Origin of the sequence: Rhodobacter capsulatus (genome assembly GCF_052363185.1) — a bacterium.
Classification (GTDB): Bacteria; Pseudomonadota; Alphaproteobacteria; order Rhodobacterales; family Rhodobacteraceae; genus Rhodobacter; species Rhodobacter capsulatus_E.
In genome coordinates, this window is record NZ_CP198955.1 from 2,427,772 (window position 1) to 2,536,909 (window position 109,138).

The window sequence follows — 109,138 nt, forward strand, 5'->3', positions numbered from 1 at the left end:
GGAAAAGCCCGGCCAATGGCTGGTGCAGGCCCGCGTGCCGCTGGAGGATTTCGAGGCCGAGATCGGCATGAAACTGGCCGATGCCGAAGAAGGCGCCGAGATCGACACCTTGGGCGGGCTTGTCTTCATGCAGATCGACCGCGTGCCCGCGCGCGGCGAGGTGATCGTGGCCGATAACGGCGTCGAATTCGAAGTGGTCGATGCCGATCCGCGCCGGGTCAAGCGGCTGCGGGTGCGGCTGCCGGGCGTCGCCGCCGAATAACGGAACGGACCTTTCATGCGCGTGCCCCCGCTTTACAATCCCGCGGTCAAGATCCTTGTCTGGGGTCTGGCCGCGATCCTCGGGGCGGGGGTGGCGCTGGGTCAGGCGCCCTTCGGGCTTTGGGGGGTCGCGCTGGTGGCGCTGTCGCTTCTGATCGCGATGGGGCAGGCGACCTCGCCCTTTCGGGTGGGGCTTGCGGCGGGCACCGGCTATGCGGCGCTCGCCATGTTCTGGATCGTCGAGCCTTTCTTCGTCGAGCCAGAGATTTACGGCTGGATGGCGCCTTTCGCGCTGATCTTCATGGCCTTGGGCATGGGGCTTTTCTGGGCCTTGGGCATGAGCCTTGGCGCGCGTCTGGGCGGGGCTTCGGTCTCGCGCGCGGCAGGCGTCGCGGTCGGGCTGTTCGGCGCCGATCTGGTGCGCAGCTACATCTTTACCGGGCTGCCCTGGGTGCTGTTCGGCCATATCTGGATCGACACGCCGCTGTCGCAGGGCGCGGCCCTTGTCGGCGCGATGGGGCTTGGCGCGCTGACGCTGGGGCTGGCCGTGCTGCCCTGGCTGATGCCCCGGGCGAACTGGCGGCTGCCTGCGGCGGGGGTCTCGGCCGCTGTCATCGCGGGGCTTTGGGGCGCGGGCAGCTGGCAACTGGCGCAGCCGGTGCCGCCCCGCGCGACGCCGGTCAATCTGCGCATCGTGCAGCCCAATGCGCCGCAGGATCTGAAATGGCGCCCGGACTATGCCGAGGAGTTCTTCTTTCGCCATCTCGATCTGACCGCCGCCCCACCTGCCCCGGGCAAGCCTGCGCCCGATCTGATCCTGTGGCCCGAAACCGCGGTGCCCTTTCTGCTCGATCGCGCGGGCGACGGCCTGACGATGATCGCCGAGGCGGCCCGCGGCGTGCCAGTCGCGGTGGGGATCCAGCGCGAGGAAGGCCTGCGCTATTTCAATTCGCTGGCGATGATCGAGGCCGGGGGCAAGATCGGCCCGGTCTATGACAAGGTGCATCTGGTGCCCTTTGGCGAATACATCCCCTTTGGTGATGAGCTTTCGCGCTTCGGCATCACCGCCTTTGCCGCGCGCGAAGGCAACGGCTATTCCGCGGGCACGGCGCGCAAGCTTCTCGATCTGGGCCCTCTCGGCCTTGTGCAACCGCTCATCTGCTACGAGGCGGTCTTCCCGCAGGACATGCACGCCGAGCGCCGCCCCGACTGGCTGTTGCAGATCACCAACGACGCCTGGTTCGGCGAATTGTCAGGCCCGGTGCAGCATCTGGTGCAGGCGCGGTTTCGGGCGATCGAATTCGGCCTGCCGCTGGCCCGGTCCGCCAATACCGGCATCTCGGCGCTGATCGACGCGCGGGGCCGCGTGGTGGAAAGCCTGGGCATGGGAGAACAGGGCGTGATCGACGCGCCCCTACCCGGCTCGCTCGCCGCGCCGCCCTATGCCCGGATGGGCGATGGGCCCTGGCTTGCAGGTCTTATCGCCGCAGTTGCCCTTGTTTGGGGGCTTGGGCGCAAATCGCGCGTTGACCGGCGCAGAATCGGGGGATAGCGTCCCCCCACCACTCCAACGGCTTCCTGGCGGGGTGGGAACACATCAATGGAGCACTTCCCCATGTCACGTTCTAACTATGTCTTCACTTCCGAGTCCGTCTCGGAGGGTCACCCCGACAAGGTCTGCGACCGCATCTCCGATGCCGTTCTGGATGCCTTCCTTGCCGAAGAGCCGAATGCCCGCGTCGCCTGCGAGACCTTCGCCACCACCAATCAGGTGGTTGTCGGTGGGGAAGTGGGCCTGTCGGACAAGGCCAAACTGGCCGAGTTCATGGGCCGCATCGACGGGATCGTGCGCGATTGCGTCAAGGATATCGGCTATGAACAGGACGCCTTCCACTGGGCGACGCTGAACTTTGCCAATTACCTGCACCCGCAATCGGCGCATATCAGCCAAGGCGTCGACAAGGACGGGGCGGGCGATCAGGGCATCATGTTCGGCTATGCGACCGACGAGACGCCGGAACTGATGCCCGCGCCGATCCAGTATGCCCATGCGATCCTGCGCCGTCTGGCCGAGGTGCGCAAATCGGGCGCCGAGCCGACGCTGGGCCCGGATGCGAAATCGCAGCTTTCGGTGCGTTACGAAGACGGTAAGCCCGTTGGCGTCACCTCGATCGTGCTCTCGACGCAGCACAAATATGAAAGCCAGACCTCGGATGACATCCGGGCGATCGTGGAACCGCATATCCGCGCGGTGCTGCCCGCGGGCTGGATCGACGAGAAGACCGAATGGTGGGTGAACCCGACCGGGACCTTTGTGATCGGCGGGCCGGATGGCGACGCCGGTCTGACCGGCCGCAAGATCATCGTTGACACCTATGGCGGGGCTGCGCCGCATGGCGGCGGGGCCTTCTCGGGCAAGGACCCGACCAAGGTGGACCGCTCGGCCGCCTATGCCGCGCGCTATCTGGCGAAGAACGTGGTGGCCGCGGGTCTGGCGAAGCGCTGCCTCATTCAGGTGTCCTATGCGATCGGCGTGGCCAAGCCCCTCTCGATCTATGCCGACACCTATGGCACGGGCGAGCTGCCGGATGCGGAAATCGAGCGGATCGTCTCCGAATGCATGGATCTGACCCCGCGCGGCATCCGCACGCAGCTGGATCTGAACCGCCCGATCTATGCGCGCACCTCGGCCTATGGCCATTTCGGCCGCGCGCCGGAAGCCGATGGCGGCTTCAGCTGGGAGCGCACCGATCTGGTCGAGGCGCTGAAGAAAGCCGTCTGATCCGGTTATCAACCATCCAAAAGGGGGCTTCGGCCCCCTTTTTCTTTTGCGCCATCTGTCCTGCGGGCGCGCGGCTCAGGGGTCTTGCGACAGCCGCGTCAGGCCCTCCGCCAGCGCCGCCGGCAGCCCCGCCTGCATCATGTGCTGGCGCAGGCGCTGGTTGTAGCCCCCCTCGGTGTCAAGCGCGGCCAGAAGATCGTCAAGCCGGTCCGCGGCAAGGCTGCTTCTGACCAGATCGCCCAGGAAGGCCTCGGCCGCCACCGGATCGGCGCCGCGCCCGGCCAGCCAGCGTGTCGTTTCGGCCAGCATCAGCGCCACCGGCGACAGCACCGCCTGCGCCGAAAGCCACAGCGGCAACTCTGCCTCGGAGGCGAGCGCATGAATGCGGTTGCGCGCCCCGAACAGGGTCTCGATCAGCTCCGTCGCGCCGCAGACAAGAATCGGCGAGCCGCCGCGGGCAATGGCCGGATAGGGCAGCATCACCGCCTCGGCCCGGGCCGGGGCCACCCAACCGGCCAGCTGCCCCAGCCCCACCCCCGCCATCAGCGAGATCACCCGTTGCCCGGGGCGAAACCGCAGGCCGGGCAGCAGGGCTGCGGCGGTCGCGCCGACCAGCCCGACAATCACCACCTCGGACGCGTCCAGCACCGCCTGATTGGGCGCGATCCGCACGCAGGCAAAGTCGCGCGCCAGCGCCGCGGCATGGGCCGCCCCGCGCTCCGAAACGATGATCGCATGGCCGTCCCCGGCAATCCCGCGCACCACCGCACTGGCAATCGTGCCCGTCCCCAGAATCCCGATCCGCATCCGCCCCTCCCCGGTCATCATCCCCGGCCCAGACAACCGGCTGCGGGCCGGATTGCCAAGCCCTTTCGACCGCGCTCGGCGCAGCGCTTTTCCGAGTAAAAGATTCGGTCTTTACATACCCAATCAAATCTGTCAGGTTTACCTCATGGTTCACCACATTCCGCCAAGGATCACGCCATGACCCGCGCTCTTCTCCATCGCTTCCGTCCGGCCGCGCCGCCACGCGACGACCGGGCCTCGGCTTCGTTTTCCCTGACCGATCTGATTGCCGCGCTCAGTTCCGGCTTTGATCACGCGCAATGCTGCGAGGCGCTGCTCGACCGTCGGGAGGGGCGCGCATGAACATGAGCCTGCCGCTGTCGGGCACCGCCACCGCGGTCCTTCCCGCGCATGATGCGCGCATTCTGACCAGGGGCGGCAACCTGGCGCAGATCGATCTCGACGGACAAACCTATACGCTGCGTATCACGCGGCAGGGAAAGCTGATCCTGACCAAGTGATCCCCCGGTCGGGCGGACGTCCCTGAACTCTCTCATCGCTGACTTGGGGCCGGGAAACCGGCCCCCTTTTCATGTCTGAAGCGCGATCTCCGCCCTCCCCGGCCGAACCGGACCGCGCCAGCGCCTTGAACCGTGACGGCCTGCGCCCGCAACACCCCCGAGTCGGGGCCGAGTCGCGGGCGCGCGGCGGGGAATGAAATTCCATAATCACGACAAAATGAAACGTGATTATCTCTTGTAAATAACGACCAAAACGGTGGATATTTAGGGCATCCACATCGTCACCCGCCGAAAAGGAGACGCCGATGATCCGCCACGTTCAGACCACCCGCCTGCCCGCCTCCTTGTCCGGAACCATGACCTGCCCAATGACCTGCCTCGGGCCGCGCCATCTGGGCCACGGCCCCGCCCGCCCCCGTCTTCACAGCTCTTTCTGATCGGATCTCCCATGCTGACCACGATTTCCCTCTCCCGCCACATCACCGCCCAGGGCGTCAAGACCGCCGATCATGCCGACGGCCGCATCACCATCGCCGATGGCGCGCGCCGCCTGACCGGCTGGCCGATCGCCCGCATCGCCCGCACCACCACCGCCCTGCTCGCGCTCTTGCTGGCGGGCCTTGGCGGCGCACCGCAACTGCAGGCCGAAACCCTGCTCAATGTCAGCTACGACCCGACGCGCGAACTTTACCGCGAGGTCAACGCCGCCTTTGCCGAACACTGGACCGCCGCGGGCCATGACGCGCCGCAGATCGAGACCTCGCATGGCGGCTCGGGCGCGCAGGCCCGCGCGGTGATCGAGGGGCTGACCGCGCAGGTGGTGACGCTGGCGCTGGCCTCCGACATCGACAAGATCGCCAAGGCGGGCAAGCTGCCCGCGGACTGGCAAAGCAAGCTGCCGCACAATTCCGCGCCCTATACCTCGACCATCGTCTTTCTGGTGCGCGAGGGCAACCCGAAGGGGATCACCGACTGGGGCGATCTGGTCAAGGACGGCATCGAGGTGATCACGCCGAACCCGAAGACCTCGGGCGGGGCGCGGTGGAACTATCTCGCCGCCTGGGCCTGGGCGGAAAAGAACGGCCGGGACCCGAAGGCCTTCCTGCATGACCTGTTCGCCCATGTGCCGGTGCTGGACAGCGGCGCGCGCGGGGCGACGACGACCTTTGCCCAGCGCGGCATCGGCGATGTGCTGCTGGCCTGGGAAAACGAGGCTTACCTGTCGCTGAAGGAACTGGGCGAGGATCAGTTCGACATCGTCGTCCCCTCGGTCTCGATCCTGGCCGAGCCGCCCGTGGCGCTGGTCGAAGGCAATATCGCCAATGACGATCAGCGGGAACTGGCCACGGCCTATCTCGACTTCCTTTACAGCCCCGAGGGTCAGGCGATCGCCTACAAGAACTTCTACCGCGCCTGGGATGCGTCGAAGGCCGACCCGGCCGATGTGGCGCGGTTTCCGAAACTGGAGCTGGTGGATATCGCCCATTTCGGCGGCTGGGGGAAAGCGCAGCCCGAGCATTTCGGCGATGGCGGTCTTTTCGATCAGATCTACGCGGCGAAATAAGCCCGGACCGCCCGGCCTGAGGCGCCCCTGCGGGGGCGCCTTTCGTTTGCCGCAACGACAGGGCCGGGCAAGGCGCATCAACCCTTCCTTGGCAGCTTTCCTGTCCTATGATCGCGCGACCGACCGGCAAGACCGTCGCGAATCGGACGGCGCCGACGGCTCGGCCCGCTGCGAAGGAAGACAGAATGCGCAAGAAGGCGCCGCACCGCATTGCCCTGCCCGCCGCCGTGACGGCCGGGCTGCTGGCCCTGGCGCACCCGCTGGGGGCCGAGACGCCCCTGGCGGTCGAACTCGTCACCGCCCATACCGCCCCGGTCTTTCTGCATTTCGAGCTGTCGGGCAGCATCGAACCGGCCGAGGCGGTGCCGGTGGGCTTTCGCACCGGCGGGCGGATCGTGGCGCTGAAGGTGCAGGTGGGCGATCAGGTCGCGGCCGGGCAGGTTCTGGCCGAGCTGGACCCGACCCAGGCCGCCGCCGCGCTGCGTGGCGCCCGCGCCCAGGCCGAGGCGGCGGCAGCGCTGCTCAAACAGGCCGAACAGGCGCTGGCCCGGGCCGCGGAGCTGACCCAGCGCGGCGCCGCCACCCAAGCCGCGCTCGATGCCGCGACCGAAGCCGCGCTCTCTGCCCGCTCGGCCGAGGATCAGGCCCAGGCGGCGCTGGCCAAGGCCCGGCAGGGTCTGGACGATTGCACGCTGACCGCCCCCGCCGCGGGCATCGTCACCGCCCGCGCCGCCGAGCCCGGCCAGATCGTCGGCGCGGCGCAGACCGTGCTGACCATCGCTCGCGACGGCGCCCGCGAAGCCGTGCTTTACGTCCCCGACTTTCCCGCGCTCGATCGTTTTCGCGACCGCAGCGTGACCCTGCGCCCGGTCGATGGCGCGGGCCCGCCGCTACAGGCCGTGGTCACCGAAATCGCCCCCCTTGTCGCGGGGGCCACCGGCACCGTGCGGGTCAAGGGCCGGCTGGCCGAGGGCGCCCCCCCCCCCGGCCTTGGAACCGCCATCGTCGCCGTCGTCGATCTGCCGCTCGGCTCGGCTATGGCGCTGCCCTGGACGGTTCTGGTGACGAAAGACGGCGGCCCGGCGGTCTGGACCGTCGATCCCGCCACCCGCCGCGCCGAGCTGCGCGCGGTGCGGGTGTCGCGCTACACCGACCGCAGCATCGACGTGGCCGAGGGCCTGTCGGAAGGCGCGCTGGTGGTGGCGCGCGGCGCGCATCTGCTTTACCCGGGCCGCGCCGTGATCGCGACGGAGACGACACCATGACCCGCCCGGTTCTGGCCCTGCTGCTGACCCTGCTGACCCTGACCCCGGCGCTGGCCGACCCCGCGCCGCGGCCGGTGGTGTCGGAACGCGTCACCGGCTCGGCCGTCGCCTCGCGCGATTTTCCCGGCGTGATCGCGGCCGAGGTGGAAACCACGCTCGGCTTTCAGACCGCGGGCCGGATCGAGACCCGGCCGGTGGTTGCAGGCGATGCCGTCATCGCGGGGCAAGTGCTGGCGACGCTCGATCAGGTGACGCTGGCCGAGGATGTCGCCGCCGCCGAAGCCGGTCTGCGCGCGGCCCGGGCCGATGCCGATTTCGCCGCGCAAAGCCTTGGGCGGGCACAGGAATTGCACCGCCGCGGGGTTGCGCCCTAAGCCACGCTCGAAGCCGCCGAGGCCCGGGCCACCGCCGCCCGCGCCGCCGTCTCCTCGGCCCGCGCCGATCTGACCCGCGCCCGCGACGCGGCCCGTTTCGGCCGCCTGACCGCCCCCGCCGCGGGGGTCGTCAGCCAGATCCTGGCAGAGCCGGGCACGGTCGTCACCCCCGGCACGCCGGTTCTGCGTCTGGCCACCGCCGCCGGGCGCGAGGCGGTGATCGACGTACCCGAAGACATGCTGGCGGTGCTGCCCAAGGACGCCCGCTTCACCATCGAAACCCGCGGCGACGGCGCGCTGACCGTGGCGGGGCGCTTGCGGCTGATCGAGCCCGTCGCCGATGCCTCGACCCGGGCGCATCGGCTGCGCATCGCGCTCGACGGCGGCGGGCCGGGCTTTCGTCTGGGCACGCTGGTCACCGCCCGGCTCGATCTGCCCGAGGCGCCGCTTCTGACCCTGCCGCTGGCCGCTCTCCTGACCGACACCGACCCGCCGCAGGTCTGGCGCATCGGCCCAGACCGGCGCGCCGAAGCGGTGCCGGTGCGGCTTGGCCAGCGCCTTGACGACCGCGTGGTGATCACCTCGGGCCTTGCGCCGGGCGACGAGGTGGTGATCCGCGGCATCCGCTCCATCACGCCGGGCCAGGCTCTCGGACCAAGGGTATCGCCATGAAGTTCAACCTGTCCGACTGGGCTTTGCGGCATCGCTCGATGGTGTGGTATCTGATCCTCGTCTCGCTTCTGGCGGGGGTGCTGGCCTATCGCAACCTGGGCCGCGAGGAAGACCCCTCCTTCACCATCAAGATCATGATCGTGACTGCGATCCTGCCCGGCGCCACCGCCGAGGAGACGCGCGAACAGGTCACCGACCGGATCGAGAAGAAGCTGCAGGAACTGCCGAACCTGAAGTTCACCCGTTCGGAGACCTTTCCGGGCCGCGCCGTGGTGCAGCTGGAACTGACCCCCGAAACAAGGGGCGAGGCGGTGACGCGCACCTGGCAGAAGGTGCGCAACATGATGGCCGACATCCGCCCCGATTTCCCGGCGGAATTCGCGGGCTTTCATTTCAACGACAGCTTCGGCGATGTCTATGGCTCGATCTATGCCTTCACCGCCGACGGCTTTTCCCCGCAAGAGGTCAAGGACCGGGTGGAAAAGGTCCGCTCGGCGGTGCTGACGCTGAAGGCGGCGGGCAAGGTCGAGCTGATCGGCACGCAAGATCCCGTGGTGCATGTGGAATTTTCCGCCCGCAAGCTGGCCGCCTTGGGGCTGGATCAGGCGCAGGTGCTGGGCACGCTGGCCGCGCAGAACGCCATCGTGCCCTCGGGCGTGATCCGGACCGCGGATGAGCTGGTGGCCGTACGGATGTCGGGCCGCTTTGCCGATGCCGCCGAACTGGCCGCAGCCCCCCTGCGCGTGGGCGAGATCTTCTTTCGGCTGTCCGATGTGGCGACCGTCCGCGCGGGCTTTGCCGATCCGCCCGACAGCCTGTTTCGCTTCAACGGCCAGCCCGCGGTGGGGCTGATCATCGGCATGAAACAGGGCGCCAACATCCTCGATTTCGGCGCCGAGCTGAGCGCGCTGATGGACCGGGTGGCCACCGAATTGCCGGTCGGCATCACCCTGCACAAGGTCGCCGATCAGCCGCAGGTGGTCGAGCAGTCGGTGAACCACTTCCTGCGCGCGCTGGCCGAGGCGGTGGCCATCGTGCTTCTGGTCTCCTTCATCTCGCTCGGCTGGCGGGCGGGGCTGGTCGTGACCCTGTCGATCCCGCTGGTTCTGGCGCTGACCTTCGTCATTCTGGACGCGATGGGGGTGACGCTGCAGCGGATTTCGCTGGGCGCGCTCATCATCGCGCTGGGGCTTCTGGTCGATGATGCGATGATCGCCATCGAAACGATGATCGCGCGGCTGGAGGCCGGGGACACGATCGCCAAGGCCGCCTCGCATGCCTGGACCTCGATCGCCTTTCCGATGCTCTCGGGCACGCTTGTGACCGTCGCGGGTTTCATTCCGATCGGGCTCAATTCCAGCCAGGCGGGGGAATACACGCTCTCGCTGTTCTACGTCATCGCAATTTCGCTGATGCTGAGCTGGGTCGTCGCGGTGCTCTTCGCACCCTTGATCGGGGCGAGCCTGCTTCCCGCGGCAATGCCCCATCACGACGCCCGCCCCGGCCGGCTGCGCCGCGGCTTCCATCTGCTCTTGCGGGGCGCGATGCGGGCGCGCTGGCTGACCATCGTGCTCACCGTCGCGCTGTTCGGCACCTCGCTTTACGGCATGCGCCATATCGAGCAGCAGTTCTTCCCCGCCTCGGACCGGCCCGAACTGCTGATCGACGTGACGATGCGGCAGAATTCGGCGATAGCCGCCACCGACGGCGCGATGGCGGAACTGGACCGCTGGCTGGCCACCCGCCCCGAGGCCGCCTATTGGACAACCTATGTCGGCCGCTCCTCGCCGCGGTTCCTGCTGTCGCTCGATGCGCCGACGCCGGTGCCCTTCATCGGGCAGATCGTCGTGATGACGAAGGGGCTCGAAGAGCGCAACGCCCTGCGGCAGGCCTTGGCCGAGCATGCCGCGAAACTGCCCGGGGTCGATGTGTTTTCGAAGCTGATCGAGCTGGGCCCGCCGGTCGGCAAGCCAGTGCAATACCGGCTGATGGGCCCGGATCGCGGGCTTTTGCTGACCGAGGCGCAGAAGCTGGCCGAGCGGCTGGCGCAGGATCCGCGGCTGTCGAACATCACGCTGGACGAGGGCGAGCCGGTGCGGGTCGCCCGCGTCGTGCTGGATCAGGAGCGGCTGCGGCAACTGGGCCTGACGCAAAAGGATGTGGCGCAGGCGCTGCAGACGCTGTTCGAGGGCGTGACCATCACCGAATTGCGCGACGGCCAGACGCTGGTCGATGTGGTGGCGCGCGGCGCGGCGGCGGACCGCTCGCGGGTGGGCTCGCTCGCCTCGCTGCAACTGCCCTCGCCCTCGGGGGTGCCGGTGCCGCTGCTCAGCTTCGCGACGCTGGATTGGCAGATGGAGCCGCCGGTGCTGCATGCCCGCAACCGGGTGCCGACGATCACGGTCAAGGCCGCGGTGGTGGGGGCGAACCAGCCCGCCACCGTCACCCGCGATCTGGCCCCGGCGATTGCCGAACAGATGGCGCGGCTGCCCGCCGGAACCACGATCGAGCCCGGTGGCGTCGCCGAAAGCAGCGGCGAAAGCCAGGCGCCGATCGTCGCCGTCGTGCCCTTGATGGTGCTGATCATCCTCACCCTTGTGATGGTGCAGATGCAAAGCTTCCGGCTGATGTTCATCGTGCTGGCGGTGGCGCCCTTGGGCCTGATCGGCGTCGTCGCGGCCATGCTGCCTTCGGGGCAACCGCTGGGATTCGTGGCGATTCTGGGCGTGCTGGCGCTGGTCGGCATCCTGATCCGCAATTCGCTGATCCTGATGGCCGAGGTCGAGGTGCTGATCGGCGCCGGAAAAAGCCGCTGGGACGCGGTCTTCGAGGCGTCAGACAGCCGGGCCCGGCCGATCCTGCTCACCGCCGCGGCGGCGTCGCTGGCGCTGATCCCGATCTCGCGCGAGGTGTTCTGGGCGCCGATGGCCTTTGCGATGATGGGCGGCATCATCGCCGGAACGCTGGTCACGCTGGTCTTTGCGCCTGCGCTTTACTGCGCCGTGTTCCGGGTGCCCGCGCCGCCGCGCCCGCCGCGCCCCGTGCCCGAGGCGCTGCCCGGCCGCGATTAACCCCCCGTTCACCAATCCCTGTCATCCTCGGGCATCGCCGTTGCCCGAGGCTTGCCGATGCTGACGCCCCTGCCTCCGCTCACCACCCCAAGCCCGCTGCCCGCGGGGACGCAGTCCCTGCCGCTGCCGCAGGGCGCCGATGCGCACCGCGGCGCGACCCTCCCCCTGCCCGATCTGCCGGACCTGCCGGACTTGCCGACGACGGCCCCGGCCCCGCAATCCCGCCCGGGCCCCGCGGCCGGGATGCCGCTGCCGGGCGCCCCCGCCACGGCCACGGCCGACCCCGCGGCAACGCTGCTGGCGCGTGCCACCGCGCTCTCGGCCGAGGCGCTGGCGACCGCCGCCACCGCCCCGCAGGGCAGCGCCGCCACGCCGATGTCGCTGGTGGCGGCCCAGATGCAGGTCGACCCCACCGCCCTGCAGGCGGTTCTGGCGCAACAGGCGGCCACCCGCGCCCTGCCCGGGGCGCATCGCCGCCCCGATCCGAAATCCGACGATCCGCCCGCGCCGATGCTTTCGGTCCCCGACGAGGGGTTCGACCCGCATGCGCCGCATCCGCCCCCGGTCCTGCCCGCGCATCCCGGCGCGAAACCCGCCCCCGAGGCGGAAGCCGCCGATGCGCCCGACCCGCGCGGGGATCGCAAGCGCCCGCCCGATCCGCAGCCCTCGCATCGCCCCGACCAGCCGCCGCCCTTCGCCCTTGTCCCGCCGGAGCTGCGCCCGGTGCTCTGGACCCTGGCCGGGGCGGTCTTTGCGGGCGTTTTCGTGCTGACGCTGCTGGCGCTTTGACCCGAAATGCAAAAGGCCGCCCCGAAGGACGGCCTTGACCCTTGCAGGCGACAGGATCTTACTTGATCTTGCCTTCCTTGTACTCGACGTGCTTGCGCACGACCGGGTCGTATTTGTTCACCGTCATCTTCTCGGTCATGGTGCGGGCATTCTTCTTGGTCACATAGAAGTGCCCGGTGCCCGCCGTCGAGTTCAGACGGATCTTGATCGTCGTCGGCTTCGCCATTCTCAGTCTCCCAGTGTCGGATGCGCCTGCATCCGCGAAATCCTTGAAGCCTGCCTTTTAGTCAGCCGCCGCGCGGAGTCAACCGCAAAGGCACGCGCAGGCGCGTTTTTTCGCAGCCCCAGCGCCAAGATCACGGCGCGGGCTTGCCCATGCCCAGATGCACCTGCGCCACCGTCTCGGGGTCCAGCGCCAAAGCGGCCGAAAGGCTGCTCAGATAGCTCCTTTCCGCCTCGGTATCGACGGTGATCGCCATCAGCGCCGCGGAATAGACCTGCACCCGCGCGGCTTCGTGGACATCCGCGACAAGCCCCGCAATGTCGATCGGCGCGTCAAGCTCGGCCTGAACGAAGGCCACCTCCTCGGCGCTCGCCTCGCCCAGCTGCGCCAGGATCTGCGCCTTTTCCGCCGCGTCGATCGTGCCATCGGCCTTGGCGGCCTGAATCATCGCGCGGATCATCAGCTTGGCATGCGCCTCGGCCCCCGCCGCCACCGCCGGATCGGCCAGCGCCGTGCTCATCATCTCGCCCAGGCCCTTCGCCCCGGCCCCCGCCGCCGCGCTCATCGACCCGAACATCGTCCCCAGATTCGACTGCGCCGCCTCGGTCGCCGTGGCCGCCTGGGCGCCGAAATTGGCCAGCATCTGGCTGACCGTCTCCTTGCCGCCCGGAACCCCCATCTTCGCGGCCCAGTCGCCCATCTGCTCGGCCATGCCACCGGGCTTGCCGGCGTCGCGCAAAGCCCCCTTCATGCCCTCAAGGCCGCCCATCTGCTGAAAGCGCTGCACGCCCTTGGCCGCCGCAAATCCCACGGCCAGCGTGGCCAATGTCTTGACGAAACTCATCCCGTTCCTCCCGATCTGGTGGTATCCAACGCATTCGGGCGCCCGCGCGCCCGGACGCTCAAAGCTTGTCCATCATCGCCGCATAGATCGCGCGGACTTCCTCGGCCACCTTACGCGCCCCCGCCTCCTCGACCGCGGCGAAAGAGGCCACCGGATCGACGGCAGAGACTTCCACGCCGCCCTCGACCGCGCGCAGCATCACGTTGCACGGCAGCATCGCCCCGATTCGCGGCGAGGCTTCGATGGCGGCAAAGGCATGGCCCGGATGGCAGGCGCCAAGGACCTTGTAGGCCGCCATGTCGCGGTCGAGCTTCTTTTTCATAGTCGCGGCGACGTCGATTTCGGTGATCACGCCGAAACCGGCCTCGGCCAACGCGGCGCGGGTGCGCGCCTCGGCCTCCTCGAAGCTGACGCCGGTCAGGACGCGGTCGATCGTATAGCCCATGATGTCCTCCGTTCTGGGGTTCCCCCAATGTCGGAGCCTCGCCGCCCCGGTGCAAGGGCGAAGGATGCGCGGAAGACCTGTAAGCCGGATTTTGTCCGGGGTTGCCCCCTGGATGACCATTCCTCTGGGTCTGCGGTCACCCGCAGCCTCAAGCCGCCAACCCGGACACCTCGGGGCGAAGCTCCCCTGCCGTCCCCCGTTTCCGGTTGCGGCGCGGCATCCCTATTCGGCGTTGCTCCCGGTGGGGCTTGCCGTGCCGGTCCTGTTGCCAGTCCCGCGGTGGGCTCTTACCCCACCGTTTCACCCTTACCCCGCAAGCGGGGCGGTCTGTTCTCTGTGGCGCTTTCCTTGGGGTTGCCCCCGCCGGGCGTTACCCGGCACCGTTGCTTCATGGAGTCCGGACTTTCCTCGGCCGCCCAGCTATCCGAAAAACGGAGCTATGGGCCGCCGCGGTCATCCGGTCTTCCGCGCCCGGCCCTGATACGCCGCGCCCCGGGCAAAGGTCAATGGGGGCGCTGCCCCCATACCCCCGGGATATTTGGAGCAAGATAAACAAGGATCCCCGTTTCGGCTTTTATCTTGCCGAAAATATCCCGGGGGGAGGCGCAGCCGGGGGGCAGAGCCCCCCTCCTCAGCTGGACCGCCAGGCGCCGCCATCCGAGCCGAAGCGCAAGGCGAGATCGTTGATCATCGCGATATCGGTGGCCTCAAGCGGGCCCTCGTGGCGCGGCCGGAAACGCAGCCGAAACGCGGCGAGCAGCACCTCGAAGGGCGCCTCGGGGTAGCCGAAGGTTTCGGCAAGTGCCATAAAGGCCTCGGGCGTGACGGGCGGCACACGGCCTGCGGGCGCGGGCCAGATCGCCAGATCCTGCCGGGCGAGCCGGGCCCAGTCGAACCGCGGGCCGGGGTCGATCTTGCGCCCGGGCGCACAGTCGGAATGGGCGATCACCGCCTCGGGGCCAAGGCCCCAGCGCGCGAAGATCTCGGGCAAGAGCCGCTCCAAGGCCGCCATTTGCGGTTCCGGAAAGGGCGCGTCACCCGTGTTGGCCAGTTCGATCCCGATCGAGCGGGAATTCACATCCTCTTGCCCCATCCAGCCGCCCGCCCCGGCGTGCCAGGCGCGAAAGCGTTCCGGAACAAGGGCTTCCACCCGGCCATCCTCGGCGATCAGCCAATGCGCCGAGACCTCGGCCGCCGGGTCGCAGAGCCGGTCGCGCGCCGCGGCGCAGCTCGCCATGCCGGTGTAATGCAAAACGATCAGCTCGGGCTGCGCACCGCCGCGCCGCTCTCCGAAATTCGGAGAGGCGGGGGTTCCGGTCACGGACGCGCCGCCTGGAAGGGCCGCGGGTCCCAGCTGCAGGCGAAGCCGTCGCCATCGGGATCAAGGTTGCCCGGGTCCTTGACCGGGCCGCCCTTTTCCAGAAACGCGCGCTGCGCCAGATCGGGCGAGACGAATTTCGCGCAGGCCTTGTCGGTCGCGGTCATCTTGAAGCCGTTGCGCTCATAGACCTTCTGGCCAAGCGTGTTGGTCGCGGCCAAAGCATAGGCGGCAAGGTTCGGCCCCGCGGCCCCCGCCGTCGTCATGTCGGTGACCGGGGCCGGTCGGGTGCCATCATAATGCGACATCGCATCCATCGGCAGGCCGGGGGGCGCGCGGCTGGCCGTTCACGCCGACATATTCGCCCGTCGTCGGATTGACCGGCGCGGGGCCGGGCCCCGAGGGCGCGGTGGCCCGCAGCGCCGCCAGCGCCTCGGCGCCGATCGTGCCCTGCGGCGCGGCGGCGGCCGCCGCATCCAGCGCGGCACGGTTGCCGTAAGCGGCGGTCGAAGGCGCGGCGGGCGTGGTGGCGCTGAGCGGCGCGCCCGGCTGCCCGGGGGGCGGGCAGCGTGGTCGTGGTCATCGGCGCGCCCTGCAGGGCGGCTTCGCGTTGCTGCAGGTAGCTTTGGTAATCGCCAAAGCCCACCCCCGCCGCCGAATTCGGCACCGAGGGCTCGCAAGCCGCCAGCACCAGCCCCGTCAGAACGAACCCGACCGCCTTGCGCATCGCCGTCTCCTTACCACCATTTCGCCGGTTTCGCGGCAAAGCCCGCGGCCGTTTCCAGCACCAGCGCCTGATTGAGCAGATCGCCCTCTTCCCAGGGGCGGCCGATCAGCTGCAGCCCCATCGGCAGGCCCTTGGCATCCAGCCCCACCGGCACCGAAATGCCGGGCAGACCGGCGAGGTTGACGGTCACGGTGAAGACGTCGTTGAGATACATCTCGACCGGATCGGCGTCTTTCATCTCGCCGAGCCCAAAGGCCGAGGACGGCGTCGCAGGCGTCAGGATCGAATCGATCCCGGCGGCAAAGGCCTGATCGAAATCCTGCTTGATCAGCGCCCGCACCCGCCGCGCGCGGTTGTAATAGGCGTCGTAGAAGCCCGCCGAGAGCACATAGGTGCCGATCATGATGCGCCGCTGCACCTCGGGGCCGAAGCCCTCGGCGCGGGTCTTTTCATACATGTCGACGATGCCCTCGCCCGCCGAGAGTGTCGCGCGGTGGCCGTAGCGGACACCATCATAGCGCGCGAGGTTCGACGACGCCTCGGCCGGGGCGATGACGTAATAGGCGGGCAGCGCGTATTTCGTATGCGGCAGGCTGATCTCGACGATCTCGGCCCCCGCATCCTTCAGCATCGCCGCACCGTCAGACCAGAGCTTTTCGATCTCGGCGGGCATGCCCTCCATGCGGTATTCACGCGGAATGCCGATCTTCTTGCCGCGGATGTCGCCCGTCAGCGCCGCTTCGAAATCGGGCACCGGAATATCGGCGCAGGTCGAATCCTTGGCGTCGTTCGAGGCCATGGTGCCAAGCATGATCGCCGCATCGCGCACCGATTTCGTCATCGGCCCGGCCTGATCAAGGCTCGACGCAAAGGCCACCACGCCCCAGCGGCTGACGCGGCCATAGGTCGGCTTGATGCCGACGATGCCGGTGAAGGCGGCGGGCTGGCGGATCGAGCCGCCGGTGTCGGTGCCGGTCGCGGCCAGGCACAGATCGGCGGCGACGGCTGCGGCCGAGCCCCCCGAAGACCCCCCCGGCGTCAGCTGCCGGTCATCGACCTTCCACGGGCTGACCACGGGACCATAGCAGGCGGTCTCGTTCGAGGAGCCCATGGCGAATTCGTCCATGGACAGCTTGCCCAGCATCACCGCGCCCGCATCCCAAAGGTTCTGCGTCACGGTCGATTCATATTCCGGCTTGAAACCTTCAAGGATGCGCGAGGCGGCCTGCGACGCCACCCCCTTGGTGCAAAACAAGTCCTTGATGCCCAAAGGAATCCCGCACATCGCCGGGGCATCGCCCGCCTTGATCCGGGCATCGGCGGCTTTCGCCTGCGCCAGCGCGATCTCGGGGGTCTTCGCGCAAAACGCATTCAGCGCGCCTGCGGCGTCGATCTCGGCCAGACAGGCCTCGGTGATCTCGACCGAGGTCACTTCGCCCGCCTTCAGCGCATCGCGGGCGGCGGCGATCGTCAGTTTGTTCAGGCTCATTCGACCACCTTCGGCACGGCAAAGAAGCCCTCGCGGGCATCGGGGGCGTTTTTCAGCACGGCTTCGGGATAGTTGCCGTCCGTGACCACATCGGTGCGCCGTTTCAGCCGCATCGGCGTGACCGAGGTCATCGGCTCGATGCCGTCCACGTTCACTTCGTTCAGCTGTTCCATGAAGGTGAGGATGCCCGAGAGCTGCTCGGCCAGTTTCGGCAGGTCGGATTCGGGCACGCGGATCCGCGCCAGATGCGCCACCTTGCGGGCGGTGTCGATGTCGATGGACATGGGTTGCTCCGGTTGACTTGGGCCGGGTTTAGCGTCCGGGGGCGGGTGATTCAAGCGCCGCTTCCCTTTGGGCGCGCCTGCGCTAGACTTTGCGCGGAAAATGGGAGGAGCGGCATGAAACTGACATGGTTCGGGCATTCCGGGTTCCGGCTTCAGATCGAGGGCGAGGTGATCCTGATCGACCCCTGGCTGAGCGGCAATCCGATGTTCCCGATGGCGCGACGGGCCGAGGCGCTGGCGGGGGCGACGCATATCCTGCTGACGCATGGCCATGGCGATCATTCCGCCGACACTTTGGCGCTGGCGCGGGAATTGGGCGTTCCGGTTGTCGGCATCTATGACACGATCAGCCATTGGGAAGCGGCCGAGGGGATCGCGGGCGTCGGCTTCAACAAGGGCGGCACGGTGAGTCTCAATGGCGCGAAGGTGACGATGGTGCCCGCCTCGCATTCGTCGTCGATGAGCGGCCCGAACGGCCCGGTCTATGCGGGCACCGAGTCGGGGCTACATGATCGCGGGGGGAAGGTCACATGATCTATCTCTCGGGCGACACCGGGATTTCCGCCGAGATGGGCTGGATGGGCGAATATTTCCGCCCCGACATCGGGATCCTGTCCTGTGGCGGGCATTTCACCATGGACATGAAGGCCGCCGCCTGGGCCGCGAAGAAATACTTCGAATTCAAGGTGGTGGTGCCGTGTCATTACCGCACCTTCCCGCTTCTGGAGCAATCCGCCGCGGTGCTGGCCGCGGGCCTGCCCGGCGTGCAGGTGATCGAGCCCGAGGTGCTGGTGCCGATCGCGCTTTGAGCGGGAAGACCTGACCGAGGCCATCGCCGAGGTCACGCGCCACATCGGCCCCCTGACCGCCGGGACGCCAAAGCGTCCCGGCCAGCGCCCGCCCCGCCCATGGCGGGCGCTTCTCGCCCGCCGGGGCAGGCGCTGGCCTCTCTTGCGCCTGGGGATGCGGTCGTGCGGCGGTCGCTGCGCATCGGGCGGGGAAAAGCGGTGCTTTTCCTGATCCGCCCGAAACCGCGACGCACAGGGACGCACAGCCCGCTTGCAAGCCATCGCATCCGCCCTTATATGAGCCCTTGAGAGGTTGGCGCGGGCGAGCGCCTCGCCAACCCGGTCAGGTCCGGAAGGAAGCAGCCGCAACGAGCCCCGCTTGGGTCGATGTCCAGCCTCTCACCCTTCCCCCGCATGCCTCTGCCGAACCCCCGCTGTTCCGGGGGCATCGCCCACAAGGTCGTTACGCATCGTGGCTTGACCTTTGCCCGCCCAAGGGCCAGCTTGCCCCGACTTTTGGGAGCGCTTCATGGCCACTCGCACCGCGCCGTTTTCCGGCTTCGAATTCCTCATCGCCTGGCGCTATCTGCGCGCCCGCCGCGCCGAGGGCGGCGTCAGCGTGATGACCTGGATCAGCCTGATCGGCATCATGCTGGGCGTCGCGGCGCTGATCATCACACTCGCCGTGCGCGCGGGCTTTCGCGCCGAATTCGTCGACACGATCCTGGGCTCGAACGCCCATGTCACGGTCTATTCCGCGCCGATGGAAGTGGCCCCCGAGACGGGCATCTTTTCCAGCCTGATGCCCGATTACGACGCCCGCGCCGCGCGGCTGGCGCAGGTGCCAGGCGTCACCCGGGCCGCGCCGCTCATTCGCGGCCAAGTGATGGCGACGATGAACGATCGTTCAAACGTCGCGGAAGTCTATGGAATTTCATATGAAAACCTGATGACCGTTCCCCGCGTCGCACATTCGACCCAGATCGACGGCGAGATCGAAAGCTTCGGTCGGGGCATCGCCATGGGCTCTGAACTGGCGCGCGAACTGGGCGTTTCGGCGGGCGACACGGTCAAGCTGATCTCTCCGAACGGGGTCAAGACGCCCTTCGGCGTCTCGCCGCGGGTGAATGCCTATACCGTCGTTTACATCTTCACCGCCGGGCGCTGGGACATCGACCGCACCCGCATCTACATGCCCTTTGCCGAGGCCCAAAGCTTCTTCAACCGCGAGGGAGGCGCCGACGAGATCGAGGTGATGGTGAAAGACCCCGAACATGTCGATGACCTGACACCGCAGCTGATCGCGGCGGGCGGCGCAGGCACGATGCTTTGGAGCTGGCGCGATGCCTCGGGCGCGTTCCTGCGCGCGCTGACGATGGAGGACAATGTGATGTTCGTCATCCTGTCCGTGCTGGTCCTGATAGCGACGATGAACATCACCTCGGGGCTGATCATGCTGGTGAAGAACAAGGGCCGCGACATCGGCATTCTGCGCACGATGGGGCTGACCGAGGGATCGGTGATGCGGGTGTTTTTCCTGTGCGGGGCCTTCACCGGCACGATCGGCACGGCGCTGGGGGTGGGGCTTGGCGTGCTGTTCGCGCTCAACATCAGCCATGTGATGGAGGCGGTGAACTGGGTCAGCGGCGGCGGCGCCTGGGACCCCTCGATCCGCGGCATCTATGAACTGCCCGCAAAACTCCTGCCCTGGGACGTGGCCAAGGCCGTGCTTCTGGCGCTGGGGCTCAGCTTCGTGGTGACGATCTTTCCGGCCCGCCGGGCGGCGCGGCTGAACCCGGTGGAGGCGCTGCGCTATGAATGACGTGCTGAAGCTGGAGATGTTGGAAAAGTGCTATAATCGCGGCAGGCTGAACCAGATTTCGGTTCTGAAAGGTGCGAATTTGACAATTCCGCGCGGGCAGGTGGTGGCGCTTGTCGCGCCTTCGGGGGCGGGGAAATCGACGCTTCTGCACATTGCCGGGCTGCTCGACACCCCCGATTCCGGGCGGGTGATCGTGAACGGACAGGACATGACCGGGGCGAAGGACGCCGCCCGCACCGCCGCGCGGCGCGAGGCCTTGGGCTTCGTCTATCAGTTCCACCACCTGCTGCCCGAATTCACCGCGCTGGAAAACATCGTCCTGCCGCAGCTGGCCAATGGCACCTCGCGCAAGGTGGCCGAGGCGCGGGCCGAGGAGCTGCTGGCCCGGGTCGGGCTGAAGGAGCGCGCCGGGCACCGGCCCTCGGCGCTGTCGGGCGGGGAGCAGCAACGCGTGGCCTTTTGCCGGGCGCTGGCGAACCGCCCTGCCCTGCTGCTGGCGGATGAGCCCACCGGCAACCTTGATCCCGCCACGTCGGAAACGGTGTTTTCGGCGCTGATGGAGCTTGTGCGCGCGACCGGGCTTTCGGCGCTGATCGCGACGCACAACCTGGAGCTTGCCGCGCGGATGGACCGGGTGCTGCGGCTGACGGACGGCCAACTGGTGGAGGCGAAATGATCGTTTACGGCATCAAGACCTGCGGCACGGTGCAAAAGGCGCTGGCGGCGCTGAGCGCGGCGGGCAAGGCCCCGGTGCTGCGCGATGTCCGCAAGACGCCGCTGACCCCCGAAGAGATTGCGGAATTCGTCGCGGCCTTCGGCGACAAGCTGATCAACCGCAGCTCGACCACCTGGCGCGGCCTTTCGGAAACCGAGCGCGCCGCGCCGATCGAAGCCCTGTTGCGCGCCCATCCGACCTTGATGAAACGGCCGGTGATCCGGGGCAACGGGCTGACGCTGGGCTGGGACGCTGCCGCGCAAAAGGCGCATTCCTGACGCGTTCTTCCCTCTAACGCGTCGAAATAAGCTCAAAGTTGCCGCGTCTTATAACTTCAGGATGATAGGCTGGCGCGGCGTTTCGCGCTACTTTTCCCATGGGGAAGAGGCGAGATACAGGCAGGACGTCATGACCGCAATTCCGAAGCCGCGGGTAGAATTCCCGCGCGAGGAAATCCGTTCCCAGTCGCAAAGCTTCTGGACGCAACTCGCATGGATCAGTGCGGGGGCCTCGCCCCTGATGGCCTGGCGACGGGCGGCGCGGATGAGCGTGGCCGATCTGGCGCGGGAATCGGGCGTCACGCCCGAGATCATCACCGCGATCGAAGCGCGGCGCCACAGTCCGAGCCGGCTGGAACTGGTCGCGCTGGCGGCCTCGCTGGGCCTGAGCGTTGGCGATCTGCAGGACTGAGCGGCCCGCGGAAAGGAAAAAAGCCCGCGTGGGCGCCGCGGGCCTTCTCGACGGCAGGAGCGTCGTTCAGAGAAGTTTCAGATCGCCCGCCGACGAGCGGCCGTCGCGCCCCGAGATCATTTCAAAGCTGATCTTCTGGTTGTCGCTGAGCGACTTCAGCCCGGCGCGTTCCACCGCCGAGATGTGGACGAACACGTCCTTGCCACCCCCATCGGGGGCGATGAAGCCATAGCCCTTGGTGGTGTTGAACCATTTCACGGTTCCGGTAGCCATATCTCTCTCCTCGTATTGGCCCGGGGCGACATTGCACCGGGACGTGCAGCCAGGTCTTCCAGGGTCTTCCGGCTGCCCCGAAAAGGGAGCGGTAGGAAAGTCCAAGTTCACGCGGGGGGAAGCGTGCCATAGACAGACCAAAAATCAACGGCCAAAGCGCCGCAGGGGCTGATTTCAAAACCTGCGACATTTTCGCACCCCAAGGTTGAAGGTAGAATAATTTCAGGATGTTGCGGACAGGGCTTCAGCCCGGAACAAAGCAAAAACGGGGGCTGGAACAGCGGCGGGTGGTCACAGCCCGGCCCCGGCCCGCGCAAAGCAAAACGCCGCGAAAGGGCTCGCGGCGTTCGGCGTTCGGGTCGAAAGATCCGGTCGGTCTCAGCGCAGATCGGGCGGCGTCGCCTCGGCCTTCAGCGCGGCGACGATCGCGTCCAGCGCCACGGTTTCGGTGCGCGTATCGCCCAGACGGCGGACCGAAACCGTGCGGGTCTCGACCTCCTTGGCGCCGATGGCGAAGATATAGGGCACCTTGCCCAGGCTGTGTTCGCGGACCTTGTAATTGATCTTCTCGTTGCGGGTGTCGCATTCGGCGCGAATCCCCGCCGCGATCAGCGCGGCCGCGACGTCTTCCACGTAATCATCGGCTTCCGAGGTGATCGAGGCCACAACGACCTGCCGCGGCGCCAGCCACAGCGGCAGCTTGCCCGCATGCGATTCGATCAGGATGCCGATGAAACGCTCGAAACTGCCCAGACAGGCGCGGTGCAGCATGATCGGGCGATGTTTCGCGCCGTCGGGGCCGATGTAACTCGCGTCAAGCCGCTCGGGCAGGTTCGGGTCCACCTGCAGCGTGCCGCATTGCCAGTCGCGCCCGATCGCATCGGTCAGCACGAATTCCAGCTTCGGCCCATAGAAGGCGCCCTCGCCCGGGAAAATCTCGTAGTCATGCCCGGCCGCGGTGACGGCATTGGCCAGCGCCGCTTCGGCGTGATCCCAGCTTTCCTCGGAGCCGATGCGCTTTTCCGGCCGGGTCGAGAGCTTGATACGCCATTTGTCAAAGCCCAGATCGGCATAGACCGCCGACAGGAACTCGATGAATTTCTTCGTTTCCGCCTCGATCTGATCGGGCATGCAGAAGATATGCGCATCGTCCTGGGTGAAGCCGCGCACCCGCATGATGCCATGCAGCGCGCCCGAGGGTTCATAGCGCGCGCAGGACCCGAATTCCGCCATCCGAAGCGGCAGATCGCGGTAGGATTTCAGCCCGACGTTGAAGATCTGCACATGGCAGGGGCAGTTCATCGGTTTGAGCGCGTTGATCACCTTTTCCCGCGCGCCTTCCTCGTCAACCTCGACGATGAACATGTTCTCGCGGTAGTTTTCCCAATGCCCCGAGGCCTCCCAGAGCTTGCGGTTCACCACCTGCGGCGTGTTCACCTCGACATAGCCGTCGGCACGCTGGCGGCGGCGCATGTAATCTTGCAGCGTGGTGTAGATCGTCCAGCCGTTCGGATGCCAGAACACCTGACCCGGCGCTTCCTCCTGCATGTGATAGAGGTCCATCTCGCGGCCGAGCTTGCGGTGGTCGCGCTTCGCGGCCTCCTCCAGCATGGTCAGATGGGCTTTCAGGTCATCGCGGGTGCGAAAGGCGATGCCGTAGATGCGCTGCAGCATCGGGCGCGTGCTGTCGCCCAGCCAATAGGCGCCCGCGACATGGGTCAGCTTGAAGGCGTCGGCGGGCACCTGCCCGGTATGTTGCAAATGCGGGCCGCGGCAGAGATCCTGCCAGCTCCCGTGCCAATACATCCGCAGATCTTCCCCCTCGGGGATGCGGTTGACCAGCTCCACCTTGTAGGGCTCGCCCGTCTTTTCGTAATGCGCGATGGCATCTTCGCGCGACCAGACCTCGGTCTTCACCGGCTCGCGCGCGTTGATGATCTGCTTCATCCGCGCTTCGATCTGGCCCAGATCCTCGGGGGTGAAGGGCTCGGCGCGGTCGAAATCGTAAAACCAGCCCGCATCGCGGACCGGGCCGATCGTCACCTTCACATCCGGCCAGATCTCCTGCACGGCGCGGGCCATGATATGGGCCAGATCGTGGCGGATCAGTTCCAGCGCCGGAACCGGGTCCTTCATCGTGTTGATGGAGATGCGCGCGTCGCGCTTGATCGGCCATTGCAGATCCCAATGCGCGCCATCGAGTTGCGCCGAGATCGCGGCCTTGGCCAGCGAGGGCGAGATCGAGGCCGCCACTTCGGCCGCCGTCACCCCTGCGGGGTAATCGCGTTTGGCACCATCGGGAAAGGAAAGGGAGATCTGGGACATGCGTCCTCCTCGTCGGTTTGGCGGCTACAAAGCGCCCGGCTGCGGGTTATGATGCGCCGGGTATGCGCCGGGGCGGCAGGCGTGTCAACCGCGGCGCTTTTGCACAGGCAAAAGAGGGGGGCGCTGCCCCCCTCTTGGCCTTTGGCCAATTCACCCCCCGGGATATTTGGACCAAGGTGAAACACGGCCCTTTCACCTTGGTCCAAATATCCCGGGGGGAGTCCTGAAAGGACGGGGGGCAGAGCCCCCCTCCTCCCCGGTGTTTCGCAAGCGCTCCGGCTCAGAACCGGAAGCTCGCGCGCAGCTGCGCGGTGTTGAAGTTGGTGTCGACGCTGCCATTCCCGCCGTCGAAATCGGTGCTCAGCTCGCGGCGGATCAGTTCGGCACCGACCGACCACGTGTCGCTCACCGCATAATCGACGCCCAGACCGTAGTTCATGCCATCGGCGGCGCCATTGGTCAGCGTGTTACCGTTCTTCCAGTCGCCGCGCGAATAGCCGACGAAGGCATAGGGCAGCACCTTGCCATAGGCCATCCCGGCGCGGGCCTTCAGGTCGATCATGGTGTCGAAGCTGCCCGGCGCGCCCTCGAGGTTGAAATCGGTCGCCTGGGCCGCGATCTCACCGCCGTAGACCAGCGCGCCATTTTGCAGGTTGTAGCCGCCCATCACGCCGTAGCTGCCGCGGCCGATCCCGAAGGCGGTGCCGGCGGGCGCGTAGCTGACGCCGCCGCTCGTGGCCGCGCCACCGGTGACGCCGGCGTAGAAGCCCGCCCAGGACTGCACCGGCGCGGGCGCCGGGGTCGCGGCGATCGCCGGTTCGCTTTCGACCACCGGGGGCGTCAGGCCACCGGCAAAGGCGGGGGCGGCAAGGCTTGCCATCGCGGCGATCGCAACACTGAGCTTTTTCATCTGTCTCATCCTTCAGCAAAGAGGCTTGATGCCAGACAGATCTTCCTTTTTCCAAACAAGTTCAATGTTTTGGCCGGGAACTTCGAAACACGTTCGCTCAAGTCCCCGTGCCTTGTCCGTGAAGAAAGGGCCCGCGTCCTTGTGGCGCGGGCCCTCTTTTCAACCGCTTCGGCGCCCCGAAGGGCTCACATTTCGGCGTAGATCTGCGCGATGCGATCGACCGCCGCTTCGGCCGACATTTCCTCGCTTTCGCCGCTCCGGCGCGAGGTGAGTTCCACCATGCCATTCGCCAGACCGCGCGGGCCGACGGTGATCCGCCAGGGCAGGCCGATCAGATCCATCGTGGCGAATTTCGCCCCCGCGCGTTCGTCGCGGTCGTCGTAAAGGGGCTCGAGCCCCTTCGCCACCAGCGCCTTGTAGATCCCGGCACAGGCCGCATCGGTCGCCGCGTCGCCCTGTTTCAGGTTGACGATGCCGACATGGAAGGGCGTCACGCCCTCGGGCCAGATGATGCCGCGTTCGTCATGGTTCGCCTCGATCAGCGCGCCCAGAAGGCGGCTCACGCCGATGCCGTGCGAGCCCATCTCGACCGGCACGCGCGAGCCATCGGGGGTGACGACGGTGGCGCCCATCGCCTCGGAATATTTCGTGCCGAAATAGAAGATCTGCCCCACCTCGATGCCGCGGCCGACGCAGCGGCGCTCTTCGGGGATTTCGTTGAACACCGCCTCGTCGTGGGTTTCGTCGGTGCGGGCGTAAAGCGTGGTGAATTCCTGACAGATCGCCGCCACCTGATCGCGGTCGTCGTAATCGACGTCGCGCTTGCCCAGTTTCAGCTCGGGCACCTTGGCGTCATAGAACACCTCGGATTCGCCGGTCTGGGCGAGGACAAGGAATTCATGCGTGTTGTCACCGCCGATCGGGCCCGAGGCGGCGCGCATCGGAATGGCGGTCAGCCCCATCCGTTCATAGGTGCGCAGATAGCTGACCATGTGGCGGTTATAGGCATGCAGCGCATCTTCGCGGGTCAGGTCGAAGTTGTAGCCGTCTTTCATGTAGAATTCGCGGCCGCGCATGACGCCGAAGCGCGGGCGGACCTCGTCGCGGAACTTCCACTGGATGTGATAGAGCGTCAGCGGCAGGTCTTTGTAGGACGACACATGCGCGCGGAAGATGTCGGTGATCATCTCCTCGTTCGTCGGGCCGTAGAGCATCTCGCGCTCGTGCCGGTCCTTGATGCGCAGCATTTCCTGACCGTAATCGTCGTAGCGGCCGCTCTCGCGCCACAGATCCGCCGGTTGCAGCGTCGGCATCAGAAGCGGAATATGCCCGGCGCGGATCTGTTCTTCATGCACGATCTGCTCGATGCGCTTGAGGACCTTGAAGCCCAGGGGCAGCCAGGAATAGATCCCCGCCGCCTGTTGCTTGATCATCCCCGCGCGCAGCATGAGCCGGTGCGAGACGATCTGCGCCTCGGCGGGGTTTTCCTTGAGAACGGGGAGGAAGTAGCGGGAAAGGCGCATGGGCAAGCCTCGGCACAGGGTTTCTTTGCGCAAGTGGGTAGAGGAAACGCCGTCGCGGGGCAAGATGGGGCGGGGCAAGAGGAGGCGGGCGCGCATCCGGGGCGGAAAAACCCGCTGGCGGCCCCGGGTGATTCGCCTTATGGTTGCATTTAATCGCGCAAGGGTTGCGCCGCGCGATGCCAAGACCTCGGACGGTCGCCGACCGCCGGGCAGACTTCGATACCTTCACACCGCCTGTTCAGGAAAGGTCGAAACCATGTCGATGGGTCTCTATCTCGTCACGCTGGAGCTGAGGAAGGAACATGCCGTTGGCGGGGCCTCGGCCCAGCTGGCGCTGTGCATCAATGCCGCCGATCAGGAGATTTCGGGCAATGTCAGCGGCGCCCGGCTGGAAGGGACGCAATTCCCGCAAGACTTCAAGGGCGCCGTGAATGGCGGCTATCACGATCTGCAAAAGGACCCGACCGCGCGCGTGGCGATGGTGCATGGCCGCGTGGTCGAGTCGACGCGGGGCGGGCCGCCCAGCGCGCATCTGACCTGTTTCACCGCGATCTTGCGGGTGAATGCGCAATGGGTCGGCAAGGCGCAATTTCTTGTCGGCGATGCCGAATATGCCTGCGAGGTGACACCGCTGCGGGTGCCCGAACCGGCCGAGTAACGCCGCAAGACGGTCTTGCGACCCCGCCCCCGGGGCCGCAAGGCCGCCCGCGACATTGCGGGGCTTGCAAGGTGCGGAGGCTGTGGCAAGATCGCCGCCATGTCGCTGTTTATTGATCTTCTGCCGCTGATTGTTCTGCTGCTGGTCGTCTTCGCCCTGCTGCGGCTTTTCGCCTTCCTGCGCCGGGACCGTCGTCCGGTCCTTTTGATCGACGGCTCGAACGTGATGCACTGGTGCGACGGCACGCCCAGCCTGACCCCGGTGCAGGAGGTCGTCCGGGTGGTCGCGGCCGCAGGCTTCCGGCCCGGGGTGATCTTCGATGCCAATGTCGGCTACAAGCTTGTGGGGCGCTATCGCGACGACCGCCACATGGCGCGGGCGCTTGGCCTGCCCGAGGATCAGGTGCTTGTCGTGCCGAAGGGCGAGCCCGCCGATCGCACGCTTCTGGCCGCCGCGCGCGACATGGGGGCGCGGATCGTGACGAACGACCGCTATCGCGACTGGGCCGAGAGCCATCCCGAAATCGCCACGCCCGGGCAGCTGATCCGCGGCGGCTGGCGCGAGGGCGCGGTTTGGCTGGACATGCCCCCCGGCTGATCGGCGAATTCCCCCCATCCGCCCGCCGGACGGAAAATTTCATTTGGCCTCAGGCCAATCCCTTGCCATGCTGCCGCCATGACCGAAGCGCCCTTCCTGATCGAAACCGACCATGCGCTGCTGCGCCACCATCTGCGCGGCATCCGCATCATCGAGCTGCGCCAGATCGGCGGCACGCCCGAACATGGCGCCGAGATGATGGCGCATCTGGAAAACCTCGGCTTTGCGGTGAAGTTCCGCAAGCTGGAACGGATGTCGCCACCGCCGCTGCTGCGGATCGCCTTTCGCTACCCCGGCCCCGGCACCGCCGAAATGACGATCGCTCCCGACGTCGGCGCCTGAGGCGGGCGCGTTTTCACGCCATCGGCACTTGCAACCGCAGCCTAAAACCCCGATTTTGCGGCCTGTATCGCAAGGAGAGGCGCATGGCCCTGCCGGTTCGCAGCCAAATCACCATCTGGGGTCTCAGCGCGGCCGTGCTGGCGCTGGCGCTGTGGAAGCTGGGGGATGTCATCCTGCCCTTCCTCGTCGGCGGCGCCATCGCCTATTTCCTCGACCCGCTGGCCGACCGGCTCGAACGGCTCGGGCTGAGCCGGGCGCTGGCCACCGCCACTATCGCGCTGATCGCGACGCTGGGGCTGGTGATCCTCGCGCTGGCCGTCGCGCCGCTTCTGGTGCGCCAGCTCATCGGTCTGGTCGAGACCGCCCCCGCCATCGCCACAAGGCTGCAGGGGTTCCTGACCACCACCTTCCCCTCGATCATGGAACATGGCTCGATCATCAATGAATCGCTGACAAGCCTTGGCAATGCGGTCAAGGCGCGGGGCGGAGAGCTGGCGCAGGGGCTTTTGTCCTCGGCGATGACGCTGGTCAATGCGGTGGTCTTTCTGGTCGTCGTGCCGGTCGTGACCTTTTACATGCTGCTCGACTGGGACCGGATGGTGGCGCAGATCGACGCGCTTTTGCCGCTGGACCACGCCCCCACCATCCGCCGTCTGGGGCGCGACATCGACCGGGTGCTGTCGGGCTTCGTGCGCGGGCAAGTGTCGGTCTGCCTGATTCTGGGCGCGTTCTATGCCGCCGCGCTGATGGCGGCGGGGCTGAGCTTCGGGCTGCTTGCAGGCGCCATCGCCGGGGCACTGACCTTCATTCCCTATGTCGGCGCGCTGGTGGGGGGCGCGCTGGCCATCGGGCTGGCGCTGTTTCAGTTCTGGGGCGACTGGATGTCGATCGGCCTTGTCGCCGGGATCTTCGCCATCGGCCAGTTCCTTGAGGGCAACGTGATCACCCCGCGGCTGGTCGGCAATTCCGTGGGCCTGCATCCGCTGTGGCTGATCTTCGCGCTCTCGGCCTTTGGCACGCTTTTCGGCTTTGTCGGCATGCTGGTGGCGGTGCCGGTCTCGGCGATGATCGGCGTGCTGATCCGCTTTGCCATCGAGCACTACCTGCAGGGGCGGCTTTACCGCGGTCTGGCCGGGCTTGAAGACGCGCCGACGACGCTTTCGGATGCGACCGAGGACAAGGCGTAAGATGACCCGCCAATTGCCCCTGCCGCTGCCGGTGCGCGTCGCCGAGGGGCGCGAGGATTTCTTCGTCGCCCCCGCCAATGCGCTGGCGCTGAGCCTGCTCGATGCGCCCGACAGCTGGGCACAGGGGCGGATGCTGCTTCTGGGCCCCGAGGGCGCGGGCAAAAGCCATCTCGCCGCGATCTGGGCCTCGGAGCGCGGGGCGGTGATCCGCGCCGCCGCCGATCTGACGCCCGCGACCGTGGCAGATCTGACCGCCACGCGCGCCGTGGTGATCGAGGATGCCCAGCATCTGGCCGGGCAGGCGGCGGCGGAACAGGCGCTGTTTCACCTGCTCAACCTGACCGCGGCCGAGGGCGGGCGCTGCCTGATCACCGCCCCTGCCCCGCCGCGGGACTGGGGCGTGGCGCTGCCCGATCTGAAAAGCCGGCTGGATGCGACGCAATCGGTCCGCATCGCCCCGCCTGACGAGGCGCTTCTGGCCGCCGTTCTGGTCAAGCTTTTTGCCGACCGGCAGCTGACGGTGCCGCACAGCCTGATCGGCTGGCTGGTCTTGCGGATGGAACGCTCGCTCGGGCTGGCGCGGGCGCTGGTCGCGGCGCTGGATGCGCGCGCCCTGGCCGAGGGGCGCGCAATTACCCGTGCAATGGCCGCCGAAGTGCTGGACAGGCTGCAAGGCTGAGGCCAAACTGTCATCGCGCCGTCACAATCGAAAAGCATAAGCGCTCCATGACACTTGCAGATTTCCTCTCCGCCCCCTACCCCGCCCCTGTCACCATCCCGGACGAGGAACGCACCGGACCGAAGCGCTTCTTCAACCGTGAATTGAGCTGGCTCGCCTTCAACTGGCGGGTTCTGGAAGAGGCGGAAAATCCGCGCGTGCCGCTTCTGGAACGGCTGCGCTTCCTGTCGATCTCGGCCAACAACCTGGACGAATTCTACACCGTCCGCGTGGCCGGGCTGATGGAGCTGGTGCGCGAACGCAACAGCCTGCCCTCGGATGACGGGCTGACGCCCGCCGAACAGCTGGTGCTGATCAATGCCGATGCGCGCAAGCTGATGGAGACGCAGCAGACCACCTGGAACCGGCTGCGCCGCGAGATGGAGGGCGAGGGCCTTCATCTGCTCACCCGCACCAAGATCAACGCCCGCGACCGCGCCTTTCTGGCGGAATATTTCCTTGCCAATGTCTTTCCGGTGCTGTCGCCGCTCGCCATCGACCCGGCGCACCCCTTCCCCTTCATTCCGAACACCGGCTTCTGTCTGGCGCTGGAACTGGAACGCGAAAGCGACAGGCGCCGGATGCAGGCGCTGCTTCCGATCCCGCAGCAGATCGCCCGTTTCGTGCGCCTGCCGGGCGAGGCCCGCTTCCTGCCGCTGGAAGAGCTGCTTTTGCTGCATCTGGGCATGCTCTTCCCCGGCTATGCCGACACCGGCCATTGCGCCTTCCGGGTGCTGCGCGACAGCGATCTGGAAGTCGAGGACGAGGCCGAAGATCTGGTGCGCGAGTTCGAAACCGCGCTGAAACGGCGCCGCCGCGGTCAGGTGATCCGGCTCAAGATCACCGCGGGCGCGCCCGAGGCGCTGCGCCGTCTGATCATGGACGAATTGCAGGTCGCCCCCGATGCGGTGGTCGAGGTCAAGGGACTTCTGGGCATCGCCGATCTGTCGCAGCTGGTCTTGAACACCCGCCCCGACCTGCTCTGGCCGCCGTTTTCCCCGCGCGTGCCCGAACGGGTCGAGGATCACGCGGGCGACATGTTCGCGGCGATCCGGCAGAAAGATATCCTGCTGCATCATCCCTATGAAACCTTCGATCTGGTGATCCGCTTCCTCAATCAGGCGGCGCATGACCCGAACGTGCTGGCGATCAAGCAGACGCTCTACCGCACCTCCAAGGACAGCCCCGTGGTCGATGCTTTGTGCGAGGCGGCCGAGGCGGGCAAGTCGGTCACCGCGCTCGTGGAGCTGAAGGCGCGCTTCGACGAGGCGGCGAACATCCGTCAGTCGCGGCGGCTGGAACGCGCGGGCGCGCATGTCGTTTACGGCTTCATGCACTTGAAAACGCATGCGAAAATCTCGACCGTCGTGCGGCGCGAGGGCGATACGCTGGTGACCTATACCCATTACGGCACCGGCAACTATCACCCGATCACCGCGCGGATCTATACCGACCTCAGCTTCTTCACCTGCGATGCCCAGCTGGGCCGCGATGCCACCAAGGTCTTCAATTATCTCTCGGGCTATGTGCAGCCCGAGGGGCTGGAAAACCTTGCGATCTCGCCGATCACGCTCAAGCCGCGGCTTCTGGAACTGATCGCCGCCGAGATCGAGCATGCGAAAGCCGGGCGTCCGGCCGAGATCTGGGCCAAGATGAACAGCCTGATCGACCCCGAGGTGATCGACGCGCTTTATGCCGCCTCGAATGCCGGGGTGAAGATCTCGATCGTCACTCGCGGCATCTGCGGCGTGCGGCCGGGCATCAAGGGCCTGTCGGAAAACATCCGCGTCAAATCCATTGTCGGGCGGTTTTTGGAACATTCGCGCATCGTCTGTTTCGGCAATGGCCACGGCCTGCCCTCGGATCAGGCGCGGGTTTTCATGTCCTCGGCCGACTGGATGGGGCGCAACCTGACGCGGCGGGTCGAAACGCTGGTCGAGGCGAAGAACGAAACGGTGAAGGCGCAGATCGTGGGGCAGATCATGACCGCGAACATGGCCGATACCGCGCAAAGCTGGTTACTGGGCCCCGATGGCCACTACACCCGCCATCTGCCTGAAGGGAAAGAGCTTTTTTCCTGTCACCGCTATTTCATGGAAAATCCCTCGCTGTCCGGGCGCGGCTCGGCGGGGGCCAAGGACGTTCCTGCCCTTGCCCATTCCCCCCTCGACACGATAGCGTGATACCGCTCACACCGTAACGACTCAGCAGGCTGCCCGATGATCGCAAAGACCGTTGCCCCGCAATCGGACAACGAAGACTGGGATCCGTTCGGGCGCGAGCTGTTCGACGACCCCTCCGCACGGGCGCTGTCCCGCGTCGGCGTCGTCGATGTCGGCTCGAACTCGGTGCGGATGGTGGTCTTTGACGGCGCCGCCCGCTCGCCCGCCTATTTCTACAACGAAAAGGTGATGGCGGGGCTGGGTCAGGGGCTGGCCGAAACCGGGATGCTTTATCCCAAGGGCCGGGCCCGGGCGCTTTCGGCGCTGAAGCGTTTTGCATTGCTCGCCAAGGGGATGGAGATCGGTCCGCTGACCTGCGTGGCCACCGCCGCCGTGCGCGAGGCCAAGGACGGGCCGGAATTCCAGCGCCAGGTGGAGCAGGAAACCGGGCTGCGGCTGCATGTGATCGACGGCGCCGAGGAGGCGCGGCTCTCGGCGCAGGGCGTGCTGGTGGGCTGGCCCGAGGCGCAGGGGATCATCTGCGACATCGGCGGCAACTCGATGGAACTCGCGGTTCTGGGCGGCGGCAAGGTCGGCGCCCGGGCGACCTCTCCGCTTGGGCCGTTCCGGCTGCAGCAGGTCAAGGGCGGGCGCAAGGAGCTGACCGCCCATATCCGCGAGCATATCGCCAAGCTGGCCGCGGCGGTGGGGCTGGGCCATGAGCGGCTTTATCTGGTCGGCGGCTCGTGGCGGGCGATTGCGCGGCTCGACATGGAGCGGCGCAACTACCCGCTTCTGGTCTTGCACGAATACCGGATGGACCCGGAGAACCTTTTGAAAACGCTGGATTGGGTCGCCAAGCAGGACACGGCGGCGCTGCGGGCGAAGACCGGCACCTCGGAAGCGCGGATGGAGCTGGTGCCGCTGGCCTCCATGGTGCTGCGCGAGCTGATCGAGACCTTCCAGCCCAAGGAAATCGACGTTTCCTCTTATGGCATCCGCGAGGGGCTGCTTTATGAAAAGATGCCCGACAAGCTGCGGGCGCGCGATCCCCTGATCGAGGCCTGCCGTCATGCCGAACGCACGATGTCGCGGCTGCCGGGCTTCGGCAAACGGCTGCATGCCTTCATCCAGCCGCTCTTCGGCGAGGTCTCGCCCAAGCGCTACCGGCTGATCCGGGCGGCCTGTCTTTTGCACGACACCACCTGGCGCACCCATCCCGATTACCGCGCCGAGGCCTGTTTCGACAATGTCACCCGCGCCAATATGGCGGCGCTGAGCCATCCCGAACGGGTGTTTCTGGGGGTGTCGCTCTTGCACCGCTACAAGAATTCGCGCGCGGGCAGCCGGTTCGAGCCGCTGTTCACTCTGCTCTCGCCCGAACAGCTGCGCGAGGCCGAGATCCTGGGCAAGGCGATGCGCTTTGGCGCGATGTTCTCGATCCAGGACCCGGGCGATGCCGGAGAGCTGAGCTACAACGAAACGACGAATGCGATCGAGCTGCGGCTGACGAAACGCGGCGCGGGGCTTTTCGGTGAAGTGGCCGAGGCCCGCTTCGCCTCGCTCGCCGCGGCGATGAAGGCCACGCCGATGGTGGTGCTGCCGGGCTGATCCGGGCGATCAGAGATCCGTCACCGGCCCCGGCCCCGGCGGTTTGGCCCGATCATCGGGCGCAGGCAGCGGCGGCGGCTTCGGCGCGCCCGGCACCCGGCGGATCACGATATCCCCATTCGGCAGCCGCTCGGGCGCCTGATAGTTGCGCATGTCATCGACCAGCGCCAGAAGTTCGCGCAGCCGCGGCCCCAGCTGCTCGGCCGCTTCACCCAAGCCCTTCTGCATCTCGTCCAGTTCGGGCGCCATTTCCTCGAACAGGCCGCGCAGGAACATCTCGGCGCCGCGCTCGACCAGCGACTTGCCCGCCGCCATGTCATCGCGCGGGCTGGGCGCGGGAAGCTCGGGCTCGGGCGGCGGGGACGGTGTCTCCTCAGCCCAAGCGAAAAAGCCGCCAAGGAGAAGGGCGGCCACCACCGATCCGGCAAGAAGAGAACGCTGTGTCATGCCGCCATCCTACCCCGATCACAGCGCCAAATCCACCGTGACCGGAAAATGATCCGAGGCCTGCAGCAAGGCCTCGCGCAGTTCCGCCACCCGATAACAGCCCGGATCGTCAAACGGATGCCAGATCCGCCATTTCGGTGCATGTGCGCACAGATCGGGCGAGAGCGCGATATAATCCAGCATCGCCGACAGATAGGCCCCCGGCGGCGGCTCGGGGATGAAGAACCGCGCCGAGGCGGGCAGCGCCGTCGCCTTGCCGCGCGGCAGCCGGGCATGCGGGTCATGCAGCTGCCGCGCGGGCGGCCCGCCGGTGCCCAGCACGATCTCCAGCCCCGACCGGCCGAACAGCTCTTCGTATTCGTCAAGCCCCGGCCCGTCGTTGAAATCGCCCAGCACGATCAGGCTTTCGCCCGCCTCCAGAACCGCATCGACGCGGCGGCGCAGCCACAGACATTGCGCCAGCTGCTTGCGGCGGTTCTCGATCGCCAGCCGCACCTCGGCGGCGGGATCATTCGCCCCATGCGGCGCCTTCGACTTGATATGCACGCCGATCAGCCGCAGCCGCCGCCCCGCCCCCGGCCCGGCCAGAACCTCGATCTGCACCTCGAGCGGCGGTTTCGAAAAGGTCACCGTGTCCAGCCGGTCGTCGATATCAAGGTCGATCTGCAACGACAGATCGAAGCGCGGCGCCTCGGCGCTGCCTTCGGCCGGGTCGTGCCAGGCCTGCAGCACCTCGGGATCATAGAGCAGGGCGATTTCCTGCTGCGTCTCGTTTTCGAAGCCCAGAAGCGCGCGGCGCTGGCGCAAGCCGAATTTCGCCGCAAAGGCCTCCAGCATCGGCACGGTCTTGTGCCGGGTGTTGTTGTCGGGCGCCTCGACGATCAGGAAGCAATCGGCATCCACCGCGGAAAACACGATGCCCAGCGCCCCCAGCTGCTCCGCCCGCGTCACCCCGTAGCGCGCGGAATTTTCGCGGTCGTCCAGAATCCGGCCGCGCCGGTCGAAGAGCGAGGTGAACCATTCGACATTATAGGTGGCAATCCGCATCACAGCGCCGCCTGTTTCACCCCGGCCGAGATTTCCGCCCAGGCCCGGTTCAGCGCGATCACCCGTTCCTCGGCCAGTTTCACCGCCTCGGGCGGCAGGCCGCGCGCCAGCGCGCGATCGGGGTGGGCCTCGCGCACCATCGCCTTCCAGCGCGCCCGCGCCGCCGCCAGATCGGACCCCGGCGCCAGCTCCAGCACCGACCACGGGTCGGGCGCGGCATCGGCCACATAGCTCGCGCGGATCGAGCGGAAACAGGCCTCGTCGAGCCCGAAGATCGCCGCCACCTCGTGCAGGAAGGCATCCTCGTTGTCGTGATATTCGCCATCGGCCAGCGCGATGGTGAAGAGCCCCTCCAGCAGATCCTGCAGCACCGGCGCGCCCGGGCCGAACATCGCCGCGATCTTGCGGGCATAGGCGTCAAAGCCCGCCACATCGGTGCGCGCCATGTCGAAGACGCGGGCGGCATTCTGTTCTTCCTCGGGCGCGATCACGAAGACGCGGCGAAAGGCCGTCACCTCGTCGCGGGTGACGCGGCCATCGGCCTTGGCCATCTTGGCGCCGAGCGCAATCACCGCGATGGTGAAGGCCACGGTGCGTTCGGGCGGGGTTTTCAGATGGTCGAACACCGCCGAAAGCCCCTCGCCCCGGGCGAGGGACGAAAGCGCCTCGCCGATGCGGGCCCAAAGGGAAAGCGGCTTGTCCATGCGGCCAGTCTACCCCCTCAGAGCCGCTTTTGCATCAGCACAAGGTCGATGAAACGGCCAAATTTGTATCCGGCTTCGGAAATCCGCCCGGCCTCGGCATAGCCCACCGCGGCATGAAAGGCGAGACCGGCGGGATTTTCCGCCGACACCCCCGCCACCATCAGATGCGCGCCGCGGGCGCGGGCGTGATCCTCGATCGCCGCCATCAGCGCCCGGCCGACGCCCTGCCCCCGCGCCGCGGGCGCCAGAATGATCGTGTGTTCCATCGACCGCGCATAGCCCAGCCCCTTGCGGAACTGGTCGTAGCTGGCAAATCCCGCCACCTGCCCCGCGATCTCGGCCACGAAAAAGCCGCGGCCCTCGGCCTGGCGCGCCGCAAGCATCGCGCCGAGGCTCTCGACCGTATGCGGGGTCGGCGAAAAGCCCACCGCGGTGGTTTCGATCAGCGGATTCCAGAACGCAAGCACGGCCGGAACATCGGCCAGGGTGGCGGGGCGGATCATCGGGGCACTCCTTTCGCGCACCATGGCCGAGCCCGCGGACAGATGCAATCGCGGCCCGACAGCCGGAAACGACGCCCGAACAGGTCGATTTTTCTTGAACCTCGGCCAGAAAACCCCATTTCGGACAGGAAAACAGGGACAGGAGGGACCGTGCTGGGTCGGATCGAGAAACTTTTCGCGCATGAGGCCGCCGGTGGCATCATGCTGATGCTGGCGACGGTGGTGGCGCTGATCGTGGCGAACACCGATCTGGCGGGGCTTTATGCGCAGATCCTGCATCTGAAATTCACCATCGCGCTGGGCGAGACGGGGCTGTCGAAGCCTTTGATCCTGTGGATCAACGACGGGCTGATGGCGATCTTCTTCCTGCTGGTCGGGCTGGAGCTGAAGCACGAGCTGCGCGAGGGGCGGCTGAAGACGCCCTCGAATGTGGTGCTGCCCGGGGTGGCGGCGCTGGGCGGCATGCTGGTTCCGGCGCTGATCTATCTGGCCTTCACCTGGTCCGACCCGGTGCACCGGACCGGCTGGGCGATCCCGACGGCGACCGATATCGCCTTTGCGGTGGGCGTCGTCGCGCTTTTGGGCAAAAGGGTGCCGCCGGCGCTGAAGCTGTTCCTGCTGACGCTGGCGATTCTCGACGATCTGGGCGCCATTCTGGTGATCGCGCTGTTCTATACGGCGACGCTGAAGCCGGTCTATCTGGCGCTGGCGCTGATCCCCCTGGCGCTGATGGCGCTGCGGCTCTGGATGGGCGCGCATCGGATCGCGCCGACGCTGATCCTGGGCGCGGTGCTGTGGGTGCTGGTGCTGAAATCGGGGGTGCATGCGACGCTGGCGGGGGTGATCACGGCGTTTTTCCTGCCGATCCGCGACCGTCACGGCGCCTCGCCGCTGCATGCGCTGGAACATGGGCTGGCGCCCTATGTGGCCTTCCTGATCGTGCCGATCTTCGCGCTGGCCAATGCCGGGGTGACGCTGACCGGCCTTGGCCTTGCCGATCTGGCGGCGCCGCTGCCGCTGGCGATTGCGCTGGGCCTTGTGGTCGGCAAGCAGCTGGGGGTGTTCGGCGCCACCTTCGCGCTGGTGAAGCTTGGCTTCGCGCGCCTGCCCGAGGGGGCAAGCTGGCTGCAGCTTTACGGCATCGCGGCGCTGGCCGGGATCGGTTTCACCATGTCGCTGTTCATCGGATCGCTGAATTTCGAGACCGATGCACAGATGAATGCGGTGCGGCTGGGGGTGCTGGCGGGCTCGCTCGTGTCGGCGCTGGTGGGCTATGCGGTGCTGCGCCTTGCCCCGGAACCGGCACGCCAGAGCCGGGACTGAAGCCCAAACCAAGGCTGAAAACAGGGTCGGGGCGCGCTTGCGGCAACCTTTGCGCCGCAAGCGCGCCCCGGCCGGTTCAGGCGGCCTGCGCCGCCGTCCCGCCCCGGTCAGAGGCCCGTTCGAACCGCGCGATGGCCTGCGACAGCCGCTGCGCCGCGCGCAGAAGATCGCGCCCCGAGGCCGCGGCCCGCTCGATCCCCTCGGCGTTCTTCTGGGTCGCCAGATCCAGCACCTCGGTCGCCGCCGTCACCTCGCCGATGCTGGCCGATTGCTCCCGGCTGACCTGCGCCAGCTCCTGCACATGGCGCACGATCGCCTCGATCACCGTCACCGCGGCGGCAAGGCCCTGTTCGGCCTCGCCCACGAGCCTCTCCCCTGCCCCCACATTGTCGCGTGCCTCGGTGATCAGACCCCCGATCTCGGCCGCGGCAAGGGTGGTCCGCTGGGCAAGATCGCGGACCTCTGACGCGACGACGGCAAAGCCGCGTCCGGCCTCCCCGGCGCGGGCGGCCTCGACCCCGGCATTCAGCGCCAGAAGATTGGTCTGAAACGAAATATCGTCGATCACTGAAAGGATCCGGGCAATCGCATCCGAAGAGTCGGTGATCCGCCCCATCGCCGTCACCACCCGGCCCACCGTCTCCTGCGCGCGCGCGATGTCGCGCCGCATCCGCTCGGCGCTTTGCGCGGTCTCGGCGGCCCGCGCCGCCCCGGTGCGCGACGCGCCCGCCAGTTCGGTCATCGCCGCGGCGGTCTCCTCCAGCGAGGCCGCGGCCTGTGCCGCCTGAACCGTCATCTCGGCCGCCCCCTGATCCAGCGCCGTCGAGGTGACCAAAATCCCCGCCGTGCTGTGCTCGATCGTTTCGACAAGCTCGGCCAGCCCGGTCAGCGCCGCATTGAAATTGGCCCGCAGGCTTTCGTAATCGGGCGGGAAAGGGCTGTGGATCTGCGCCGTCAGATCGCCCGCGGCCAAACGGCGCAGCCCGGTCTCCAGCGCGGCAACGATCTGCTGCTGTTCGTCCAGCCGCGCGGCGCGTTCGGCCGCAAGGCCGTCTTCGCGCTGCTTGCGCTCGGCCTCGGCCGCGCGCTCGGCTTCGTGCCGCTGTGCCGCGCGCATCGCCTCGGCCCGTTCCTCCGCCCGTTCCTGCGCGATCCGGGCCAGATGCTCGGCCTCCCGCGCCGCGGCGGCCTGCCGGGCAGCCTCGGCCAGCCGGTCGTTTTCGACAAGCGTGTCACGAAAGATCAAAAGCGCCTGCTGCATCTCGCCGATCTCGCCGCCGCGGCGACGCATGCCGTCAAGCGCCCGATGATCGCCCGAGGCAAGGCTGCGGGTCCGCCCCGCAAGCCTGCGCAAGGGCCGCACCACCAGCCCCTGCAGGGCCAGAACGACAAGCCCCAGCGCCGCCGCGGCCAGCGACAGCAGCAGCGTGAAGCGGCGGTTCGTCCGCTCGGCATCCCCGTCAAGCTGGCGGATATCGGCGGCGACACCGTCGAGCACCCAAAGCCCGCCCCGGGTCACCTCTTTCGTGATCTCCTCGGTCGTGCCAAGCGCCTGCGCCGACAGCGCGGCGGTCCGGGCCGTTTCCGCCAGAACCCTTTTGCGCAGGGACACCAGACTGGTCTCCGGCGCGGCCAGCGCCAGAAGCCGCCTGCGCCCGTCTTCCCGCGCCTCCGGCACCGAGCGCGCCACATTCTCGGCGGCTTCCGCAAATTTCCGCGCCCGCGGTCCGAAGGCGGTGGGATCGTTTTCGGTCAGGATGCGGATGATCTCCGAGCGCAGGCGAATGACATCTTTCGGCTCATAGGCGTTGAACCCGGTCACCACGGTGGCCAGAACCGCGTCGATCTCTCGGAGCGCCTGCGCCAGTTCCGCCTCGGCCGTCATACGCGCCGCAATCGCCGTGGCCAGCGCATCAAGGGTGTCGCGCAGCTTCGCCAGCAGCCCGGGCAGTTGCGGCAGGTCCGCGGTCCGATCTGCCGTCTGGTCCGCCGCCTGGGCGATGCGTGCAAAGCCGTCGATCCGGGCGGCAAGCCTGTCCTGGGCCGCGCGGACACTGGCTGGGTCCGCGGCCTGCAGCAGCTGCGCAAAGCCTTGCGGCAAGGCGGAAATCTCGGCCACGAGCAGGTTCGTGCCGCGCAGGTCGGGGATCCGCTGCTCTGCCATGTCGCGCGTTTGCGCGCGAAACCCCGAAAGCCCCGCATGCGAGATCCAGCCCAGCACGGTGAGCATCGCCGCGAACAGCGCGGCGCAAAGCCCCACCTGCAGTCCGATCTTGCCGAAACGTGATCGAATGGTCGCCATGCCGCACCTTTCCGTTGCCCTGCGGCGGGCAGTCTTGGGCAATCTGTTTGATCAAGACTTAACAACCCAAGGTTGTCATGAAAACTTCATCCCACCGTTACATTTCCGGACCGGCACCCGACCTCAAAGCCCCGGCAAGGCCGGGCTGTCATGAAAGCTTCACTGGACATCCGCCCTGAAATCCATAATTCCTGCATCATGGAACAATCCGCCGCCCTCAGCTTCGCCTGCCTTGGCCATCCCGGCCGCCTTGCCGTGTTCCGGCTTCTGATGCGCTTTGCGCCGCAAGGCGTGCGGCCCACGGAAATCGCAGCCGCGCTGGGGCTCAAGCAAAACACCCTCTCGCATCATCTGGCGGATCTGAGCGCCTGCGGGCTGGTGCAGGTGCGCCGCGAGGGGCGGTCGCTCTTCTACGCCGTCGACCTTCACAAAACCGAATCCCTGATCGGCTATCTCGCCCTCGATCTGGGCCGGGCCCGTCCCGACCTCATGCCCAAAGCTCTTCCTGAAAAGGCAAATGCCATGCCCGATACGCCGTTCAACGTGCTTTTCATCTGCTCGGGCAACTCCGCCCGTTCGATCTTTTCCGAGGCGCTGTTGCGCGATCTGGGCAAGGGCAAGTTCATCGCCCATTCGGCGGGCACACGGCCCGGAACCGCGATCAACCCCTTTGCGCTCGAGGTTCTGGCCCGCAACGGCCACGACACCGCGGGCCTGCGCGCCAAACATCTGTCGGAGTTTCAGGGCCCCGCCGCGCCGCGGATGGAGTTCGTCTTCACCGTCTGCGACACCGCCGCGGCGGAGGAGTGCCCGCCCTGGCCCGGCCAGCCGATCACCGGCCATTGGGGCCTGCCCGACCCGGTGAAGGCCACGGGGACCGAGGCGGAAAAAGCGCTCGTCTTCGCCCAAACCTATGGTGCGCTGCGCCGCCGGATCGCGGCCTTTGTCGATCTGCCCTTCGACACGCTCGACCGCCTGGCCCTGCAAACCCGCGTCGATGCGATCGGCGCCACGCCCGAGGGGGAATGACCATGGCGAAAATCGCGATCAACGGCCTTGGCCGGATGGGAAAACTCGTGCGGCGGCTGGTCGATCCGGGCCATGGGGCCTTCTGTGAAGTTTTACGCCCGGCATGACACCGAATGCGGCCATGTTTGCCGCCTCTCCGATCATCGCCCTAAGCCTCTAATATTCCTTTCACCTTGGTTCAAATATCCTCGGGGGGTGCGGGGGGCAGACAGCCCCCCGGCGCCGCCAGACCGGAGACCCGATGTCCGAAAATCCGATCCGCGCCTATGCCGCCGTCACCGCCGCCTATTGGGCCTTCATGCTCAGCGATGGCGCCCTGCGGATGCTGGTGCTTTTGCACTTCAACGGGCTTGGCTTCAGCGCGTTGCAACTCGCCTGGCTCTTCCTGCTTTATGAAATCGCGGGGATCGCCACCAACCTTGGCGCGGGCTGGCTGGCGGCGCGCTTCGGCCTTGCCGCCACGCTCTACGGCGGGCTTGGGCTGCAGGTGGCGGCCCTTGTCGCCCTTGCCCAACTCGATCCGAGTTGGTCGATCCCCACCTCGGTCGCTTTCGTGATGGCGGTGCAGGGCGTCTCGGGCGTGGCCAAGGATCTGGCGAAGATGTCGTCAAAATCGGCGGTGAAGCTGCTCGCCCCCAGCGGAGACGGCGGGCTTTTCCGTTGGGTGGCGGCGCTGACCGGCTCAAAGAACGCGGTGAAGGGGCTCGGCTTCTTCCTTGGCGCGGCTTTGCTGGCGCTTTTCGGCTTCAAACCGGCGATCTGGGGCATGGCGGGGCTGCTTGCCCTGATCCTGATCGCGGTCGTGGCCTTTTTGCCCGCGGGCCTGCCCGGGCGGATGAAATCCGAAGAGGCCTGGGGCGGCTGGCGGTCGCAAAACCCGCAGGTAAACCGGCTCTCGCTGGCCCGAATGTTCCTGTTTGGCGCCCGCGATGTCTGGTTCGTCGTCGGCCTTCCGGTGTATTTTCAGGCGGTTCTCTCCGATGGCACGGCCGAGGGCCGACGCGAGGCGTTCTTTCTCACCGGCGGCTTCATGGCGCTCTGGATCATCGCCTATGGCGCGGTGCAGGCCTTTGCGCCCCGGCTTCTGGGCGCGAAATCCCAGCCCGAGGCGGCGATCACCGCAAAAGCCATCACCTGGGCGGGCTATCTTGTGCCGATCCCCTTCGCGCTTTCCCTCGCCGTGTTGATCGCCCCGGCCCCCGCGCCCTGGCTGACCGCCACGATCCTCATCGGGCTGCTCGCCTTCGGCTTCGTCTTTGCCATCAATTCCTCGGTCCATTCCTACCTGATCCTGGCCTTTGGCGACGCCAAGCGGATCACCCGCGATGTCGGCTTTTACTACATGGCCAATGCGGCGGGGCGGCTGATCGGCACGCTTTTGTCGGGGCTCAGCTACCAGATCGGCGGGCTGCCGCTTTGCCTGGCCACAGCGGGCGCGATGGCCGCCGCAAGCTGGATCGCCGCGCGCAGGCTGGCGCGGGACTGACCGGCAACCGCCAGGGCGCAAAGCCGGACTGTCGCGGTCGGGGGCCATTCCCCTTCTCGCGCCGGGCGGCGGACTGTGCTGTCATGGGCCAATTGCTCCGGAGGCCCGCATGGACACCCTGCCGATCACGGTTCCGCCCGTCCTGAATCTGGTCAGCGCCATCGCCGTCGGCGCGCTGATCGGCACCGAGCGCGAACGCCGCAAGGGCGAGGGACCGACGCGGTCACCGGCGGGGCTGCGCACCTTTGCCATCGCCTCGACTGCCGGGGCTGTGGCCTTCAGTCTGGGTGGGGTTGTGCTTCTGGCCGTCGTCGCGGCCTCGGTCGCGGGGCTTGCGGCGGTGTCTTACGGCAAGCGGCCGCATCAGGATCCGGGGGCTGACCACGGAAATCGTGCTGCTGCTGACGGTGCTGCTCGGCGGGCTCTGCATCCCCGCGCCGCAGATGGCGGCGGCGATTGCCGTCACGGTGACGGTGCTGCTGCATCTCAAGGCCTGGCTGCACGCCTTGGTCACCACGCTGATCTCAAAGGATGAACTTGACGATGCGCTGATCTTTGCAGCGGCGACGCTGGTCATCCTGCCGCTGGTGCCGGATCGGCCGATGGGGCCCTGGCTGGCGCTGAACCCGCATTCCTTGGGCATCGTGATCGTGCTGGTCATGGCGATCGGCGCGGCGGGCTATCTGGCGGTGCGGCTCTTCGGGGCGCGGTTCGGGCTGCCGCTGTCGGGGGGCGCTCTCGGGGTTCGTCTCCAGCACCGCGACGATCGGCGCGATGGGGGCGCGGGCGCTGCAATCACCCGAAATGCGGGCCGCCTGCGTCGCGGGGGCGGTGCTCTCGACCGTGGCGACCATCTTGCAGATGGCGCTGGTGCTGGCCGCGGTCAGCCTGCCGAGCCTGCGCCAGATGATCCTGCCGCTGGTCTTTGCCGGTGTCGCCGCCGTGGCCTATGGTCTGGTGCTGACGCTGGCGGCGATGCGCCATCCCGCGCCCGAGGCCCCCGGCCCCGGCAGCGCCTTCAGCCTGAAGACGGCGCTGATCTTCGGCACCGTGCTGGCGCTGGTGCTGGTCACCGCGGCCGGGTTGCAGGCACATTTCGGCGGGTCCGGCGTGCTTCTGGCGGCGACGGCGGCGGGGATGGTCGATACCCATGCCTCGGCGATTTCGGTGGCGACGCTGGTTGCGGCGGGCAAGGTTGCCCCCGAGGCGGCGGCGGTGCCGATCCTCGCGGGGCTGAGCGCGAACACTGCGACGAAGATCCTCGTGGCGGCGATCAGCGGCGGGCGCGGCTTTGCCCTGCGCGTCGTGCCGGGGCTGGTTCTGGTCATCCTCGCCGCCTGGGCGGGCCTGTTGTTGCGCTGATCGCGGGACCGCGCCCGGACGGGCTTGCGACATCGCGCAACGCCCCCTCATTCCGCTTGAAAAAGCGGGCCGGGGCGGTTAGGTAGCCGCTGTGGCCGGCTTAGCTCAGCTGGTAGAGCGTCTGATTTGTAATCAGGGGGTCGGGGGTTCAAGTCCCTCAGTCGGCACGTTGTAAAATCAATGGCTTGCAAGCAAAAAATGCCCCGCCCGATCGGCGGGGTTTTGCTTTGGGGGAACACCGGGGGAACAGATCAACCCGTGCCCCGCCGCCGCGCGTTTCTTGCCTCTCGTTGGCACAGCACCGAACAGAAGCGTGCCACAGCCCTCTTGGTCACAGCCACCGGCCCGCCGCAATGCGCGCAGGTTCTGCCCCGCTTCGCCTCGATCCGCGCCGCTTTGGCATCCCGCCCGGCATCGTCGTTCTTGCACTTGTCTCCGGGGCAAAACATGCGGGACACCCGCGAATTTTCGGGCAATGGCTTTCCGCAGCTTTTGCAGCACTTGCCGCGCTTCGCCTCGCGCCGGGCTTCCGCTTCCAGCGCCAGCAGCGAATCAACCCTGCACCGCTTGCAGCAATACTTCTGATAGGGCGGTGCTTTCTCGGGGAGCGGGTGCCCACAATGCTCGCAACGCCGGTCTAGGTCCGCTGGGTCGCAAGGTCGTATGCCGTCGCCTCGGTCGCCATACCCGCGCGCCGGGTGTAGGCCCGATGCGCACTCCCGCAGATGTCCCCGCAGTATTTGTGATGCCCCTCGGGCAAGGGCTTGTGACAGCGAACGCAGCGGGTCCGCTCGATCAGGGTTCCGGCCTCGATTGTCCATTCGGGTTGTCCTTCGTTCCATGTCGGGCGGATCATCGCCCCGGCGATGCGGAAGGCGTCTTCCAGCACCTCCCGCGCCAGAAGATCGGCGGCACACCACCCCCACCCCTGCAAGCACAGATCGGAGCGGATGCCTGCCCGCAGAGGCCCTTCGAGGCCCCACAGACTGCCCGTCGCGCCTGCCTGAAACGCCAGCCGGATCACGCGGGCCAGTTCCTTGGCCAAGGCGTTATAGCGCGCCTCGCCCATGCGCCCGCGGCGGGCATCGCGCGCCCGACGTTCCTTTCGGTTGATCATATGCGCAGGAAGCTGGAGCATGTCAGTCGGCCCAGTCGATGAAGGACAGCGCGTCGTTGAGGGTCGCCCCCTCGATCCCGGCCTCTTTCGCCTGGGCGAGAGCCTGCACCATCGTCGCCAGCGCCCGCGCTTTGCCGCCCGCGTCGAAGGCCTGCATCGGGCGCACCACGTCCACCTTGACGGCCCCGCCCAGCTTTTCCGAAGCTTCCTCGGCCAAGAGCATGGCAATGGGCTGCATGATGATCTGGGCAAGGTGGCGCTGCGCCTCGCGCACAAGCGGCCCTTGCGCCGCAGGCGAGAACATGGCGGGCAGGACGCCATAGGCCGCGAAGATCGCGCCCCGTGCTGCGTCCAGCAATTCCGCAGGCATCGCCCGTTGCAGATCCGGGGTCAGTTGATCCGGCGCCTTGCCCACGTTGGGGTGCATCCCGGCCCCGACAGCCTGCGCCACCCCTTCGACAACCAGCGCCGAACCACGCCGCCCTTTGAACGCCGATCGCATCGCCGCCATGTCGGATGCGCTGCCCTCGGGCATGTGCGCGATCTGAGAGCCCACCGGCGCATCCCGCCAGGTATCCCGAAGCGCGGTCTCGATCTCATGCAGCAGACTCGCGGTCAGGCTCGCCCGCCGCAGCGGCGCCTGTCCGGTCCAAGGGGCCACCGGATCGACGCCCAGACGCATATGCAGCACCTCGGGCGCCAGAACCGTGTGAGAGGTCGAGCCGCCCGCCTCAGAGAGCTGCGCCGCCTGGAGCATCCGACGGCGCTCGACATCCTCCTCGCCCCGATCGCGGGCCGCGATGGGGTTCGCACGGTGGGCAAGCAAGGGCTGAAGATCGGCTCCGAGCACTACCAGACCAGTGCCGCGCCGGTCGGCAGCGAAGTGCTCGTCCGGATGGACCCCTGCGACCTCGGCCGGGCCATCGTCTTCTCGCTCGACGGTGAAACCTACCTCGGCGACGCGATCTGCCCGCACCTGGCGGGCGAGGATCCGGTGGAGGTCGCGATGCGCGTCAAGGCCGCGCAGAAGGCGCTTCTCAAGGAAGAAACCGACCGGATCAAAGGCGAGATGCGCAAGATCAAGCCGCGGGATTTCTCGGATGCGCTGATCCGCCAGGGCGAAAAGCGGGCGGCGAACCTCGCCTATATCGAGCGCCCCGCGACCCCGTTCACGACGCCTGCGCTCGACGCGGCGAAGGCGGCGCTCGACGGGGCCACCCCGGCCGCTCCCACCGCCTACGACCCGGTGGTTGTCGCGACACAGCTGGCCGAGGTGGTGCGCCTGCCCGCGCAGCGCCGCCTGATCCAGCAAGACCAGATGCAGGACCATTTCCGCCGGGCCATCGACCTCGAAGAGGCGATCGCGGCCGGGGAGCAGATCAGCGAGGCCGATGCGGCCTGGCTGCGCAGCTATCAGCAGCACCCCGATTACCGGGGGGCGAAGCGGATTTTCGAAATCCACGGTCGACGGATGTTCGGCTGAGGGAAGGTGCCGCCGGGAGCGTGCAGGCCCCGCGGCGGCGAGCAGTGAAGTGAAGTGAGGAAGAACATGACAGAGAGCAACAGGCAGTTCAACAGCGTCGCGCCCCTGCGCAACGTGGTGGCCATGGTGCAGCTCGTTGACCGCGTGATCTCGCGGGCGCCGACGCTGCCGGGCATGGCGGTCTTCTACGGGCCGAGCGGCTACGGAAAGAGCTCGGCCGCCACCTATGCGATGAACACCTTCGGCGCCTATTACATCCAGGCGGAAAGCACCTGGTCGAAGAAGAGCCTGTGCGAAGCGATCTCGCTCGAGATCGGCATCGAACCCTCGGGCCGCATCGATCAGATGGTGCGCGCGATCTACCGCGAGATCAGCGCCACCGGCCGCCCGCTCTTGATCGACGAGGCCGACCATATCGTCGCCCGCGGCCTGATCGAGCTCGTGCGCGACATCTACGAGAAATCCGAGGCCAGCATCATCCTGATCGGCGAGGAAGACCTGCCGCGCAAGCTGATGCGCTGGGAGCGGGTGCATGGCCGGATGCTGGCCTGGGTGGCGGCCGAGCCGGGCACGATCACCGATGTGACGCTCCTGCAGGAGATCTACTGCCCCGGTGTCGAGATCGAAGACGCCCTGAAACAGCGCCTGCTGACCGAGTCACGCAACTCGATCCGGCGGATCTGCGTGAACCTGAACGAGATCTCGCTGCTCGCGCGGCGCAACGGCACGCAGACCGTCACCTCGGCCGACTGGGGGCAAGGCAGCTTCTTTACCGGCGAACCGCCGCGCCCGCGGGGGCTGAAATGAGAAAGCGCGTCGATACCATGCAGCAGGAAGGCATGACGAACCCGCGCCAGACGATCTGGGATGCGATCCGGGTTCTGGCAGGCGAGGATCTTGAAGGCCATTTCACCGTCACGGATGTCGTCGATCGCACTGGGGCGCATCGCAAGACGACGTCGGACTATTTCGCCTGCCTCGTGGCGGCCGAGTATCTGGCGCAGACCGTCGACACTCCGCCGCGCTTCATCCTGCGCAAGGATGGTGGGGTGCATGCCCCGCGCGTGCGGCGCGACGGTACCGCCGTGACCCAGGGCGCAGGCACCTTGAACATGTGGCGGTCGATGCGGGCGCTGTCGCAATTCACCTATCGCGACATCGCCCTTCATTCGACCACGCCGACGGTATCGGTGACCGAGGAAACGGTGAAGGGCTTTTGCGGGATGCTGCTCGCCACTGGGTTTTTGCGCGTCGTGCAAAAGGCCGATCCGGTCAAGGGGCGGATCGCGACCTATCGGTTGATCCGCAACGACGGCCCGAAGCCGCCGCAGATCCAGCGCGTCAAGCAGGTCTTCGACCCGAACACCGGCAAGGTCTATCAGCGGGGGGCGCACTGATGTCCTTCGTCGACACCGCCGAGAAGGCTTGGGGCAAACCGCTGCCCGACTGGATCGCCGTGCTGGCGCGCCAGTGCGACGAGGGCACGCAACGCAAGGCGGCCGAGCGGCTGGGCTATTCCGCAGGCCTCGTCAGCAACGTCCTGCGCAAGAGTTACGCTGGCAACATGGCGGCGGTCGAGGAAGCGGTGCGCGGCGCCTGGATGGGCGACACCGTCGTCTGCCCGGCCATGGGCACCATCCCCTCGGACACCTGTCTCGACTGGCGCCGCAAGGCGAAGAAGTTCGCGGCGACGAACAACCATCGTGTCCGGATGTTCAAGGCCTGCAACGCCTGCGCTCGCAACCAGAAGGAGGGCGCGTGATGTTCGCAAAACTCGGCATCGACGCACTGCCCGAACGGCTGCGGGCGGCAATCGAGCTCAGCAACATCACGATCGCCGAGGCTGCGCGCCGGTGCGAAATGCCCCAGCCGTCGATCGAGGGCTATCTCGCGGGCAAGAACATGCCCGGCGCCCGCGCCATCGCCGCGATCTGTGTCGGGCTGAAGATCTCGGCCGATTGGCTGCTGTTCGGCACCGGCCATGCACGGCGGGGGTGGCAATGACCAAACCGCCGCAACGCCTGACCAATGACGAGCTGATGAGGGTGGCATGGGATACGTTCACTTCGACTTCGCCGAAATCGAAAGGCAGATGCGGCACATGCGCGACGAGGGTCATGCAAGGGTGATGGCCTCGGCCACTAGCGACCTCCAGCGGCAGGGCTACGAGGCGCAGAACCGGTTCTTCGAGTCGATGCTCTCGGCACAGATCGAAATGCTCCGACTGGTTGCAGACGGCCACGCGCCAGCGTTTATCGGCCGGGTTATCGGCGCGCATGTCGGCAACATCATGATCAACGCGATTTCGGCCTCGACCGATCCGCGCGCCTTGGGCGATGCGATGTACGACGCCATGGGAAAGGCGATCCGGTCGCTTGGCCTCGCGCTCGCGGGCATAACTCTCAGCCCTGACGAATGGGCCGATTTCCGCACGATCGAGGCGGGGGCGGCCACGGAACTCAACCGGGATTAAGGCATGTCCACGCAGACCCAGCTCGAAATCATGCTGCGCGTCGTCGCCGACCAGGCGCGGCGCGAACTCGGGCAGGCGAAGGGCGATGTGCAGGCGCTGACCGGCGCGGCGCGCGATCTCGGGGCGCAGGCGGGTCAAGGTCGCGACGGGCTTGCCGTATTGGGGGTCGGCGCGGCCGGCGTGGGCAAGAGCCTTGCCGAGGCCAGCGTGGCGGCACTCGACACCTCGGCCGCGATGTCGAACATGATGGCCGCGGCCGGGCGCGGGGCAACCTCGCTCGCTGGGGTGCAAAACGCGGTCACTGGTCTCACCACCAACATCTCGGCGCAGGTCAGCGATGCCTGGGACAGCGTGCGGCAGGCCGGTGAAAGTGCGATCGACGGGATCTTCGACGCGTTGAAGGAAGGTGACGTCGGCGGTGCCTTCGAAAACCTCGCCTCCGAAATCGGGTCCATGTTCGAAGAACTGGCAATCACCAATCCGCTCAAGAATGCGATTTTCGGCACCGATTACGCGACGATGGGCGATGTCGGAGGGCTGCAGGGCATCTGGGATCGCTACACGGGCAAGGGGACCCAGGTCGATCCGAGCCAAGCCGCAGCAGCGGCGATGCGCACTGTAGCCAGCATAAACGTGACCGCGGCCACGGTGATCATCGGCGGAGCGGGTGTGGGCAGTCTCGCCGGTGGCATCGGCGCCGCCGGAGGCATGGGCGGGCTGCAGGGCTCGGCCGACGTGCAAAAGCAGGTCTGGAGCTATTTCAGCGGCAAGGGGCTCAAACCGCATCAAATCGCCGGGATCATGGGCAACATCAGCCAGGAAAGCGCCTTCAACCCGCTGGCGGTGGGTGATGCCGGACAGGCCTATGGTCTTTTCCAGCACAATGACCGGAAGGGCGCGCTGTTCGGGGCTATCGGCGGCAAGCAGAACCTCGGCAACGTCCAAGCCCAGCTCGACTTCGCTTGGAAAGAGCTGATGACGTCCGAAAACGGCGCCTATCAGCGGCTGATGGCCTCCAAGAACGTTACCGAAGCCACCGGGGCCTTTGCAGGCTTCGAACGTCCGAGGGGCTGGAGCGCCGCGAACCCGATGGGCTCGGACGGCTGGGCAAACCGTCTTGGCGCCGCCGAACAGGCGATGGCGAAGTTCGGCACCACCACGACGCTTGCCACCGGCCAGCTGGGCACCATGGGCACCGGATTCGACAAGTTCGGCCAGGCGCTGGGCAGCGCGGTGCAAGGCGGCGGGGGCGGCGGTTTCTGGGGCACGCTGTTTTCTGGGATCATGAGTGGGCTGGGCATCCCCGGTTTTGCGGGCGGCGGCAATCACGCTGGCGGGCTGCGCGTTGTCGGCGAGAACGGCCGTAAGCGCCCGCTCATCGCCCTTTGCCTTGCGGCTTGACTATTCTCGGAAGTTCCAGGGCATGAGCGCGGCGATATCGCTTTGCATGTGCTGGTCGAGGATCTTGCGGAGCGTGGCGGCGATATAGGCCTCGGGGTTTATGCCATTGAGGCGGCAGGTGCCGATCAGTGAGGCGATGCGGGCCCAGGTTTTCGCCCCGTCGTCGGAGCCCGCGAAGAGCGCGTTTTTCCTCGTCAGCGGAATCGGACGGATCGCGTTTTCGACGCCGTTGGTGTCCATTTCGAGCCGACCGTCCGCAAGGAACCGGGTCAGCCCGCCCAACGTTTGAGCCCGTATCGGATGTGCCGCGCGAGTTCGTTCGTCGAGGAGAGCTGCTGCAGGCAGCCCTCGAGCCAGGGCCGCAGGGCCTCGACGATCGGCCTGGAGAACCTCTGCCGGATTTTCACGCGCGTGGCCGGGTCACGGCCGCGGATTTCCTTTCGATGGCGTAAAGCTGCGCAATGCGCTCGACCATCTCGTCGCAGATTTCCGACGGCGTATCCTTGGCGAACTTGACGAAGCGGCGCCGCCAATGCGTCCAGCAATAGGCGATGTCCCATGGCTTTGCGGTCTTTTTCGGATCGGCCAGCTGGTCATAGCCGCCGTGGCCATCGACCAGCAGCGTGCCGCCGGAGAACCCTTGAGGATCTCTTGCGCGACCTTGCCTGCGCGACTGCGCGCGTGATGAAAGACCACGATCGGGGGATCGCCGCCACCCCAGCCACGCTGATCGCGCAGCACCACCCAGAGCCAGTCGGTGCGCACCTCCCGGTGCCCGGCGCCAGCACCGGCACGGTGGTCTCATCCATCTGCAACCGGTCGCTGCGGCGCAACTCTGTCATCATCGCGTCGATCACCGGCGCCAGAAGCTGTGCCGCCCGCCCGGACCATTCCGCCAGCATCGTGCGGTCAAGATCGAGCCCCTGGCGGCGATAGATGTCGGCCTGACGGTAAAACGGCAGGTAATCGCCGAATTTGGCGACCATGCAATGCGCCACCAGCGCCTCGGTCGGCAGGCCGCGCGGCACCAGCCATTCCGGCGCCGGAGCCTGGGCATGCTGCGCGCCCGCGCAGGTCCGGCAGACATATTTCGGGCGCACCGTCACCAGCACGCGGAATTGCGCCGGGATCACATCGAGCCGCTCCGTCCGGCTTTCGCCAACCCTTTGCATCGCGCCGCAGCCGCAGGGGCAAAGGATGCTCTCCGGTTCGATGACCTGCTCGATCCGGGGCAGATGCGCGGGAAGATTGCCCTTGTTACGCTGCGGCGGAGCAGCTGGCGCCTTCCGGGGGCCGATCACCTTCTCGGCCGCTTCGCTGGCCGCCGCCAGCATCCCGGCCGCAGCCTCGACATCTTCGAATGGCAGGTGATGCTGGTCCGGATCGCCCTTCTCGGACTTCGCGCCGAAAGCATCGCGGCGCATCTGCGAGAGCAGGCGTTCCAGCCGCGCGCGCCTCCTCGACTGCGGCAAGACGTGTTTCCGCCTCGATCCGCGCGGTCTCGGCGGCAGCCCGCGCGGCTTCGGCCTCGGCCAGACGCCGTTCAAGATCTGCCACCCGGGCCGTGCTGGTGCTGCGTGATGCCATGGCCCGAGACTACCCCACAACACCCCGCAAGGACGCCATAAAACACGGCCCGAGTCACCCTGTCGCGGCTCACCCTGCCAGCCGCGGCCTCTGCCTGCGCTCGGCCCGGACAGCCCGCCAATCGACGCCCTCGAACAGAGCGGCGAATTGCGCCGGGGACAGCCTAATGACCCCATCCGCCGGCTTCGGCCAGGCAAAGGCACCGCCCTCGAGCTTCTTGTAGATCAGGATCAGACCGGTCTGGTCCCAGACCAGGCACTTCAGCTGATCGCCGCGCTTCGAGCGGAACAGATACACCGCGCCATTGTAGGGATCGTGGCCGAGCACGTTCTGCACGACCAGCGCGAGCCCCGCGTGACCTTTGCGGAAGTCCACCGGCCGCGTCGCCAGATAGGCGCGAGTGATCCCGCCCGGCAGGATCACGACGATGTCTCCCGCAATGCCGCAACCACCCGCCCAAGATGCGCCGCGTCGAAGCCGGTCGGCACGAGGATCCGCACCCCGACGATCTCCAGCTGAAGGCTGGTCCCGGGTTGATCGCCCGGCACGGCGCCCCCGCTCACCATGATCGGCACGAGCCCGAGGGCATCATCCTCCGGCATCGGCAAAGCCCTCGCGCGCGGCCCGACGCCAGGCATGCAATTGCGGCGCCGAAACCCCATGACGCCGGGCCACGTCGGCCACCGTCACCCCGTCCCGAAACGTCTCGAGCACCATTGCCGCCTTCACATGCTCGGGCCAGCGACGGCGACCGGTCGGCCCCGTCACGATGTCGATACGACCAGCGTATCCAGGATCATCACTGTGAGAACTTACGTAAGTTTGTATGTCGCTATCCATCGACGCCTCCGTTGTTACGGGCGTCATCTCGGATGACATCGCCCCTCAAACAACGAGGGCGATGGCCGGGCGCTTACGAACGGCCCCGAGCTCGAGTATACCGGCCCGAGCACAATCGTCCCCGCCGACCTGACGCGGCGGATCCTGACTGGTGGGGCTCCGGCCAGTTCGGCCCAGGCGCCGGTTGTCATGCTGCAGCCGCAGATCGTCAACAATACCGGTCGCCAAATGAATATCGAGGTGCAGGAAGCCACCGATGGCCGAGGCCAGCGGCAGGCACGCTACATCTTTTCAGATCTCGTCGGAGACGGCCTGACGACGCCCGGCGGGCGCGGGCGGCGGGCAATGCGCGACTTCTACAACGTCAATCCGGCGGGGATCTCGCGATGAGCTATCCCTCCTGGCCCAGCGATCTGCCCCGGCCCGAGCGCTCCAGCTATCAGCTGCAGCCGCAGGATGCCCGCCGCAAGCGCGGGTTCGAGAGTGGCCCGCCCGGATATCGCCGTCGGTTCTCGGCGGTGGCGCAGATGGTCACGATGTCCGTGATCCTGACGGCGCATCAGCGTTCGCTGTTCGACGCCTTCTACACCGACGCCTGCGCCCAGGGCGCCTCGCTCTTCTGGATGCCCGACCCGACGCGGCACGGCTGGCCTCTGCTGGCAACCGACGGCACGCCGCTGCTCGGGCCCGGAGGGGCGCCGCTCCTCACGTCGGCGCGCTGGCTGTGCGCCTGGGGCGACGCGCCGCCGATCGAGACCCTGCAGGGCATCGAGTTTCGCAAGCAATTCGGCGTGGTGGTGATGCCATGAGCCGTCGTCTCTCCCTCAACGCGCGCCAGGCGCAGATTGATCCGGTCTCGGCCGAGTTCGACGTGGTGCTGATCGAGATCACCCACCAGGATCTCGATGCGCCGATCCGGCTGAGCACCGACAACACCGAGATGATTTCGGACGAGCCGCGGATCTACGGCACCCGCTCCACCTGGCGCGGCGCCGATCCGGCCACCGATCCGTATCTCTGGATCATCGCCTCGGCGGTGCTGCCAGACGACGCGGAAGATGCCCCCGCCCAGGCGCAGATCGTCCTCGAAAACCTCGACTCGCGGCTTGTCGAGGTGCTGCGGTCCTACGCCGACATGGCGACCGTCGCGATCGCCGTGGTCGAGGCGGCGACGCCGAACCTGATCGAGGCTGAGTGGCACGGGATGCTGCTCAGCTCCGCCGAAGGCACCTCGGCCGAGATCATGCTCTCGCTCTCGCGCGACGAGATCGAGCTGGAGCATTTCCCGGCTGGTCGCATGACCCGTCAGAAATTTCCCGGACTGTGGCGGTGATCATGACCTGGTCGAACCGCTATATCGGCATCCCCAACCTGGATCACGGCCGCTCGGCCGAGGGCGCGGACTGCTGGGGCCTCGCTTGCGTGATCTACCGCGAGGAGCTGGGGATCACGCTGCCCGAGTACCTGGGCTATGGTTCGGTCGAGGAGCATGGCGAGATTGCCGCGCTGATCGATGGCGCCAAGACCTCGCCGCTCTGGGTGCCGGTCACCGGCCCGGCGCTCGCCTTTGATCTGGCGGTCTTCCGGCGTGGCCGCCTGTCCACCCACCTTGGCATCGTGATCCGACATGGGCTGATGATCCATATCGGCCAGACCCATGCGGTGCTGGAGGACTATCGCCGCGGCCCCTGGGCGCACCGTTTCACCGGCCATTGGCGCCACGTTCAAAGCCCCTTTGAACGCCCTGTGCAGATCATCTCGGAGGCAGATCGATGAATGACCTCAGCCCGATCCATGGCCAATGGCGGCGGCAATCTCGACGTCTATGGCGTCGGGCAACCGGTGGAGCTGCGGGCGCAGGGCATCAGCGCGACGGGCATCGCCGGTCCGTGGTCGGCCACGATCGCAATCGTCGTCGGCGCGGGCGATGCCGATCTGCCCGCCGCCCTCGATGATGCCTCGATCTCGATCACGACGCTGCTCGGGGGTGCCCTGATCCAGTTTGCGACCGGCGACGATGCAGCAACGGCCCGGGTGCAGGTCTATCGATCGACGACCAATCTGCTCGACCGCGAGACCGATGCCGTCGGCGCCCCGATCGCCGTCGTGCCGCAGCAGAGCTATTCGACGACGCTGGGCGACACCACCCGCACCAACCTGATCAGCGGCGGGGCGATGAGCAGCGCAGCCGCCTGGACGCCGGGCCCGGGCTGGGCGATCTCCTTCGGCGAGGCAACCCACACGGCGGGCGAGGCCGGGGATCTGTCGCAGCCGATTTCGACGGCGTCCGGAAAGTACTACCGGATCGGCTATCAGGTCAGCGACCGATCTGCCGGATCGGTCCAGGCGCGGCTGCTGGGCGGGTCTGACCGCCCCGGCACCGCGGTCAGCGCAAACTGTCTGGCCCGCGACCGCATCCAGGCCGCCACCGGCAACGACACGGTGGCGCTGCGCGCGAGCGCCGATTTCGACGGCTCGATCGACGACGTGGCCGTCTACCTCGAAACCACCGCCTGCCTGTCGGCGGGCACCCATCACGTCTGGATCGAGCCGCAGACCGCCGACGGTGTGCCCGGCCCGATCAGCGGGCCTTACATCTTGGAGATTGTCTGATGTCCAACGGCTATACCACCACCGACCTGCCCCAACTCGCGACCATCAGCGATCTGCTTGCACACAAAGACGGAACGCTGGGCCGCGTCACTCTGGAGTCTCTGGCGGCTGCCCTCACGGCAACGAACGGTCCCAAATACGAGACGGCCGCGGAACTCATGTCTGACCTTGCGTGGCCACAAGGCACGTTCGGCACGGTCTATGAGGCCGGAACGTTTTCGATTTATGGCAAGTCAGGTCCCACCGACGCTGGGTCATGGATCCTTATAGGCGCGGGTGACATGTCGCCCCAGACCGCGGTTCAGCTGGCGCAAAAAGCCGCCTCGATCGCCGCGCAAAGCGCAAATGATCTGATCGCCCCCAGTGTGTCGGCCGCGCAACTCGCCCAGGGCCTCGCCGAAGCGGCGCGTGATGCGACGGTGTCTGCCGGCACCTGGGACTATAGACCCATAGATGCGACGGCCCTTGCCGCAATCACCGGCATGACGGCAGGCCAGACGGCGCTGGTGCTGACGACCATGCATGTCTGGCAATATTCCGGCAGCGCCTGGGTCGATACTGGGCAGAGCCCGTTGGCAGATCGACCGACCGTCACGCAGACACAGGAGATCGTCTGGGCCGAGGCAGGGTTCGATTATCCGCAGATCTCATGGAGTGACCGCTTCTGGCGAGACATCACCCTCGACAAGTCTGGACGATTCGAGCGGGGCACGACCGTTGATGCGCAGACGTTCGAAGCACATGCTGGCGTGGTGCGCGAGGTGTTCAGCGGTGCCTTGACCTATCCGCTGATCAGCGCTGCTTCCGAAATCGTTTGCGACAAATTCGGCCGTCCTGTCAGTTTGACGACGCTTGATGGCACGAAGTACGAGGCCCAAAATGGTGTTCTGGTCTCCATCGGCAAGCCCGCCTCTGGCGCGCCGAGGGCCTACAGCTTTCAGTATCTGACCGGACTCTCGCTTTACGCCACGAGCGAGATGGTGGACGTGCTGTTCATGTTGCTCGGGCAGAGCTATCCTCAAGGACATGACGGCGGATCGACCTCGATCATCACGACAGCGCCGCAACACCCCGGATATGCGCTGATGGCCGGACTCAGCAGCGGCGTGAGGGCCAATGGCAACACCTTTTCGACCTACGCTGATCTGTATGAGGTCAACACTGGGACGAGCCTGAAAGAGACTGTTTGCAGCGGCATGGCCGACGCGATGCTGCGACGCATCAACGCCGACCTTGGCTTCAAACCGCGCCTGATCTTCGGTGTCGCCGCGGCGGGATCGAACCGTTACTGGGACAGCAGATACAATAACGGCGGCATCAAGCGCGGCACACCCGTCTGGGCCAACGCCATGAGCTACATCCGGGATTGCCGCGACATCTCGGCCGCGCAGGGGCGGCGCCTGATTGTCGGCGGACTGGTGGTGATGCATGGAGAGAGCGACAATTATGCGGAGTTCCGCACAACGGGTAACCTCGAAAGCTGGATTCGCATCCTCGGGCAGTACCAGGAGGACTTCGAGGCCGATGCTCGCTGGATCACCGGCCAGGCCGAACGTATCCCGGCCTATACTTATCAGATCGGCTTTCCGACGGGTGCAGGGTTGCAAAATCCGGTGACCGCGAAGGCGGCACTCGAAGCGGCGCGGCGCAACCCGATGGTGCGCTGCTTCGGTCCACTGGGATCCTATCCAGGATCGACCGACGGGGTACACCTTTCGACGACTGGCTACCGCGAGCTGGGGACATACCTCGGGAATTTCGTGGTGCAGGATCTGTTCGCCTGGGGAGAAAATCCGCTTCAGTGTGTCGACGCCTGGTGGGACGGCACGGCTCCTGTGATCCACCTCCTTTACAATAAGCCTCTCGGCCTCGAGTCCGACGATACGCTGATCAACGTCACCGGGCTCGGCGCGGGCCGCGGCGTCGATTTCACGGACGGGAGCTCCGCGCCTCCCGCCGTGACGGGCATCGCCGTGAACGGCAGCGATGGCTGGCAGCTCGACGTGACCCTGGCCTCGGTGCCCACCGGCCGCCGGCCGCGCGTGCATGTTGGCTGTCGGGCGACCGGTAGCCAGCACGGATCCCAGCAGGGCCTGCGCTCGGCCATCCGGTCGGCGACAGCGATCGACACCGACAGCCTGACCGGCAAGCCCATCTACCACTGGGCTTGCACGCAATCGATTTCGCTTCCGACAATCTGACCAGAGGACGAACCATGGGCACCCGCATCAAATTCCTGAGCTACGATAACCCTGACAGCGATGGTCTGGATCCAATCGTGATCGATCCTGTCGAGCGCAAAATCAACAACCATCCCATGCTTGCGCGCTGGTTGCGGGCGGATGAAGGCATGACCGATGACGGCTCGAAGTGGTACTGCCGAAAATCTGGTTTGGCATTGTCTAGGTTTGGATCGCCGTTGGTACAAGCAGACGCCAATTTCAACAATCAGATGGTGGTGCGCGGCGACGGGTCAAACTACTATTATGCCGCGGCCGGGAGTGGTTTCATGCCGGTTGGCGGCTCCTGGTCGGCGGTAGCCGTCGGATGGGTGGGCGATGCAACCATCACCGCGACTCGTTACCTGTTCAAAACCATGAGCCAGGCCACGGGCATCATGATCGAGCCCAATATCGCTGCGTACAGCATGGGCGGTGGTCGTGGAACTGGGGTCACGCTGGCGAACGGACCATTCCTCGTTGTCGGCGGGTATGACTCGGCAGCGGACAAACTGCTGGCGCAGGCCAACAGCAAGGCTGGGGTGATGTCGACCTCTGGGTGGGGCACAGCACAGCAGGGCGACGCCGTGCCCAATACGGATGCCTCGATCCGGGTCCCGTACACCGTCACAGCTGGTCTCTGGATCCCCGCCGCAGAGATCATGATTTTCAATGGACTGATCACAGATGACACGGCCCATCTTGGAATCGTGACCTCCTACCTCAAGGCACGTTATGGGTTCAGTTGATGGGACGATGATCCTCGAATGATCCGCGCCCACCGCAAGGCTATGCGGTGGGCGCATAGCTCGCGATACAAGCCGAGATGGCAAATAGTGTGTAGGTAGAGCCGGGTCAGATGCAAAAATTTCGCATAACCAATTGATTTAAATTAACTTTGCACTCGACGCGAATTCCTCGGCGAAAGTGCAAAGTTCGCAGGGACTGATGGCAGGCGACATGATGTTGAAGGCCAGTTAAATAAGGGTTTTTCACTGCCTCACGAAGATCGGTGCTTCCTGGCAAAACGGCGGCTCAGGGGCCGCTCACGACGTTCGAGCGAAACCGCCCCGCTTCATAAAGTGCAAAGTTCGAGCGTTTCAGTGCCACGCTGACACAGCGCAACACCCTGTTTTTACGATGCAATATCGCCTGTTCCCGGGTGTTCCCAGCTGTTCCCGGTTTTTGTCCGATGTACCGGGTGTTTTTGTCGGGTGACACCTTTGCCCCATCGTGGGCAGCAAAATGGACAGCAAAATGGGCAGCAAGCATCAGTTGGTGCGATCGTGTTGCCGACCGTAAAGCCATTTTTGGCAATACAATCAATGGATCGTGGCGGAGATTTTGAGTTGGGCTGGCGGAAGCGGTGGGATTCGAACCCACGGAGGGGTCTCCCCCTCGCTGGTTTTCAAGACCAGAGCCTTAAACCACTCGGCCACACTTCCGTCGCTCTGCCCTAACCGCTCTCACGCGATTCTGAAAGCATCCCGCCGACGAAATCCGCCGCCGTCGCCCGCGCGCGCTTTTCTTGCCGCCTCGAACCCGCTACAGTCGGTGCGAAACGCCGGGAGGGGCGGCCTGCGGCCGGATCCGGCGGAACGAACAGGCAGGGGCAGACGGGCATGACGGGATCGATGCGGTGGGTCTTGGCGCTGGGAGCGGCGCTGACAGTGGCAGGATGCCAGTTGACGGGAGAGGGCGCCGACCCGGCCGAGGCCCCGAAAGACGGTGCCGCGCCCGCCTCGACCTCGGCGCGCATCGTCGAGCGCGATGTCGAAGCCCCCGAAGTCTTCTCCGCGAATGACGAGGGGTTGTGGGACGGGCGCCCCTCGCTCGGCGGCGTCTGGGTCGCCCATCCGACCGTCAAGGACCCCGAGCGGGTGATCATCCGCAACCCCGCCAATGGCAAATTCGTCATCGGCGCGCTGTTCCGCCGCGAACGGGAAAACCCGGGGCCGAAGCTGCAGGTCTCCTCGGATGCCGCCGCCGCGCTGGACATGCTGGCAGGCGCGCCGACGAAGCTTTCGGTCGTGGCGCTGCGGCGCGAGGAACAGCCCGATCCGGCCGCCGCCGCCCCCCGCCAAGGGCGCCCTGCCCCCGGCCGAGGATATCGCCGCAACGCCGCTGGCCAGCCCGCCCGCCAAACCGGGCACGCCGCCGAAACCGGGGGCCGCCCCCGCCGCCGCCACACCGGGGGCCAAGCCCCCCGGCCGAGATTGCCGCCGCGGCCGGGGCCGCCATCGCCGCCGCGGGCACGCCGCCGAAACCGCCCGCCGCCGCCCCGGCGAAACCCGCCGCGACGGGCAAGGGCTTCGTGCAGATCGGCATCTTCTCGCAGGAGGCGAACGCCAAACGCGCCGCCGCGCAACTGAAGACAGCCGGCATCGCCAGCGCCATCCGCACCGAGACCGCCAAGGGCAAGACCTTCTGGCGCGTCGTCGCCGGACCGGCCGCCTCGGCCGCCGACAGGGCGGCGCTGCTCGCCAGGATCAAGGGCCTCGGCTATCCCGACGCCTATGCCGTTTCGAAATGAGGACGCCGCGCCGATGCCGCTTTTCCGCCTGATCGCCCTGTGCGCCCTTGCCGTGCTGACCGCCCTGCCCGCCGCGGCCTTCGACACCCGCGCCCGCACCGCCTGGGTCTATGACCTGACCACGCAGACGGTGCTTCTGGAAAAGGACGCCGATATCCCGGTGCCGCCCGCCTCGATGTCGAAGCTGATGACGCTGAACATGCTGTTCGAGGCGCTGTCCGAAGGCCGGGTGACGCCTGACACTACCTTTGCCGTCTCGACCCGGGCCAAGCAGATGGGCGGCTCGACCATGTTCCTCAATGAAATGGACCGCCCCACGGTGCAGGAGCTGATGCAGGGCGTGGTGATCAATTCCGGCAACGATGCCTGCGTCGTCGTGGCCGAGGGGCTGGCCGGGTCCGAGGAAGCCTTTGCCAGGGCGATGACCGAACGGGCGAAGATGCTGGGCATGACGCATTCGACCTTTGCCAATGCCTCGGGCTGGCCGCATCCCGAACAGCGCATGTCGATGCATGATCTGGGCATTCTGGCGGTGCGGCTGATCACGCAATTTCCGCAATATTATCCGCTCTTTGCCGAGACGCAGTTCAATTACAAGAACCGCGCCCCGGCGAATGCGCACAACCGCAACCCGCTTTTGAAGATCGCCGCCGCCGACTGGCAGGCCGACGGTCTGAAGACGGGGCACACCGAAGAGGCGGGCTACGGCCTTGTCGGCTCGGCGGTGATGGGCGATCGGCGGATCGTCTTCGTGATCTCGGGGCTCGCGTCCGAGGCCGACCGCGCGTCGGAGGCCGAGGCGGTGGCGAACTGGGCGTTTCGGCAATTCGTGATGAAGACGGTGGCGCAAAAGGGCACGCGGCTGGCCGAGGCGCCGGTCTGGCTGGGCGCCGAGGACCGCGTCGGGCTGGTGCCTGCGGGCGATGTCTCGATGCTGATCCCGGCCGGTGCCGCCGAAGGGGTGAAGGCCGAGGCGGTCTTCACCGGGCCGATCACCGCACCGGTCAGGGCCGGAACCGAACTGGGGCGGCTGGAAATCACCGTGCCCGGGCTTGGTCTGCGCAGCGTGCCGCTGGTGGCCGAAACCGACGTGGCCGAGGGCGGCTTTGCGGTGCGCTTCAGCGCCGCGGCCAATCGGCTGATCGCGCGGGCCAGCCGGCTGGCCTCCAGCAGCTGAGCCGATGTTCATCACCTTCGAGGGCATCGACGGCTCGGGCAAATCCACCCAGGCGCGGCTTTTGGCCGAGGCTTTGGCCGGGCTTGGCCGCGATGTGCTGCGCACCCGCGAGCCGGGCGGCAGCCCCGGGGCCGAGGAAATCCGCGCCCTGGTGTTGCAGGGCGATCCCGACCGCTGGTCGGCGAAAACCGAGATCCTGCTCTTCACCGCCGCCCGGCGCGACCATCTGGAACGCACCATCGAACCGGCGCTGGCCGCGGGCCAGGTGGTGATCTGCGACCGCTTCGCCGACAGCACACGGATGTATCAGGGGCTCTCGCGCGGCGATCTGCGGGCGCTGGTCGATGAGCTGCACCGGCTGATGATCGGGCGCGAACCCGACCTGACCTTTCTGATCGACATCGACCCCGAAGTGGGCCTTGCGCGTGCCAAGGGGCGGCAGGGCCACGAGGAACGGTTCGAGGATATGGGGCTGCAGATGCAGGCCCGGATGCGCGACGGCTTTCGGGCCCTTGCGCAGGAATTTTCCAGCCGTTTCAAGGTGATAGAGGGGGATCGCACCCCCGAAACCGTCGCGGCCGAGGTGCTGGCACTGACCCTTGCCGCGCTGCAGGCCCGCGCATGAGCCGCGACGAGCTGCCCGATCCGACACAAGTCGAAGGCGCCCCCCACCCGCGCCAGACCCTGCATCTTTACGGGCAGGAGAAGGCCGAGGCCGATTTCCTGAGCGCCTTCACCTCGCATCGGCTGCATCACGCCTGGATGCTGACCGGCCCGCGCGGCGTGGGCAAGGCAACGCTGGCCTGGCGGCTGGCACGGTTCCTGCTCAGCCAGCCGCTCGATGAGGGCGGCGGGCTTTTCGGCGCCCCCGCACCGCCGCGCAGTCTGGAGTCCGACCCCGAACACCCGGTCTGCCGCCGGATCATGGCGGGGGCCGAGCCGCGGCTGTTCCATCTCAAGCGCGGGCCGAATGACAAGGAAACCGCGCTGTCGGAAGATATCCGCGTGGTCGAGGTGCGCAAGCTGACCTCGTTCCTGCATCTGTCGGCGGCCGATGGCGGGCGGCGCGTGGTCATTGTCGATGCGGCCGACGAACTGGCGACGGCAGGCGCCAATGCGCTGTTGAAGCTGCTCGAAGAGCCGCCGCCCTTGGTCACCTTCCTGCTGGTCACGCACCAGCCTGCGCGGCTTTTGCCCACGATCCGCTCGCGCTGCCGCGAATTGCGGCTCTCGGCGCTTGGCCCCGAGGATCTGGCGCAAGCCCTGCAGGGCGCGGGGGCCGAGACCGAGGATACCCTCGCCCTCTCGGCCCTTGCCGGTGGCTCGGTGGGCGAGGCGATCCGGCTGATCAATCTCGACGGGCTGGAGGCTTACCGGGCGCTCATCGGGCTGATGACCGGCCTGCCGCGGATCGACCGGCAAAAGGCCTGGGCTTTGGCCGAGGGCATGACCGGGCGCGGCAACGAGGCGCGGTTCGATCTGATGCTGGGTCTGATGGATCTGTTCCTTGCCCGTCTGGCCCGCGCCGGTCTGACCGGCGCACCGCAGCCCGAAGCCGCCCCGGGCGAGGCCGCGCTTCTGACGCGGCTTTGCCCCGATGGCGCGGCGGCGCAGAAATGGGCCGGGCTGCATCAGGATCTGGGCGCGCGGGCGCGGCATGGCAAGGCGGTCAACCTTGACCCGGCGACGCTGGTCATGGATATGGTTCTGGCCATCAACGCCGCGCCTTAGGCGGCAGGAGAGTCCCTTGACCGCGCCGCTTCCGCTTCTTGTCGACAGCCATTGTCACCTTGATTTCCCCGATTTCGCCGAGGAACTGCCCGAGGTCGTCGCCCGCGCCCATGCCGCCGGGGTGAGCCGGATGGTGACGATCTGCACCCGCCTGCGCAGCGTGCCGCAGGTGCGCGCGATTGCGGAAAGCTACGAGGGCGTCTTCTGGGCCGCGGGCACCCATCCGATGAGCGCCGCCGAGGAACCCCTCGCCACCATCGAGGAGCTGGTCCAGCTTGCCGCGCATCCGAAGTTTGTAGGGCTAGGCGAAACCGGGCTCGACTACCACTACACCGCCGAAAGCGCTGAAATCCAAAAGGTTTCGCTGCGCCTTCATATCGAGGCGGCGCAGGAAACCGGCCTGCCGCTGATCATCCATTCCCGCGCCGCCGATGACGACATGGCCGCGATCCTGACCGAGGGGATGGCCCGCAAACCCTTTGGCTGCGTGATGCATTGCTTTTCGTCCGGGCCGGAGCTCGCGCAGGTGACGCTGGAACTGGGCTGCTATCTGTCGATGTCGGGCGTTGCCACCTTCCCCAAAAGCCAGGAAATCCGCGACATCTTCAAGGCGGCGCCCTTGGACCGGATCCTCCTGGAAACCGACGCGCCCTATCTGGCGCCCCCGCCCTTCCGCGGCCGCCGGAACGAGCCCGCCTATACCGCCCATACCGCGAAGATCGGCGCCGAGGTCTTCGGCCTGTCCCTGCCCGACTTCGCTGCCGCCACCACCGCGAATTTCGACCGTCTTTTCGCAAAGGCTCGCCATGGCTGACCGGCTGCGCTTCACCATCCTTGGCTGCGGCTCCTCGGGCGGCGTGCCGCGCATCGGCGGCCATTGGGGCGAATGCGATCCGACAAACCCGAAGAACCGCCGCACGCGCTGCTCGCTGCTGATCGAGCGGCTCGGCGCCGCGGGCATCACCCGCGTGCTCATCGACACCTCGCCCGATCTGCGCGAGCAACTGCTGCGCGCCGAAGTGGCAACGCTTGATGCCGTGGCCTTCACCCATCCCCATGCCGATCACATGCACGGGCTCGATGACATCCGGCAGATCACCTTCAACATGCATGCGCGCCTGCCGGTCTGGGCCGATGCGCCGACGACCGAGGCGCTGATCAACCGCTTCGGCTATGCCTTCGTGCAGCCCGCGGGCAGCGCCTATCCGCCGATTTGCGACCTGCGCACGATCGAGGGCCCCTTCACCGTGACCGGCGCGGGCGGATCGGTCACGCTGGTCCCGTTCCGGGTCGAGCACGGCAATATCCCGGCGCTCGGCTTTCGGATCGGCGGTCTGGCCTATCTGCCCGATGTCTCGGCCATTCCCGACGACGCCTGGGACTGCCTGCAGGATCTCGACATCTGGGTGCTGGATGCGCTGCGCCGCAAACCCCACCCCAGCCATGCGCATCTGGCGCTGTCGCTTGAGTGGATCGCACGCGCCCGCCCGCGCGAGGCGGTGCTGACGAACATGCATATCGACCTTGACCATTCGGATCTGGAGCGCGAAACCCCCGCCCATGTCCGCGCCGCCTTTGATGGGATGGTGCTGGAACTCCCCTGCTGATGTCGGCGCTGATCGACGTCATCCTGCCGGTCTTTCTGGTGATCGGCTTTGGCTATCTGGTCGCCTGGAAAGGGCTTTTCAGCGCCCCGGCGGTCGAGGGGCTGATGCGTTTCGCGCAGAATTTCGCCGTGCCGGTGCTGCTGGCCCGCTCGATCGCGACGCTGGATCTCTCCGCCAGCTACGACCCCGGGCCGATGCTGTCCTTCTACGCGGGGGCGCTTAGCTGTTTCGGCATCGGCAGCCTTGCGGCGCGGCTCTGGCTGAAGCGGACCGGCCCCGATGCGGTGGCGATCGGCTTTGCCTGCATGTTCTCGAACTCGCTGCTGCTCGGCGTGCCGATCACCGAGCGCGCCTATGGCCCCGAGGCGCTGGCGGGAAATTTCGCGATCATCTCGTTTCACTCGCCGTTTTTCTACACGGTGGGGATCGTGGCGATGGAATGGGTGCGCTCGCATGGCACCGGCGCGGGGCTCTCGCGCGTGGGGTGGAATGCGCTCGTGGGCATTTTGCGCACGCCGCTCGTCATCGGGATCCTCTGCGGTTTCGCGCTGCAGGGCCTTTCGGCGCTGACGGGCCAGCCGGTGCCCGGGCCGCTGATGGCGGCGATGGACATGATCGCCAAGGCCGCCCTGCCCGCGGCGCTCTTCGGGCTGGGCGGGGTGCTGCTGCGCTACCGACCCGAGGGCGACTTCCGTGCCATCGCCATGGTCACCGGCCTGTCGCTCGTCGTGCATCCGGGCATCGCCTATGGGCTGGCGCATGGCGTCTTTGACGTGCCCACGGCCGGGCTGCGCTCTGCGGTGCTGACGGCGGCGATGGCGCCCGGCGTGAACGCCTATCTCTTCGCGAACCTTTACGGCACGGCGCAGCGCGTGGCGGCCTCGAGCGTGCTGATTGCCACCGCGCTTTCGATCCTGTCGATCTGGATCTGGCTGGCGATCCTGCCGTAAGCCAAAAAGGGGGGCTCTGCCCCCCGTCCCTGCGGGACTCCCCCCGGGATATTTGGACCAAGGTGAAAGGGGAGGCGCAGCCCCTGCCCTTCTGGTTTCACCTTGGTCCAAATATCCTCGGGGGGTGAATTTTGCGCAGCAAAAGAGGGGGGCAGACAGCCCCCCCTTGCCGTTTGTCAAGGGGCCCGCGTCTCAGCTGGGCGTCACGCCGCGCAGCCGTTCCGAGCGGCGGCGCAGCAGCTCGACCACGGTCAGCAGCGCCACCGAGATCACCACCAGCAGCGTCGCCACCGCCAGGATCGCCGGGCTGATCTGTTCGCGGATGCCGTTCCACATCTGCCGCGGGATCGTCTGCTGGTCGTTCGCGGCGATGAAGAGCACCGCCACAACCTCGTCGAACGAGGTGGTGAAGGCGAAAAGCCCCCCCGAGACCACGCCCGGCATGATCAGCGGCATCTGCACCCGGAAAAACGCCGTCCGCGGATTGGCGCCGAGAGAGGCCGCCGCCCGCACCAGCGACTGATCGAAGCCCGACAGCGTCGCCGTCACGGTGATGATGACAAAGGGAATGCCCAGCGCCGCATGGGCCAGGATGATGCCCGCATAGGTGCCCGCCAGACGGCCGAAACCCACCCCCTCCTCGGTCAGTATCGGCATCCATTGCATCGAGTAGAAGAAGAACATGCCGGTGGCCGAAATGATGATCGGCACGATCATCGGCGAGATCAGCACCGCGGTGATCGGCTTGCGCCAGGGCATCTCCGGCCGGGTCAGGCCCAGCGCGGCGACGGTGCCCAGCCCGGCCGAAATGATCGTGGCAAAGACCCCGATGATCACCGAATTCTTCGTCACCTGCACCCAGGTGGCGTTTTCCCAGAAATCCCACCAGAAGGCGGCATCGCGCGGCGCATCGGGGTTCTGCATGCCGAAGGTGATCAGGTTGTCATACCAGCGCAGCGAATAGCCCGAAGGGTCGAGCGTCATCATCTTTTCGGTGAAGGTGAAATAGGGCTCGGCGTTGAAGCTGAGCGGGATCACGATCAGCACCGGCGCGATCAGGAACAGCAAGATCAGCGCGCAAATCCCCAGATAGCTGTAGTGCCAGAGTTTCTCGAGCGGGGTGGCATAAACGGGAAGGGCCATGTCGTTCGTCCTCTCAGCCGAGCTTCATCTTGTCGATGCCCACCAGGCGGTCGTAGATCCAGAAGAAGATCAGCACGACGGCGAGCAGTTGCGCGGCCAGCGCGGCGGCAAGCGACCAGTTCAGCGATTTCTGCATGTGGAAGGCGATCAGGTTCGAGATCATCTGACCATCCGCGCCGCCAACGAGCGCCGGGGTGATGTAATAGCCCATCGCCAGGATGAAAACCAGAAGCCCCCCCGCCCCCACGCCCGGCAGCGTCTGCGGGATATAGACCCGGCGGAAGGCCGTCCAGGAGGTGGCGCCGAGGCTGCGCGCCGCGCGCACATAGCTGGGCGGGATCGTCTTCATCACCGAATAAAGCGGCAAGATGGTGAAGGGCAGCAGGATATGGGTCATCGCAATGATCGTGCCCATCTGGTTGTAGATCATCTGGATGCGGCCCTTGTCGTCGATCACACCGAGCCAGACCATCAGATCGTTCAGCACGCCCTGTTGTTGCAAGAGCACCATCCAGGCCGTCGTGCGCACCAGAAGCGAGGTCCAGAAGGGAAGCAGCACGAAGATCATCAAAAGCATCGCCTTGCGCATCGGCAGCGTCGCCAGCAGATAGGCAATTGGGAAGCCAAGCAGCAGGCAGATGGCGGTGATTTCCAGCGATAGCGTCAGCGTGCGCAGCAGCAGTTTCTTGTAGACCGCCTGCCCCTCGGGGACGGCGGTGATCGCCCCGGTCTCGTCGCGCTTGAGATCATTCGCCGCCAGATAGAAATCCAGTGTCAGCGGCGAAGCGGCCGAGCGCATCGCCCGCCACAGGTTCGGATCGCTCCACTTGATGTCCTTGTTCTTCTTGTCAAGTTCGGCAAAGGCCTCGGCATAGGGCGGCTGCATCTTCTCGACCGAGCGCGCCGCCGAGGTGAACAGCGAGCGCGAACCGGAAATGTCGTAATTGATCCGTGTCCCGGCCTGACCGGCGGTCTTGGCCTGTTTCATCGCCACCAGATCGGCATGCAGCGCCGCCCAGGCGCTTTCGTCGATCGGGCTGCCCTTGGGATGGCTGTCGAACCAGGCCACCAGCGCCGGGGCATTTCTGGAAAAGTCGTCGTTATAGACCGATTTCAGCAGCATCTGCCCGATCGGCACGATGAAGCTGATCAGGATGAACAGAAAGAGCGGCGCAACAAGCAGGAAGGCCCGGCGGCGGCGCAGCGCCAGCGAGGCGGCCAGCGCCGCCTTGAGCGGGCGGCCATCGGCGGTGGTCAGGAGCGCGCGGGAAGCGGGCGCGGCGGAAGTGTCGGCGGTTGCGTCGGTCATTCGGTTCCCCGGTCATGGAACACTGCCCCACCGCAGCGGGCTGCGGTCGGCGGCAAGGACAGGACGGGGTTGCCCCCGTCCTGAAACACTGAGATCAGGCGATCAGCTGGCCAGCCAGGCGTTGAACTTTTCGTTCAGCTCGGTGTCGTGGTCGGCCCAGAAGGTCGGGTCGGTCCAGATCGGCGACTTCATGTTTTCCGGATTGGTCGGCATGTAGGGCGCCATTTCGGTCTTGCCGTCCTGATAAAGCCCGACCAGCGCGTTCGAGGATTTCCGCGCCGGACCATAGGAGATCCACTTCGCCTGATCGGCCAGACGCTGGGTGTCGGTCGAGAAGGCGAGGAATTTCTTCGCGTCTTCCAGATGCGGCGCGCCTTTCGGGATCACCCACAGGTCATAATCCATGTAGGAGCCGTCCCAGACGGTGCCGAAGGGCTTGCCCTCGGCGACTTCGGCGGCGAAGAAGCGGCCGTTGTAGCCGTTCGTCATCACCACTTCGCCATCGGCCAGCAGTTGCGGCGGCTGCGCCCCGGCTTCCCACCAGACGATGTCGCCCTTGATCGTGTCGAGCTTCGCCAGAGCGCGTTTCACGCCCTCGTCGGTGCCGAGCACTTCATAGATCTGGTCGGGCGCGACACCATCGGCGTAAAGCGCCAGTTCCAGCGTGCGCTTGGCGGCTTTCAGCATGCCGCGCTTGCCCGGATATTTCGCGGTGTCGAAGAAATCGGCCACGGTGGTGGGCGGGGTGTCGCCGACCTTGGTCTTGTCATAGGCGATCACGGTCGCCCAGACGATGCTGGCCACGGCGCAATCCTGAATCGCGCCCGGCACGAAATCCTCGGTCGCGGGGGTGCCATCGGGGGCGGGCGGCAGGATCGCCGGGTCGATGGTTTCCAGCAGGCCCTCGTCGCACATCTTGATCGCGTCCGACAGTTCGACGTCGGCAAGGTCGATCGAGACGTTGCCAGCCTCGGCCTGCGCCTTGAGCGGGGTGGCCGGGTTGTCGGCGTCGATCGAGTTGATCTTGACGCCGGTCATCGCGGTGAAGGGCTTGTGATAGGCCTCGACCTGGCTGACCGTATAGGACCCGCCCCAGGACACGACATTGAGTTCCTGCGCCTGCGCGGCGGCCGAAACGCCGACCAGCGCCGTGGTGACGATCAGAAGTTTCTTCATGAGGTTACTCCCTTGTTGATTGCTCTGTTGGTGGCTCCGCCTGCGGATGTCTCCCCGCTTTGCGGCTGATGCGGCGGGCTCGCCGCACCGGATCTCGTCCCGTGGGCCCGATCCTACATCGGATCGAGCGCGCGCGCATCGGCCGGATGCCAGCCGATCTTGACGTGCTGACCGGGATGCAGCTTGGTCTGCCCGATCGTGTTGCGCGATTTCATCACGAAATCCGTGCTGCCCGCAACCTTCATCCGGGTGCGGAAGATGTCGCCCATGTAGATCACTTCCAGCACTTCGGCGTCGATCATATGGGCGCCGGGCGGCATCATCTCGGGTTTGAATTCCACCCGCTCGGGGCGGATCGAGACCAGCGTCTCCTGTCCCTTGTGGCGGATGTTGACCGGCGTCGCGTCGATGATCTCGCCCGTCGCCAGCCGCACGAGGCATTTTTCGCCGTCCAGCTCCTCGACCGTGCCGGGCAGCTTGTTGTTCTCGCCGATGAAGCCCGCGACGAAGCTGTTCCTTGGCCGTTCGTAAAGTTCGTCGGGCGGGGCCAGCTGCTGGATGCGGCCATCGTTGAACACGGCCACGCGGTCCGACATCGTCAGCGCCTCGCCCTGATCATGGGTCACATAGACCACGGTCAGCCCCAGACTGTCATGCAGGTGCTTGATTTCGAACTGCATGTGTTCGCGCAGCTGCTTGTCAAGCGCGCCGAGCGGTTCGTCCATCAAGACCAGCGCCGGATCGAAGACCAGCGCGCGCGCCAGCGCCACGCGCTGCTGCTGCCCGCCCGACATCTGCGCCGGACGGCGGCTGGCGAATTTGCCCATCTGCACCATGTCGAGCGCGCGCATCACCTTGGCCTCGCGCTCGGCCTTGCCCATGCCGCGAACCTCGAGCGGGAAGGACAGGTTTTCCGCCACCGTCATATGCGGAAACAGCGCGTAATTCTGGAACACCATGCCGATGCCACGCTTGTGCGGCGGCAGTTCGTTGATGTTGGTGCCATCGAGCAGGATGCGCCCGTTGGTGGCCGTCTCGAAGCCCGCAAGCATCATCAGGCAGGTGGTCTTGCCGGACCCCGAAGGCCCGAGCATGGTCAGGAATTCGCCCTTCGCAATCGACAGGTTCAGGTCTTTGACGACGAGCGTCTCGCCGTCATAGCTTTTCTGCACATGGTCGAAGACGACGAATCCTTCGTCGGTCGTTGTCGCAGTCAATGCGGGCTCCCCGTGGTTTTTCTGGTTCGTTAGCTCCCGTGGGGCTGACTAAAACAGCGCCGCCCCCGGATTTCAACCGTGTTTTCCCATTCGGGTGAAAGCCGTTCCCGGCGCCGCCGCTTCGGTCACAAAACCGTCAGAATGCGTCAAATCGCGGGTGATGTGCGACCAGTTCGCGCAGAGCCTCCGATCAATTTGGCAGCGCCGGAAAAACTTCGCCCGGGCGTCGTGACAGGCCTTCCGGGCGGTCTGCCCCGCCGCAAGGCCCCGAACCGCCGTCGCCGCGGGCCGAATCAGCCCCGCGCCTGCGCGCTGATTCTGCGCCGCGCCCAGCGCCCGGCCCGGAAAAGACGAAGCCCGGGGCTTGCGCTCCGGGCTTGCGGCCATCCGGCCAGTGGTGCGGTTGAAAAGACTCGAACTTTCACGGGAGTTACCCCACAGCGACCTCAACGCTGCGCGTCTACCAATTCCGCCACAACCGCATGTTCTGGCTTGGTGAGGGGCGATTTAGCCGAGCCCGCGGCGAATGAAAAGCCCCAATTTGCGGGTTTTGAAAAATCTCTGCCCGGGGATTGCGAAAGCGGAACAAGAAAGGGGCGCCGAAGCGCCCCCGCGTGTTTTCGTTCCCCCGGCGCTCAGGGCGCGGCGGTGGCGCCGCCCTTGGCGGGCAGCATCGCCGCCCCGGTCGAAACCAGCGAGGCCGCCGCCCCGGCAAAGCCCGCCAGACCGCCGACCGAGGCCGATTTCGTCGAAACCGTTGCCGTCCCGGAGGCGGCAGGCGCAGGCGCGCCAACCGGAACGGGCAGCATCGGCAGCGCCTCGGCCCGGCCGTTCAGCGCCATCGCGGCCTTCTTGATCAGCGCGCCGCGGTCGCCCTGCTCGGGCAGGAAGACCGGCGTCTGACCGACCGACAGCGCATTCACGCCCACATCATACCACTCCAGCGCCCGATCGGGACGGGCCTCGATCCCGACCCCCGAGACCAGATGATGGCCGATCATCTCGGCATAGACCATGTTGCCGGTGCCGGTCAGCACCAGCGCCGAGGCCAGCGCCATCTCGGCATCGTCGGTCTGATAGCCGACGCCCAGACAGACCTTGGAGGTCGCGGCCAGCTGCGCCTCGGGCATGCCCGCGGTCTTCAGCCAGCCCTGCACCCCGGCCACCATGTCATCGCGCGGCGTGGCGGCGATCTTGTCGACCTGATCCTTCAGCGCGGCGGCAAAGCCCTTGCATTGCGCGGCGATCTGTTCGGGGGTGAAACCCGGGATCTGCGCCGCCAGCGCCGCGCCATCGGCCTTGGCCGCGGCCGAAACGGCACAGAACTGCTCGCCCAAAGCCTGGGCCGGATCGCTCATCGCGGCCACGGTCTGCGGCGCGCCATTCGCCCCGGCTTTCGCCGAAACGGCATTGCAATAGCTGGCCAGCGTCAGCTTCGGCGGCGTCATCGCGGCGGCGAAATTCGGCATCGCCAGGGTGGGCGCGGGCGCGGCGGGCTGGGCCACCGGCACCGGCGCGGGCAAGGACGGCAGCACGGGCGCAGGCGCGACCGGCATGGGCTGCGCGGCCATCGTCGACGGCGCACCGCCCGGCTTCACCTCGCAGGCGCCATGCGTGCAGGAGAACATCGCGGGCGTCGCCCCGGCCACCTGGAAATCGTTGCGCTGATAGCCCTGCGGCGTCGAGGCAAAGATCTGCACCGTGCAGGCCGGACCGTTGCACCAGAACCCCGAGCCCGACACCGAGGTATCCAGCATGTAATCGGTGCGCCCGTCATTGTTCAGATCGGTCATCGTCACGAAACCCGCGCGCTGCAGCAGCAACATCGGATCGACATTGGCGTTGCGGGCGATTTCATAAACGGCCGAAGAAACCTCGGGCGGCAACCCGCCGATCGAGCCGCCCGGCATGGCCGCAGGCGCGGCCCCCGCGGTGGCGGTGCCCAGCGTCTGATCGCGCTGCGCCAGCAGCACGCCGCGGATGCCCTGCGGGCTGGTGGCGATGATCTGCTGCACCTGCGGCCCGCCGATCATCGCGCGGTTATAGCCTGTCACCAGGATCTGCCGCTCCATCTCGGCCAGCTGGCCGGTGGCGGGAAAGCCCAGAAGCGCCTGATATTGCGAGATCGCGGCGCGCGACTTCGGCCCGATCGAGCCGTCGGGCGTGCCCACCGGATAGCCGAAATAGTTCAGCGCCGTCTGCACTTCGCGGTTCTGCTCGCGCTGCGCGCTGGAAACGGCGGGTTTTTGCGGGGTGGCGCGGTGCACGGGCGCGGCGCGGCGGTGGTTCTGGTCATTGGCGATGGCCGCCCCCAGAATGCCGCCGACAATCAGACCGCCAAGGACATCCCCGCTGTTGGCGAGGGCCGGCGCCCCGGTATTGACCCCGACCCCGAGCGCCACAAGCCCGGCAATGAGACGACGACCTTTCATGACTTCCTCCAATGCGGGGCGGAAACCCGTCCCAAAGCGGCCCACTCCCTCGGGCCGGATCAAACCTGAGCAAGTCTTCGCCCGAATCATCCTTGAGGCAAGAATTTTATTGCTTTAACTCGACAGGACAGGAGACACGCCCATGCCCGAATGGATCACCTCGGACGGCCTTGTGCCCTATGATCAGGCGCTTGCCTTCATGGAGACGCGGGTGGCGGCGATCGCCGCGGGCACCGCCCCCGAGGCGATCTGGCTGCTGGAACATCCCGCCCTTTACACCGCGGGCACCTCGGCCCGGCCCGAGGATCTGACCGATCCCGACCGCTTTCCGGTCCATGTCGCGGGCCGGGGTGGGCAATATACCTATCACGGCCCCGGGCAGCGCGTCGTTTATGTCATGCTGGATCTGAACAAGCGCGGCCGCGACGTGCGCTGCTTCGTGCAGGCGCTGGAACATTGGGTGATCGGCGCGCTGGCCGAGTTCAACGTCAAGGGCGAGATCCGCCCGGGCCGCGTCGGCGTCTGGGTCGCGCGCCCCGACAAGCCCGCCCTGGCCGATGGCACGCTGCGCGAGGACAAGATCGCCGCCATCGGGGTGAAGCTGCGCCGCTGGATCAGCTTTCACGGGCTTGCGATCAATGTCGATCCCGATCTGGGCCATTTCTCCGGCATCGTGCCCTGCGGCATCCGCGATCACGGCGTGACCTCGCTGGTCGATCTGGGCCTGCCGGTGACGATGGCCGATCTGGATCTGGCGCTGCGGGCGCGGTTTGCCACCGATTTCGCGCCCCGCTGCGGCGGCTGAGGCCCCGGGCGCAGCCCTGTTTCATCTGGCATTCACTTTGCGGCCGGATTCTTGCCCTCAAGGTCATGGAATTGAAACAAAGGGATATGCGCGACCTTTTGCCTTGTGGTAAAGCGTGGAACGGGTAAGGAATCTGCCCCTTGGCCCCGGCCAGAGACCGGGCAAGCAAACAGACCAAGGAACCAGCGATGAAGATCAGCCTCACTGCCGCCACGCTCGCCGCGCTCGTGCTCGCCGCCCCCGCTTTCGCGGGCGACGCCGCCAAGGGTGAAAAAGAATTCAACAAGTGCAAGACCTGCCATTCGATCACTGCCCCCGACGGGACCGAGATCGTCAAGGGCGCCAAGGTCGGCCCGAACCTCTATGGCGTCGTCGGCCGCGTCGCCGCCTCCTATCCGGACTTCAAATACAAGGACGGGATCATCGAACTCGGCGCCACCGGCTTCACTTGGACCGAGGAAGAGATCGCGGAATATGTGAAAGATCCGACGAAATTCCTCAAGGAAAAGACCGGCGACAACAAGGCCAAGTCGCAAATGGCGTTCAAACTCGCCAAGGGCGGCGAAGACGTCGCGGCCTATCTGGCTTCGGTCGCGCAATAATCCGCGCCTCCGCGCATCCGGGCCCGGTCGGCATCCCCGACCGGGCCTTTTCATTTGGCCAAAGCGGCAAGGCGGCGTAGCCTGCGCGCATCAACCGGAGGGTCCCGATGCAGCTGCGCTATGTCATCCTTTATGTCCCCGATGTCCCCGCCACGATGGACTTCTACGCCAGGGCCTTCGGGCTTGAGCGCGGCTTCCTGCACGAAAGCGGCACCTTTGGCGAAATGGTCACCGGCGAAACGAAGCTCTGCTTCACCGCGATTTCGCTGATGGCCGAGATCGGCAAAAAGGTCGCCACGACGCCCCCCGCCCTGCCCTCTTTCGAGCTGGCCTTCGAAACCGACGACGTCGCCGCCGCCCTTGCCCGGGCGCTCGCCGCGGGCGCGACGCGCGTGCAAGACGTCGAACGCATGGACTGGGGCCAGACCACCGCTTACGTCCGCAGCCCCGAGGGCACGCTGGTCGAGCTTTGCACCCCGGTCACGGCTTAGGTCCGGCCGCCCTTTCACCTTGGTGCAAATATCCCGGGGGGAGTCCGAAGGACGGGGGGCAGCGCCCCCCTGCCCGGCCAAACCATTCTCAACCAATTGATTTTCAAAGACATCTTATTCCCGCCCGCGGGCCTTGACCAAACCTGCCCCTCCCCGTAGGTTCGGCCGAATTTTGCCCCGGAGAGTCGCGCCATGCCCATGAGCCCCCAGTCGTCGGAAAAACCCACCGCGCTCATCGCCACCGCAGACGGACAGCTCTTCTACGGCCGCGGCTTCGGCGCCACCGGCGAGACGGTCGCCGAACTGGTCTTCAACACCGCGATGACCGGCTATCAGGAAATCATGACCGACCCCTCCTACGCCGGTCAGGTCGTCACCTTCACCTTCCCCCATGTCGGCAATGTCGGCGTCACCCCCGAGGATGACGAAACCGCCGAACCCGTCGCCGCGGGTCTGGTGGTGAAATGGGACCCGACCGAGCCCTCGAACTGGCGGTCTGTGGAAAATCTGGTCGGCTGGCTGCAAAAGCGCGGCCGGATCGGCGTCGGCGGCATCGACACGCGGCGCCTGACCCGGGCGATCCGGCAACAGGGCGCCCCCCATGTGGCGATCGCCCACAACCCCGAAGGCGTCTTCGACATCGAAGCGCTGGTGAAAAAGGCCCGCGACTGGAAGGGCCTTGTCGGCCTTGATCTGGCGAAAGACGTCACCTGCGCGCAAAGCTACACCTGGGACGAACAGCGCTGGGCCTGGCCCGAGGGCTACACCCGCCGCGAGGGCCCCGGCTTCAAGGTCGTCGCCATTGATTATGGCGCGAAACGCAACATCCTGCGCTGCCTCGCCTCGGCCGGTTGTGACGTGACGGTTCTGCCCGCCACCGCCACCGCCGAGGAGGTGCTGGCGCTGAACCCCGAGGGTGTGTTCCTCTCGAACGGCCCGGGCGATCCGGCCGCCACCGGCGCCTATGCCGTGCCGATGATTCAGGGCGTGCTGGCGACCGATCTGCCACTCTTCGGGATCTGCCTTGGCCATCAGATGCTGGCGCTGGCCCTTGGCGCGAAGACGATCAAGATGAACCACGGCCATCACGGCGCGAACCATCCGGTCAAGGACATCACCACCGGCAAGGTCGAGATCACCTCGATGAACCACGGCTTCGCCGTCGATGCCCAGACCCTGCCCGCGGGCGTCAAGGAAACCCACGTCAGCCTGTTCGACGGCTCGAACTGCGGCATCGCGGTCGAGAATCGCCCCGTCTTCTCGGTGCAATATCACCCCGAAGCCAGCCCGGGGCCGCAAGACAGCCTCTATCTGTTCGAGCGTTTCGCCGCTGCCATGGCCGCCCGCCGCGCCGCCTGAGCCAGGTTATCCACAGACGTTCGTGCTGTGTTCCGGCCGCCTTCGGGCGGCCGAAAAAATGACTCGTGGAATCCGCTTCAGCGCGGGCTGTGCTTAACCTCACATTAACCACAAAGGCGAAACTGTGGCCCCGCAATCTGCTTGGGGGCGAAATGCGACAGTCCACACAACTCAGGGTAAGGCCGGACGCCGTCACCGCGGCGCTGGATGCACCCGCTGCCGACCGTCCCGGCCCGCGGACCGACACCAGCCCCGGGCCCGCGACACCGCCGCCGCAGACCCGGCCGCAAAGCCCGCCGCAGCGGCTGCAGCTTGGGCAGATCCTGCTGGAAATGGGGGCGGTGCAGCCGGGCGACCTGCTCAAGGCGCTGGCGCTGCGCAACCGGCAGGATGTGCGTCTGGGCGATATCCTGCTGACCCATGGCTGGGTGCGCGAAACCGATCTGATGGCGGCCTTGTCGAAACAGTCCAATGCGGCGGTGATCGACCTGCTGGCCGAGCCGCCCGACCCGCGCCTGATCGACAGGCTCGGGCCCGAACTGTGCCTGAAGGAAGCGATGGTGCCCTGGCGGCGGATTGGCGGCATCACCCTGATCGCCACCGCCCGGCCCGAGCATTTCACCCGTCTTGCCACCGAATTGCAGCCCGAATACGGCCCCTACCGGATGGCGCTGGCGCCCGAACGCGACGTGCATGCGGCGCTTCTGGCACGGCGGCAGACCGCGCTGATCCGCCGGGCCGAAATCAAGGTCGACCCCGACCGCTCCTGCCGCACCCGCAACGAGAAACTGGCGGCCTGGCTGGTCTTTGCGATCACCGCCGTCTCGGTCGCGGGGTTGATCCTCGCCCCGGTGGTGGTCTTTGCGGTGCTGTTCCTCTGGGCGATGGTCACGCTTTACGCGACGATGGGGCTGAAGCTTGTCGCCTGGATCGCCGAAATGCTGGCGCAGCGCCGCGCGCGGGCCGGTGCCGCGCTGCGGGCGCTGCGCCCCGCGCCGATGCAGCGGCTGCCGATCATCTCGATCATGGTCCCGCTTTACAAGGAACGCGACATCGCCAGCCGGCTCGTCGCGCGGCTGTCGCGGCTGAACTGGCCGCGCGAATTGCTTGATATCCTGCTCGTCGTCGAACAGACCGACCTGACCACGCGCGAGGCGCTTTCGGGCGCCGATCTGCCGCGCTGGATGCGCGTCGTCACCGTGCCCGCGGGGCCGATCCAGACCAAGCCGCGGGCGCTGAACTATGCGCTGAACTTCTGCCGCGGCTCGGTGATCGGGGTCTATGACGCCGAGGACATGCCCGAGCCCGAACAGCTGCATATCGTCGCCCGCCGCTTTGCCGAAAGCCCGCCCGAAGTCGCCTGCCTGCAGGGCATCCTTGACTACTACAACCCGCGCACGAACTGGCTGGCCCGTTGTTTCACCATCGAATATGCGGCCTGGTTCCGCGCCATGCTGCCCGGCCTTGCCCGGCTTGGCCTTGTCGTTCCCCTTGGCGGCACGACGCTGTTCTTCCGCCGCGGCCCGCTGGAGGAACTGGGCGGCTGGGATGCCCATAATGTCACCGAAGATGCCGATCTGGGCATTCGTCTGGCGCGGGCGGGCTACCGGACCGAGCTGATCCCGGCCGTGACGCACGAGGAAGCCAATTGCCGCGCCGTGCCCTGGGTCAAGCAGCGCTCGCGCTGGCTCAAGGGCTATGCGATGACCTGGGCCGTGCATATGCGCAACCCGGCCCGGCTCTGGCGCGATCTTGGCCCGAAACGCTTCTTCGGCGTGCAGATCCTGATCCTCGGCGCGCTCTCGCAATATCTGCTGGCGCCGCTTCTGTGGACCTGCTGGCTGATCCTGTTCGGGATCTGGCATCCGATTTCGGCGATCATGTCGGAAGGGCTGGAAAACCTGCTTCTGTTCACCTTCGTGCTGACCGAGATCGTCAACATCACCGTCGGCGCCTGGGCGGTGCGGGGCAAGGACCACCGCCATCTGATCCCCTGGGTGCCGACGCTGAACCTGTATTTCCCCTTGGGCGCGCTGGCGGGCTGGAAGGCGATCTACGAGGTGATCACCAAGCCTTTTTACTGGGACAAGACCGTGCATGGCGTCTTTGACGGGCTCAACCACATCTCCGCCCCGGCGCTGCGCTCGGATCTGGTGCCCGCCATCGTCGCCGCCACGCCCGGCCCCGCCACGCCGATCCGCACGCCGCTGGCGCCGCTGATCGACTGAGCCGGCTCAGGGCTGCTCGGTCCGCGCCTCGGCATCCAGCTTCAGCCGGGTCTCGAAAGCCTGCGAAATGTGATGGCGCAACGCCCCCGCCGCCGCCTCGGCATCGCCCGCGCCAATCGCATCGACAATCGCCTGATGCTCGTCGAGCGCCTTGGCCCCCGGCCCCTCGGCGGCCAGCGAGGTCGTCGCCAGAAGCGCCATCGAGCGATGCACAAGGTCAAGCTGCTGCACCAGATAGCGGTTGTGCGAGGCCAGATGCAGCTGCCGGTGAAAGCGCTTGTTCGCCCGCGCCAGCGCAATCGGGTCATCCTGCTGCGCCCGGTCCAGGTCGATCATCTCCTGCAGCACCCGGATTTCCTCGGGCGCGGCATGTTTCGCCGCCAGCCGCGCCGCCAGCGCCTCCAGTTCCGCCCGCACCACATAAAGCTCGGCCAGCTGGTTGTGATCGAGCGAGGCGACGATCAGCGAACGCCCGTCGCGCGCCAGCATCGCCTGCGTCTCCAGCCGCTGCATCGCCTCGCGCACCGGCGTGCGCGACACGCCGAAACGCTCTGCCAGCTCCGATTCGACCAGCCGGTCCCCCGGTCGGTAAAGACCGGCATCGATCGCCTCGAGAATGAGCGTGTAGGCGTCCTTCTGCATCGAATTCCCGACCTTTCCAATTCCGCGCTCCCATTGTATGCCGCAGTATGCGGACTCGGAGCGGGGGGCAGATTAGGCGCAGCCTTGCGCCGTGACAAGCCGCCACAGTTGCAAATCCGACGCATTGCCCTACTTGCCCGACGCTTCCTGTGTGAGATCATGCCCGCATCCGCCTTTTCCCACGTCTGTCACTGGGTCTTCGACCTCGATCACACGCTTTATCCGCCCTCGGCGCGGCTCTTCGATCAGATCGAAGTGCGGATGACCGCCTATGTCATGCGCGCGCTTGGTGTCGGGCAACAGGAGGCGGACCGGCTGCGCGATCAGTATTGGCGCAGCCATGGCACCACGCTCGCCGGGCTGATGCAGCTGCATGGCGTCGATCCGACGCCCTATCTGGAAGATGTGCATGACATCGACTTTTCGGTGCTGACGCCCGATCCCGATCTGCGCGCGGCGATTGCCGCCCTGCCCGGCCAGAAGATCGTCTTCACCAACGGCTCTGCCCCCTATGCCGAAAAAGTGCTTGCCGCACGGGGACTTGACGGGCTTTTCGACGGTATCTTCGGGGTCGAGGACGCGCAGTATCACCCGAAACCGGCCGCCCGCGCCTTTGCCACGGTCTTCGGCCGCGCCGGGGTCGATCCGGCCCGCGCCGCGATGTTCGAGGATGATCCGCGCAATCTGGCCGTGCCGCATCAGCTTGGCATGCGCACCGTGCATGTGGCCCCCAAGCCCGAGCCCGCCCCCCATATCCAGCACCACACCGACGACCTGACGCGCTTCCTGCGCCGGTTGCACGCGCCCCGGCACCGCTGAGGCCGCGACTGTCTCGCCCCCGGGACAGGTCCGGTTAAAAGAATTCTAACCCTCTCCGCCGCGGCAACTTGACGCGACTCCCGGCCTTGTATACAAACGTATGCGAAGCGGCCGTCAGCGGATGGCCTTGGGAGACAGCCTCATGACCATGACCTCTGCACTGCATTCGGCGGCCGATCACGCGCATCCCGCCAAAAAGGACTACACCCTCGCCATGTATCTGATCGCGGTTGTGGTGATCGGGATCATCGCCTTTGCCGTGGCCACCATGGGCCTTGGCGGATTGATCCTGTTCGGCGTCGGCGCCACCTGGTTCATGCTGGCGCTGCTTGTCGTGATGACCGCGGGTGGCTGAGCCCCTCCAACTCGCACCGCACCAAGGCCCGGGTCGCAGCCCGGGCCTTTTGTCTCAGTGACCATTTGCTGGCTCGTTTCTTGCTTGCAGTCGAGGGAATTTCCCGGCGTCCGACTCACCCCTTCCCCCGGGAAAGGAACGCCCATGAGCACCACGCAACCTTCGAATGACACTGGCACCGCCCTCACCCTCTATCTGATCGCCATCGCGATCTTTGCGGTGATCGTCGCCTCTTACCTGATCGGCGGCCTTGGCGGGCTGATCACCTGCTTCGTCGGCCTGACCGCCGTGGTCATGGTGACGATGGCGATCTCGGCCCGCGGCTGAATGCGGCCGATTTGGCCCGCAGACGGTTGAAACCGGTCGCGGTTGCGCCATCTTGAGCCCAAAGCTCAGGGAGAGTGCCATGACCGAGACCGCCGCCCCGCCGCGCCTTTCGACCGATATCCTGATTTCGGGCGGCGGCGTCGCCGGATTGACCGCCGCCGCCGCTTTCGGCACCGCCGGCTTCACCACGCTTTGCGTCGATCCCGAACCGCCGGTGACCGCGGAAACCGATGCCGGGGCCGACATGCGCACGACGGCCTTCCTGCATCCCTCCCGCGCGGTGCTGGAGCGCGCCGGGCTTTGGGCGCGGCTGGCGCCGCATGCGGCGCCGCTGCAGGTGATGCGGATCATCGACGCGGGCGGCGCCCGGCCCGAGGCGCGGATCGTGCGCGATTTCGACGCCGCCGACATCTCGGACGAGCCCTTTGGCTGGAACTTCCCGAACTGGCTGTTGCGCCGGGAAATGGTGGCGCGTCTGGCCGAAATCCCGCAGGTCGAGTTCCGCCCCGGCGTGGCGACGGTGGGTCTTGTGACCCGCGAAAGCGGCGCCGAGGTGCGGCTCTCGGATGGGACGCTGGTCACGGCGAAGCTGGTGATCGGCGCCGACGGGCGCCATTCCTTTGTCCGCGAAGCGGCGGGGATCGGCACGAAAACAACGCATTACGGCCAAAAGGCGCTGGTTTGCGCGGTCACCCACCCCAGCCCGCATGGCAATGTCTCGACCGAGGTGCACCGCACCGGCGGCCCCTTCACGCTGGTGCCCCTGCCCGACCGCGACGGCAAACCCTCTTCCGCGATCGTCTGGATGGAACGCGGCCCGGAGGCCGAGCGTCTGGCCGCCCTGCCGGTGGCCGAATTCGAACGCGAGATGACGGAACGCTCGACCGGGGTACTGGGCCCGCTGACTCTGGTCACCCGCCGCGCGCTCTGGCCGATGATCACGCAGATCGCCTGCAGCTTCTCGGCCGAGCGCGTGGCGCTGATCGCCGAGGCCGCGCATGTGATCCCGCCCATTGGCGCGCAGGGGCTGAACATGAGCCTGGCCGATCTGCGCTGCCTGCTCGATCTGGCCGAGAAAGACCCGGCCCATCTGGGCGGCCCGGCGATGCTGAGCGCCTACACCCGCCGCCGCTGGCCCGAGGTGAAGGCGCGCGAGGTGGGGATCGACTTCCTCAACCGCGCCTCGATGGTGGAACCGCGTCCCCTGCGCGATCTGCGCGCGGCGGCTTTGGGCGCGCTTTATGCGTTCAAGCCGGTGCGCAAGACCCTGATGCGGGCCGGATTGGGGATGCGCTGAGGGGCTTGCGGCCCTGCGGCCCGCCCCGAAAAGGGGGGCGCTGCCCCCCTCTTGGCCTCTCGGCCAATTCACCCCCCGGGATATTTGAGCCAAGGTGAAACAAGGCCCGGATGCGCTTTCACCTTGGTGCAAATATCCCGGGGGTGAGGCGAAGCCGAGGGGGCAGCGCCCCCTTGCCTAAACGCTGACGACGGCGCGCAGGGTTTCGCGGGAGAGGCTGTCCTTCGTGCCCTCCATCGCCACGGCGCCGCGTTTGAGAACGTAAAACCGGTCCCCCAGATCATGCGCGAAGTCGAAATACTGTTCGACCAGCACGATCGCCATCCCCTTGGTCTCGCGCAGATATCGGATCACCCGGCCGATCTGGGCGATGATGTTGGGTTGAATCCCCTCGGTCGGTTCATCGAGCAGCAGCAGTTTCGGCTTCATCAGCATCGCCCGCGCGATCGCCAGTTGCTGCTGCTGGCCGCCCGAAAGGTCACCGCCGCGGCGATTGAGGAACTCTTTCAGGATCGGAAACAGATCATAGATCTCGTCGGGGATGACCCGTTCCGCTCGCGGCAGCACGGCAAAGGCGGTTTCCATGTTTTCCCGCACCGTCAGCAGCGGAAAGATCATCCGCCCCTGCGGCACATAGGCAAGGCCGCGCCGCGCCATCGCCTGCGGCGGCACGCGGCCGACCGCCTGCCCGTCGAGCGTCAGCGTCCCGCCCGAACGCGGATGCGTGCCCGCAATCGCCTTCAGAAGCGAGGTCTTGCCGACCCCGTTCGTGCCCATGATGCAGGTCACCTCGCCCGCCCGTGCCGCGATATCGACGCCATGCAGGATCTGCGAACCGCCATAATGCAGCGTAAGTCCTTCGGTTTTCAGCATCTTCAGCGCCCCAGATAAACGTCGATGACCTGCTGGTTCGCCGTCACATGATCGAGCGAGCCTTCGGCCAGAACCGCGCCTTCATGCAGCACGGTGACCTTGCAATTCAGCCGACGCACGAAATCCATGTCATGCTCGACCACCACGACGGCATGGGTCTTGGCCAGTTCCACCAGCAGCGCGGTGGTCTGCTCGCGTTCCGCCAAGGTCATCCCCGCCGCCGGTTCATCAACCAGCAAAAGCCGCGGTTCCTGCGCCAGAAGCATGCCGATTTCCAGCCATTGTTTCTGCCCGTGCGACAATTCCCCGGATTTGCGCGCCAGCGCGTCCCCAAGCCCCACCTGTTCGGCCAGCGCCGCGACCCGCGCATGATCGGCGGCTTTCGGCGTCCAGACCAGCACGCGCCAGGGGCTGCGCTGCGCCTTCAGCGCCATCATCAGGTTTTCCGCCACGGTCTGATCCTCGAACACCGTCGGGCGCTGGAACTTGCGGCCCACGCCCTGCCGGGCGATCTGCGCCTCGTCGAGCTTCAGAAGGTCGATCGAGCGTTCACCCCAGAGCACCCGGCCCTCGTCGGGGCGGGTCTTGCCGGTGACGATGTCCATGAAGGTGGTTTTGCCCGCGCCATTCGGGCCGATCACCGCGCGCAATTCGGCCGGCCCGATGGAGAAACTGAGGTTATTGATCGCCCGGAAGCCGTCGAAGGTGACGGAAATGCCGGAGACTTCAAGCAGTTCGGTCATTGCCGGGCCTCCTGTTCCATCAGCGCGCCATCATTCGGGCCCATGGGCGCGCCGCCGCGGCGGGGCGGGCGCAGACCGGAGAGAAGATCGACGAGGCCCGAGAGCCCCTTGGGCGCGAAAAGCGTGACAAGGACGAAGGAGAGGCCCAGCAGCACCTGCCACCAATCGACCCATTTCACCGTGTAAAAGCCGAGGTTCAGATCGGGCGCGCGGCCCCCGGTGAACCAGGTCGACACGAGCGAGACGAAGGCCGCGCCGATCACCGCGCCCCAAAGCCGCCCCCTGCCCCCGATCGCCACCCAGACCGCAAGGTAGATCGAGGCGATCGGCGCCACCTCGGCCGGGTTGATGATCCCGGCTTGCGGGTAGTAAAGCGCCCCGGCCACGGCGGCGATCAGCGCGGTCAGGGTGAAGACGAAGAGCTTGTAGCCCTCGACCGGATAGCCCAGAAACCGCACCCGCGCCTCGTCGTCGCGGATCGCGCGCATCACCGAGCCGAATTTGCCCGAAACGGTGAAGGCGCAGGCGAGATAGCCAAGGCCAAGCGCGAGCGCGGAGGCCCAGAGGAACCAGACCGAGAGCCGATCCTGTCCGGCCCAGTCGAGCCCAGGGATATTCTGCAGCCCCGACAGGCCGTTGTTGCCGCGCAGGCCGCTGTCGTTCTGGAACAGATACAGCGCCAAGGCGAGGGTCATCGCCTGGGTCAGGATCGAGAGGTAAACTCCGGTCACGCGCGAGCGGAAGGCGAGCCAGCCAAAGCCCAGCGCCAGAAGCCCGGGGACGAGCACCACCAACGCCAGCTGCGCCGGAAGCGATCCCGCGAAGGCCCAGATCGCGGGGAGTTCCGAGGCGCCGACGACGCCGAAGATCTGCGCCGCGATGGCGTCGTTCATCTCTTGCGGGGTCATCGGCAGGCTGCTGCCCGAGGCCAGCACGATCTCGCGGCTGCGCGCCGCCATCAGCCACATGCCGATCATGTAGCCGCCAAGGCCAAAAAAGGCGAAATGGCCAAGCGACAGGATCCCCATGTAGCCCCAGACCAGATCCATGGCGAGGGCGATCAGGCACAGGCAGAGCGTCTTGCCGAGCGTCTTCACCATCGAGGTCGAGACGAGGTCGAGCCCGTAGGCATTCGACAGCACGGTCACGGTGAGGGTGAACAGCGCCAGAAGGCTGAGGAAAATCAGAACCGAGGGATTTTTGGACAGGAACCCTTGTTTCATTGGGGTCTCCGGGAGCTGGCGGCGCCGGGGGCTTCGCGCCCCCGGACCCCCGCGGGATATTTGAACCAAGGTGAAAGGGCGGCGGGGATCATGGGCTCAATCTCCGGCGGCGCGGCCGCGCAGCGCGATGATGCCGCGCGGGCGGAACTGGATGAAGATGATGATGAAGAGGATCATCCAGGTCTGGGCGGCGAGCGTGTTGGCGGGGTTGAGCGCCTCGATCCCCTTTTGCAGACCGCCGACGAGGGTGGCGCCCGCCAGCGTGCCCCAGATGTTGCCGACGCCGCCGACGACCACGGTCATGAAGCTTTGCACGATGTAATCGGCGCCAAGTTCGGAGGTGACCTTGGCGAACAGCCCGATGGCGACGCCCGCGATCCCGGCGATGCCCGAGCCAAGGCCAAAGGTCAGCATGGTGATGCGGTCGGGGTTGATCCCCATCGAGGCGGCCATCGAGGGGTTTTGCGTCACCGCGCGGACTTCAAGGCCGAGGCGGGTGCGTTTCATCACCAGAAGGAAGAGGCCGAGGAAGGCCAGCGCCAGCACGAAGATGGCGATGCGGATATAGCTGATCGAGACGATGTCGTTCAGCACCCAGGCGCCGTCGAGCCATTCGGGGGCGGTCAGCGGCCGGGCCTGGGTGCCGAAGATGTTCTTGAAAAGCTGCTGCAGCGCGATCGAGATCCCGAAGGTGGCGAGCAGCGTTTCGAGCGGGCGGCGGGCCAGATGGCGGATCACCAGCCGCTCCATCGCCACACCGGCGGCGAAGGTGACGGCAAAGGCCAAGGGCAGCGCGACCACAATCGAGATCGTGTAGTCGGAGATGAATTGCTGCACCACATAGCCGGTATAGGCGCCCATGGTGATGAATTCGCCATGCGCCATATTGATCACCCGCATCACCCCGAAGGTGATCGCAAGGCCGATGGCCGCAAGGAAATAGATCGAGGCGAGCGAGAGCGCGTCCAGTGTCAGATCCGCGCCCTGCATCGCGGAGACCTTGAGCGAAACCGATTGCAGCGCGGCTTTTGCAGCCTCGGTGACGGCCGGGTCCGGTTCGGCGAAGATGTCGGCGAAACGATGCGCGGCGACGGCGGCGGTCACCTCGGCCGGGGTGGCACCGGCGGGCACCCGGCCTGCGGCTTCCAGCGCCGCATAGGCGGCCTCGCGTTTGGCGGGATCGTCAAGCTCAGCCACTGGCACGCCGCCGACGGCACCGTTTTCGAGATGGGCTTCAAGCGCCGCGCGCAGATCGGCGGGCGACAGACGCTTTGGCGCAAGCCCCTGATCTACAAGCAGATCATAGGCCTCGGCCTCGGAGAAGCCGGGCTTGCCGGGGGTCAGGAGCGCCGCGACATTTCCCGTGGGCGCGGCGTCAAAGACCTGCCGCGAGGTGGCGAGGATCGGGTTCAGGGCGGCGCGAAAATCGAGGCCGAGATCGGCGCCGAAGCTTTCGATCGCGGCGATGCGGGCGGCGGGGGTGGTGCCGAAACGGATCGTCAGCAGGCCCAGCAGCCGTTCCTTTTGCGCCTTGATCGCCGGGTCGGTTTCCGCGTCAATCGAGGCGGCCAAGGGCGCCAGATGCTCGGCCGCGCTGTCGCGGGCGAGTGTCGTCAGCGCGGCAAGGCGCTGCTTCGGATCGGGGTCTGACAGTTGAAACTGAATGAGCGCCGAAGCAATGAGGCCGCGGACCCCGGCATTCGGCTTGATCTCGGCAATCTCGGCTTTCGCGGCCGTGCCCCGGTCGGCGCCCGTGGCGGGATCGGCGAGCGCATAGCCATCGGCCGTTTTCGTCACCCGGAAGATCGCGCCATCCGCCTTGCGCGCGCCCAGTTTCTTGTCGGCCCAGGCCTGCAGGAAATCGGGCGCGCCCTCCCCCGCCTGCCCCAGCGCGGCGATCACCGGACCGATGCTCTGGCGCGAGGGCTTGGCGATGGCGGCGGCGTTTTCGGCAATGACGGCGGCAAGGCCGATCTGCACGGTGGCAACGGGAACGGGTGGTGCGGCGTCTTGGGCGGCGGCGGGCAAAGCCAGCGCAAGGCTTGCCACCAACGCCAGAAAAAGGCTGCGCATGGGAAAATCCGGGCTGCGGGAGGGGGCGTCTCGCCCCCTCGGTTTTCGTTTGAAATCAGATCAGTAGTTCGATTTCAGCTGCACGCAGGTCTTCGTTTCGGTGTTGTACATGCCGCAGTTCAGATCTTTCCAATCCGAGGTCAGCACGGCCGATTCGGGCAGGAAATCGGTCCAGGCATCGCCCGGCACCGGCTCGGTCTGGCTGATGATGTCGAACTGACCGTCTTCCTTGATTTCGCCGATCAGCACCGGCTTCGTCAGATGGTGGTTGGGCAGCATTTCCGACATCGTCCCGGTCAGGTTCGGGAATTTCTGCCCGATCATCGCGGCACTGACCTTGTCGACCTCGGTCGTGCCCGCCGCCGTGACCGCATTCACCCACATGTTGAAGCCGATATAGGTGGCCTCCATCGGGTCGTTCGTCGTGCGCTCGTCATTGCCGATGAACTTGTGCCAGGCCTCGATGAAGGCCTTGTTTTCGGGCGTCTCGGCGCTTTGGAAGTAGTTCCAGGCGGCCAGCTGGCCGACCAGGTTCTTCAGATCCCCAGCGCCGAGGCCCGAAAGCTCCTCCTCGCCGACCGAGAAGGCGACGACCGGAATGTCATCGGCGGTGATCCCCGAAGCCGCCAGCTCCTTGTAGAACCCGATATTCGCATCGCCGTTGATCGTCGAGATCACGCCGACCTTCTTGCCGTCCGCCCCCAGCGCCTTCACGTCGGCGACGATCTTCGACCAGTCCGACTGGCCGAACGGCGTGTAGTTGACGAAAATATCCTCGGCCGGGATGCCCTTCGACTTGAGATACGCTTCCAGAATGTTGTTCGTGGTGCGCGGATAGACGTAATCGGTGCCCAGAAGCGCGAATTTCTGCACGCCGAGTTCGTTCAGGAAATAATCCGTCGCCGGGATCGCCTGCTGGTTCGGCGCGGCGCCGGTGTAAAAGACGTTCTTCGAGCTTTCCTCGCCCTCGTATTGCACCGGATAGAAGAGAAGCCCGTTCAGCTCCTCGATCACCGGCAGCACCGATTTGCGCGAAACCGAGGTCCAGCAGCCGAACATCACATCGACCTTGTCGACGGTCAGCAGCTCGCGCGCCTTTTCCGCAAAGAGCGGCCAGTCAGACGCCGGATCGACCACCACGGCCTCGAGCTGCTTGCCCAGCACGCCGCCCTTCTTGTTCTGCGCCTCGATCAGCATCAGGACCGTGTCCTTCAGCGTCGTTTCCGAAATCGCCATCGTGCCCGAAAGCGAATGCAGCACCCCCACCTTGATCGTCTCGCCCGCGGCAAAGGCGATGCGCCCCGTCATCGACATGGCACCGGCCGCCGCAGCGGTCATCAGCAGATTGCGCCGAGTAATCATGTTTTCCCCTGTTCCTTGATCGCGCGGCCCGGGAGGTGGGCGCGGGTTGCTTCGTGGCGGGTCAGGGCCCGCGGGATCAGCAAAACCGGGGCGCTGCGGCGCGGCAAGAACGGGTCAAGCAGGAAAGGGGCCAAGGCGCAGAATTGTGCACAAGACAGGCAAACGCCCGGCCTTTGCGCAAGAACCGGGCGTTTTGGGAACGGGTTTGGCGCGACTCTTGCGCATCAGGCCGGGGCGGGCGCTTGTTCAAGACCGCCTTCCCGGATCAGGAAAGCGACGATGGCGTCGATGCCGACGCCGCGGCGCAGCTGCGCCATCACATAGGGCCGCGACCCGCGGGCGCGTTGCGTGTCCGCTTCCAGCAGCACCGGATCGACCCCCACATGCGGCGCCAGATCGGTCTTGTTCACCACAAGCAGGTCCGATCGCGTCACCCCCGGGCCGCGCTTGCGCGGAATGTCCTGCCCGGCGGCGGTGTCGATCACATAGATCGTCAGATCCGCCAGCTCCGGGCTGAAGGTGGCGGCCAGATTGTCGCCGCCCGACTCGATCAGGATCAGATCAAGATCGGGGTGCAGGCGGGTCAGATCGGCAATGGCGGCGAGGTTGATCGAGGCATCCTCGCGGATCGCCGTATGCGGACACCCCCCGGTCTCGACGCCGCGGATGCGGTCGGCGGGCAGCACCTGGGCGCGCATCAGCGCCTCGGCATCCTCGCGGGTGTAGATGTCATTCGTCACCACCGCCATTGAAAGCCGCCCCGCCAGCGCCCGGCACAGCTGTTCGGTCAGCGTCGTCTTGCCCGCGCCGACCGGGCCGCCGATGCCGACGCGCAAAGGTCCATTCGTCATGTCTTGAAGATCCTTACATCAAGCGTTTCATGCGCGGCCGAGGCGATCTCGGCGCGAAAGGCGGATTGCGCCAGATCGGCGGGCGTGGCCGTTGCGGCGCGGGCGGCAAGCCGCGCGATGACGGGATGCAGCGCCGCCAGAACCCTTTGCCCCGCCGCCTGCCCCAAGGGGATGAACCGCACACCGATCATGACAAGGTTCGATGCGAAGGCATGTTGGAAAAGGGCAATGACCTGTTCCGGCGGCAGGCTTGTTTCCTTGGCCGCAGCCGCAACCGCCAAAGGCAGCGGCATCGCATTTGTGCAAGTTCCGGTCATTTGCGCCCGCGCCTGCGCAAAGGCCGCCCCCTGTTCCTCGGTCTCCCGCAGCCGCTCCGCCGTGCCCGCCAAAGCCCGCGCCAGATCGGACAGATCCGCCAGATCCTCGCCCCGCAGACCGCAGGCCAGAAGCACCGCATCGTTCCAGCCCGCCCCATGTTCCAGGATATCGGCGAGCCAGTCGCACAGCGCCGCCTCGGACCGGACCTCGCCCGCGACGACCGCCTGTTCCAGCCCGTGGCTATAGGCGAAAGCCCCGGTCGGAAAGGCGGGCGAGAGCCATTGCACAAGGGCGAGCAGGTCCAACTCAGGCGTGGACATGGAAGGGACCGTGGTCATGCCCCATGGTCCGGCCCATGCCATAGGCGCCGCTTTCGGGACGAAAGGGCTCCATCCGCTTTTCCACCCGCGCCCCAAGACCGCGCAGCATCGTTTCAAGCACATGATCGTCGCGGATCACCAGCCGGTCGGGCTCGATCTGGCAGGGCGTGTGGCGGTTGCCGATATGCCAGGCGAGCCGGGTCAGATCACCCGTGACGACCAGCACCGGTTCCAGCCCGCAGCGCACCTCGATCAGCCGCCCGTCGTCGAGCGCAAAGGCCTCGCCGCCGCGCAGGTTCGTCACCTCGGGCAGGTCAACCAGAAATTCCGCGCCCGAGGCCGCCACCAGCCGCTTGCGGCGCAAGAACCGCCCCTCATAGTCCAGCGCGACATGATCGGCCGCCCCCGTCCAGCCGCCCGCCGGCAGCACCCGGCTGGCCCGAAGCATCAACGACATGATTTTCCTCCGCGATTTAGAGCTTTCTTAAACATGACTTGGCAGCATGGCGAGGACGAAACCCAGAACGGGAGTGACGGATGCAGCTCAAACCCCCTGCCGATGAACTGGCCGAAATCCGGGCCGAAATCGCCCGGCTGCGCGCCCGCGAAGGGGCGCTGCGCGAGATTTTGTTGCGCGATGCGGCGATGCCGAAGATCGGCCGCGTCCACAAGGTCGAGCTGGTGACGAACCGCCAGCGCATCTTCGATCCGCGGCTTCTGCCCGAGGCGATCCGGCTGGACCCCGCCTATACCCGGGAAAAGGTGACCCGCGTGCTGCGCGCGACCCGCAAGGGCCCCGCGACCCCGGAGGCGGGGACCAATCAGCCTGCGCCCACCCCGCAGAGCGTCGCGCCTGCGGGGCGTTTTGCCGGACAGCAGCCGCATTGAGCCGTCAATACAGGAAGTAACGCTGCGCCAGCGGCAGGGTTTCCGCCGGTTCGCAGGTCAGGATCTCGCCATCGGCCCGCACTTCGTAGGTCTCCGGGTCCACCTCGATCTGCGGTGTGGCGGTGTTCAGCCGCATCGAGGCCTTGCCGATCGTCCGCGTGCCCTTGACCGCCAGCACCTGCTTTGACAGCCCCAGTTTTTCGGCCACGCCCTCGGCCTCGGCCGCGGCGGAAACGAAGGTGACGGCGCTGTGCGACAGGGCCTTGCCAAAGGCACCGAACATCGGCCGGGTGTAGAAGGGTTGCGCGGGAATCGAGCCGTTCGGATCGCCCATCTGCGCCGCCACGATCATCCCGCCCATCAGCACCATCTCGGGCTTGGCGCCGAAAAACGCCGGATGCCAGAGCACCAGATCGGCGCGTTTGCCCACCTCGACCGAGCCGACATGGTCAGAGAGCCCATGCGTGATCGCAGGGTTGATCGTGTATTTCGCGATGTAGCGCCGCACCCGGAAATTGTCGTTCGCGCCGGTTTCCTCGGCCAGCCGCCCACGCTGTTTTCTCATTTTATCAGCGGTTTGCCAGCAGCGGATGATCACTTCGCCGACCCGCCCCATGGCCTGACTGTCGGACGAAATCACCGCCATCGCGCCCATGTCGTGCAAGATATCCTCGGCCGCGATCGTCTCCTTGCGGATCCGGCTTTCGGCAAAGGCCACATCCTCGGGCACCTTGTTGTCAAGGTGGTGGCAGACCATCAGCATGTCGAGATGTTCCTCGACCGTGTTCTTCGTATAGGGCCGGGTCGGGTTCGTCGACGAGGGGATAACATTCTGCGAAGACACGACTTTCAGGATGTCCGGCGCATGGCCGCCCCCGGCCCCCTCGGTATGGAAGGCATGGATGGTGCGCCCCTTGAAAGCCGCCAGCGTGTTCTCGACAAAGCCCGATTCATTCAGCGTGTCGGTGTGGATCATCACCTGCACGTCCATGTCCTCGGCAACCGTCAGACAGCAGTCGATCGCGGCCGGGGTCGTTCCCCAATCCTCGTGCAATTTCAACGCGCAAGCGCCCGCCTTGACCTGTTCGACCAGACCTTCGGGCAGGCTTGCATTGCCCTTTCCGGCCAGGGCGAGGTTCATCGGGAAGGCCTCGAAGCTTTGCAGCATCCGCGAGATATGCCACGGCCCCGGGGTGCAGGTGGTGGCCAGCGTCCCATGCGCCGGGCCGGTGCCGCCGCCCAGCATCGTGGTGATGCCGGAGGCCAGCGCATCCTCGATCTGTTGCGGGCAAATGAAGTGGATATGCGTGTCGATCCCGCCCGCGGTCAGGATTTTCCCTTCGCCCGCAATGACTTCGGTGCCGGGGCCGATGATGAGCGTCACGCCGGGCTGGGTGTCGGGGTTGCCCGCCTTGCCGATCCCCGCGATGCGGCCATCGCGCAGACCGACATCCGCCTTGTAGATGCCGGTATGATCGACGATCAGCGCATTGGTGATGACGGTGTCCATCGCGCCGCCCGACCGCGGGATCTGGCTTTGCCCCATGCCGTCGCGGATCACCTTGCCGCCGCCGAATTTCACCTCTTCTCCGTAGGTTGTGAGGTCTTTTTCAACCTCGATGATCAGATCGGTATCGGCAAGGCGGACCTTGTCGCCGGTCGTCGGGCCAAACATGTCGGCATAGGTGGCGCGGGACATGAGACGCGGCATCAGAGCTCTCCCATCACTTTGGCATTGAAGCCAAAGACGCGACGGGCACCGGCCAGCGGCACAAGTTGCACTTCGCGGCTCTGGCCAGGTTCGAAACGCACAGCCGTTCCCGCCGCAATATCAAGGCGATAGCCGCGGGCGGCCGCGCGATCAAAGGCAAGCCCCGGGTTCGTTTCGGCAAAATGGTAATGCGAGCCCACCTGCACCGGGCGATCGCCGGTATTGGCCACCATGAGCGTGATCGCCGCGGCGCCCGCATTCAGTTCGATATCGCCCTCGGCGGGGAAGATTTCACCTGGTATCATGGGCTTACCTCAGCGGATCGGATGGTGGACGGTGACAAGCTTGGTGCCGTCGGGGAAGGTCGCCTCGACCTGGATCGAGTGGATCATCTCGGCGATCCCCTCCATGCACTGCTCGCGGGTGATGACATGGGCGCCCGCCTCCATCAGATCGGCGACGCTGCGGCCCTCGCGCGCCCCTTCGACGACGAAATCGCTAATGATCGCAATGGCTTCCGGGTGGTTCAGCTTCACCCCCCGCGCCAGCCGGTTGCGCGCCACCATGGCCGCCAGGCTGACGAGCAGCTTTTCCTTTTCACGCGGGCTCAGGTTCATCTTGTCCCCTCAGGTTTGCCAGACGCGCGGCGGGGGCGCGCCCCGTCGCAAAGCGCCCATCAGTTGCAGGATCTGTTTGCGCAGGGGCCAGCCATCCTCGGCCAGCAGGCGCACCACACATTTGCCGTCAAAGCCGGAGGCCGCGGCCTGAACGCCGGGCACCGTCAGCGCGGCGCGGGCCGGGCCCACCGCATCTTCGGCACCCCGCGCGCAGAGAACCAGCGTCGCAAAGGCGCGCGCAGGCCCAAGCAGCGCGCCCCGTGCCCCCTTGGCGATGATGTTCGAATTCAGCAACAGGGGCTCCAGAAAGACTGGCTTTCCTGCCCTGTTGATCCGACGCATGTCGGAAAAGTGCAATTCCTGCACGGTCTCGCCCATCGCGGCGCGGCCCAGCACCACCGCTTCCAGAAGCAGGCATCCGGCATCTTCGGCCAGATCCACCGTGGTCTCGCGGTGCAACCGAGCGCGGTCGAACAGGATGGTTTCCTGCGGCAGCCAGTCAAGCCAGCCGCCCTGCCCCACCCGATGCGCCACCGTCACCCGGGCGGCCTCCCCCTCGGCGCGATAGGCGCGATAGGCGCGCTCGGCCGCCTGCGTCGTTGCCACCCCCCGCGCCCCGCCCGAGAGGTCGAGCCCATAGTGCAGCGTATCCCCCGCCGTCAGCCCGCCCGAGGTGTTCAAAAACACCACCTCCGGCACGCCTCGCACATGCGGCAGCAGCGCCTTGGCCGAGCCGCGCTGCGCAAGCCCCGTCAGACGCGCGCCCGCGAAAGCCACGGACGCCTGGCCATGGCTGCGCTGGAAACGAGGGGGGCGCGCAGAGTCGAACATGGGGTCAGCAAACGCCCGCCGCGCCCGCGCGTCCATGTCAGGCGGGGGCTGCCGCGCCAGCAAGATCGCGGCCAGCCCGGCGGCGCATAAATTCGCGCCACCCTGCCCGCAAATTCATCGCCGCGAAAATCAGCCCAGCGGTCCCGGGCGGCGTTCTTCCGACAGCATCACGTTGGCTTCGATCTGCCCGACCCCGGGCAGGGTCATGATCCGCCGCCGCAGCACGCGCTCGAAATCGGCGATGTCGCGGGCGCCAACCCGCAGCCGGTAATCGAAGCGGCCAAGGACGTGCTGCACCACCTGCACCTCGGGGATCGCCTGCACGGCGCGCTCGAAATCCTCAAAGGAAATCCGGCCCTTGGTGGCCAGCTTGATGCCCAGAAAGACGGTGACGCCAAAACCCAAGGCTTGGCGGTCCAGTACCAACCGCCGCCCGGCGATCACCCCCGCCTCCTCGAGCCGCTTCACTCGGCGCCAAGCCGCAGGTTGCGACAGCCCGAAACGACGGCCAAGCTCGCCCGCCCCAAGCGTCGCATCTTGTGCCAAAGCCCGCAGGAACGCCCGGTCGATGTCATCGAGCGCGATCACAGCGGCAGCTCCGCCGTGTCCTTCAGCGTCGAAATCAGCATCAGCGCATCGGTGTCGGCGATATGCGGCAGCGCCAGGATGCGTTCGCGGTAGATCTCCTGATAATGCGCCATGTCGCGGGCAATGACGTTCAGCCGCACATCGACCTGACCAAGGAATGTCTGAATTTCAATGACTTCCGGCACTTTCCGCGCGGCCTCCAGGAATTCGTCGAAGAAGCCAGGCTGGGTCTTGTCCAGCGTGAAACGGACCGAAACCTCGATCTCCCAGCCCAGTTTGCGCCAGTCGATCACCGCCTCCTCGGCGCGGATCACGCCGCCTTCGCGCAGCCGTTCGAGCCGCCGCCACAGGCTTGCCGCCGTCACCCCGGCGCGCGCGGCCAGTTCTGCACGGGGCAGCCCGGGGTCGGCCTGCATCTGCCGCAAGATCCGGCGGTCGATGTCATCCACCTGCATGATTTTTCCCATCTTCCGTCATTTGACGAATGATCTTTATTCGGAATAGCCATATTCCACGAAGTTTGAATGCGCAATCGCCACAAATAGCCTATCCTGCCGCCATCACAACTGGAGGAACGCCATGCGCGTGTTTTATGATCGCGACTGCGATGTGAACCTGATCAAGGACAAAAAGGTCGCCATTCTGGGCTACGGCTCGCAGGGCCATGCCCATGCGCTGAACCTGCGCGATTCGGGCGCCAAGAACGTCGTCGTCGCGCTGCGCGAGGGTTCGCCCTCGGCGAAGAAAGCCGAAGGCGAAGGGCTGAAGGTGATGGGGATCGCCGAAGCCGCCGCCTGGTGCGACGTGATCATGTTCACCATGCCCGACGAGCTGCAGGCCGAGACCTACAAGAAATACGTCCATGACAACCTGCGCGAGGGTGCTGCGATCGCCTTTGCCCACGGCCTGAACGTGCATTTCGGCCTGATCGAGCCGAAGCCGGGCATCGACGTGATCATGATGGCGCCGAAAGGCCCGGGCCACACCGTGCGCGGCGAATACACCAAGGGCGGCGGCGTGCCCTGCCTGTTTGCCGTCCACAATGACGCGACCGGCAAGGCGCAGGACATCGCGCTGTCCTACTGCTCGGCCATCGGCGGCGGCCGTTCGGGGATCATCGAGACCAACTTCCGTCAGGAATGCGAAACCGACCTGTTCGGCGAACAGGCCGTGCTCTGCGGCGGTCTGGTCGAGCTGATCCGCATGGGCTTTGAAACCCTGGTCGAAGCCGGTTACGAGCCGGAAATGGCCTATTTCGAATGCCTGCACGAAGTGAAGCTGATCGTGGACCTGATCTACGAAGGCGGCATCGCGAACATGAACTACTCGATCTCGAACACCGCCGAATATGGCGAATATGTCTCGGGCCCGCGCATCCTGCCCTATGACGAGACGAAAGCCCGGATGAAAGCCGTGCTGACCGACATCCAGACCGGCAAATTCGTGCGTGATTTCATGCAGGAAAACGCCGTCGGCCAGCCTTTCTTCAAGGCCACCCGTCGCATCAACGACGAACACCAGATCGAGCAAGTCGGCGCGAAACTGCGCGCGATGATGCCCTGGATCGCCAAGGGCAAGATGGTCGATCGTTCGCGCAACTGATCGGCGCGACAGGACTTCAGGGGGCGCCTTGCGGGGCGCCCCTTTTTCGGTCAGGGTTCCCGCAAAGGAGAGCCCGATGAGCGAATTGACCCCAAAGCAGCTTGAGGCGCTGGCCCGCGAGCGCGCCAAGATCTTCACCCCCGGCTGGTTCGCCGATCTTGTCAGTGCAAGGCTTGGATTTGGCGACACATTCTGGCTTGGGCTTTTCGGCGTGCTGCTGTTCGTCGTGCCCGCCGTGGTGCTGATCGGGGGTTTGCTATACGCGCAGGCGCCGGGGGCGCTGACACCGTTCTTCCGCATCGCCGCGGGGCTTTACGCGCTGTGGACGCTGGGCGTGCTGCAGGCGCTTTTGCGCCTTGGCCGACACGGTGGCTACCCCGTCGCGGGGCTGGTGGTGACGGCAGGGATCGCCGTTTGCGGGCTTTACGCCGCCGTCACGCTGTAACGCTCAGGCGGTGGCCTGTTCCACCGCCGCCACGATCCCCTCGACCGTTTCCGCCAGAAGACCCGCATCTTCGCATTCCGCCATCACCCGGATGAGCGGCTCGGTCCCCGATTTGCGGATCAGGATGCGGCCCTGAGCGGCAATCCGGCTCTCGGCCTCCGCGATCACTTTTCGAACATTTTCGTTCTCAAGTGGTGCCTGACCCGCCTTGAACTTTACGTTTTTCAACATCTGCGGCACGGTCTGGAATTGCCGCGTCAGCTCTGAAGCGCGCTTTCCGGTCTCGGCCATCGCGGCCAGAAACTGCAGCCCAGCCATCAGCCCGTCGCCCGTCGTCGCGTAATCGGTCATCACGATATGGCCCGATTGCTCGCCGCCCAGGTTGAAACCGCCTGCCCGCATCCGCTCGACCACATAGCGGTCGCCGACCGCGGTGCGTTCCAGAGCCAGCCCGCGCCCGGTCAGGAAGCGTTCCAGACCCAGGTTCGACATCACCGTGGCGACCAGCGCGCCCCCGCGCAAAAGCCCCGCCTCGGCCCAACGCGCCGCAAAGAGGGCCATGATCTGATCGCCGTCCGCCACCAGACCGTTCTCGTCCAGGATCATCACCCGGTCGGCGTCGCCATCAAGGCTGATGCCCAGATCCGCGCCATGCGCCACCACCGCCTCGGCCGCGGCGGCGGTATGGGTCGAGCCACATTTTTCGTTGATATTCAGACCGTTGGGCTTGGTGCCGATCTCGATCACCTCGCAGCCCAGCTCCCACAGCACCTGCGGCGCGGCCTTGTAGGCGGCGCCATGGGCGCAATCGATCACCACCTTCAGCCCCGCCAGCCGGTCGCGCGCCGGAAAGGTGGTCTTGGCATATTCGACATAGCGCCCCAGCCCGTCGTCGATCCGCTTCGCGCGCCCGATATTCATCGGCTGCGCAAGACGGATCTCCCCCGCCACCAGCGCCTCGATCTCCAGCTCGGCTTCGTCCGACAGCTTGAAGCCATCGGGGCCGAAGAACTTGATTCCATTGTCTTTTGCCGGGTTGTGGCTGGCAGAGATCATGATCCCCAGATCCGCCCGCATCGACCGCGTGAGATACCCCACGGCGGGCGTCGGCACCGGGCCCAGAAGCAGCACGTTCATCCCGGTCGAGGTCAGCCCCGCCGTCAGCGCATTTTCCAGCATGTAGCCCGACAGCCGCGTGTCCTTGCCGATCACCACCCGATGCCCGTTGCGGCCGTCGCGGCGGAAATACCGCCCCGCCGCCGCGCCCAGTTTCAGCGCCATTTCCGCCGTCATCGGCCAGGTATTGGCCTCGCCCCGCACCCCGTCGGTGCCGAAAAGTTTCCGCGTCATGGCGTGTAACCCCTTGTGATGGCATCAAAAAGCCGGATGCCTTGGGCGATCTCGGCGACATCGTGAACCCGGTGCATCTGCACCCCCTGCGCAAGCCCCGAAAGCGTCACGGCCAGCGTGCCGGGCGCGCGGGCATCGGCCCTCTCGACCCCGCCGATGGTGCCGATGAAGCGTTTGCGCGAGACGCCCAGCAGGATCGGACAGCCAAGGCCGTGAAAAAGCGACAGCCCCCGCAAGAGCGTCAGATTATGCGCGACGGTCTTGCCAAAACCGATCCCGGGATCGAGCAGCACCCGGGCACGGTCGATCCCCGCCGCCTCGGCCTCGGCCAGACGCGCCTCCAGATGGTCGTAAACATCCAGCAAAACATCGTCATAGCGCGGCTCGGCCTGCATCGTCGCGGGCGTGCCCTGCGCATGCATCAGGCAAAGCGCCGCGCCCGAGCCCGCCACCGTCGCCGCCATCGCCGGATCAAAGAGCATCGCCGAGACGTCATTCACCAGCCCCGCCCCCGCCGCCACCGCCGCCGCGGCCACCGCCGCCTTGCGGGTGTCGATCGAGATCGGCCGCGCGAAGCCCTGCGCCCGCAGCGCGGCAATCACCGGGGCGGTGCGGGAAATTTCTTCGGAAACAGCCACTTCCGCGGCCCCGGGGCGGGTCGATTCCCCACCGATGTCCAGCAGATCCGCCCCCGCCGCCGCCAGCGCCCGGGCCTGGGCCAAAGCCGCCTCGGGCGCGTCGAACCGGCCGCCATCGGAAAAGCTGTCGGGGGTCACGTTCAGGATGCCCATGACCGAGGGGCGGTCAAAGCCGATCCCGGCCAAGGCCGGGCGCGGCGCGGTCAGACGGTCGAGCCGCGCGGGCGGGATTTCGGACGCCGGAACAAGCCCTTGCGCGCCCGCGCGCGTCAGCGCCTCGGCATGGGAGAACCAGCACCAGCCCCCGGCCAAGGGCACAGCCCCCGCGGGACGGACGGCATCGGTCTGGGCAATCGGGCGATAGTAGACTTTCATGCGTCTCTCTTCGCCAAAGCGCCGCCGCTTGGCAAGATGAAGCGGCGCTTAACGCGCGACCGCAACCACCGGCACGCGGCTTCCCGCCGGAGCTGAAACATCGCCGTGAAGCTCCAGCCGCGTCGCCGCCAGCTGCTCGGCCAGCCACAGGCTCAGGGTTCCGGCCTCGCGCACCGGCCCCTTGGGGCCATCCACCGCATCGAGAACGATTTTCGAGGGCGCCCAGACCAGCATCTGCCCCCGCCGCATCGCCCAGTCGATCTCGGTCCGCGTCGCCACCACCACGCAGCGCGGATCCCGCGCCGCCAGCACCCAGGCGTTCTGCTCGATGGCGAGCAGGTCGATGCGCCGCTGCGTCGGCCGGTGCCCGGTCTCGGGCGGGGCCACGGCGGGCATCCCCACCGTCAGGATCACCGGCATGCCCGAGGCCGCCAGACCATCGAGCCGCGCCGACAGATCCGGCGCCGCGATCACGTCATTCGAAAGACAGGCCACGACCGGATGCAGCGTCGCCTCCTCGTCGAGCGCCTTCACCGGCACCGAGGCGCGGGCACGCACGATTTCCACCCCCAGCGCGCCGGGGCCGCGGTCCAGCTTCTCGATCCGCACGAAAACCCGCATCGCGCGCGGCTGCGCCAAAATCCGTTCCGCCACCCGTTCGGCCAGCGTTTCCAGCAGGTTGAGCCGCTCGGCCGCCAGTTCCGCCGCGATCGCCTCGGTGATGCGGTCATAAGACAGGATGCGGTCCACATCATCGTCGAGCGGCGCCGTTTCCGGCGTCACCTCGACCACGACGTTGAAATTCAGCCGCTGGCCATGGCCGCGTTCCTGCTGAAAGGCGCCGATATCGGCCAGCACCACATGATCGCGCAGGCTGATCCGGTCGCGCGGATCGGCGGGCGCCGAGGCCAGCGCGCGCTCCTCGGGATGGGCGAAGGCAAGGGATGTGTCGGAGTGCATGAAGGCCACCTTTCGCCCCCAGATATAGAAAGGGGGCGGACCGAAGCCCACCCCGAAACGTCATTCCCGACCGCGGTTGCGACCTTAACGGATTGCCGCGGTCTGCAGCGGACGCCGGTAGAAGGTATGGGCGCCGATCCGGGCCGTGCGCTGATAGCTGCGCGTCCAGGTCGGGCGCACGCCATGGGTGTGGAAGAAGGTGGCGCCATCGGTCAGCCGCCGCGGTGCGCCGTCGATCATCGCGCGGGCGATTCTGGCGGCCTGATCCCAGGCGGCGCGGTCCTTGGCCTCGTCGGGCCGCCCGTCGCAGGTCCAGCTGAAGGCACAGCCGCCGCGCCCGCCCTGCCCGACAACACCGCAGATGGTTTTCGGAAAGCGCGGATCATCCATCCGGTTCAGCACCACCTCGGCCACCGCCACCTGACCTTGCAGGCTTTCGCCGCGGGCCTCGTGATAGATCGTCTGCGCAAGGCATTGGAATTGCGCGTCCCCATGCGCCCGGGGTTGCGCCGCCAGCCAGCTTTCGGTGATTTCGACCGGCGCCTCGGTCACCGGTTCGCGGTTCCAGGGCCAGGCGCGCACCGTTGGCGCGGCGGTGATGGCGGCCACCCGGTCGGGGGGAACCGACCGCAAACCCACCCGTTCCTGAAACAGAAGCTGCATCAGCCCCTGTTCGGCAACCGCCGTGGGATCGTTCGACTGGCTTACCGTCGTTTCGGCACGCGAGCCTCCGGCGAGGGCCAGGAGGATGAGCATCCCCCCCGTCCAGCTTTTCAGCACTGACATGGTCTTCTTTCGATAAGGACAATCGCCCCGGCCCAGGGCCGCGACGGCACGGGCATAGACCAGCAACGGGGGAAATGTCCACCAAGCGAAAGCGCGCGAACCATTTCCACCGCAAAAGCGGCGGAAATCCGCGCAAATCAGCAACCCGACTCACCCCTCGGGTTACTGAATGCGACTAAAGGTAACGGAAAGAAAACGCCAGAGCTTTTGTTCCGTTAACCCTAAATTCACGCAACATTTTGCGTCAGAATCGATTCCGCGGCGCCAGAAGCGCGAAATGTGCGCCTGCAAGGCGGGCCACCGGCACCCGGAAAGGTGAACAGGACACATAATCGAATCCGGCGGCCCGGCAGAAGGCGATTGATTCGGGGTTGCCGCCATGTTCCCCACAGACCGAGATCGTCACATCGCGCCGCGCCGCCTTCCCGCGCGAGGCCCCCATGAGCAGAAGTTCCCCCACCCCTTCGACATCCAGAATGTGGAACGGGTCTTCGGCATAGACATGCTGATTGACATAAGCCGACATGAACCGCCCCGCATCGTCACGCGAGAGGCCATAGGTCATCTGCGTCAGGTCGTTGGTACCGAAGGACAGGAAATGCGCATGTTCCGCGATCTCGCCCGCCCGCAGCGCGGCGCGCGGCGTTTCCACCATCACCCCCAGCCGGTAATCGAAATCCGCCTTCATCTCGGTGCGCACGGCACTGGCGACGGCGTCGATCCGGGTCTTGACGATCTCGACCTCGCGCGCGGCGGACACAAGCGGGATCATCACCTCGGGCACCACCGGGGCGCCGCGGCGGCTGGCCTCGACGGTCGCCTCAAAGATCGCGCGGGCCTGCATGTCGTAGATTTCCGGCACGGTGACGCCCAGACGCACGCCGCGCATCCCCAGCATCGGGTTGAATTCCGAAAGCGCCTCGACCCGGCGGGTGACTTCCGAAAGCGGCCGGTCCAGCGCCTCGGCCAGTTCGCGCAGGCCTTCGCGGTCATGCGGCAAGAATTCGTGCAGCGGCGGGTCGAACAGCCGGATGCAGACGGGCTGCCCCGCCATGATGTCGAAAAGCGCAATGAAATCGGCGCGTTGCATCGGCAGCAGACGATCCAGCGCCACCCGCCGGTCGTTCGGCGTATCGGCAAAGATCATCTCGCGCATCACCGTCAGGCGGTCTTCGTCAAAGAACATATGCTCGGTCCGGCACAGCCCGATGCCGTCGGCGTCGAACATCCGCGCGGTGCGGGCGTCGTCGGGCGTGTCGGCATTCGCCCGAATGCCGATGTCGCAGACCGTCTCGGCCCAGCGCAGCAGCGTGCGGAACCCGTCATCGAGCGCCGGTTCCAGCATCTCGGCCGCGCCCGCCAGCACCTCGCCATTGCTGCCATCGACGGTGATCAGCTCGCCTTCCAGAAAGGTGCGCCCGTCGGGGCCGCGAAGCGAGCGGTCACGAGCATTGATCTGCACCTCGGTGCAGCCGACGATGCAGGGCAGCCCCAGACCGCGGGCGATCACCGCGGCGTGCGAGGTCATGCCGCCGCGTTCGGTCAGCACGGCCACGGCCGCATGCATGCCGCGGATGTCCTCGGGCCCGGTTTCGCGGCGCACCAGAATGCAGGGCTCGCCCCGCGCGGCACTGGCCTGCGCGGCCGCGGCGGTAAAGACGATGCGGCCCACGGCAGCGCCGGGGCTGGCGGCGATGCCGCGGGCAAAGCGGTCGCGCGGCGCGCGCGGATCCACTTGATAATGCAAAAGTTCCGTCAGCGCCCGCGGTTCGACGCGCAACAGCGCGTCTTCGCGGGTGATGATCCCCTCCTCGGCCAGAGCCACCGCGATCTTCACCGTCGCCCGGGCCGAGCGCGCCACCCGCACCGCGTCGATCACCGAAATCCGCCCGCCCTCGATGGCGAATTCCAGCTGCATTTCCTCGCGCAGCCGCGTCCGGCAGGTGGCGCCATGGCTGCGCAGCACCGCGAAAATCTCGGGCGCCAGTTCCTCAAGCGAGAGCCCGCGCGGATCGCGGGTCAAAAACAGCGTGTCATCGGACAGCGCGCGCCCCTGCGACTGGCCACGAAACCGCCCGGTGATCCGCGGCGCGCCGGTCACGCTGTCCACAAACTGCATCGTGCCCGAGCCGGAAATCCCCGGCCCGATCCCCAAAGCCATGCGCTGCACCAGAAGGCCCAGCACCGCATCGGGCGGCGCCCCCTTGGCCTGACGCAGCAGCCGCGCCGTCGTGCCTTCCCAGGCCCGCGCCATCGAGCGCAGCACCTCGGCCAGTTGCCGGGCCGGATCTTGCGGAAAAGGCTCGTCGGTTTCGGCGTGATAGGCGGACAGCGCGGCGGCCAGCGCGCCCTCGCCGGGGCCTGCGTGGAACATGTCGGGGTCAAGCCGCGCCACATGGGTGGCGTAGCTTTGCACGAAGCGCAGATAAAGCGCATCGGCCGCCTCGCGCCCGTGACTGTCGCACAGCCGCGCATGCATCGCGTCGTTCATGCCGACATTCAAGACCGTGCCCGGCCCGCCCCATTCGGGATTTTCAGGGCTGGATCGGACCGAGACAAGGAAATCATGGCCGAAGACGGCGGCGATGCGGCCGGTGTCGGGCATCTGCCCGGCGGCGATGGCGCGCACGGTTTCGACCGGCAGGGCGACCGTCGTCGGCACCGGCAAATCAAGCCGGATCAGCCGTTGCAGACATTTCGCCCGCCAGCCGTGCCGGGTGGCCTGCACCGGCGCAGCGGGAGAGAGTTCCACGAACTCGGAGAAGTCGGCGATTTTCTGCATTGCGGCAATTCCCTGACGTCAGCAGGATAGGCCGAATTGTGACGGGCGCAAGCGTGACCTTGGGGCGCGGCCGTCAGACCTTGGTTCCGTGTCCGCCGGAGGAGCCTCCGGCGGGGATATTTTCGGCAAGATGATATCAGCCGTCGAGTTTCGTCAGATCGGCGACGCTTTGGCAGATCTGGCGAATGCGCGAGAGCAGGTTCAACCGGTTGCGCCGCACGATCGGGTTTTCGGCGTTGATCTGCACCGCGGTGAAGAAGGCGTCGATGGGGGCACGCAGTTTCGCCATTTCGGCCATGGCCGTGGCGAAATCCTCCGAGGCCATCGCCGGGGCCAGTGCCGCTTCGGCGGCGTCGAGGGCGGCGAAAAGGGTTTTCTCTTCCTCGGCTTCGGCGAATTTCACATCGGCGCCGAAGCTGTATTCGACGCCATCCTTGGCCTCGGCCTGGTCAGGATGTTGTTCGCGCGTTTGAAGCCCTGGATGAGGTTGGTGCCATCCTCGGTCTTGAGGAAGGCGCTCAGCGCCTCGGCCCGTTTCACGACAAGCGTCAGGTCGTCATTGCCGGGCATGGCAAGAACGGCGTCGATGACATCGTGACGGATGCCCTCGTCCTTCAGGAAGACCTTGAGACGGTCATGGAAGAAGGAGAGGAGGTCGGAAGTCAGCTTCAGAGCATCGGATTCCGCTATATGCTTCGCGAGATTGCCCAAATCAAAATCAACATGCTCGGTGCCGCCAAACTCTACGAACACCTCCCATTTGTTGTCGAATGCCGCCTGTAGCTCTGAAGCGCTCTCAATCCGTTTGGATAGGACTTTTGCAGTCTTATTACCGTCCAAGAGCGTGTCGTGGCCTCCCGTAGGCACCGCAGCGTAGACAGAGAACTGACGCGACGCGACCAAGGCTGACGTGAAACGTTTCACAAGCCCCATCCTCAGCCCATTCCCCAGCACCAGCCGGATCACACCCAGCGCGGCGCGGCGCAGCGCGAAGGGGTCTTTCGAGCCCGTGGGTTTCTCGTCGATGGCCCAAAAGCCCGTCAGCGTGTCGATCTTGTCGGCGAGCGCCACCGCCACCGTCACCGGCTCGGACGGCACGGCATCGGACGGGCCGAGCGGCGAGTAATGGCCCTTGCAGGCATTGGCAATCTCGTCCGACAGCCCCTGCGCGCGGGCGTAATAGCTGCCCATCAGCCCCTGCAGTTCCGGGAATTCGCCGACCATCGCCGAGCGCAGATCGGATTTCACCACCAGCGCGGCTTTTTCGGCCTGATCCGGGTCGGCGCCCACAAGCGGCGCAATCTCGCGCGCCAGCGCGGCGATGCGGTCGATCCGGGCCTTCTGGCTGCCCAGCTTGTTGTGGAAGGTGACATTCGCCAGCCCCGCGCCCATACCCTCCAGCCCTCGGTCTTCACCACCCGCAGGTCGTGTTCCCAGAAGAACCGCGCATCCGACAGCCGCGCCGACAGCACCTTCAGGTTGCCCTTGAGGATCGTCGCGCCGTGATCCGCGGTCTCGCGGTTCGCCACGGTGACAAAACCCTCGATCCGGCCGGTTTTCGGGTTCTTGACCGAGAAGAACTTCTGATGTTCCCGCATCGAGGTTTGCAGCACCTCGGGCGGCAGATGCAGGAAGTCTTCCGCAATCGCCCCCATCAGCGCGACCGGGAATTCGACCAGCCCCGCGACCTCGGTCAAAAGGCCCTTGTCCTCGACCAGCTCCAGCCCCTGCGCGAAGGCCAGCTGCGTCGCGTCGTGCCAGATCATCGCCTCGCGCTCGGCACTGTCCAGCACCACCTTGGCCGCTTTCAGCTTGGCGGCGTAGTCGTCAAAGCCGGTCACCGTGAACCGATCGGGCGCCATGAAGCGATGCCCGGCCGTGGTGGCGCCCGCCTTGATGCCGTCCACGTCCAGATCGACCACCGAAGCCCCGGTGTCGTCCGACAGAAGGCACAGGATCGAATGCAGCGGGCGCACCCATTTCAGCGTGCCATTGCCCCAGCGCATCGACTTCGGCCAGGGGAAGCTGCGGATCGTCTTTTCCAGCACCTCGGCGACGATTTCGGGCGCGGCGCGGCCGGGCTTTTCGATCACCGCGAACCAGACCTGGCCCTTCTTGTCGTCGCGCTTTTCCAGTTGATCGAGCGTGAGGCCCGTGGAGCGCAAGAAGCCCTGCACCGCCGCCTCGGGCGCGGTGACGGCCGGGCCCTTGCGTTCTTCGCGGAGCGTCGGGCTTTCGGTCGACAGCCCATCCAGCACCAGCACCAGACGGCGCGGGGTCGAAAACGCCTGCGCATGGCCATAGGTCAGACCGGCCTCGACCAGACCGTCGGTGATCATCTTGCGCAGGGTGTCGCGGGCGAAGCCCTGCATGCGCGCCGGGATTTCTTCCGAGAAAAGTTCGATCAGCAGTTCGGGCATGTCAGTTTTTCCCCGCAAGGTCATTCGGTTGCTGCCAGACATAGGCCCGGCCATCGGGATAGACGGCGACGACGCGATCGACGCCGGGGGTGATGTTGCGCGCCCCAAGGAAGGCCACCGCCACGCCCGAGGCCAGATCGGCCCCGATCCGCGCGGCATCGAAACAGGGCGGCGCCTGCGGCGGGCCGGGCGCGGCGGCATCGTAAAGCGCGAAGGTCTCGGTCAAAGCGCGAGCGAAAGCGGCGTGCGGAAACAGCCCAGCGCCCCGGCCCCGCCTGCCAGTCCTCGGTCAGGATCGGCTCGGGCTGGCCGGTTTCGATCGCCGTCAACGCAACCTCGGCGGGCACGGCGGCCGAAACCAGCGCCAGCGTCGCCGCGACAGGCAGAAGCGGTGTCACGCCTGCGCCTCCGGCCGCCAGCCGCCCGCGGTGGTGGTGACAAAGGCATCGGCACATTTCTTCGCCAAGGCGCGGACGCGGCCGATATAGGCCTGCCGTTCGGTGACCGAAATCACGCCGCGCGCATCGAGCAGGTTGAAGAGGTGGCTGGCCTTGATGCACTGGTCATAGGCCGGATGCGCCATCACGATGCGCTTGCCGGAATTCGGGTCCTCGGCCGGGAAGGCCAGAAGCCGTTCGCATTCGGCCTCGGCATCCAGGAAGTGCTGCAACAGCACCTCGGTATTCGCGCCGTCGAAATTGTGGCGGGAATATTCCTCCTCGGTCTGCCGGAAAATATCGCCGTATTTCAGCGGGATCGGCGAAGCGGGGTCGTTGAAGGGCATGTCCATGACATGGTCGATGCCCAGCACATACATGGCCAGACGTTCCAGACCATAGGTCAACTCGCCCGAGACCGGCTTGCAATCATGCCCGCCGACCTGCTGGAAATAGGTGAATTGCGACACTTCCATGCCGTCGCACCAGACCTCCCAGCCCAGACCCCAGGCGCCGAGCGTCGGGCTTTCCCAGTCATCTTCGACAAAGCGGATGTCATGCAGGCCCAGATCAATCCCGATCGCTTCGAGCGAGCCCAGATACAGCGCCTGCAGATCGGGCGGGCTCGGTTTGATCAGCACCTGATATTGATAATAGTGCTGCAACCGGTTCGGGTTTTCGCCATAGCGGCCATCGGTCGGCCGGCGCGAGGGCTGCACATAGGCCGCCGCCCAGGGCTGGCTGCCCAGGCTGCGAAGCGTGGTGGCCGGGTGGAAGGTGCCCGCGCCAACCTCCATGTCATAGGGCTGCAAGACCGCGCAGCCCTTGGAGGACCAATAGGTCATCAGCCGCAGGATGATCTCCTGAAACGAGCGGGGCGCAGCAGGTTTTTCCATGTCACCGACCTTGAAAGCGAAACGCCCCCTCTCTAGGCAAGGGGCGGCACAGGGTCAACCGGATGCCGCCTTGCGGGGCGGAAAATGCGGCGATTGGGGGGTGACGCGGGCGCGCATCCTGTTACTTTGCGCCGAATATGTGACGGAAAGATTGCGGGGGACAATATGGGGGCGGGGAAACGGTCGGCGCTGCGCGCGGGCGTGCTGGGGATGACGCTGACGGTCTGGGCCAGTGTGGTGCCCGGTCTGGCGGCGGCGGAAACGGCCTGGGTGCAGATCGAGGCGCTGCCAACGCTGGGTCAGGCCGAAACGCGGCTGCGGGCGCTGTCGGAAAGCTTCCCCGAGGCCGCCGGTTTCGCCCTTGCGGGCGGCTGGTATGGCGTCGCGCTGGGCCCCTATGACAGTCCCGAAGCCGCGGCCGAGGCGCTGCGGCAGATGCGCGCCGCGGGCGCGATCCCGGCCGACAGCTATGTGGCCGAAAGCAGCCGCTTTCAGGGCCAGTTCTGGCCCGTGGGCGCGGCGCTTGCCGCCCCGACACCGGAGCCGACACAGGAACCGGCAGCGGCGCCAGCCCCGGCCCCCGCCCCGGCTGCCCCCATCGCAGAACCCATCGCAGAACCCGCCCCGCCCGCGGTCGAAACCCTCGCCGATGCCCGCCGCGCCGAAGAGGCGATGGGCCGCGAGGGGCGGATGAAGATTCAGGAAGCCCTTGAATGGGTGGGCGTTTACACCGGCGGCATTGATGGCGCTTTCGGGCGGGGCACCCGCACCGCGATCGCCACCTGGCAAGACAGCCACGGCCATGAGCCCACGGGCGTGCTGAAATCGGCCGAGCTGACAGAGCTTCTGGGCGCGGTGATGACCGAGAAATCGGCGCTGGGGATCACGCCGGTCGAGGAAGCCAAGGCCGGGATCGCCATCGACCTGCCGCTGGGACTGGTCGAATTCGACCATTACGACCCGCCCTTCGTGCATTACCGCGCCAAGGGCAATTCCGGCGTGCGGGTGCTCTTGATTTCCGAACCGGGCGACCAGAACACGCTTTACGGGCTTTACGATGCGATGGCCACGCTGGAGATCGTGCCCACCACCGGCCCGCGCAGCCGCGACAAATCCGGCTTTTCGCTGGTGGGCGAGGATGCGCAGATCCATTCGGTGACCGAGGCCCGGCTCTCCAAGGGCTGATCAAGGGCTTCACGCTGGTCTATCCGGCCAATGACGCGCCGCGGATGGCGCGCGTGCTGGCGGCGATGAAGGCCAGCTTCAAGCCGCTGGGCGAGACCGCGCTGGACCCGACGCTCGGTCAGCCGATGGCGGTGGGGCGCGCCGATCTGATCTCGGGGCTGGACGTGCGGCACCCGGAATTTGCCCGCTCGGGGCTCTTCATCGACGCCAAAGGCGCAGTGCTGACCGCGGCCGCGGGGCTGGATCGTTGCGGCAAGGTCACGATCGAGGGCGCCCCGGCGAAGATCGCCTTTGCCGATCAAGGGCTTGGCATTGCCGTTTTGCAACCTCTCGCGCCCCTTGCCCCGCCCGCCGTGGCGCAGTTCGAAACCGTCACCGCCGGGCGCGGCGCGGCGCTGGCGGTGGCGGGGTTCTCCTATCCCGAGGCGCTCTCGGCCCCGGTCGTCAGCTTCGGCACGCTGTCCGATCTGACCGGCCTTGCGGGCGAGCCCGACCGGGCGCGGCTGGCGGTGAAGACGCTGCCGGGCGATGTCGGCGGCCCGGTGCTCGATGGCGCGGGCGCGGTTCTGGGCGTGGTGCTGCCGCAAGAGGGCGCGACGGCACAGCTTTTGCCGCCCGAGATGACGGTGGCGGTGCAGGCCACGGCGCTGGTGCCGGTGCTGGCGGCGCAGGGCTTCGCGCCCTTGGCCGCAGAGCCGGGCGGCACGCTGGCGGCCGAAGACATCCTGACGCTGGCGCAGGGCTTCACCACGCAGATCGCCTGCTGGAAGTGACGCGGCCTTTGCAAAACCAGCGAAATTGGCCAGTTAATTTGCCCGATTTCGCAATTTTGCCTTGCGCCGCGTTGCGGCGCCGTTAGGTTTCGCCCTGACCTCCCGCTTTGCGGGCTGCGTTTTCGGGGAGATCTCAGATGTTCGAAAAGATTCTGGTCGCAAACCGCGGCGAGATTGCCATCCGCGTTCTGCGCGCTGCGAATGAACTGGGCAAGAAGA

At 66.6% G+C, this 109,138-nt stretch carries 113 protein-coding genes, 3 tRNA genes, 2 other RNA genes, 5 pseudogenes and 1 riboswitch (2 of these 124 running past the window's edge); of the genes and pseudogenes, 68 read left to right on the top strand and 55 right to left on the bottom strand.

Annotation, left to right across the window (positions count from 1 at the left end; all coding sequences use genetic code 11):
* The 3 genes from ACTTAG_RS11875 to metK form a co-directional block, all read left to right on the top strand.
* On the top strand, nucleotides 1-262 hold the end of the coding sequence (locus tag ACTTAG_RS11875; protein ID WP_444462525.1) for a transporter associated domain-containing protein. 641 nt of this gene lie to the left of the window's left edge; the window shows 262 of its 903 coding nt (coding positions 642-903); the start codon falls outside the window, past its left edge; its stop codon occupies nucleotides 260-262.
* Nucleotides 263-277: 15 nt separating this feature from the next.
* A complete protein-coding gene (gene lnt / locus ACTTAG_RS11880; RefSeq protein ID WP_444462526.1) occupies nucleotides 278-1,813 on the top strand; it encodes an apolipoprotein N-acyltransferase in 1,536 nt (511 codons plus the stop codon).
* A gap of 7 nt (nucleotides 1,814-1,820) precedes the next feature.
* Nucleotides 1,821-1,869, top strand: a riboswitch (SAM-SAH riboswitch).
* 7 nt (nucleotides 1,870-1,876) lie between these two features.
* Nucleotides 1,877-3,043, top strand: coding sequence for a methionine adenosyltransferase (metK, locus tag ACTTAG_RS11885; protein WP_444462527.1), 1,167 nt, complete (start codon nucleotides 1,877-1,879; stop codon nucleotides 3,041-3,043).
* Between the two features lie 75 nt (nucleotides 3,044-3,118).
* On the opposite strand, the gene ACTTAG_RS11890 is transcribed toward metK, so the two are convergent.
* Nucleotides 3,119-3,850, bottom strand: a complete 732-nt coding sequence (locus tag ACTTAG_RS11890) for an NAD(P)-binding domain-containing protein (RefSeq protein ID WP_444462528.1) — start codon at nucleotides 3,848-3,850, stop codon at nucleotides 3,119-3,121.
* Between the two features lie 177 nt (nucleotides 3,851-4,027).
* Here ACTTAG_RS11890 and ACTTAG_RS11895 point away from each other — a divergent pair, with 177 nt between their 5' ends.
* From ACTTAG_RS11895 to ACTTAG_RS11930, 8 genes and pseudogenes are all read left to right on the top strand, one after another.
* Complete coding sequence (locus ACTTAG_RS11895) at nucleotides 4,028-4,192, top strand: hypothetical protein (protein WP_444462529.1); 165 nt, start codon at nucleotides 4,028-4,030, stop codon at nucleotides 4,190-4,192.
* A 2-nt stretch (nucleotides 4,193-4,194) separates the two neighbouring features.
* Complete coding sequence (gene hemP, locus ACTTAG_RS11900; protein ID WP_444465244.1) at nucleotides 4,195-4,350, top strand: hemin uptake protein HemP; 156 nt, start codon at nucleotides 4,195-4,197, stop codon at nucleotides 4,348-4,350.
* Nucleotides 4,351-4,798: 448 nt separating this feature from the next.
* Nucleotides 4,799-5,914, top strand: a complete 1,116-nt coding sequence (locus ACTTAG_RS11905; protein ID WP_444462530.1) for a sulfate ABC transporter substrate-binding protein — start codon at nucleotides 4,799-4,801, stop codon at nucleotides 5,912-5,914.
* Nucleotides 5,915-6,099: 185 nt separating this feature from the next.
* Nucleotides 6,100-7,179 (top strand): efflux RND transporter periplasmic adaptor subunit, encoded by a 1,080-nt coding sequence (locus ACTTAG_RS11910; protein WP_444462531.1) that lies wholly within the window; start codon nucleotides 6,100-6,102, stop codon nucleotides 7,177-7,179.
* Nucleotides 7,176-7,553: a hypothetical protein gene (locus ACTTAG_RS11915; RefSeq protein ID WP_444462532.1), complete on the top strand. Its 378-nt coding sequence runs from the start codon at nucleotides 7,176-7,178 to the stop codon at nucleotides 7,551-7,553. The genes ACTTAG_RS11910 and ACTTAG_RS11915 overlap by 4 nt, the downstream gene beginning before the upstream one ends.
* Nucleotides 7,554-7,616: 63 nt before the next feature.
* Nucleotides 7,617-8,225, top strand: a pseudogene (locus ACTTAG_RS11920) (efflux RND transporter periplasmic adaptor subunit); the annotation flags it as partial.
* Nucleotides 8,222-11,296 (top strand): efflux RND transporter permease subunit, encoded by a 3,075-nt coding sequence (locus ACTTAG_RS11925; RefSeq protein ID WP_444462533.1) that lies wholly within the window; start codon nucleotides 8,222-8,224, stop codon nucleotides 11,294-11,296. The pseudogene ACTTAG_RS11920 and the gene ACTTAG_RS11925, both read left to right, overlap by 4 nt.
* Before the next feature lie 57 nt (nucleotides 11,297-11,353).
* Nucleotides 11,354-12,085: a hypothetical protein gene (locus ACTTAG_RS11930; RefSeq protein WP_444462534.1), complete on the top strand. Its 732-nt coding sequence runs from the start codon at nucleotides 11,354-11,356 to the stop codon at nucleotides 12,083-12,085.
* 58 nt (nucleotides 12,086-12,143) lie between these two features.
* On the opposite strand, the gene rpmG is transcribed toward ACTTAG_RS11930, so the two are convergent.
* The 8 genes from rpmG to gatC form a co-directional block, all read right to left on the bottom strand.
* Nucleotides 12,144-12,311 carry a 50S ribosomal protein L33 gene (gene rpmG, locus ACTTAG_RS11935; RefSeq protein WP_011750518.1) on the bottom strand — a complete coding sequence of 56 codons (168 nt, stop codon included), beginning with the start codon at nucleotides 12,309-12,311 and terminating at the stop codon, nucleotides 12,144-12,146.
* A 130-nt stretch (nucleotides 12,312-12,441) separates the two neighbouring features.
* The gene (locus tag ACTTAG_RS11940; RefSeq protein ID WP_444462535.1) at nucleotides 12,442-13,152 is read right to left on the bottom strand and encodes a tellurite resistance TerB family protein; all 711 of its coding nucleotides are present in this window, start codon (nucleotides 13,150-13,152) and stop codon (nucleotides 12,442-12,444) included.
* Nucleotides 13,153-13,210: 58 nt separating this feature from the next.
* Nucleotides 13,211-13,597, bottom strand: coding sequence for a DUF302 domain-containing protein (locus ACTTAG_RS11945; protein ID WP_444462536.1), 387 nt, complete (start codon nucleotides 13,595-13,597; stop codon nucleotides 13,211-13,213).
* A 64-nt stretch (nucleotides 13,598-13,661) separates the two neighbouring features.
* Nucleotides 13,662-14,066: RNase P RNA component class A (gene rnpB, locus ACTTAG_RS11950), an RNA gene on the bottom strand.
* 162 nt (nucleotides 14,067-14,228) lie between these two features.
* Complete coding sequence (locus ACTTAG_RS11955; protein ID WP_444462537.1) at nucleotides 14,229-14,918, bottom strand: N-acetylmuramoyl-L-alanine amidase; 690 nt, start codon at nucleotides 14,916-14,918, stop codon at nucleotides 14,229-14,231.
* Nucleotides 14,915-15,223 carry a hypothetical protein gene (locus ACTTAG_RS11960; protein ID WP_444462538.1) on the bottom strand — a complete coding sequence of 103 codons (309 nt, stop codon included), beginning with the start codon at nucleotides 15,221-15,223 and terminating at the stop codon, nucleotides 14,915-14,917. Before ACTTAG_RS11960 ends, ACTTAG_RS11955 begins: the two co-directional genes overlap by 4 nt.
* 429 nt (nucleotides 15,224-15,652) lie before the next feature.
* Nucleotides 15,653-17,131 carry an Asp-tRNA(Asn)/Glu-tRNA(Gln) amidotransferase subunit GatA gene (gene gatA, locus ACTTAG_RS11965; protein ID WP_444462539.1) on the bottom strand — a complete coding sequence of 493 codons (1,479 nt, stop codon included), beginning with the start codon at nucleotides 17,129-17,131 and terminating at the stop codon, nucleotides 15,653-15,655.
* Nucleotides 17,128-17,415, bottom strand: a complete 288-nt coding sequence (gene gatC / locus ACTTAG_RS11970; protein WP_444462540.1) for an Asp-tRNA(Asn)/Glu-tRNA(Gln) amidotransferase subunit GatC — start codon at nucleotides 17,413-17,415, stop codon at nucleotides 17,128-17,130. Before gatC ends, gatA begins: the two co-directional genes overlap by 4 nt.
* A 114-nt stretch (nucleotides 17,416-17,529) precedes the next feature.
* Between gatC and ACTTAG_RS11975 the strand changes: the two are divergent.
* The 6 genes and pseudogenes from ACTTAG_RS11975 (at nucleotide 17,530) to ACTTAG_RS12000 (ending at nucleotide 21,430) form a co-directional block, all read left to right on the top strand.
* Nucleotides 17,530-18,224: pseudogene (locus ACTTAG_RS11975) on the top strand (metal-dependent hydrolase).
* 285 nt (nucleotides 18,225-18,509) lie between these two features.
* Nucleotides 18,510-18,608, top strand: an RNA gene (gene ffs / locus ACTTAG_RS11980) — signal recognition particle sRNA small type.
* 124 nt (nucleotides 18,609-18,732) lie between these two features.
* On the top strand, nucleotides 18,733-20,025 hold the full coding sequence (locus ACTTAG_RS11985) for a lipoprotein-releasing ABC transporter permease subunit (protein ID WP_444462541.1): 1,293 nt from the start codon (nucleotides 18,733-18,735) through the stop codon (nucleotides 20,023-20,025).
* Nucleotides 20,018-20,701 (top strand): ABC transporter ATP-binding protein, encoded by a 684-nt coding sequence (locus ACTTAG_RS11990; RefSeq protein WP_444462542.1) that lies wholly within the window; start codon nucleotides 20,018-20,020, stop codon nucleotides 20,699-20,701. The genes ACTTAG_RS11985 and ACTTAG_RS11990 overlap by 8 nt, the downstream gene beginning before the upstream one ends.
* The gene (locus tag ACTTAG_RS11995) at nucleotides 20,698-21,018 is read left to right on the top strand and encodes an arsenate reductase family protein (protein ID WP_444462543.1); all 321 of its coding nucleotides are present in this window, start codon (nucleotides 20,698-20,700) and stop codon (nucleotides 21,016-21,018) included. The genes ACTTAG_RS11990 and ACTTAG_RS11995 overlap by 4 nt, the downstream gene beginning before the upstream one ends.
* Before the next feature lie 130 nt (nucleotides 21,019-21,148).
* Nucleotides 21,149-21,430, top strand: a complete 282-nt coding sequence (locus ACTTAG_RS12000; protein ID WP_444462544.1) for a helix-turn-helix transcriptional regulator — start codon at nucleotides 21,149-21,151, stop codon at nucleotides 21,428-21,430.
* Between the two features lie 66 nt (nucleotides 21,431-21,496).
* Here the strand turns inward: ACTTAG_RS12000 and ACTTAG_RS12005 are convergent, their stop codons facing one another.
* The 4 genes from ACTTAG_RS12005 to proS all read right to left on the bottom strand — a co-directional run bounded on the left by ACTTAG_RS12005 (nucleotide 21,497) and on the right by proS (nucleotide 26,461).
* A complete protein-coding gene (locus ACTTAG_RS12005) occupies nucleotides 21,497-21,703 on the bottom strand; it encodes a cold-shock protein (RefSeq protein ID WP_444462545.1) in 207 nt (68 codons plus the stop codon).
* Nucleotides 21,704-22,081: 378 nt separating this feature from the next.
* On the bottom strand, nucleotides 22,082-24,028 hold the full coding sequence (gene thrS, locus ACTTAG_RS12010; RefSeq protein WP_444462546.1) for a threonine--tRNA ligase: 1,947 nt from the start codon (nucleotides 24,026-24,028) through the stop codon (nucleotides 22,082-22,084).
* 280 nt (nucleotides 24,029-24,308) lie between these two features.
* Complete coding sequence (locus ACTTAG_RS12015) at nucleotides 24,309-24,938, bottom strand: outer membrane protein (protein WP_444462547.1); 630 nt, start codon at nucleotides 24,936-24,938, stop codon at nucleotides 24,309-24,311.
* Between the two features lie 185 nt (nucleotides 24,939-25,123).
* Nucleotides 25,124-26,461 carry a proline--tRNA ligase gene (gene proS / locus ACTTAG_RS12020; RefSeq protein WP_444462548.1) on the bottom strand — a complete coding sequence of 446 codons (1,338 nt, stop codon included), beginning with the start codon at nucleotides 26,459-26,461 and terminating at the stop codon, nucleotides 25,124-25,126.
* A gap of 256 nt (nucleotides 26,462-26,717) precedes the next feature.
* On the opposite strand from proS, the gene ACTTAG_RS12025 reads away from it, so the two are divergent.
* The 7 genes from ACTTAG_RS12025 (at nucleotide 26,718) to ppx (ending at nucleotide 33,736) form a co-directional block, all read left to right on the top strand.
* A complete protein-coding gene (locus tag ACTTAG_RS12025) occupies nucleotides 26,718-27,119 on the top strand; it encodes a DUF1842 domain-containing protein (RefSeq protein WP_444462549.1) in 402 nt (133 codons plus the stop codon).
* Between the two features lie 99 nt (nucleotides 27,120-27,218).
* Nucleotides 27,219-27,716: an NYN domain-containing protein gene (locus tag ACTTAG_RS12030; RefSeq protein ID WP_444462550.1), complete on the top strand. Its 498-nt coding sequence runs from the start codon at nucleotides 27,219-27,221 to the stop codon at nucleotides 27,714-27,716.
* 78 nt (nucleotides 27,717-27,794) lie between these two features.
* Nucleotides 27,795-28,058, top strand: coding sequence for a hypothetical protein (locus tag ACTTAG_RS12035; RefSeq protein WP_444462551.1), 264 nt, complete (start codon nucleotides 27,795-27,797; stop codon nucleotides 28,056-28,058).
* 83 nt (nucleotides 28,059-28,141) lie between these two features.
* Entirely contained in the window at nucleotides 28,142-29,245 is a 1,104-nt protein-coding gene (locus ACTTAG_RS12040; RefSeq protein WP_444462552.1) for an AI-2E family transporter, read from the top strand.
* A 1-nt stretch (nucleotide 29,246) separates the two neighbouring features.
* Nucleotides 29,247-29,924 (top strand): chromosomal replication initiator DnaA, encoded by a 678-nt coding sequence (locus ACTTAG_RS12045; protein ID WP_444462553.1) that lies wholly within the window; start codon nucleotides 29,247-29,249, stop codon nucleotides 29,922-29,924.
* Nucleotides 29,925-29,971: 47 nt separating this feature from the next.
* Nucleotides 29,972-32,146: an RNA degradosome polyphosphate kinase gene (locus ACTTAG_RS12050; RefSeq protein WP_444462554.1), complete on the top strand. Its 2,175-nt coding sequence runs from the start codon at nucleotides 29,972-29,974 to the stop codon at nucleotides 32,144-32,146.
* A gap of 36 nt (nucleotides 32,147-32,182) precedes the next feature.
* Nucleotides 32,183-33,736 carry an exopolyphosphatase gene (ppx, locus tag ACTTAG_RS12055; RefSeq protein WP_444462555.1) on the top strand — a complete coding sequence of 518 codons (1,554 nt, stop codon included), beginning with the start codon at nucleotides 32,183-32,185 and terminating at the stop codon, nucleotides 33,734-33,736.
* A gap of 9 nt (nucleotides 33,737-33,745) precedes the next feature.
* Here the strand turns inward: ppx and ACTTAG_RS12060 are convergent, their stop codons facing one another.
* The 4 genes from ACTTAG_RS12060 to ACTTAG_RS12075 are packed head-to-tail and all read right to left on the bottom strand — an operon-like array spanning nucleotide 33,746 to nucleotide 36,437.
* Nucleotides 33,746-34,183 carry an AAA+ family ATPase gene (locus ACTTAG_RS12060; protein WP_444462556.1) on the bottom strand — a complete coding sequence of 146 codons (438 nt, stop codon included), beginning with the start codon at nucleotides 34,181-34,183 and terminating at the stop codon, nucleotides 33,746-33,748.
* 18 nt (nucleotides 34,184-34,201) lie between these two features.
* Entirely contained in the window at nucleotides 34,202-35,230 is a 1,029-nt protein-coding gene (locus ACTTAG_RS12065; protein WP_444462557.1) for an endonuclease/exonuclease/phosphatase family protein, read from the bottom strand.
* Nucleotides 35,230-35,934, bottom strand: a complete 705-nt coding sequence (locus ACTTAG_RS12070; protein WP_444462558.1) for a TerB family tellurite resistance protein — start codon at nucleotides 35,932-35,934, stop codon at nucleotides 35,230-35,232. Before ACTTAG_RS12070 ends, ACTTAG_RS12065 begins: the two co-directional genes overlap by 1 nt.
* Nucleotides 35,935-35,951: 17 nt before the next feature.
* The gene (locus tag ACTTAG_RS12075) at nucleotides 35,952-36,437 is read right to left on the bottom strand and encodes a GNAT family N-acetyltransferase (RefSeq protein WP_444462559.1); all 486 of its coding nucleotides are present in this window, start codon (nucleotides 36,435-36,437) and stop codon (nucleotides 35,952-35,954) included.
* Between the two features lie 150 nt (nucleotides 36,438-36,587).
* On the opposite strand from ACTTAG_RS12075, the gene nhaA reads away from it, so the two are divergent.
* Nucleotides 36,588-37,760: a Na+/H+ antiporter NhaA gene (nhaA, locus tag ACTTAG_RS12080; RefSeq protein WP_444462560.1), complete on the top strand. Its 1,173-nt coding sequence runs from the start codon at nucleotides 36,588-36,590 to the stop codon at nucleotides 37,758-37,760.
* Between the two features lie 76 nt (nucleotides 37,761-37,836).
* On the opposite strand, the gene ACTTAG_RS12085 is transcribed toward nhaA, so the two are convergent.
* Entirely contained in the window at nucleotides 37,837-40,062 is a 2,226-nt protein-coding gene (locus ACTTAG_RS12085; protein ID WP_444462561.1) for a methyl-accepting chemotaxis protein, read from the bottom strand.
* Nucleotides 40,063-40,260: 198 nt separating this feature from the next.
* On the opposite strand from ACTTAG_RS12085, the gene ACTTAG_RS12090 reads away from it, so the two are divergent.
* The 6 genes from ACTTAG_RS12090 to ACTTAG_RS12115 all read left to right on the top strand — a co-directional run bounded on the left by ACTTAG_RS12090 (nucleotide 40,261) and on the right by ACTTAG_RS12115 (nucleotide 44,524).
* Entirely contained in the window at nucleotides 40,261-41,091 is an 831-nt protein-coding gene (locus tag ACTTAG_RS12090) for a metalloregulator ArsR/SmtB family transcription factor (protein ID WP_444465245.1), read from the top strand.
* 241 nt (nucleotides 41,092-41,332) lie between these two features.
* The gene (gene arsJ, locus ACTTAG_RS12095; RefSeq protein ID WP_444462562.1) at nucleotides 41,333-42,577 is read left to right on the top strand and encodes an organoarsenical effux MFS transporter ArsJ; all 1,245 of its coding nucleotides are present in this window, start codon (nucleotides 41,333-41,335) and stop codon (nucleotides 42,575-42,577) included.
* A 109-nt stretch (nucleotides 42,578-42,686) separates the two neighbouring features.
* Nucleotides 42,687-43,112, top strand: a complete 426-nt coding sequence (locus ACTTAG_RS12100; RefSeq protein ID WP_444462563.1) for an MgtC/SapB family protein — start codon at nucleotides 42,687-42,689, stop codon at nucleotides 43,110-43,112.
* A gap of 230 nt (nucleotides 43,113-43,342) precedes the next feature.
* Nucleotides 43,343-43,939: a DUF4010 domain-containing protein gene (locus tag ACTTAG_RS12105; RefSeq protein WP_444465246.1), complete on the top strand. Its 597-nt coding sequence runs from the start codon at nucleotides 43,343-43,345 to the stop codon at nucleotides 43,937-43,939.
* Between the two features lie 94 nt (nucleotides 43,940-44,033).
* Nucleotides 44,034-44,106, top strand: a tRNA-Thr gene (locus ACTTAG_RS12110).
* A 280-nt stretch (nucleotides 44,107-44,386) separates the two neighbouring features.
* Nucleotides 44,387-44,524, top strand: coding sequence for a hypothetical protein (locus tag ACTTAG_RS12115; protein ID WP_444462564.1), 138 nt, complete (start codon nucleotides 44,387-44,389; stop codon nucleotides 44,522-44,524).
* A 52-nt stretch (nucleotides 44,525-44,576) separates the two neighbouring features.
* On the opposite strand, the gene ACTTAG_RS12120 is transcribed toward ACTTAG_RS12115, so the two are convergent.
* Together ACTTAG_RS12120 and ACTTAG_RS12125 are read right to left on the bottom strand one after the other, a co-directional pair.
* On the bottom strand, nucleotides 44,577-45,077 hold the full coding sequence (locus ACTTAG_RS12120) for a hypothetical protein (RefSeq protein WP_444462565.1): 501 nt from the start codon (nucleotides 45,075-45,077) through the stop codon (nucleotides 44,577-44,579).
* 1 nt (nucleotide 45,078) lies between these two features.
* Nucleotides 45,079-45,882, bottom strand: a complete 804-nt coding sequence (locus tag ACTTAG_RS12125) for a phage portal protein (protein ID WP_444462566.1) — start codon at nucleotides 45,880-45,882, stop codon at nucleotides 45,079-45,081.
* Between ACTTAG_RS12125 and ACTTAG_RS12130 the strand changes: the two genes are divergently transcribed.
* From ACTTAG_RS12130 to ACTTAG_RS12160, 7 genes are all read left to right on the top strand, one after another.
* Entirely contained in the window at nucleotides 45,871-46,539 is a 669-nt protein-coding gene (locus tag ACTTAG_RS12130; protein WP_444462567.1) for a Mu transposase C-terminal domain-containing protein, read from the top strand. The genes ACTTAG_RS12125 and ACTTAG_RS12130 overlap by 12 nt on opposite strands.
* 66 nt (nucleotides 46,540-46,605) lie before the next feature.
* Nucleotides 46,606-47,346: an AAA family ATPase gene (locus ACTTAG_RS12135; protein WP_444462568.1), complete on the top strand. Its 741-nt coding sequence runs from the start codon at nucleotides 46,606-46,608 to the stop codon at nucleotides 47,344-47,346.
* Nucleotides 47,343-47,936, top strand: a complete 594-nt coding sequence (locus ACTTAG_RS12140; protein WP_444462569.1) for a hypothetical protein — start codon at nucleotides 47,343-47,345, stop codon at nucleotides 47,934-47,936. The genes ACTTAG_RS12135 and ACTTAG_RS12140 overlap by 4 nt, the downstream gene beginning before the upstream one ends.
* The gene (locus ACTTAG_RS12145) at nucleotides 47,936-48,301 is read left to right on the top strand and encodes a hypothetical protein (protein ID WP_444462570.1); all 366 of its coding nucleotides are present in this window, start codon (nucleotides 47,936-47,938) and stop codon (nucleotides 48,299-48,301) included. Before ACTTAG_RS12140 ends, ACTTAG_RS12145 begins: the two co-directional genes overlap by 1 nt.
* A complete protein-coding gene (locus tag ACTTAG_RS12150) occupies nucleotides 48,301-48,543 on the top strand; it encodes a helix-turn-helix domain-containing protein (RefSeq protein ID WP_444462571.1) in 243 nt (80 codons plus the stop codon). Before ACTTAG_RS12145 ends, ACTTAG_RS12150 begins: the two co-directional genes overlap by 1 nt.
* Before the next feature lie 46 nt (nucleotides 48,544-48,589).
* Complete coding sequence (locus tag ACTTAG_RS12155) at nucleotides 48,590-49,012, top strand: hypothetical protein (RefSeq protein ID WP_444462572.1); 423 nt, start codon at nucleotides 48,590-48,592, stop codon at nucleotides 49,010-49,012.
* Nucleotides 49,013-49,015: 3 nt separating this feature from the next.
* Entirely contained in the window at nucleotides 49,016-50,413 is a 1,398-nt protein-coding gene (locus ACTTAG_RS12160) for a phage tail tip lysozyme (protein ID WP_444462573.1), read from the top strand.
* Here ACTTAG_RS12160 and tnpC read toward each other — a convergent pair.
* From tnpC to ACTTAG_RS12180, 4 genes and pseudogenes are all read right to left on the bottom strand, one after another.
* A pseudogene (tnpC, locus tag ACTTAG_RS12165) lies at nucleotides 50,414-52,000 on the bottom strand (IS66 family transposase).
* A gap of 69 nt (nucleotides 52,001-52,069) precedes the next feature.
* Nucleotides 52,070-52,423: an IS66 family insertion sequence element accessory protein TnpB gene (gene tnpB / locus ACTTAG_RS12170; protein ID WP_444462574.1), complete on the bottom strand. Its 354-nt coding sequence runs from the start codon at nucleotides 52,421-52,423 to the stop codon at nucleotides 52,070-52,072.
* The gene (locus ACTTAG_RS12175) at nucleotides 52,420-52,602 is read right to left on the bottom strand and encodes a hypothetical protein (protein WP_444462575.1); all 183 of its coding nucleotides are present in this window, start codon (nucleotides 52,600-52,602) and stop codon (nucleotides 52,420-52,422) included. The genes tnpB and ACTTAG_RS12175 overlap by 4 nt, the downstream gene beginning before the upstream one ends.
* Nucleotides 52,589-52,717, bottom strand: coding sequence for a transposase (locus tag ACTTAG_RS12180; protein ID WP_444462576.1), 129 nt, complete (start codon nucleotides 52,715-52,717; stop codon nucleotides 52,589-52,591). Before ACTTAG_RS12180 ends, ACTTAG_RS12175 begins: the two co-directional genes overlap by 14 nt.
* A 312-nt stretch (nucleotides 52,718-53,029) precedes the next feature.
* Here ACTTAG_RS12180 and ACTTAG_RS12185 point away from each other — a divergent pair, with 312 nt between their 5' ends.
* From ACTTAG_RS12185 to ACTTAG_RS12215, 7 genes are read left to right on the top strand one after another with little or no spacing between them, the layout of a single operon-like run.
* Nucleotides 53,030-53,230: a hypothetical protein gene (locus ACTTAG_RS12185; RefSeq protein WP_444462577.1), complete on the top strand. Its 201-nt coding sequence runs from the start codon at nucleotides 53,030-53,032 to the stop codon at nucleotides 53,228-53,230.
* Nucleotides 53,227-53,649: a hypothetical protein gene (locus ACTTAG_RS12190; protein WP_444462578.1), complete on the top strand. Its 423-nt coding sequence runs from the start codon at nucleotides 53,227-53,229 to the stop codon at nucleotides 53,647-53,649. Before ACTTAG_RS12185 ends, ACTTAG_RS12190 begins: the two co-directional genes overlap by 4 nt.
* Entirely contained in the window at nucleotides 53,646-54,173 is a 528-nt protein-coding gene (locus ACTTAG_RS12195) for a hypothetical protein (RefSeq protein ID WP_444462579.1), read from the top strand. Before ACTTAG_RS12190 ends, ACTTAG_RS12195 begins: the two co-directional genes overlap by 4 nt.
* Nucleotides 54,174-54,175: 2 nt before the next feature.
* Nucleotides 54,176-54,616, top strand: a complete 441-nt coding sequence (locus ACTTAG_RS12200) for an NlpC/P60 family protein (protein ID WP_444462208.1) — start codon at nucleotides 54,176-54,178, stop codon at nucleotides 54,614-54,616.
* Nucleotides 54,617-55,453, top strand: a complete 837-nt coding sequence (locus tag ACTTAG_RS12205) for a hypothetical protein (protein ID WP_444462580.1) — start codon at nucleotides 54,617-54,619, stop codon at nucleotides 55,451-55,453.
* On the top strand, nucleotides 55,453-57,654 hold the full coding sequence (locus tag ACTTAG_RS12210; protein ID WP_444462581.1) for a hypothetical protein: 2,202 nt from the start codon (nucleotides 55,453-55,455) through the stop codon (nucleotides 57,652-57,654). Before ACTTAG_RS12205 ends, ACTTAG_RS12210 begins: the two co-directional genes overlap by 1 nt.
* Nucleotides 57,655-57,668: 14 nt before the next feature.
* Complete coding sequence (locus tag ACTTAG_RS12215) at nucleotides 57,669-58,421, top strand: hypothetical protein (RefSeq protein WP_444462582.1); 753 nt, start codon at nucleotides 57,669-57,671, stop codon at nucleotides 58,419-58,421.
* A gap of 286 nt (nucleotides 58,422-58,707) precedes the next feature.
* On the opposite strand, the gene ACTTAG_RS12220 is transcribed toward ACTTAG_RS12215, so the two are convergent.
* Nucleotides 58,708-59,055 carry a hypothetical protein gene (locus tag ACTTAG_RS12220; protein WP_444462583.1) on the bottom strand — a complete coding sequence of 116 codons (348 nt, stop codon included), beginning with the start codon at nucleotides 59,053-59,055 and terminating at the stop codon, nucleotides 58,708-58,710.
* Nucleotides 59,028-59,117: transfer RNA gene (locus ACTTAG_RS12225), tRNA-Ser, on the bottom strand. The genes ACTTAG_RS12220 and ACTTAG_RS12225 overlap by 28 nt, the downstream gene beginning before the upstream one ends.
* Before the next feature lie 240 nt (nucleotides 59,118-59,357).
* Between ACTTAG_RS12225 and ACTTAG_RS12230 the strand changes: the two genes are divergently transcribed.
* The 8 genes from ACTTAG_RS12230 to ACTTAG_RS12265 are packed head-to-tail and all read left to right on the top strand — an operon-like array spanning nucleotide 59,358 to nucleotide 65,670.
* Entirely contained in the window at nucleotides 59,358-60,044 is a 687-nt protein-coding gene (locus ACTTAG_RS12230) for a hypothetical protein (protein ID WP_444462584.1), read from the top strand.
* On the top strand, nucleotides 59,987-60,205 hold the full coding sequence (locus tag ACTTAG_RS12235; protein ID WP_444462585.1) for an SPOR domain-containing protein: 219 nt from the start codon (nucleotides 59,987-59,989) through the stop codon (nucleotides 60,203-60,205). The genes ACTTAG_RS12230 and ACTTAG_RS12235 overlap by 58 nt, the downstream gene beginning before the upstream one ends.
* Before the next feature lie 13 nt (nucleotides 60,206-60,218).
* A complete protein-coding gene (locus tag ACTTAG_RS12240) occupies nucleotides 60,219-61,382 on the top strand; it encodes a D-alanyl-D-alanine carboxypeptidase family protein (RefSeq protein ID WP_444462586.1) in 1,164 nt (387 codons plus the stop codon).
* Between the two features lie 4 nt (nucleotides 61,383-61,386).
* A complete protein-coding gene (gene tmk / locus ACTTAG_RS12245; RefSeq protein ID WP_444462587.1) occupies nucleotides 61,387-62,007 on the top strand; it encodes a dTMP kinase in 621 nt (206 codons plus the stop codon).
* Nucleotides 62,004-63,113 carry a DNA polymerase III subunit delta' gene (locus ACTTAG_RS12250; protein WP_444462588.1) on the top strand — a complete coding sequence of 370 codons (1,110 nt, stop codon included), beginning with the start codon at nucleotides 62,004-62,006 and terminating at the stop codon, nucleotides 63,111-63,113. Before tmk ends, ACTTAG_RS12250 begins: the two co-directional genes overlap by 4 nt.
* 16 nt (nucleotides 63,114-63,129) lie before the next feature.
* Complete coding sequence (locus ACTTAG_RS12255) at nucleotides 63,130-63,927, top strand: TatD family hydrolase (protein WP_444462589.1); 798 nt, start codon at nucleotides 63,130-63,132, stop codon at nucleotides 63,925-63,927.
* Nucleotides 63,920-64,720 (top strand): MBL fold metallo-hydrolase, encoded by an 801-nt coding sequence (locus ACTTAG_RS12260; RefSeq protein ID WP_444462590.1) that lies wholly within the window; start codon nucleotides 63,920-63,922, stop codon nucleotides 64,718-64,720. The genes ACTTAG_RS12255 and ACTTAG_RS12260 overlap by 8 nt, the downstream gene beginning before the upstream one ends.
* Nucleotides 64,720-65,670 carry an AEC family transporter gene (locus ACTTAG_RS12265; protein ID WP_444462591.1) on the top strand — a complete coding sequence of 317 codons (951 nt, stop codon included), beginning with the start codon at nucleotides 64,720-64,722 and terminating at the stop codon, nucleotides 65,668-65,670. Before ACTTAG_RS12260 ends, ACTTAG_RS12265 begins: the two co-directional genes overlap by 1 nt.
* 192 nt (nucleotides 65,671-65,862) lie before the next feature.
* Here ACTTAG_RS12265 and ACTTAG_RS12270 read toward each other — a convergent pair whose 3' ends face one another.
* From ACTTAG_RS12270 to ACTTAG_RS12295, 6 genes are all read right to left on the bottom strand, one after another.
* A complete protein-coding gene (locus tag ACTTAG_RS12270; protein WP_444462592.1) occupies nucleotides 65,863-66,813 on the bottom strand; it encodes an ABC transporter permease in 951 nt (316 codons plus the stop codon).
* A gap of 13 nt (nucleotides 66,814-66,826) precedes the next feature.
* Nucleotides 66,827-68,122, bottom strand: coding sequence for an ABC transporter permease (locus ACTTAG_RS12275; RefSeq protein WP_444462593.1), 1,296 nt, complete (start codon nucleotides 68,120-68,122; stop codon nucleotides 66,827-66,829).
* Nucleotides 68,123-68,224: 102 nt separating this feature from the next.
* Nucleotides 68,225-69,298 (bottom strand): ABC transporter substrate-binding protein, encoded by a 1,074-nt coding sequence (locus tag ACTTAG_RS12280; RefSeq protein ID WP_444462594.1) that lies wholly within the window; start codon nucleotides 69,296-69,298, stop codon nucleotides 68,225-68,227.
* A 113-nt stretch (nucleotides 69,299-69,411) separates the two neighbouring features.
* Complete coding sequence (locus ACTTAG_RS12285; protein WP_444462595.1) at nucleotides 69,412-70,515, bottom strand: ABC transporter ATP-binding protein; 1,104 nt, start codon at nucleotides 70,513-70,515, stop codon at nucleotides 69,412-69,414.
* Nucleotides 70,516-70,910: 395 nt separating this feature from the next.
* Nucleotides 70,911-70,997, bottom strand: a tRNA-Leu gene (locus ACTTAG_RS12290).
* A gap of 153 nt (nucleotides 70,998-71,150) precedes the next feature.
* Entirely contained in the window at nucleotides 71,151-72,947 is a 1,797-nt protein-coding gene (locus ACTTAG_RS12295; RefSeq protein WP_444462596.1) for a peptidoglycan-binding domain-containing protein, read from the bottom strand.
* Between the two features lie 142 nt (nucleotides 72,948-73,089).
* On the opposite strand from ACTTAG_RS12295, the gene lipB reads away from it, so the two are divergent.
* From lipB to ACTTAG_RS12320, 5 genes are all read left to right on the top strand, one after another.
* Entirely contained in the window at nucleotides 73,090-73,752 is a 663-nt protein-coding gene (gene lipB / locus ACTTAG_RS12300) for a lipoyl(octanoyl) transferase LipB (protein WP_444462597.1), read from the top strand.
* Between the two features lie 188 nt (nucleotides 73,753-73,940).
* The gene (locus ACTTAG_RS12305; protein WP_444462598.1) at nucleotides 73,941-74,354 is read left to right on the top strand and encodes a c-type cytochrome; all 414 of its coding nucleotides are present in this window, start codon (nucleotides 73,941-73,943) and stop codon (nucleotides 74,352-74,354) included.
* A 107-nt stretch (nucleotides 74,355-74,461) separates the two neighbouring features.
* The gene (locus ACTTAG_RS12310) at nucleotides 74,462-74,845 is read left to right on the top strand and encodes a VOC family protein (protein WP_444462599.1); all 384 of its coding nucleotides are present in this window, start codon (nucleotides 74,462-74,464) and stop codon (nucleotides 74,843-74,845) included.
* Nucleotides 74,846-75,037: 192 nt separating this feature from the next.
* Nucleotides 75,038-76,204 (top strand): glutamine-hydrolyzing carbamoyl-phosphate synthase small subunit, encoded by a 1,167-nt coding sequence (gene carA, locus ACTTAG_RS12315; RefSeq protein WP_444462600.1) that lies wholly within the window; start codon nucleotides 75,038-75,040, stop codon nucleotides 76,202-76,204.
* Nucleotides 76,205-76,356: 152 nt separating this feature from the next.
* Nucleotides 76,357-78,432, top strand: a complete 2,076-nt coding sequence (locus tag ACTTAG_RS12320) for a glycosyltransferase family 2 protein (protein WP_444462601.1) — start codon at nucleotides 76,357-76,359, stop codon at nucleotides 78,430-78,432.
* Between the two features lie 6 nt (nucleotides 78,433-78,438).
* On the opposite strand, the gene ACTTAG_RS12325 is transcribed toward ACTTAG_RS12320, so the two are convergent.
* Nucleotides 78,439-79,074 (bottom strand): GntR family transcriptional regulator, encoded by a 636-nt coding sequence (locus ACTTAG_RS12325; protein ID WP_444462602.1) that lies wholly within the window; start codon nucleotides 79,072-79,074, stop codon nucleotides 78,439-78,441.
* A 159-nt stretch (nucleotides 79,075-79,233) separates the two neighbouring features.
* Between ACTTAG_RS12325 and ACTTAG_RS12330 the strand changes: the two genes are divergently transcribed.
* From ACTTAG_RS12330 to ACTTAG_RS12345, 4 genes are all read left to right on the top strand, one after another.
* Nucleotides 79,234-79,893, top strand: a complete 660-nt coding sequence (locus ACTTAG_RS12330) for a pyrimidine 5'-nucleotidase (RefSeq protein ID WP_444462603.1) — start codon at nucleotides 79,234-79,236, stop codon at nucleotides 79,891-79,893.
* 142 nt (nucleotides 79,894-80,035) lie between these two features.
* Nucleotides 80,036-80,248 (top strand): hypothetical protein, encoded by a 213-nt coding sequence (locus tag ACTTAG_RS12335; RefSeq protein ID WP_444462604.1) that lies wholly within the window; start codon nucleotides 80,036-80,038, stop codon nucleotides 80,246-80,248.
* Nucleotides 80,249-80,392: 144 nt separating this feature from the next.
* Nucleotides 80,393-80,575: a hypothetical protein gene (locus tag ACTTAG_RS12340; RefSeq protein WP_444462605.1), complete on the top strand. Its 183-nt coding sequence runs from the start codon at nucleotides 80,393-80,395 to the stop codon at nucleotides 80,573-80,575.
* A 79-nt stretch (nucleotides 80,576-80,654) separates the two neighbouring features.
* The gene (locus ACTTAG_RS12345) at nucleotides 80,655-81,872 is read left to right on the top strand and encodes a UbiH/UbiF family hydroxylase (RefSeq protein WP_444462606.1); all 1,218 of its coding nucleotides are present in this window, start codon (nucleotides 80,655-80,657) and stop codon (nucleotides 81,870-81,872) included.
* Nucleotides 81,873-82,049: 177 nt separating this feature from the next.
* On the opposite strand, the gene urtE is transcribed toward ACTTAG_RS12345, so the two are convergent.
* From urtE to ACTTAG_RS12385, 8 genes are all read right to left on the bottom strand, one after another.
* Nucleotides 82,050-82,745, bottom strand: a complete 696-nt coding sequence (gene urtE, locus ACTTAG_RS12350; protein WP_444462607.1) for an urea ABC transporter ATP-binding subunit UrtE — start codon at nucleotides 82,743-82,745, stop codon at nucleotides 82,050-82,052.
* 2 nt (nucleotides 82,746-82,747) lie between these two features.
* Nucleotides 82,748-83,488, bottom strand: coding sequence for an urea ABC transporter ATP-binding protein UrtD (gene urtD, locus ACTTAG_RS12355; RefSeq protein WP_444462608.1), 741 nt, complete (start codon nucleotides 83,486-83,488; stop codon nucleotides 82,748-82,750).
* A complete protein-coding gene (urtC, locus tag ACTTAG_RS12360; protein WP_444462609.1) occupies nucleotides 83,485-84,711 on the bottom strand; it encodes an urea ABC transporter permease subunit UrtC in 1,227 nt (408 codons plus the stop codon). The genes urtD and urtC overlap by 4 nt, the downstream gene beginning before the upstream one ends.
* A gap of 96 nt (nucleotides 84,712-84,807) precedes the next feature.
* A complete protein-coding gene (urtB, locus tag ACTTAG_RS12365) occupies nucleotides 84,808-86,784 on the bottom strand; it encodes an urea ABC transporter permease subunit UrtB (RefSeq protein ID WP_444462610.1) in 1,977 nt (658 codons plus the stop codon).
* 60 nt (nucleotides 86,785-86,844) lie between these two features.
* Nucleotides 86,845-88,098, bottom strand: coding sequence for an urea ABC transporter substrate-binding protein (gene urtA, locus ACTTAG_RS12370; RefSeq protein ID WP_444465247.1), 1,254 nt, complete (start codon nucleotides 88,096-88,098; stop codon nucleotides 86,845-86,847).
* Nucleotides 88,099-88,370: 272 nt separating this feature from the next.
* On the bottom strand, nucleotides 88,371-88,997 hold the full coding sequence (ureG, locus tag ACTTAG_RS12375) for an urease accessory protein UreG (protein ID WP_444462611.1): 627 nt from the start codon (nucleotides 88,995-88,997) through the stop codon (nucleotides 88,371-88,373).
* On the bottom strand, nucleotides 88,994-89,653 hold the full coding sequence (locus ACTTAG_RS12380; protein ID WP_444462612.1) for an urease accessory protein UreF: 660 nt from the start codon (nucleotides 89,651-89,653) through the stop codon (nucleotides 88,994-88,996). Before ACTTAG_RS12380 ends, ureG begins: the two co-directional genes overlap by 4 nt.
* Nucleotides 89,622-90,092 carry an urease accessory protein UreE gene (locus ACTTAG_RS12385; RefSeq protein WP_444462613.1) on the bottom strand — a complete coding sequence of 157 codons (471 nt, stop codon included), beginning with the start codon at nucleotides 90,090-90,092 and terminating at the stop codon, nucleotides 89,622-89,624. The genes ACTTAG_RS12380 and ACTTAG_RS12385 overlap by 32 nt, the downstream gene beginning before the upstream one ends.
* Nucleotides 90,093-90,172: 80 nt before the next feature.
* Between ACTTAG_RS12385 and ACTTAG_RS12390 the strand changes: the two genes are divergently transcribed.
* The gene (locus tag ACTTAG_RS12390) at nucleotides 90,173-90,523 is read left to right on the top strand and encodes a hypothetical protein (protein ID WP_444462614.1); all 351 of its coding nucleotides are present in this window, start codon (nucleotides 90,173-90,175) and stop codon (nucleotides 90,521-90,523) included.
* Between the two features lie 4 nt (nucleotides 90,524-90,527).
* Here the strand turns inward: ACTTAG_RS12390 and ureC are convergent, their stop codons facing one another.
* The 6 genes from ureC to ACTTAG_RS12420 all read right to left on the bottom strand — a co-directional run bounded on the left by ureC (nucleotide 90,528) and on the right by ACTTAG_RS12420 (nucleotide 94,725).
* The gene (ureC, locus tag ACTTAG_RS12395; protein WP_444462615.1) at nucleotides 90,528-92,234 is read right to left on the bottom strand and encodes an urease subunit alpha; all 1,707 of its coding nucleotides are present in this window, start codon (nucleotides 92,232-92,234) and stop codon (nucleotides 90,528-90,530) included.
* Entirely contained in the window at nucleotides 92,234-92,539 is a 306-nt protein-coding gene (locus tag ACTTAG_RS12400) for an urease subunit beta (RefSeq protein ID WP_444462616.1), read from the bottom strand. The genes ureC and ACTTAG_RS12400 overlap by 1 nt, the downstream gene beginning before the upstream one ends.
* 9 nt (nucleotides 92,540-92,548) lie before the next feature.
* Complete coding sequence (locus tag ACTTAG_RS12405) at nucleotides 92,549-92,851, bottom strand: urease subunit gamma (RefSeq protein WP_444462617.1); 303 nt, start codon at nucleotides 92,849-92,851, stop codon at nucleotides 92,549-92,551.
* A gap of 9 nt (nucleotides 92,852-92,860) precedes the next feature.
* Nucleotides 92,861-93,682: an urease accessory protein UreD gene (locus ACTTAG_RS12410; RefSeq protein WP_444462618.1), complete on the bottom strand. Its 822-nt coding sequence runs from the start codon at nucleotides 93,680-93,682 to the stop codon at nucleotides 92,861-92,863.
* Between the two features lie 129 nt (nucleotides 93,683-93,811).
* Nucleotides 93,812-94,270: an Lrp/AsnC family transcriptional regulator gene (locus ACTTAG_RS12415; protein WP_444462619.1), complete on the bottom strand. Its 459-nt coding sequence runs from the start codon at nucleotides 94,268-94,270 to the stop codon at nucleotides 93,812-93,814.
* Nucleotides 94,267-94,725 (bottom strand): Lrp/AsnC family transcriptional regulator, encoded by a 459-nt coding sequence (locus ACTTAG_RS12420; RefSeq protein WP_444462620.1) that lies wholly within the window; start codon nucleotides 94,723-94,725, stop codon nucleotides 94,267-94,269. Before ACTTAG_RS12420 ends, ACTTAG_RS12415 begins: the two co-directional genes overlap by 4 nt.
* Before the next feature lie 76 nt (nucleotides 94,726-94,801).
* Between ACTTAG_RS12420 and ilvC the strand changes: the two genes are divergently transcribed.
* On the top strand, nucleotides 94,802-95,872 hold the full coding sequence (gene ilvC, locus ACTTAG_RS12425) for a ketol-acid reductoisomerase (RefSeq protein WP_444465248.1): 1,071 nt from the start codon (nucleotides 94,802-94,804) through the stop codon (nucleotides 95,870-95,872).
* A gap of 76 nt (nucleotides 95,873-95,948) precedes the next feature.
* The gene (locus ACTTAG_RS12430) at nucleotides 95,949-96,317 is read left to right on the top strand and encodes a hypothetical protein (RefSeq protein ID WP_444462621.1); all 369 of its coding nucleotides are present in this window, start codon (nucleotides 95,949-95,951) and stop codon (nucleotides 96,315-96,317) included.
* 3 nt (nucleotides 96,318-96,320) lie between these two features.
* On the opposite strand, the gene glmM is transcribed toward ACTTAG_RS12430, so the two are convergent.
* The 8 genes and pseudogenes from glmM to ACTTAG_RS12470 all read right to left on the bottom strand — a co-directional run bounded on the left by glmM (nucleotide 96,321) and on the right by ACTTAG_RS12470 (nucleotide 106,961).
* Nucleotides 96,321-97,667 carry a phosphoglucosamine mutase gene (gene glmM, locus ACTTAG_RS12435; protein WP_444462622.1) on the bottom strand — a complete coding sequence of 449 codons (1,347 nt, stop codon included), beginning with the start codon at nucleotides 97,665-97,667 and terminating at the stop codon, nucleotides 96,321-96,323.
* Nucleotides 97,664-98,680, bottom strand: a complete 1,017-nt coding sequence (gene folP, locus ACTTAG_RS12440; protein ID WP_444462623.1) for a dihydropteroate synthase — start codon at nucleotides 98,678-98,680, stop codon at nucleotides 97,664-97,666. The genes glmM and folP overlap by 4 nt, the downstream gene beginning before the upstream one ends.
* A 48-nt stretch (nucleotides 98,681-98,728) precedes the next feature.
* Entirely contained in the window at nucleotides 98,729-99,640 is a 912-nt protein-coding gene (locus tag ACTTAG_RS12445; protein WP_444462624.1) for a dihydroneopterin aldolase, read from the bottom strand.
* Between the two features lie 84 nt (nucleotides 99,641-99,724).
* Nucleotides 99,725-100,426, bottom strand: coding sequence for a cell wall hydrolase (locus ACTTAG_RS12450; protein WP_444462625.1), 702 nt, complete (start codon nucleotides 100,424-100,426; stop codon nucleotides 99,725-99,727).
* 244 nt (nucleotides 100,427-100,670) lie between these two features.
* On the bottom strand, nucleotides 100,671-103,208 hold the full coding sequence (locus ACTTAG_RS12455; RefSeq protein WP_444462626.1) for a putative PEP-binding protein: 2,538 nt from the start codon (nucleotides 103,206-103,208) through the stop codon (nucleotides 100,671-100,673).
* A 136-nt stretch (nucleotides 103,209-103,344) separates the two neighbouring features.
* Nucleotides 103,345-105,628: pseudogene (glyS, locus tag ACTTAG_RS12460) on the bottom strand (glycine--tRNA ligase subunit beta).
* Nucleotide 105,629: 1 nt separating this feature from the next.
* Entirely contained in the window at nucleotides 105,630-105,854 is a 225-nt protein-coding gene (locus tag ACTTAG_RS12465; protein WP_444462627.1) for a DUF6446 family protein, read from the bottom strand.
* Nucleotides 105,855-106,022: 168 nt separating this feature from the next.
* Nucleotides 106,023-106,961 (bottom strand): glycine--tRNA ligase subunit alpha, encoded by a 939-nt coding sequence (locus ACTTAG_RS12470; RefSeq protein ID WP_055212963.1) that lies wholly within the window; start codon nucleotides 106,959-106,961, stop codon nucleotides 106,023-106,025.
* 165 nt (nucleotides 106,962-107,126) lie between these two features.
* Here ACTTAG_RS12470 and ACTTAG_RS12475 point away from each other — a divergent pair, with 165 nt between their 5' ends.
* The 3 genes and pseudogenes from ACTTAG_RS12475 to ACTTAG_RS12485 form a co-directional block, all read left to right on the top strand.
* Nucleotides 107,127-108,146, top strand: coding sequence for a peptidoglycan-binding protein (locus tag ACTTAG_RS12475; protein ID WP_444462628.1), 1,020 nt, complete (start codon nucleotides 107,127-107,129; stop codon nucleotides 108,144-108,146).
* A 44-nt stretch (nucleotides 108,147-108,190) separates the two neighbouring features.
* Entirely contained in the window at nucleotides 108,191-108,919 is a 729-nt protein-coding gene (locus ACTTAG_RS12480) for a S1 family peptidase (RefSeq protein WP_444462629.1), read from the top strand.
* Between the two features lie 137 nt (nucleotides 108,920-109,056).
* Nucleotides 109,057-109,138 (top strand): annotated as a pseudogene (locus ACTTAG_RS12485) (pyruvate carboxylase) (it continues 3,351 nt past the right edge of the window).

Bases quoted from the DNA above. Each gene is read 5' to 3' on its own strand.
- ACTTAG_RS12380 (WP_444462612.1), bottom strand. From the start codon at position 89,653: ATGACCACGGTCCCTTCCATGTCCACGCCTGAGTTGGACCTGCTCGCC.
- ACTTAG_RS12270 (WP_444462592.1), bottom strand. From the start codon at position 66,813: ATGGCCCTTCCCGTTTATGCCACCCCGCTCGAGAAACTCTGGCACTAC.
- tmk (WP_444462587.1), top strand. From the start codon at position 61,387: ATGTTCATCACCTTCGAGGGCATCGACGGCTCGGGCAAATCCACCCAG.
- thrS (WP_444462546.1), bottom strand. From the start codon at position 24,028: ATGTCCCAGATCTCCCTTTCCTTTCCCGATGGTGCCAAACGCGATTAC.
- gatC (WP_444462540.1), bottom strand. From the start codon at position 17,415: ATGTCCATCGACATCGACACCGCCCGCAAGGTGGCGCATCTGGCGCGG.
- ACTTAG_RS12275 (WP_444462593.1), bottom strand. From the start codon at position 68,122: ATGACCGACGCAACCGCCGACACTTCCGCCGCGCCCGCTTCCCGCGCG.
- ACTTAG_RS12040 (WP_444462552.1), top strand. From the start codon at position 28,142: ATGGCCCTGCCGGTTCGCAGCCAAATCACCATCTGGGGTCTCAGCGCG.
- ACTTAG_RS11995 (WP_444462543.1), top strand. From the start codon at position 20,698: ATGATCGTTTACGGCATCAAGACCTGCGGCACGGTGCAAAAGGCGCTG.
- ACTTAG_RS12310 (WP_444462599.1), top strand. From the start codon at position 74,462: ATGCAGCTGCGCTATGTCATCCTTTATGTCCCCGATGTCCCCGCCACG.
- urtA (WP_444465247.1), bottom strand. From the start codon at position 88,098: ATGTCGATGACGGGGCGCATCGCCTTTGCCGCGGGCGAGACGATCAAG.
- ACTTAG_RS12390 (WP_444462614.1), top strand. From the start codon at position 90,173: ATGCAGCTCAAACCCCCTGCCGATGAACTGGCCGAAATCCGGGCCGAA.
- gatA (WP_444462539.1), bottom strand. From the start codon at position 17,131: ATGAGCCTGAACAAACTGACGATCGCCGCCGCCCGCGATGCGCTGAAG.
- ACTTAG_RS12405 (WP_444462617.1), bottom strand. From the start codon at position 92,851: ATGAACCTGAGCCCGCGTGAAAAGGAAAAGCTGCTCGTCAGCCTGGCG.
- ACTTAG_RS11960 (WP_444462538.1), bottom strand. From the start codon at position 15,223: ATGTCGCATTATGATGGCACCCGACCGGCCCCGGTCACCGACATGACG.
- lnt (WP_444462526.1), top strand. From the start codon at position 278: ATGCGCGTGCCCCCGCTTTACAATCCCGCGGTCAAGATCCTTGTCTGG.
- ACTTAG_RS12075 (WP_444462559.1), bottom strand. From the start codon at position 36,437: ATGATCCGCCCCGCCACCCTGGCCGATGTTCCGGCCGTGCTTGCGTTC.
- ACTTAG_RS12180 (WP_444462576.1), bottom strand. From the start codon at position 52,717: ATGGTGCTCGAGACGTTTCGGGACGGGGTGACGGTGGCCGACGTGGCC.
- ACTTAG_RS12470 (WP_055212963.1), bottom strand. From the start codon at position 106,961: ATGGAAAAACCTGCTGCGCCCCGCTCGTTTCAGGAGATCATCCTGCGG.
- ACTTAG_RS12195 (WP_444462579.1), top strand. From the start codon at position 53,646: ATGAGCCGTCGTCTCTCCCTCAACGCGCGCCAGGCGCAGATTGATCCG.
- ACTTAG_RS12035 (WP_444462551.1), top strand. From the start codon at position 27,795: ATGACCGAAGCGCCCTTCCTGATCGAAACCGACCATGCGCTGCTGCGC.
- ACTTAG_RS11945 (WP_444462536.1), bottom strand. From the start codon at position 13,597: ATGGGCTATACGATCGACCGCGTCCTGACCGGCGTCAGCTTCGAGGAG.
- arsJ (WP_444462562.1), top strand. From the start codon at position 41,333: ATGTCCGAAAATCCGATCCGCGCCTATGCCGCCGTCACCGCCGCCTAT.
- ppx (WP_444462555.1), top strand. From the start codon at position 32,183: ATGATCGCAAAGACCGTTGCCCCGCAATCGGACAACGAAGACTGGGAT.
- carA (WP_444462600.1), top strand. From the start codon at position 75,038: ATGCCCATGAGCCCCCAGTCGTCGGAAAAACCCACCGCGCTCATCGCC.
- ACTTAG_RS12000 (WP_444462544.1), top strand. From the start codon at position 21,149: ATGACCGCAATTCCGAAGCCGCGGGTAGAATTCCCGCGCGAGGAAATC.
- ACTTAG_RS12430 (WP_444462621.1), top strand. From the start codon at position 95,949: ATGAGCGAATTGACCCCAAAGCAGCTTGAGGCGCTGGCCCGCGAGCGC.
- proS (WP_444462548.1), bottom strand. From the start codon at position 26,461: ATGCGCCTTTCCCGCTACTTCCTCCCCGTTCTCAAGGAAAACCCCGCC.
- ACTTAG_RS12185 (WP_444462577.1), top strand. From the start codon at position 53,030: ATGCTGCAGCCGCAGATCGTCAACAATACCGGTCGCCAAATGAATATC.
- rpmG (WP_011750518.1), bottom strand. From the start codon at position 12,311: ATGGCGAAGCCGACGACGATCAAGATCCGTCTGAACTCGACGGCGGGC.
- ACTTAG_RS12340 (WP_444462605.1), top strand. From the start codon at position 80,393: ATGAGCACCACGCAACCTTCGAATGACACTGGCACCGCCCTCACCCTC.
- ACTTAG_RS12345 (WP_444462606.1), top strand. From the start codon at position 80,655: ATGACCGAGACCGCCGCCCCGCCGCGCCTTTCGACCGATATCCTGATT.
- metK (WP_444462527.1), top strand. From the start codon at position 1,877: ATGTCACGTTCTAACTATGTCTTCACTTCCGAGTCCGTCTCGGAGGGT.
- ACTTAG_RS12385 (WP_444462613.1), bottom strand. From the start codon at position 90,092: ATGTCGTTGATGCTTCGGGCCAGCCGGGTGCTGCCGGCGGGCGGCTGG.
- ACTTAG_RS12455 (WP_444462626.1), bottom strand. From the start codon at position 103,208: ATGCAGAAAATCGCCGACTTCTCCGAGTTCGTGGAACTCTCTCCCGCT.
- ACTTAG_RS12330 (WP_444462603.1), top strand. From the start codon at position 79,234: ATGCCCGCATCCGCCTTTTCCCACGTCTGTCACTGGGTCTTCGACCTC.
- urtD (WP_444462608.1), bottom strand. From the start codon at position 83,488: ATGACCGAACTGCTTGAAGTCTCCGGCATTTCCGTCACCTTCGACGGC.
- ACTTAG_RS11895 (WP_444462529.1), top strand. From the start codon at position 4,028: ATGACCCGCGCTCTTCTCCATCGCTTCCGTCCGGCCGCGCCGCCACGC.
- ACTTAG_RS12420 (WP_444462620.1), bottom strand. From the start codon at position 94,725: ATGCAGGTGGATGACATCGACCGCCGGATCTTGCGGCAGATGCAGGCC.
- ACTTAG_RS12030 (WP_444462550.1), top strand. From the start codon at position 27,219: ATGTCGCTGTTTATTGATCTTCTGCCGCTGATTGTTCTGCTGCTGGTC.
- ACTTAG_RS12190 (WP_444462578.1), top strand. From the start codon at position 53,227: ATGAGCTATCCCTCCTGGCCCAGCGATCTGCCCCGGCCCGAGCGCTCC.
- ACTTAG_RS12155 (WP_444462572.1), top strand. From the start codon at position 48,590: ATGGGATACGTTCACTTCGACTTCGCCGAAATCGAAAGGCAGATGCGG.
- ACTTAG_RS12085 (WP_444462561.1), bottom strand. From the start codon at position 40,062: ATGGCGACCATTCGATCACGTTTCGGCAAGATCGGACTGCAGGTGGGG.
- ACTTAG_RS11905 (WP_444462530.1), top strand. From the start codon at position 4,799: ATGCTGACCACGATTTCCCTCTCCCGCCACATCACCGCCCAGGGCGTC.
- ACTTAG_RS12205 (WP_444462580.1), top strand. From the start codon at position 54,617: ATGACCTCAGCCCGATCCATGGCCAATGGCGGCGGCAATCTCGACGTC.
- ACTTAG_RS12410 (WP_444462618.1), bottom strand. From the start codon at position 93,682: ATGTTCGACTCTGCGCGCCCCCCTCGTTTCCAGCGCAGCCATGGCCAG.
- ACTTAG_RS12200 (WP_444462208.1), top strand. From the start codon at position 54,176: ATGACCTGGTCGAACCGCTATATCGGCATCCCCAACCTGGATCACGGC.
- ACTTAG_RS11915 (WP_444462532.1), top strand. From the start codon at position 7,176: ATGACCCGCCCGGTTCTGGCCCTGCTGCTGACCCTGCTGACCCTGACC.
- ACTTAG_RS12265 (WP_444462591.1), top strand. From the start codon at position 64,720: ATGTCGGCGCTGATCGACGTCATCCTGCCGGTCTTTCTGGTGATCGGC.
- ACTTAG_RS12480 (WP_444462629.1), top strand. From the start codon at position 108,191: ATGGCGCGCGTGCTGGCGGCGATGAAGGCCAGCTTCAAGCCGCTGGGC.
- ACTTAG_RS12400 (WP_444462616.1), bottom strand. From the start codon at position 92,539: ATGATACCAGGTGAAATCTTCCCCGCCGAGGGCGATATCGAACTGAAT.
- ACTTAG_RS12320 (WP_444462601.1), top strand. From the start codon at position 76,357: ATGCGACAGTCCACACAACTCAGGGTAAGGCCGGACGCCGTCACCGCG.
- ACTTAG_RS12145 (WP_444462570.1), top strand. From the start codon at position 47,936: ATGTCCTTCGTCGACACCGCCGAGAAGGCTTGGGGCAAACCGCTGCCC.
- ACTTAG_RS11890 (WP_444462528.1), bottom strand. From the start codon at position 3,850: ATGCGGATCGGGATTCTGGGGACGGGCACGATTGCCAGTGCGGTGGTG.
- ACTTAG_RS12215 (WP_444462582.1), top strand. From the start codon at position 57,669: ATGGGCACCCGCATCAAATTCCTGAGCTACGATAACCCTGACAGCGAT.
- ACTTAG_RS12450 (WP_444462625.1), bottom strand. From the start codon at position 100,426: ATGTCAGTGCTGAAAAGCTGGACGGGGGGGATGCTCATCCTCCTGGCC.
- lipB (WP_444462597.1), top strand. From the start codon at position 73,090: ATGCCCGAATGGATCACCTCGGACGGCCTTGTGCCCTATGATCAGGCG.
- glmM (WP_444462622.1), bottom strand. From the start codon at position 97,667: ATGACGCGGAAACTTTTCGGCACCGACGGGGTGCGGGGCGAGGCCAAT.
- folP (WP_444462623.1), bottom strand. From the start codon at position 98,680: ATGAAAGTCTACTATCGCCCGATTGCCCAGACCGATGCCGTCCGTCCC.
- ACTTAG_RS12090 (WP_444465245.1), top strand. From the start codon at position 40,261: ATGGAACAATCCGCCGCCCTCAGCTTCGCCTGCCTTGGCCATCCCGGC.
- ACTTAG_RS12005 (WP_444462545.1), bottom strand. From the start codon at position 21,703: ATGGCTACCGGAACCGTGAAATGGTTCAACACCACCAAGGGCTATGGC.
- ACTTAG_RS12160 (WP_444462573.1), top strand. From the start codon at position 49,016: ATGTCCACGCAGACCCAGCTCGAAATCATGCTGCGCGTCGTCGCCGAC.
- ACTTAG_RS12050 (WP_444462554.1), top strand. From the start codon at position 29,972: ATGACACTTGCAGATTTCCTCTCCGCCCCCTACCCCGCCCCTGTCACC.
- ACTTAG_RS12150 (WP_444462571.1), top strand. From the start codon at position 48,301: ATGTTCGCAAAACTCGGCATCGACGCACTGCCCGAACGGCTGCGGGCG.
- ACTTAG_RS12045 (WP_444462553.1), top strand. From the start codon at position 29,247: ATGACCCGCCAATTGCCCCTGCCGCTGCCGGTGCGCGTCGCCGAGGGG.
- ureC (WP_444462615.1), bottom strand. From the start codon at position 92,234: ATGCCGCGTCTCATGTCCCGCGCCACCTATGCCGACATGTTTGGCCCG.
- hemP (WP_444465244.1), top strand. From the start codon at position 4,195: ATGAGCCTGCCGCTGTCGGGCACCGCCACCGCGGTCCTTCCCGCGCAT.
- ACTTAG_RS12210 (WP_444462581.1), top strand. From the start codon at position 55,453: ATGTCCAACGGCTATACCACCACCGACCTGCCCCAACTCGCGACCATC.
- ACTTAG_RS11985 (WP_444462541.1), top strand. From the start codon at position 18,733: ATGGCCACTCGCACCGCGCCGTTTTCCGGCTTCGAATTCCTCATCGCC.
- ACTTAG_RS12070 (WP_444462558.1), bottom strand. From the start codon at position 35,934: ATGGACAAGCCGCTTTCCCTTTGGGCCCGCATCGGCGAGGCGCTTTCG.
- ACTTAG_RS12135 (WP_444462568.1), top strand. From the start codon at position 46,606: ATGACAGAGAGCAACAGGCAGTTCAACAGCGTCGCGCCCCTGCGCAAC.
- urtC (WP_444462609.1), bottom strand. From the start codon at position 84,711: ATGAAACAAGGGTTCCTGTCCAAAAATCCCTCGGTTCTGATTTTCCTC.
- ACTTAG_RS12100 (WP_444462563.1), top strand. From the start codon at position 42,687: ATGGACACCCTGCCGATCACGGTTCCGCCCGTCCTGAATCTGGTCAGC.
- ACTTAG_RS12065 (WP_444462557.1), bottom strand. From the start codon at position 35,230: ATGCGGATTGCCACCTATAATGTCGAATGGTTCACCTCGCTCTTCGAC.
- ACTTAG_RS12475 (WP_444462628.1), top strand. From the start codon at position 107,127: ATGGGGGCGGGGAAACGGTCGGCGCTGCGCGCGGGCGTGCTGGGGATG.
- ACTTAG_RS12445 (WP_444462624.1), bottom strand. From the start codon at position 99,640: ATGCACTCCGACACATCCCTTGCCTTCGCCCATCCCGAGGAGCGCGCG.
- ACTTAG_RS12260 (WP_444462590.1), top strand. From the start codon at position 63,920: ATGGCTGACCGGCTGCGCTTCACCATCCTTGGCTGCGGCTCCTCGGGC.
- ureG (WP_444462611.1), bottom strand. From the start codon at position 88,997: ATGACGAATGGACCTTTGCGCGTCGGCATCGGCGGCCCGGTCGGCGCG.
- ACTTAG_RS12240 (WP_444462586.1), top strand. From the start codon at position 60,219: ATGCCGCTTTTCCGCCTGATCGCCCTGTGCGCCCTTGCCGTGCTGACC.
- ACTTAG_RS12335 (WP_444462604.1), top strand. From the start codon at position 80,036: ATGACCATGACCTCTGCACTGCATTCGGCGGCCGATCACGCGCATCCC.
- ACTTAG_RS12060 (WP_444462556.1), bottom strand. From the start codon at position 34,183: ATGACACAGCGTTCTCTTCTTGCCGGATCGGTGGTGGCCGCCCTTCTC.
- ACTTAG_RS12120 (WP_444462565.1), bottom strand. From the start codon at position 45,077: ATGCTCCAGCTTCCTGCGCATATGATCAACCGAAAGGAACGTCGGGCG.
- ACTTAG_RS12250 (WP_444462588.1), top strand. From the start codon at position 62,004: ATGAGCCGCGACGAGCTGCCCGATCCGACACAAGTCGAAGGCGCCCCC.
- ACTTAG_RS12325 (WP_444462602.1), bottom strand. From the start codon at position 79,074: ATGCAGAAGGACGCCTACACGCTCATTCTCGAGGCGATCGATGCCGGT.
- ACTTAG_RS11930 (WP_444462534.1), top strand. From the start codon at position 11,354: ATGCTGACGCCCCTGCCTCCGCTCACCACCCCAAGCCCGCTGCCCGCG.
- ACTTAG_RS12175 (WP_444462575.1), bottom strand. From the start codon at position 52,602: ATGCCGGAGGATGATGCCCTCGGGCTCGTGCCGATCATGGTGAGCGGG.
- ACTTAG_RS11990 (WP_444462542.1), top strand. From the start codon at position 20,018: ATGAATGACGTGCTGAAGCTGGAGATGTTGGAAAAGTGCTATAATCGC.
- ACTTAG_RS11925 (WP_444462533.1), top strand. From the start codon at position 8,222: ATGAAGTTCAACCTGTCCGACTGGGCTTTGCGGCATCGCTCGATGGTG.
- ACTTAG_RS12115 (WP_444462564.1), top strand. From the start codon at position 44,387: ATGCGGGACACCCGCGAATTTTCGGGCAATGGCTTTCCGCAGCTTTTG.
- urtB (WP_444462610.1), bottom strand. From the start codon at position 86,784: ATGCGCAGCCTTTTTCTGGCGTTGGTGGCAAGCCTTGCGCTGGCTTTG.
- ACTTAG_RS11940 (WP_444462535.1), bottom strand. From the start codon at position 13,152: ATGAGTTTCGTCAAGACATTGGCCACGCTGGCCGTGGGATTTGCGGCG.
- ACTTAG_RS12140 (WP_444462569.1), top strand. From the start codon at position 47,343: ATGAGAAAGCGCGTCGATACCATGCAGCAGGAAGGCATGACGAACCCG.
- ACTTAG_RS12295 (WP_444462596.1), bottom strand. From the start codon at position 72,947: ATGAAAGGTCGTCGTCTCATTGCCGGGCTTGTGGCGCTCGGGGTCGGG.
- ACTTAG_RS12280 (WP_444462594.1), bottom strand. From the start codon at position 69,298: ATGAAGAAACTTCTGATCGTCACCACGGCGCTGGTCGGCGTTTCGGCC.
- ACTTAG_RS12025 (WP_444462549.1), top strand. From the start codon at position 26,718: ATGTCGATGGGTCTCTATCTCGTCACGCTGGAGCTGAGGAAGGAACAT.
- ACTTAG_RS12305 (WP_444462598.1), top strand. From the start codon at position 73,941: ATGAAGATCAGCCTCACTGCCGCCACGCTCGCCGCGCTCGTGCTCGCC.
- ACTTAG_RS12015 (WP_444462547.1), bottom strand. From the start codon at position 24,938: ATGAAAAAGCTCAGTGTTGCGATCGCCGCGATGGCAAGCCTTGCCGCC.
- urtE (WP_444462607.1), bottom strand. From the start codon at position 82,745: ATGCTGAAAACCGAAGGACTTACGCTGCATTATGGCGGTTCGCAGATC.
- ACTTAG_RS11910 (WP_444462531.1), top strand. From the start codon at position 6,100: ATGCGCAAGAAGGCGCCGCACCGCATTGCCCTGCCCGCCGCCGTGACG.